We start from the raw sequence: 113,965 nt of genomic DNA on the forward strand, positions 1-113,965 counted from the left end.
AAAAAACTCCATTTCCGCTTGAGCCGAAAATAATCATTCATTCAATTGACCTGATGAATATTCAATCAAAGGTAAGACAGCTAATTTTAGATTGGGCATTACGACTGGAAGAGGAAGGTATTTTAGGAAATGGTATCCAATTTACAAAATCAGAACAGGAGAAAGCAATGTCAAACCAATTCAATATTCAGAATATGCAAGGGTTTATTGGGGATATTTTTGGCGGTAATGTTCAGCAAAATATTCAAGACGGTATTCATATTGAAAAAGAAAATTTCAATGAACTGGCTAACTTTTTAGCAAAAAACGGGATTCCATCTGCCGAATTAGAAGATTTACGAAATGCACTGATAGAAGATGGTCAGCCCACAGATAAAAAATTCGGCTCAAAAGTAAGTGCATGGATTGGCAATATTGTTACAAAGGCTTCTACCGGTGCAATTGATGTTTCAGTAGGTACTATTGCAGGAATATTAACTAATGCGATTTCAAAATATTATGGCTTAATGTAAGCAAATGAAATATGTGCGGCTCCACCACACACGCCGTCCCCAACCGCCCAAAACCGCGTGCCTGCCTGCAGCTCACATCCTACCACCACGCTAACGCAGCAAGCCGTAGTCTGCATGACCAACCGTGTGCGTGGCTGCGCCACACAACCTACCTGCGGGCGGCACAAACTTTAAAACCGACGTGTAGAGTGTGTGCGGTACGCACGCACGCGTTCTTTGTCGTTCAAACCATTGTTTCAAACTTTCAGACGACCTCAAATGTCGTCTGAAAATCTCTAGCAAGCGTAGGTCGGATACTTGTATCCGACAAAATCTTTAACATACCGGTCATTGCAATCTATTGCAGCAATGCTCGAAATGTCGGATTCGAGAATCCGACCTACGCTAAACTGGTTTGAGGCAAAAGGGTTGCATCAAAACTATCAAACCGAAGGTCTCGGCGCCGCCAATCCCGTTGCGCCAAACGCCAACGATGACGGCAGCGACAATCCCGAAGGTCGCGCTAAAAACCGCCGTGTAGAGATCATCGTCAATAAAACGAAGAAGTTGGGCGAATAATCTTAACCTTAAAACAAAGGTCGTCTGAAAACCAATTTTGAGTTTTCAGACGACCTTTTGCTGATTTTAGGCTGTCGATACGGTTGTTTAAGAGCTGATTTCCTCCAGCGTCCTGCCTTTCGTTTCTTCGCCTAAAGCCAAAATCACCAATACAATCAGCATCATCACGCCGGCGAACATCATGAATATATTGCCGAATCCGCCGCTGCCACCGACCATTTTGGCGACCACCATAGGCGCAAGAATGCCGCCGATACGTCCGATTGCGCCAGCCCAGCCGGAGGCGAAGGCGCGGAAGCGGAGGGGGTAGAGTTCGGGCGTGTAGGTGTATAAAACGCCCCATGCGCCGAGGTTGAAGAACGACATCAGGCTGCCCCATACCATGACTTCGGCGGCGCTGCTGCTTTGTCCGAAAAACCACGCACAGACGGCACAGGCGGCGAGAAAGCCCGCCAAAGTCGCTTTGCGCCCGATTTTTTCCACCAATGCCGCCGCCGCGATGTAGCCGGGCAGTTGCGCGACAATCATCACCAGCACATATTCAAAGGTTTTAACCACCGTATTGCCTTGTTCGACCAAGAGTTTCGGCAGCCAAGTAAAAATGCCGTAATAGGAAAAGACGATGCCGAACCAAACCAACCACAGCATCAGCGTGCGCCGTGCGAAAGGCTGTTGCCATAATTGTATGAAACGGATGCGCTGTTTTTGCTGTTGCGGCGGTGCTACGGCTGTTGCAGCGGGCGCAATCCCCGCTTCCTCTTCCAAGCGGCTGACCAGCCGGTGCGCTTCGTCCGTTTTGCCTTGCGAGAGCAGGTATGGGACGGATTCGGGGATGAATTTCAGCACCAGCGGGATATAAAAAATAGGCAGCGCGCCGATTAAAAACGCGCTGTGCCAGCCGAATTTTGGGATAAAGAAATAGGAAGCGAGTGCGGCGGCAAGCCAGCCCAAGCCCCAAAAACTTTCCAGCAACACGATAAACCGACCGCGTACTTTCGGAGGGGCGTATTCGCTGACCAATGACACCGCGACGGGAAGCTGTCCGCCCAGTCCTACGCCGACAAAGAAGCGGCAGATAAGTAGTGTTGCAATGTCGGGAGCGAAGGCGCATAGGCCTGTCGCCGTGCTGTACACCGCCATGGTCGCGGCAAATACGGTTTTCCTGCCGAAGCGGTCTGCCAGCCAGCCGCTCGCTACCGCCCCCAGTGCCATGCCGATAAAGGCGATGCTGACTATCCAGCCCAGTTGCGCCGGCTGCAATCCCCATTCTTTGCCCAATGCGGGCAATATAAACGACACGATGCCGGTATCCATTGCGTCAAACAACCAACCGATGCCGACCAATACCAGTAATTTGTAGTGGAACCTGCACGGCGGCAATGCTTGCAGGCGGGAAAGAATGTCCATCTTGGTTCTCCTTTGGGGTTTTGAGGAAACATATATAGCAGATTCGCTTGATTTTTGATACGGTATCTGACGACATGGATGCTTTTGATTTGGACTTACAGTAGAGTTTTTGCGAAATTGGGTGTTAGCAGAAAGCAGACCCAGTGCTTGAGTGTGTACTGAAAATGGTTTGAGGTCGTCTGAAAAGCAAAAAACAGTAGGTGAGGTCGGGTTGATAAGCACAACGCTTTCTGACAAGCTGTTCCCACTCGGCTGATTCTGTCGGAACGACAAGTTCGCTCAATTGACTTGGAAAATAAGGAATTTTTACAAGCTATTATTGTCTAATGAATTTAATGAAACAACCAATAAGGAAGGGTAATATGAAAGTAGTAAAAGGAACCCTTTGGGTTATGTTAGGATCGTTACTGGCTTTCCCGGTTTTTGCTAAAACTTTTACTTACACAGCTCAGTGCAATATTCAGGTTATTGACCCGAAAAAAGCTCCTAATCCACCTGCGCGGGTTACTGGGGCAGGAACGGGTAAAACAGCAGACGCTGCTTGTACAGCTGCAAAAAAAGATGCAACCCAAAAAGCGCCGGCCGGAACCTATGCCAGACATTGTCAATGTAAACCTGCTTAAATTGGAGAATCAAGAATGCTGCAATATTCAGAAGTAGTGAAAACTGTTGTTGTAAATCCGATTGCCCTAGAAGATGATGAATTGAATTTTAAAATTGAAATTCTCAAAAACAGTAATGATGAGTTTCACGCACGCTTGTTTAGGCTGGAAACCTATTTGGTCAAACCGTCTTTTGTCGAAGATACATTCGCAGATGAGTTGCAGTATGTACTGGATTTGCATACTGTGCCAGATCTTACTACAGCATACAGATCTTCGGTTGAAGATTGTTTGCAGTCCGCATTGAGAGAATTAGAAAAGAAATTTAGTAAACAGTCATTTTAAAATGGTCTAAATGCCTTTTGAATGGCTTCCAACCAGAATCATAGGGCAAGCAAGCTGAAGAGAAGTAAAGCCGAATAAATCAGTATCTTCATTTTTTTACATCTGTTTATGGCAAAGGTCGTCTGAAAACGATTGGGCAAAATCCAATATGTCCGTTTTCAGACGACCTCTTTTGAATCTTCTTTGTTTTCTTCTTTTGCCCAATGTTCCCGTACACGCGCCTTGCCGTTTGCATCCAAGCGGCGATAAAGATTGATGACTTCGTCGGCAGAAGTAGTGTTTTCCGGCTGAGTCGCGCCGAACAGGGAGCGCACATAATCATCCGCCGGATGGTTTTGAATATCCTGCGGCGTATCGACCTGCACCAGCCTGCCTTGGTGCATCACGCCGATGCGGCAGGCGAGTTTGGCGGCTTCGCTCATGTCGTGGGTAACGAAAACAATAGTAGTGCCGAGTTTTTTATGAATCAGCGACACGGTTTCCTGAAGGGAAGCGCGGGCGAGCGGGTCGAGGGCGGAGAAGGGTTCGTCCATCAACAAGATGTCGGGTTTGGCGGCAATGGCGCGCAGGATGCCGATGCGCTGCTGTTCGCCGCCGGAGAGTTCGTGCGGATAGCGGTTTAGGTAGGTTTCGGGCGGCATGCCGACCAGCTCGAGCAGCTCGTTCACGCGCGATGTGCGCTTCGGTTTGTCCCAGCCCAAAATGTCGGGCATCAGCTCGATATTCTGCCGCACGGTCATAGTGGGGAACAGGGCGATTTGTTGCAGCACATAGCCGATGCGGTGGCGCAGCCCGCGGATGTCGTAATCTTTGATACGCCTGCCGTTGAAATAAACATCGCCGTCGGTCGGCTCGGTCAACGCGTTAATCATGCGCAGCATAGTGGATTTGCCGCTGCCCGAACCGCCCACCAACACGAAAAACTCGCCTTGGTAAATGGTCAGGTTCAGTTCGTTCACGGCGGTGTGGTTGTCGTAGCGTTTGCTGACGTTTTTGAATTCGATTAAGGGAGTATGTTCAGGCTGCATCATAAATATCCTTTGCAACTTCGACAAAACGGCGCGGCTCACGTTCCAATAATTGCGGCAGGTCGTCTGAAACGGCGGCGGGTTAGGCTGAGGTCTTGGTGGAAGTTGGGTTTTTATAGTGGATTAACTTTAAACCAGTACGGCGTTGCCTCGCCTTAGCTCAAAGAGAACGATTCTCTAAGGTGCTGAAGCACCAAGTGAATCGGTTCCGTACTATTTGTACTGTCTGTGGCTTCGTCGCCTTGTCCTGATTTAAATTTAACCCACTATAATCTAACCTACTTGCTGAAAGTTATACAAATTCAGGGAAATGCCGTTGCAGTTGTTCGGGCGTGAGGCTGGGCACAATCAGCTCTTCGTCTTCATCGCAGGCAACGGCGACAAAATCGGGGGCGACGAGCTTGGCGCGCAGCAAATCTTCGGTGGCGCGGCGGCAGGCGCGTGGGAAGCATTGGCGGAAGTGGTCGTATAAGTCGTCCCAATCGGTTTCTTGGCGCACGGCAGCCTGCACGCTTTGCGCCGCCGTATTGCCCGTTGTGCCGCCGTCAAACAGATATTCCGCCAAGTCTGCACCCGACCAGCGCAGCGATTGTTCCAGCTCGGAGCGGCTTTCGGCGGAGCCGTATTCGCGTTGGTATTTTTCCACCACGCGCGCAAGCAGCTTTTCTGTGCCGACCGACAGTGAGGGGAAATAGAGATGGGTATTGTCGCAGTAGAAATTGTGGAAAATGGCGGCATACACGGTTTCGTGCGGGTGCTGCCTGCGGATGCTGTGCACGGCATCCACGATGATTTGATAGGCGAGGTTTTCGATAGATTGCCAATCCGGCTGCGGCATGGTGTGTCCTTTCAGGCTACCTGAAAATGATGGGGGCGGTGTTCGCGGGCATCGGGTTCGATATTTTAGTGGCGTTGGCGGGATTCGGGAATCCGATTTCATCGGAAAGGGTAAGTGCGGGCTGCTTTCATATCCGTAACGCTACTGCCAAAGTCGAATACGCAGGACAGACGTTTTTGGTTGACCCGTTTTCGCCCCCAAGCATTCCATGAACGGCTTTCCCAGTACGTTCAACAGCCAAGCCAAAATGCCGCTGGTCGGGCTGCCGATGAGCGTGAATAAAATTTTGGACGGTGTGGATGCAGTTATCGTTACCCATACTCACGAAGGCCATTGGGACGAAACCGCCGCACGTCCCATTCCGAAAAACCTGCCCGTATGAGACCTTTGCAATAACATAGGTTACTAAAATTTTATGCTCAATCTCATTTTCAAAATTCAAAACCTTTCTGATTTTTCCTACTTTTTGCTCAATATTAGGAAGGTTTTAGTCAATTAAAAATTTTTTGGCGCATTTTTATGCGTCAAATTTCGTTAACAGACTATTTTTGCAAAGGTCTCATACCGTGAATCATACCGCCGTCAGCCGCGCCGATATGCGTAAATTTATACGCGGTCAAAGCATTGAAAGCTGTGCGAACGTTCCAGAAGACGGAGAAATCGTGAAGCTGGATTGATAAACGGCGCATTACCAAAGCAGCCTGCACTTTGTTGAGGAAGTGCAGGCTGCTTTTTTAGAAGGAACAGGATCTTATATAAAATTATTCTTTAAAAGTTTCTTTCTTACAGTTTCATAATCAACCTCTATACTATTCATTAAGACAATGGGTGAATCATCTAAAGAAAAATCTTTTTTTAACTTTTCTACTCTTTCTTCATTTTTATCAAAGATAAGTAATAGAATATTTTTATCAAGCTCTTTACAAATAGATAGCTCTACTTTTGTCCATTTGCTTTCCTCAATAAAATTTGGCGTAACAATGAATACTCCTGTCTTACATATTGAGATGCCATGGCGAATTTTTTCGTATATGACTTCCTCACTTGAATTATTTTCTAACGTCATTTCATTACGATCTAACCAAATTGGTATTTCTTTAGCGCATAAATAATCGCTAATAGGCAAAGCTATCTTATCTTTATCTAATGATGAATGACTAATGAAAATTGCTGGAATCTGATATTTAGCACTTTTATATTGGGGATTTTTCGCCTCAAAAGAAGAACGCAGTCCAAACCGTAACGTAGGAAGTATTTTATTTCTAATAAATGATTCAGATTCAGATTCAGAAAAAATAAAAAGTTTATCAAAGGAAGATAGAGTATATGCATCCTTAAATGTCGCTATATTACCACCTTTTGACACATCTCCAATAAATATATTATGTAAAGAATATTTATCACCAAACTGCTTTATCCATTCGGTAAATATTTCTCTTTTAAGATAATTTGTATCTATTGTAATAAAAATAAATACCTCAAATGCCCATGGGTTATTATTTACTTTAACACCAATTCCAGTAACCTCGTCTTTGTTAAATGTAGAAAGAATATTTTTGATAAAATACTTATCTTTTTTCCTATTAACATAAGATCCTTTGAATATATAAGTTAGTAAGTCCATAGATTATCTCTTTGTAAATTATTTATGAATTATCTACGAATTATTTCTTCTCATCTTTCTACTCATGTCATACTGGCAAGATTCTCTATCTTGAAAAGTTAGATCAATAAGTAATTTTAAATCTTCAACATTTAAATCTTCCCATTTTGTAACAGATATTTTTACATTTCTAGCTAGTAAATTATCGATTATACGTTCTGGCAAATAAGGATATCGCCTTTCATACTCATCTCTAGAATCTATACTAATCCAATTGGTAACTGATCGATATAAATTTCTTTTTTCCTCATCACCATGTGCTGCCCTGATATACTGAGGGTTTGTTGAAGGAAGCTGTATTACAAGAATGCCTGATTTTTTATTTTTCTTACCATCATACATACTGGAATAAAGTTCCCAATCAATATGTTTTCTATTTTTAGTTTCCGTTCCTACCAATAAAATTGTAACAGTAGTCTCACGTAAGTATTCATCACGAATTTTCTTTCTAATTTCTTCATCCGATAAATCATCACTAATATCCCCTGTATCAACAGAGTCATCGATAAAAATATCGTTTTCTTCATTGCACTTAAGCAACGCTTCCTTTGCCCACTGATCATTAGTATGATGATAACTAATAAAAACTTTATGCTTGGTCATTAAGACTGCTCTCCTTGCTAGATAAGTTTTTAATTCCTTTTAGAATCAGATGAACGCATTCATCAACAAAAGGTGTCTGCATCAATCTCTCATATTCTTTGACCGTTAGTCCTGCTTTTGTTGCAAGCTCTGAGATTGAGATATATTCAATAATAGATCTAATGTCGTCATAATTGGCATTGTTATTATGAGAACGTGCGATATCCTGTAATTCTTTATAGAATGCATTATGAGAAGTCTGCCATTCTTCCGTAAACTCTTCAGCCAAGCATTGATTCTTAATTGAATCACATAACTTACCGGTTAATCCTCCTAAACCACCAACTAAGAAAATTACTTTTTTCTCTTTATAAGCAATCAAGAACTCTTCTAAAACCCCAGGCATTTTTCCAAGGTAGTTTTCAAATTTTCCACCAGCAAAAACTCTTATATCCGAAGAACAGATAGACGTTTCTCTCATCTCGGTAAGACATCGAGACCAAATATATTTATTTTCAGGACAATTTGGCTCAAGAAAACGATCTTTATTCTGAATCAAACCTTCTACATCATCCGGTATATTAGCTTCTACAGGTTTTACTACAGTTTTATAATTTGCATACCACTTTGTATTTTCTTTTTTAGTATATAGAGGCCAAGCTAGATGATTTTCTACAAATAGTTGATCTGTCTGCAACCTATCCCTTAAAACTGTTGCTTCATCGAGAATGAATTTCGTAAAACCTTCATCCCGTAAATCGCCACCATAAATTAGAGTGTGCTCACCAGCTAATAAATGTCGTGCTAAAGATTGAGAAAACCGCTTGAGTTCGTCAATGTCTTGGTTGTATGTTTCATAACCGTCAGGAAGATAATCAGAAATAGATAGACCGATACGTAAATTAGAGCTAGTTTCATTCTCTTGTTTAGATGACCATAAGGGAGTGGAAACAGTAATGTTAAAATGATTTGTCCACTCTGTTTCTTCCTTATATAAAGGTGGTTCAGGGTAGCAAATAACTAAATTATCTTTATGTCCTTTATCTAAAATATCAACAATTTGCTGAATTTCTGGCGGTCTAGCAAAAATCTCAGCAGATTTATCAATCCAGCCTTGCTCTTGATAATATCGTAGCAGTTTGTGTGCATGCTCAAAACGTATTGTTTCTAATAATGCTGCGATAAGAATCCTTAAAATATCTTTTTCTTCCAATGGCTCTGCAGTTATATGCACACAGGGAATATTCGATGCTGCAGGGAAAACTCTATCTTCGTATTCTTCCAAGCTATTCACAAGGATAATAGGGCGTCGTTCCCTTTTGGCACTTAAAATTTCTCTTTGACACCAGTATCTAGAAGAGTACGCATCACTTTCAATCGCAATGATTGTTGAGTTTTTAATATGATTTTCAATTTCTTGATCAAATTTAAATCCAGGTGATATTTCATTTGCATCAAAAAATCTTTGCATATTGGAGTTATCTAAAAAATTCTTAATAGCTTCTGCGTGTTTTAAGCCTGTATCTCCTTTTTTTGCATGACTTAGGAATAAGCGAATCGAAGAATCAATACCAAGGTTATTCTCAGTAGTATCTTTCAAACCAAATCGATATAACTCATGAGATAAGAAAAGAATGGCGTATTCTTTTTTTAGTGCAGTAGGCCAATCAAATGCCCGAATACAATTTAAATTCTTCAGACGACCTGATGAAGTTTGGTTTAATCCTTCTCGTTCAATAGCTACAGGCACAATATGATAATTATCTTGCTCTGGTAACGAGTTGATATAGTATTCCCAACCAGGATCCATCAAAGTATTACTGCTAATAAAAAGAAAAATCACATCTTTTTCAGCAAGTTTCTGTGGGGTAGAAGATGGTGGGATTTTAGGTTTTCGTGAGCTGTATAAAAATGTTGGGATATTTAATTCTCTAGAAAATGGACGATCAATATCCCGTGTAAGATAACGACGAAATTCCATCAGTGTAGAATAGATATTTTCTTTATCATCTGGATGCCAAATAAAATGAACGGCCAAAGGTGGAGTGATTTGCATGGACATAAGAGACTAATCCCTACTTAAAGTTTAAATTACTAATGTGAACTATTTCGATTATTGGCAAAATAATCGCGACTGTTACGATGTGACCCGCTGCCTCTTCTTTGAAATGCCTCATGAATCCATTTTTTTAATTCATGTGAAGAGGTTGGATAAGGATAGATTTTGGCATAGCCGCTCTGAATATTGTCATATAATCGTGGTGGAATGTTGCAAGGTGTATAAATCTGACTATTATTTTCAGTCCATTTTCGTACACAGTTAGGATGGAAATATGATTCATGACATGGAGAATAACTGGGCAACAGGATACCGATTAGACCAGAACGAGTATTTAGGTTTGAAGTTGTTAAACTGTATCCTATTTCCCAATCCACATGCTTACGTTGCCATGTATTTTGACCAATAAGAACTATGGTTACTGAGGAGTCAGAAATATAGTTTTCACGAATCTCTCTGCGAATGGCATCCGTTTTATAATTTGGATCAATATCACCATCTTGAACAGAACGATTAACAAATACTGGATCAAATTCATTAGAAAATTGCCGTTCAAATTGTTGGCGATAACAGTCATCTTGATGATGAAAACTCAAAAAAACTTTATGTTTCGGAATGTCAGAACTATAATACATTTTTTCTCCTTAGATTTTTCAAAATAAAATACACATCATCAATATGAAATGTGTGAATTATATCAGATCATTAAATACAGAGATATTTTTATAATATCTCATTATTATGCTATCAATAATCCTTACAGCTTCACATTAATATAATAATCTCCTTTTTCAAAAATTTATGGTAGGTTGGTGCAGATGGGCTGTTTGTTTTTTATCAAATCTCTTAATTTTATTGATTAAAGTAACCTCTTCTTTGCAGTTTCCATGATACTGTTCAGCATAAATACCAGCTATGCCTCCCAGTTTTGACTATCGTGTACTGCTGCAATAATTAATAGTATTTTGTTTTCTTCCTGTACGTCCCAAATTCATCACTACACATATTTCAAATGAAATTATGGCCGCCTTGTTAAGCCCAAACCGTCGTCTGCCAGTCCTGTTTTACTTGCCATGTTTATTTGGTAAGAGTTGAATTGGTGGAGAATTTTCCTGAACTCCCTCGGAAGTAGTGACGACATACGTTTACCGCCCAAAAGAAATATCACTTGCCCACGTGTGAAATTGGTGTTTGATTGGCTGGAGGAGGTGTTGGGGGACACAGGCAGTAAGCGTATCTGGATTTTAGAATCAGACTACGCTTACGCTGTTTTCAGACGACCTAAAACCATGTTCGTATCCATGTCCGTTTTATAACACCTTTAAATCGCACGATTTTTCATTTAACCAACAACCGTCCCTGTCTCGCTAAATTTAAAGTAGCCAGCAACAGCAACATCACCAAGCCGGAGCCTGTGGTGGCGAGGAAATAGCCTAAAAACAGTAAACGCTGTTCAGCAATTAAATGGAAACCGCAGCCCGTCATTGCCGCCAAACCGAACGAGAAACCCCAAAAACTGGGGCTGAAACCCTGTTCCAGCATCCAGGGCAGAAGGCGCAGCAGCAGCAGGAATTGCAGGCAGCCGTAGCCGATTAAAAGCAGCGAGAAGGTGTCGATGTGTCCGCCCGATACGGCAAAATAAGCGCCGCTGCCGACAAAAGCGGGCGCAAGCTGAATGCCGACAATACCGCGCGCAGGGGCGTTGACGGGTGTGCCAGTGCGCAAACGGCTCAATATGGCGGCTTCCAAGCTAAGCCATGAAAACAGCCCCGCGCCCAAAAACAGCCAGGCGTAATCCGACCAACCCAATGCCGCTATTGCGGTCGCGCTGACAAAATTGGTGGCAACGGTGGGCAGGTAAATAATCGGCGTGGTGGCATCAAGGGTATGGACGCCGCGCCACAAGCCTCCTGCGCGGTACATGGCAAATGCCAACTGCCCCGCTGTTCCCAGCAAAATCAACCCTTTTGCCGATAGCGTTTGATAGGGTAAGGCTGCCAAACCCGCCAGCATCGTGGTAATCGGAATCGCGCTGATGAAACAACATTGCACCAAATCCTGCAAATCCTGCAAAAATTCGGGGCGGAAAAAACGGATTTTGATGATGTAGGCAATGACCAGCAGCAGCCAAAGTGCAAAGGCGGCGGCTAACAGCGTTTCCGCAGCCCAATGCGGCAAAAGCCCGATACGCGCGCCGTAACGCCACGACAAACCGAGCGCGAAAAGCCCCAACGGCATGCTGAAATAGCTGAGGGGGACGGGAAATTTTTTGGTACTCATGACGATGTGTGTTTTAAGGAAAGGCGGTAGTATAGCCGATTCGAATTGGTAAGCGCAGCTTGGGTTGAGGCTCGATAAAGACGTCAAATCTGTCTGATGAATTGGGTTTCAGCATGAGCCGTATTGGGTATTGATATTCTGATGTTTGGGTTTATAAATGTGGTTTTCAGACGACCTGAAGGCAAGCGGAAACAGACGATGAATGTCGCTTGAGCCTTCTTGATTTTTAGGTAGCCTCTTTATCATACATTTCCCGCAACACCTCCGTCAGCCAGTCGAACACCTTTAACACGCTCCCGGAAGTTACTGTGCGTTGTGGGCGGTAGATGTAGAGTTGCCAAGGGCGGCGTGGGATGTCGGGGAGGGGTTCTACAAGTTCGCCGTTTTGCAGGTGGATTCGGCGGCGGAGCAGAAGTGTTTTAGGACTTTGAGTTTGTCCATTGCATATATAAAGATTATGCTGCTATGGTTTTAACAAACCAAAGTCTTTTTGTCTTATTTCATCTTCATCTCTATCAGGGAATAGGGCAGAATTTAGATAATTTTTAGCCAATCTTATAATATGATTTATTTTTTTAATATCGGTAGTCATAAACCCGATAGGCAATGTCACAGGATAAGAAGATAGTTTTGCGTGATAACAAACAACAGCAAATTTATCTTCTAGAAATAGAATTTCAGTATTTCCATCTAAAAAACCTTCACAGAATCCGTAAAGTACTTTATCTGATATATCTTTAAAGTGATTTAGCCATTCTTGTTTTTCATGTTGATTTCGTTCGGAAGGCAAAGGTAAGTACAGGTGAAAATCATAGCCACTTTTTTGTTTATCTATTAGATTTTGAATTTTGTCATGAATTTTCCGTTGTTTTCCCCAGTAAATATCGCTTGGAGCCAACCAATAGAGTTTTTTGGGTGATTTTTTGTTTGGTTTATCCAAAATTTGGTTGATTTGTTCGAATAAGTTTTCTTGATGATAAATTTGCCCTAGAAAATACAAACCATTTTGTTGTTCATACTTCTGATAGACCTTCAAAAATTCAGTAAAATCTAATTTCCCGCCAAACAGCACTTTCAAAGTATCGTCATCACCAATTTCTTCCATACTGTTACGCAGTTCACGCAAATTATCATGATGATCAAATTGCTCCAGTTGTGCAGTAATGGCTTGCTGAATATTTTCTTGATGAGTAATTATCGGCACATCATTGCGTTCTTTAGCTTGTCCTGTTTCAGGCAATAACTCGAATTGTTGCGTGAAACGGAAATAATCAGGCGCACCTTTGGGTTCAATAACATCAATCTTATATAGTGAAATATCCTTTTCAATTTCACCTACTTCATTTTTAACTTCAACAATTTCATCTTCTATTAGCTGGCGAAAGCGATTTTGAAATGTTTTTTGTGCAATTTCGCTACTTTCTGATAACACCTTTGGTTCAATGACTAACTCAATGGCTTGCTGGCGATTTTTATCACAGTCGTTTTTTTTCAGAAAATTACTATCTAATAATTCCATACGATATTCACCACCAAATTCTTTTAAAGTGGGAATATGGGGTGATCCCTGATTGTCTTGAAACAGTCTCTGCCCTTCTGCTGATAATGCAATCAAGCCGTTATCCTGCCAAATAATCCATTTATTGCTCTCCAAATCAGCAAGAGCGACTTCGGTTTCATATTGATTAAAACCAAAGTATTGGGCAATTTGTGCAGGTTTGCACGGTGTTACTTTCAAAAGTCGCAACAAATATTCACGCACAAACGCCACACCTTTATCGCTCATATACGAAAATACGATACGAAAACGCGGAGCTTTAACCACAAAATCTATTTGATTATAAGGTGTTTTTTGTTCACTCATTTTTTGGCTCCGTTTTTTAATATCTTAATTGTGTAATCTTGCGGATTATTTTGCTTTTGTATAAAACGTAAAACTTTTGCCAATGGAGTTTTGCTGTTTTTGGGATGTTCCCACATGGTTTTTGCTCCAACGATAATAAGTTTATCCATAGCTCGAGATAGAGCTACGTTAATACGGTTTGGCAAATGTAAAAAGCCTGTGCTGTATGTTTTGTCATAGCGTGTCAGCGACAAGATAATCACGCGGTTTTCTTTACCTTGATAACTATCTACACTATCAATTTTAACCAAGCGGCGGAAGTCGTCATTCCAACTGCGTTCATTGAATTTTTTACGAATTAGTTTTTTCTGCTCGCCGTACATGCAAATTACACCAATGGCTTGTTCATTTTTCTCTAAACATTTTTTTACAGGTTCACTATTCATAAACGTTTCATCGTTTGCCAAGTCTTGTAATATCCCAATAATTACATCGGCTTCGGCTCGATTGGACAAACTACCATTTTTGGCTGGTTCATGATATGCATTTGGTAATGAAGTTGTATCTAACCATGTTACGCAGGATTTTATCTTTTCAGGTAGCCTGAAATAAATATTAGGCACATCATCATTGGTTTTACCGTTTTCCAAAACATTTTCATAAAAACATGCTGATACTAAACTACCAATCGCAGGAGCCATGCGGTATTGTGTTTTGAGTGTGGCACAAGTTTGTTTTCCGTATTCAGATTGGAAAACGCGTTCAAAATCACTGCCTAATGCTTGATCTAATTCCTCGCCGCGTTTAGAAATTCCTAATCGGCGGGCAAGTGCGTTTTTATGTTCTTCTGAATACAAAGGTGGTAGTTGTTTATGGTCGCCAACCAGCAGAATGCGCGTACCTGACTGCATGGCAATCGCCAATTCACTGGAAATAGAACGTGCGGCTTCGTCCACAATCACCCAGTCATAAAGATTATCGGCAATGCCGATATGGCGTTGTCCGATACCTACGCAAGTGCCAATCACAAGCTGACGGGAACGAGCCAAAAATTCATCATAATTGGTGCGTTCGTTAGATAGGGCTTCCAGCATATCCTGGGTTAAATCAATCAATTTACCTGCTTGGATATTTTCAATCGGCTGAATATTATGTTTGTGATCCAATTCACTGATAAATTTCGGCAGAATCTCGTCAATTTCAACCAATTCACGCAGCCCCATTGCTTGGGCTTGTTCTTTAATGCTTTTTTCTAATTTTTTGCGTAAGCGTTTTTCATCTTCATCAACGGTTTCATCTTTTGATGATTTAACAATTTTTTGATAACGACGAATTTGCACACCAATATCAAACGCTAATTCGGCTCGTTCGCGCAAATAATTTTCAGGCAGCCCCATGCTGCGTCCAAGCTGGCAAATATTGCTAATCTTGTTCACATTTAACTGTGCCCGTTTTTGTCCGACTAAATTGGGTGAAAACACATCTTCCAATATTTCGGAATCGGCAATTTCACGATTACTGAACCGCACCAGTTGCAAATCTGTTCCCAAACGCTGACAGTGTTTACGGATACGTTCGGCAGCAGTATTGACTGCTTCATGTGATTGGCTGACCAGTAGAATATTTCGAACCTTTTGCACATCAAATAAATAATGTACAAATGCAGCAATAAATTCTGTTTTCCCTGTTCCCGGCGGACCTTGTAATAAGGATAATGGTCCATTGGCAATCAAACGTTGAAAGGCAATACGTTGTGCTTCATTCAGACTTACATTTTTTTCAGGCTGGTCATAGCGTTTAAATTCTTCATTGCTGATATGAATATCATATTTTTCAGACGGCAAGACGCAATGTTCATCAAAATAATCAGTCAAGTTTTTAATCGTACTTTCACCGTCTAAAATACGTTGTAATGCGTTTTTACGGCGAGTGTAAGACGCTTTGTTCTGTTTACTTTGCAAATAAATTGGCGTATCTGCTTGAATATTACTTGCTGAATTACGTAAACTTTTGGGCTTAAGGTGTAATTCATTCAACTGGCTTTGCACAATATCTACTTCGCCATATTTAAAGGTTTTTTCTCCATCTTCACTTTTTCCAATAGCCTCAACAACTTCATCCCGTTTGAATTGATCTAGCGGACTGATTTCACCGTCATAGGGAATATAACAGACCCCATTTTCTGTTTTTTGCAATGCTTCGCTGGCAGTAATAGAAGGTAAAGCTTCGGTTTCAGTATCTAAAATTGCCTGCCAAAGTTTTTTAATACTAGGACGTTGTTCGATAACTGTTTCTTCTGCAATAATATCAACAGGTTCGGCTTCAAAGTTCTCGTTATTTTCAGCTTGTTCTTTTTCAGGCTGTTTGAAAAAGTGCTCTTGGACAAATTGAATAATAGAGTTCTTAAATTCTGTACTGTCCGCAATGAAATCATTAAGTTTATCTAAGTTGCTATAATTGCTATGTGTGATATTCAAACCGATTTGCAAACTACATTTGCTATCATCACGATCATTTCGACTAATATGATAGCGTTCAAATGGAGATAATCCGTGTCGGAATCGTTGCTCAGCAATGGTATAAAAAGCGGTAAATTTTCCGCCTAATCCAATAAATGTAATATCTATTTCTTCATTTGGATATTTTTGACTTTCTTTAAATTGAACAAACAATTCACCATTTTCAGGATAAATTGAAATAGGCAAAAACGACTCACGCCCGCCCACTGTGATATCAATCATTGGCGTAGCCGGTTTGGGATTGAGTGCCTCTTTAAAACGTGTCAATGAAATAAACGCAGTTTGGCTGTCTGAATATTCTTGCTGCACGGCTTCGGAAATATCGGCAAAACTTTCAGACGGCCCATTCCATTCAACACCCAATAATTCACACGCCATTTTCATCACGGCAAAATTATCGCGTTGTTTCTCGGTAGGATGATCGAATTCCGGCGAATACTCGGTATTGAACTGACTTTGCCCGTTTGGAGAGAAATCAAATATATCTAGAATATGTAGCTGAGCAGAGTCATCATCGGTCGTTACTAATACATTGTCGGGTTTCAAATCGCCATGTGTAAAACCTAGACTGTGTAAATGTTCAATGTTTTGAATAAATTGATGGATAAGAGCCTGTTTTTGTTTATCCGATAAACCAAGTTTGCAAATATCTTGCCAAGTATGCCCGTCAATAAAATCACTTGCTGCAAAAAGGCAACCTGATTTCTTGGCAATACCGAATTCTCGGATTTTTGGCACATAATCGGGCGACAAACTTGCCAGTTTTGCCATATTTTCCAGCCAATTCAAAACTACTCTGGCTTTTGAATTATCGGTTTGCGGGTCTGTATTCAGCCATGCTTTAATCAACAAACCATTGGAACAGTAAACTTCTTTCTCACTGGTTTCTACAATAAAATCATCATCTTCACGATAGGCACGGGAATGGTTGATGTCATGTGTGAACGGCTCTAATTTTGTAAAATCAAATGAAAAATCCACCGCCTGTTCAGGTTTGGTTTGATTAAATTTGTTTAAGAAATCCACCGAACTTTTAAAAGGCACATCTGACAATGACTCACGCAAAATTTCAGCATACCATGTAGTTTCATCCGGTAATTTATTTTTCATTTCGTCAAGCGTATCAGATGTAATACGTTTTGCCTGAATGATATGCCATGCCAAAACAGCTAAAGAACGTACGTCATATTGGTATGGTGTGAGTTTGATGCCGTCTGAAAGTGGAAAATGAGATTTTGCCAAATCGCCGGAGACTTCCAAAATCTCACGAATGTCGCCAACCGTTTCTTCAGATGAAAAATAGGCGGTTGCAAACCCCGATAGCGTAATTTTGTCATCTGCCGACAACCAAATGCTGTGATTGCCCAAATCACGATGAGCAATACCGACTTTGTGCAACTGAGCAAATTTATCCAACAATAATTGCACCAAACCCAAACGGCGTTCTGCACTTAAATTTTCGCCATTGTATCCGCCGACAAATTGGTCAAAACGTTTTTGCTGTGGGAATAGCTCAAATAAATCAATATGTTCTGCCGTAATTTCGCCTTTTTGCGGCGTAGATTTGTAATTCAAGCATGTGTGATACAAGTCTTTATTTTGTAATTTAATATGGTTCAATACATCGTATTCACGGCTGACTAGGCGATAACGCCCGTCAGGTGTTTGAGCTTCAGAGCGGTTGATTTTAGTGAAATCCCAACGGCGCAATAAGGCTTGGTCTTGGTGCTTTTTGTTTTCCGTTTCGGCAAGATATTCTTGATAAATATGTTTTGGGTGAGAAAAAATAGGCGTGTCTTCTGCATAATATCCGCCAATGCTGATATTTTTCGGTTTGACTGTGTTGCTACTAAAGATTTTTTTATCGAATAATTCAAAATCCTGATTTAAAGTTTTGCTATCAGGATGCGGGCGGAAACGTGCGTTGAATTGCTTTTCATCTTTTAATTGCAAAAATTCAGTTAATGTTACAACGTGCAATTTTTCATTGTCTGGCAGTTGGCTGAAATCTGCGTTGCCTGTCATCACAACTAAAAAATGGATCTGCGGACGAAAGCCTTTATTGGTAAATTGCTGTTTGAATTTATCCAATTTCTTTTCCAGCATAAATTGTTTGTTTCGTGTAATAGAAACGGGCGAACGACCCATATCTTTATCATTCAAATACCATTTATCTTGACGGCAAATAATTGTTCCATTCCAATGTTTCAACTCAATAATCAACACATTGCAATGGGTAACAATAACCAAATCAAATTCACCTTCTTTACGTTCTTTTATATCCGCGAAGCGAAAACCCGAGTATCCTTTCCAAGGGAAAATGGATTTGAGGGATTTTAATGTGTCAAATCCCTGTCCTTTTACTTTCTTGTTATTTTCAGAAGCTTGAAAAGCCTGTTTGATTTTTTCAATGGCTTCAACCTCATGTTGAGTTAAACCGCCGCCCCAATCTTGTACTTCCATCATATTGACTTTCTGGTTATATTCATTGATTTAATTTAATTAAAATGGCTACTCTGTCATTGTAACAAATTTTTATTTTGAAATAGTATTAAAAGTGAATATTGCTAATTTTTTTAAATAGTTTTTACCCCCCCCCCTCGTAATCTTCCACTGTCAGTTCTCCAATCCATTCAAATCTCTGGGCAGCAAAAACAAAGAGCTGTACATCGTGCTAGGTGCGAACCACACGGATTTGTATGACAACACCACTGGCAAGATTCCGTTTGATAAGTTTGAGCAGTTCTTTAAGGCGAATCTGCATTAAGGTCGTCTGAAAGGCTACCTGAAAGCGTAAAAGCAGCCTGCACTTTTTTATAACGAGTGCAGGCTGCTTTTTATTTTTCAGACGACCTTTTCAGATTTCGAGGTCGTCTGAAAAAACAAACGCTGCGGCTGTTTTAGACAGGTTTGCGGAAGGTGATGCAGTAAAAGCGGTTGCTCCACAGCAGCTGCGTTTTCTTTTCCCGAACGGTTTCGGGGATGCAGTTTTCGATTTGTGTCAGGTCGAAATCGGTGTCTTGGAAGTAGTTCCGCGTGAACAGGCTTTTTTTGTATTGTTTCTGGATAAAGTCGGTGGTTTCGTCTGCAATCATGATTTTGGTGCCGGGTTTGGCGATGCGCAGCATTTCGTTGATGGCTTTTTGTTTGTCGCTGAAAAAATTGATGCCGCCCACATGGGATACGACGTCGAACATATTGTCGGCAAAGGGTAAGTCTTCGGCGTTGCAGTGTGCAAAGTCTAAGCCCGCCGCTTTTTTCCGCCATACGTCGCGGCAGCGTGCCAACATGCCGAGCGACAGGTCGGCGCCGGTCAAATCCAGTGCGGCGGGGTCGATGTCGGCGGGCAGGTGGTTTAAATCGGTACCTGTGCCGATGGAGACATAGAGCGCGGTGCAGTCCTGCCGCCATTCCAGTTCGCCCATCAGGCTGCGCCGCATTTCGTTGATGCTGTTGCCGTATTTGAGGCGGGCTATCCAGCGTTCGCCGAAGTCGTACCAACGGGCGAGGCGGTTGTACATGTTCATGTATTTGGCGTTGTCGCCCATTACGCCGTCGGAATCGAGGCACAGCAAGATGCCGTCTTGTTCGGGCGGAAGCTGATTTTGCAGGGCGGGTTTGAGTTTTTGGATGAGCTTGCCGGAAGGCATGGTGCTTCTCCTGTCGATGATTAAACTATGCGTATCTCGAGTCGGTTTCGGCAAAACCGTTAAAGCGTTGGATTCATCTATCCAACTTATCCGGCGGGGTCGTCTGAAAGTTTGATTGGATGGGGAACAGGCGATTTCGGGTGGCTGCGCTGCCTGAAATAAAGGCCGTCTGAAATCGTGTTTCAAACGGCCTTTTGACATAGTTTTAAGACAAGGATGGATTAGAACTTGCTTTTGATGTCGTCAATCAGGTGCTCGGCTTTTTCTTTTGCTTCGCTAACCAGATGTTCTGCTTCTTCTTTGCCTTTTTTCAATACGTCGCTTGCTTTTTCCTCAATGTCGGCGGCAACTTCTTTGACTTTTCCGATGCCTTGTTGGATCACGCCTTCTGCTTGGAGTTTGGGGTCATCCAATAGTTCTCCGGCTTTCTCTTTTACATTACCGCTGATTTGGTCTAATTTACCGCTCATGGCTTATTTCCTTGATGTTTGTGTTGATCGAGAACCCACTATAGTCTAATCGATGGCTTGTTGCAACTTGAGAGGTCGTCTGAAAACCCGCTTCAATAAAATGAAAACTGTTTTTCAGACGACCTGAATCATTTGCCCTTATCGTTAATCAAACCGTTTTTCTGCAAATAATCCCGCGCTACGTCCGCCGGTTTTTCTCCGCCTACTTTCACGCGGTAGTTCATTTCAGTCATTTCGGCTTCGCTGATTTTGCCTGCCAGCTTGTTCAATGCGTTCACGATGTCGGGATGCTGTTCGGCAAACTCGGTTTTCATCAGTGGTGCGCCTTGGTAGGAAGGGAAAAGGGCGATGTCGTCTGAAAGGACGGCGAGGCGATATTGTTTGAGGTCACTGTCGGTGGAATAGGCTTCAACGAGGTCGATTTTGCCGTTTAGCAGGGCGGTGTAGCGCAGGGCGGGTTCGAGCGTCGAGAGGTGGCTAAACTGTATGTCGTGTTGTTGCAGACCTTTGTAGCCGTCGGCGCGGTCGGTAAATTCAAGGGTAAAGCCGGCGCGGATTTGGTTTTGCACGCGTTTGAGGTCGGAGATTTTGTGCAGGTTGTGCGCGACGGCATAGTCTTGGCTGACGGCGAGGGCGTAGGTGTTTTGGTATGCCATCGGCGGTAAAAAGGTCAGCCGGTGTTGTCGGGCGAGCAGTTCTTTGGCGGTTTGGTAGGTCTGTTCGGGCGAAAGACGGCGGTTCTGCTGTTCGGCGGGGACTTTGACCAGACTTTCCAGGACGGTACCGGTAAATTCGGGGTAGATGTCGATTTCGCCGCTGTTTAAAGCGTTGAACAGAAATGAAGTTTTGCCGAAATTGGGTTTGAGCGCCACCAGCGCGCGTGGATTATTTTCTTCAATCAACTGTTTGTACATATTGATGAGGATATCGGGTTCGCTGCCGAGCTTGCCTGCGATGGTGATTTTTTGTGCGGATGGGTTCGTTTGAAAAATCGGTGCCAAGCCGATGGCGATAAGGATGGCAAGCAGGGCGGCGGTAATCGGCATTTTGTGTTTGGACTTTTGCAGTATGCCGATGCCGCCGCTGACCAGTACGGCAAGCAGGGCGGACAGCAACGCGCCGACAAACGTCATCGCCATGTTGTTGCGGTCAATGCCGAGCAAAATCAGGTTGCCCAAGCCGCCCGCGCCGATAAGCGCGGCGAGTGTTGCCGTGCCGATAATCAATACGGACGCGGTTCGGATACCGGAAATCATGGCGGGCAGCGCCATCGGCAATTCAATACGCCACAACGCCTGCCATCGGGACAAGCCGAACGCGGTGTGCGCTTCTTTAATGGCAGGATCGATTTGGCTCAAACCGAGATAGGTGTTCTGAAAAATCGGCAACAGGGCGTAGAGCGTCAGCGCAATCAAAACTGGCGGCGAACCGATGCCGACAAAGGGAATCAGCAGACCGAGCAGCGCAAGGGAGGGGATGGTTTGCAGGATATTGGTTACCTGTAAAACACCTTCCGCCCAACGTCGTTTGTCCGCCAGCCATACAGCCAGCGGTACGGCAAGCGCGACGGCGCAAAGCAGGGCAATCAGGGAAAGGCGGAGGTGTTCAAGCGTCGCCTGCCACAGTTCGGCAGGTGGGACGGGAAGGAAATCGGGCATAAGGTGCAAATCAAACAAAAAAGAACTTCACTACAGCAAAAGGTCGTCTGAAACATTTTCAGACGACCTCGGAGGATTATAAGACAGCGTCAAAGCCCCCATCTTCCACCGCTTCAATCAACGCGGCAGGATTGGTTTTCGCAGGGTCGAATTCAATGAACGCATTTTTGTTTTCCAAGCTGACTTCGGCTTTGGCAACGCCTTCCGTGTTTTCCAAAATACGGGTAACACTTTTCACGCAGCCGCCGCAGGTCATACCGCCGATATTGAGGGTAAGGGTTTCCATAGGATTTCCTTTCTGTAAACGAATTGAGTCTAAAAGCCAATATAAAATGTGATGGATTAATAAAAATCAGGATGAGGCAGAGAAGCAAGCCATAGTTCAAATCCAATTAACTATAACCCTAAATGTAGGGGCAAAGTCAAGCAGATCGTCTGAAAACCTGTCATCGTTATATCTGCATCATTTGAGTGATCTCGGCATGTTTGATTTGTTCCATTGCTCACAAATAGTCAAATTGATATTGTTATTTATTATAAATGCTTTATTATATTCGGGTAATTATAACAAATAAAATAATAACATCATAAATTCCTAACTATCTCCTTTATCCGTCATTCAGACGACCTCATTCCACAGATTTTCGATTTTTCAACACTTCAAGCTATTTATATGGCTTGTTTGTTAAGGCTTTGCACGTTTCAAATTTGGAGAATTGATGTGAATTTCGACTATATAGCCCACATCCGAAAATCGGACCAAAACCCACAATCTTTGCAGACTCACCTGACCGAAGCCGCCGCTATCGCAAAATTATTGGCGGCTAAGTTAAATTTAGAACAAGCAGGCGAACTGCTTGGGTTGATGCACGATTTCGGCAAATATTCCCAAAAATTCCAAAACTACATTCGCAGAGTTAATAATATTGGGTTCAATTTTGATCAAGATGACGAAGATAGTTTTAAAGGAGGAGACCACTCCACCGCCGGTGCGCAATGGGTTTACCGCGAATTGAGAAAATTCGGTGCAGCACAGGGTATCGGCGAATTGTTCGGGCAGATGTTGGGCTTGTGTATTGCTTCGCACCACGGTGAAGGTTTGATTGACTGTTTGGATGGAGAAGGTAATCCGAAATGGGTTGAGCGGTTTAATAAAACTGATGAACTGACGCATTTGGCGGAATGCGAGCAAAATGCCGATGAAGTCGTTCAACAGAAAGCACGTGAATTGGCAGGAGAAAACCTGATTCGTAGCCTGCTGAATGCAGTGAAACCAATTCTTTCCAATCAAACAACCAATAATAAAATCAAAGAATTTTATCTCGGCTGTCTGACCCGTTTCCTATTCAGCTGCCTGATTGATGCCGACCGTATCAACAGCTCGGATTTTGAGCGAGAAGATCAAAAGGATGTCCGCCGTTTGACAGAAAAACCTGATTGGCAATCGGCGATTAATCAGTTGGAAACCAAATTAGCAGGTTTTGAAAACCGTTATCCTATCGATGAAATCCGCCGCAAAATTTCAGACAACTGTTTAAAAAGAGCGGTCGATTTTCAAGGTATTTATACGCTTACCGTGCCGACCGGTGGCGGTAAAACATTGGCTAGCTTGCGCTACGCCCTCCATCATGCACAAAAGCATAATCTTGAGCGCGTTATCTACATCATTCCCTATACTTCTATCATTGATCAAAATGCCCAAGCCGTGCGTGAGATTCTTGGTGAAGATTGGGTACTGGAACATCATTCTAATCTAGAACCTGAAAAACAAAGCTGGCAGGACAAATTGTTGTCCGAAAACTGGGATAAGCCTATTGTGTTTACCACGATGGTGCAGTTTCTAGATGCGTGGTTCGGCGGCGGTACGCGCGGCGCGCGCCATATCCACCCGATGACAAATAGCGTCTTGATTTTTGACGAAATCCAAACCCTGCCTGTGAAATGCGTGCATTTATTTTGCAACGTATTGAACTGGCTGACGACCTTTGGCAAAAGCACGGCGGTTTTGTGTACGGCGACGCAGCCTTTGCTCGGTGAATCGGGTTTGCGGAATTTCCCTGAAGGGAAAAGGGAAAGTATTGCCGCGCGCGGTTTGTTAAGGTTACCTGAAAACGCCGAAATCATGGGTAAACATCAGGATTTGGATAAATTATTTGATGAGTTATCCCGAGTAGAAATCCAATTTAACGAAAAAGTGGGAGGCTGGAATGTAGAAGAAGCAGGCACATTTTTGCTGGAACAGTTTCAGATGACCCCAAGCTGCCTGTTTATCGTTAATACCAAAAAATGGGCGCAAGAGCTTTATCAATATTGCAAGGCGCAGAACGTCCCGCCTGAAGCCTTATTCCATCTCAGCACTAATCAATGCGCGGCGCACCGCAAAGCGATTTTTGACACCATCAAAGCTCGTTTGGAAAACAAACAACCCGTTATCTGCATCAGCACCCAGTTGATTGAAGCCGGTGTGGATATTTCCATGGCTTGCGTAATTCGCGCTTTGGGTGGGCTGGACAGTATTGCCCAAGCGGCGGGACGTTGTAACCGGCACGGTGAGAAGAAAGGTAAAGGACAGGTTTGGGTGTTGAATTTACAGGAACAGGATTTTACGCGAATATTACCCGATATTCAGGCAGGTAAAACCCATGCCGAACGCGTGTTTCGCGATTTTGCCGGACAGGATATTTTGCAGCCAGAAGCGATGAAACGTTATTTTGAATACTATTTTTACCAGCGCAGCGATGAAATGTCATATTCCGTCAAAAACAGCACAACGGATTCACTGCTAGATTGGCTGAGCGATAATAAAAACAATCCTGGCGGTAATATAAATAACCGCAGAACTGGAAAAATTCAATTGCTGATGCAATCCTTCAAAAGTGCGGGGCGTGTTTTCCAAGCCATAGACGCGCCGACCCATGCCGTGATTGTGCCGTATGGCGAAGGTGCGGAACTCATTGCCAAACTCTGTGGCGAATGGAGTCCCCAAGAAATGCACCGCACTTTGCAAAAAGCCCAGCGTTACAGTGTGAACGTCTTCCCCAACGTTTGGGATAAATTGCAAAAAGAAAACGCCCTGCATGAAACCATTGAAGGTTCGGGCATTTATTATCTGAAAGAACGCCATTACAACGACGAATTCGGCCTGTCTTTAGATGAAACAAGCGACATGACTTTTTTGAATTATTAAGGAGCAATATGGACTATAAAAACCATAAAATCAGTTTCCGCGTCTGGGGACGGCAAGCCCTGTTTACCGACCCGGTTACCAAAATCGGTGGCGAAAAATTCAGCTACCAAGTGCCGACATACGAAGCCATTAAAGGCATTGTCAAAAGCATTTACTGGAAGCCCACGTTGATTTGGCATATCGACCGCATCCGCGTGATGAAACCCATCCGCACCCAAAGCAAATCCACCAAACCGCTGGACTGGAACGGCGGCAACACTTTGGCGATTTACACCTTTTTACAGGACGTGGAATACCAAGTGGAAGCCCATTTTGAATGGAATGAGCATTGGGAAGAATTGGCAGGCGACCGTAATTTCGGCAAACATATTGCCATTGCCAGAAGAATGTTGGAACGCGGCGGACGGCAGGATGTTTTTCTCGGCACGCGCGATTGCCAAGGCTATGTTGAGCCTTGCGAGTTTGGCGGCCCAAGTCGAGATGGAAAAGCAGGCTTTTACGATGAAATCGACAATTTGGATTTTGGCCTGATGTTCCATAGTTTCGGCTATCCCGAAGAAACTGGAAAGCCCGAGTTGGTCAGCCGTTTTTGGATGGCGAATATGCAAAACGGTGTGATTGAGTTTCCAAGCATCGACGATACAGAAGGTCGTCTGAAAACCCGATTTATCCGCAAAATGCAGCCTGAAAAACCGTTCAAGCGCGGCGAAAACGTCAAGCCTGTGGAAGATGAAGCCAAGGAGCTGGAATTATGAGCTGGATGCAGAAACTTTATTGGACGTATAACGAAATTGAAAAGAATACGAACTTATCGGATTTGGAAAAAGAAAAACTAGCACCATTGTGGCATAGCCCGCAAACTGCCCATATTCAAATTACTTTGGATGAAGACGGAAAGTTTCTTGGAGCTAGGGTTTTAACCGATAAACCGATTATCATGTTGCCCGTAACGGAAAGCTCAGAGGGACGGACAAGCGGTTTGGCTTCCCATGCTTTGGCGGATAGCTTGCAATATATCGCAAAAGATTTGGGACTGATTTATCAAAAAGAAGTCATTACAGAAATCGAAGGGAAAAACGGTAAAAAGAAAAAAACAAAAAGCAAACATGAAGACTTGATTTTCAATTTGTATGCAGAACAGCTAGATAAATGGTGTGCAGCGATAGATAACAAAAAGGTATTGGCAATACAAAAATATGTTCACAAGGGAACGGTATTAGCTGATTTGATAAAAGAAAAAGTCATTCCCGTAGATGATAACGGCGAGTTGCTGACAAATTGGATTGAAAGGGAAAACAAAGACAAGCAAAAACCTGAATTGTTTAATGTTTTAACTAAGGAGCAAGGGAAATTTGAAATCCGAAAAGCCCTTGTTGTTTGGTCAGTGCAAATACCCGGCGATTTTGTTCCTGAAACTTGGAAGGATAAGGAAGTCCAGAAAAGTTGGGAAAATTATTACCAGCAGACTTTAAAAAGCCAATTTTGCACAATAACAGGGAATGAACAGAAAATTCGTGAAAGTCATCCCGCAAAATTGCTTTATTCAGGCGACAAAGCAAAATTGATTTCTTCCAATGATAAGGAAGGATTTACCTACTTAGGTCGATTTGAAGAAGCTAACCAAGCAACAACAATTTCGGCTGAAGTATCGCATAAGGCTCATGCCGCACTTAGGTGGTTGATCGATAGGCAAACTACTGCACGAAATAATGAACAAGTTACCGTCGCCTGGGCAATCAGCGGCAAACCTATTCCGTCGCCGATGAAAGACATTTCCGCCGAACTGAATTGGGCGAATATGGACAACTGGGACATAAGTGCGGTTGAAAATCCTGATGAAATCGTCGCCCAAAGGCCACCTGAAAACCCAGAACCGTCTCCCGATTGGTCGGTGAATATCGGGCGTGCTGCTGCACAAATTATCAAAAAGAAACTGCACGGCTATCAGGCAGAATTGAAAGCCCACGAACAAATCTCCCTGATTATGCTCGATTCTGCCACACCGGGGCGCATGGCATTGACTTATTACCAAGAATTTCTGCCTGCCGACTATTTCGCCAATTTGGATGCATGGATTGATGATTTTTCCTGGTATCAGCGTTACAGCATTGAGCAACCGAATGCTAAAAAATCAGATAAAAAGAAAACCCTTTGGGCTTTCGTCCCGCCGTCGCCTTACAGCATTGCCGAAGCCGTGTACGGCAAATCCCTGTCCGACACGCTCAAAAAACAGCTTTACGCCCGACTTCTGCCTGTTATCGCAGGTGGAACATCCGTGCCGATTCCTGAAGATTTGGTGCGTCAAAGTTTTCAGGCAGCCTGTAATCCTAATGGCTGCGAAAACTGGGAATGGCAAAGAAACATCGGCGTCGCCTGCGCCCTATACAAAGGCTGGCGTGCTCGTCATCACGATTTATCACAACGGAGAACTTACCCTATGAGTTTGGATACCCAAAACCGCTCGCGCGATTACTTATACGGCAGATTGCTTGCCGTTGCCGAAAACACCGAATCCTACGCCCTGTATTTGGCGGGCGAAAAACGCGCCACCACCGCCGAACGCTATATGCAGCGTTTTGCCGAACACCCGTTTGCCACATGGCGTAATATTGAGCTGGCATTGAAACCCTATCAAGAACGCCTGCGCAACAATGGCAAAGATACCGGCGCACAGGCAATCGGCGAGATTATGGAATTATTTGCCACCGATGATTTCACCTGTGATGACAAATTAAGCGGCGAATTTCTCTTGGGCTACCATTGCCAAAAAATGGAAATCGCCCGCCGTATTGCCGAGTTTTCAGCCAACAAATCCAAAACTGACGAATAACTCAACTTGAAGGAAAACCAAAATGAGCTTAACCAAAAAAATCGACTTTGCCTTAATTCTGAAAGTTACCAACGCAAACCCTAACGGCGACCCCTTAAACGGCAACCGCCCGCGTGCCGATTTCCAAGGTTTCGGCGAAATGACCGATGTGTGCCTGAAACGCAAAATCCGCGACCGCCTGCAAGACAGCGGCGAGAGCATCTTCGTACAATCGGACGAAAAGAAAACCGACGGCATGACCAGCCTGGCCAACCGTGCCAAAGATAAAGATGTCGGCTTGGGCGCGGATGCTTTTAATGCCAAAAAAGCCAACAAAGACGACACCGCCAAAAAAGCCTGCGACAAATGGCTGGATGTGCGCAGTTTCGGACAAGTTTTCGCATTCAGCGGCGACGGTAGCAGCGGCATATCCATCGCCGTGCGCGGCCCCGTTACTATTCAATCCGCATTCAGCGTTGAGCCGATTAACATCACCAGCACACAGATCACCAAAAGCGTTAGCGGCGAAGGCGATGGCTCGAAAAAAAGCTCCGACACCATGGGCATGAAACACCGTGTCGATCAGGGCGTGTACGTTGCCTTTGGCGCAATGTCGCCGCAGCTTGCCGAGCGCACCGGCTTTTCAGACGACGATGCCGAAAAAATCAAAGCCGTACTCACCAAACTCTTTGAGGGTGACGCATCTTCTGCCCGCCCCGAAGGCAGTATGCAGGTGCTGAAACTCATCTGGTGGGAACACAACAGCAAAGCAGGGCAATATTCTTCCGCCAAAGTGCATGGCAGCCTGAAAGTGAATGCCGATGGCGGCTATGAACTGGAAAAACTTGATGGTTTAACTCCGCAGGAAATCGACGGCTTCTAAAAACATTCAAAAAAATGACCGCACTTTCAACTGAGAGCCAAGGGGAAAATCAGGACATGCGCCTGATTCCCCTTTCCGCCCTGCAACACTACGCCTTCTGCCCGCGTCAATGCGCATTGATTCATAACGAGCAGGCGTGGGCGGAGAACTATTTGACCGCGCAGGGCAAGGCGCTGCATGAGCGGGTAGATTCGGGCGAGCCGGAAACGCGCAAGGGTGTGCGTTTTGAGCGGACGGTGCATGTGTCGGCGGAGAAACTGGGCATCAGCGGCGTGTTGGATTTGGTGGAAGTGGAAACGAAAACAGGCCGTCTGAAACCTGTGGAATACAAACGCGGCAAACCCAAACCCGACCCGATGGACGAAATCCAGCTTTGCGCCCAAGGCTTGTGCCTAGAAGAAATGACAGGGCAAACCATCTCTGAGGGCGCGCTGTGGTATATGCAAACCCGCCACCGCGTCCCCGTCGTGTTTTCAGACGACCTGCGCGCCCAAACCCTCGCCACCATCACCGCCGTGCGCGAACTCTTAAATAGCGGACACACCCCGCCGCCCGACTACGGCAAACGCTGCAAGGCCTGCTCGCTGGTGGAGATTTGCCAGCCTGAGTTGCTGGGGAAACGGGATAGGAGTATGGGGTATGTGGCGGGGTTGTTTGGGGGAGATTAAAAAACAAACAATAGATATGTAAATACTTTTATGATGGGATAAACAATAAATGAGTCGAAAAAGCATTTTAGAACTGGACGCTAATGAAGCAAGGAAATTCTTTTTAAAACATGAAAGCTATTGCAACATTGATTTGCCAAAATATTTTTCATTCTCTGAATTATTAGAAAAAATATCTAATGAATATTCAGGGAAATCGTTGGGAGATTTTTCAGACAAAAAGAAAATGACGAATTTAGATGATGTGAATTATCTTTTATATGCCAATAAAGATGGGAAATTATCATGGAGACCATTGCAGATTATAAATCCTTTAGTATATGTGGCATTAATACATAAAATTACTGAACAGAAAAATTGGGTAAAAATACAGGCAAGATTTAAGAATTTTAGTAAAAATGAAAAAATAAAATGTTTAAGCATACCTGTTCAATCGGAAAATAAACAATCTGACAAAGCTCAGCAAATTTCAAATTGGTGGGAACAAGTAGAACAGCAGTCTATTTTGCTCTCATTGGAGTATGACTACGTTTTTGATACAGATGTAGCAGATTGTTATGGTTCAATTTATACACACTCTATTGCCTGGGCTGTTGAGGGAAGAAAAAAAGCTAAAAATAATCGAAAAAATAATTTGCTTGGCAATTTTATAGATGCAACTATACAAAATGCCCAGTATGGGCAGACTAATGGTATTCCACAAGGCTCCGTGTTGATGGACTTTATAGCTGAGATGGTCCTAGGTTATATAGATTTGATTCTCACAATAGCGCTAAAAAAATGTAAAGTTAACCAGTATCAGATTTTACGTTATCGTGATGATTATCGAATTTTTGTTTGCAATTCTAATGATGGTGAGATGCTTCTGAAATTGCTTTCCGAAATTATGATGCCTTTTGGATTCAAGTTGAATTCAAACAAAACCAAAGGAAGCCAAGATGTTATTACTCAATCGATAAAAAAGGACAAACTAGCTTGGTTAGCTATTCCGCAAAATAATCGAATCAGTTTACAAAAGCAACTTTTGCTTATTAGACAACATAGTATTAATCATGCTAATTCTGGTAGTTTAAATACCGCCTTGAATAAATTTGATAAACAGATAGAAAGAATTAGAAATAAAAAAGGAAAAGTGCGTAATATAGAGCAGCTTATTAGTATTGCAACAGATATTGCATACCATAATCCGAAGGTAATACCAGTGTGCTGCGCAATCATTAGTAAATTACTTTCAGAATTGGATGATAGTAAGCATATATCTTTATTAGTTCATGAAAAATTAAGCAAAATGCCTAACTCAGGATTTGCACAAATTTGGCTGCAAAGGATGTTGAAAGATAATTTAAGTTATTTTAAATTTTCAGAAAAAATATGTGAATTGAAGAATAGTCAGATAAGTTTGTGGAATTACGACTGGGTAAATAGCCCGAGTATGTTAAATATATTGAAGAACACATCTATTTTCTTGCAAGCTGAATTTGATAAATTAGATAGTATTATTCCTAATAATGAAATTGACCTTTTTGATTATTAGTAAATAAATGTAGATACCTAATTTTCAGCTAATCCTCCAACAAAAGCAGAATCAAACCCCAAGGAGCCTCCCATGCGCAAACTGCAAAATACGCTCTACATCACTACCCAAGGCAGCTATCTGCATAAGGAGCGGGAGACGCTGGTGGTGGAGCAGGAGCGTAAGAAGGTGGCGCAGTTGCCGGTGCATTCCATCGGCCATATTTTCTGTTTTGGGAATGTGCTGGTGTCGCCGTTTTTGCTGGGGTTTTGCGGTGAAAATAATGTGAATTTGGCGTTTTTTACCGAAAACGGACGTTTCTTGGGGCGGCTTCAGGGGCGGCAGAGCGGCAATGTGCTGCTGCGTCGGGCGCAGTATCGGGTGTCGGAGCAAAATCCCGTGCCGATTGCGCGCAACATCATTGCGGCGAAGATTCAGGCGAGTAAGCGGGTGCTTCAGCGGCAGATTCGCAATTACGGTGAGAATGCGGCGATTCAAAGTGCGGCCGATGCTTTGAACATTTCGCTGCGGCAGTTGAAGGGCGCGGCGGAGCTGGACGTGGTGCGCGGCATTGAAGGTGATGCAGCGGCGCGTTATTTCGGCGTGTTCGGGCAGCTTTTGAGCGAAAAAAGCGGCTTTTCTTTTGACGGGCGCAACCGCCGCCCGCCTAGAGACGGGGTGAATGCGCTATTGTCGTTTGTGTACAGCATCTTGGGTAAGGACATCAGCGGCTCGCTGCAAGGCGTGGGACTGGACCCGCAGGTAGGTTTTCTGCACGCCGACCGGCCGGGGCGCGACAGTTTGGCGCAGGATATTTTGGAAGAATTCCGCGCGTGGTGGGCGGACAGATTGGTGCTTTCACTAATTAACCGAGGGCAAATCAAACCGCAGGATTTTGTTACCGAGGCAAGCGGCACGGTAAGCCTAAAAGCCGATGCGCGTAAGCTGTTGTTCCAAGCCTTGCAGGCGAAAAAGCAGGAGAAAATCGTGCATCCGTTTTTAGGCGAGGAAGTGGAAATCGGCTTGCTGCCGTATATTCAGGCGATGCTGTTGGCGCGGCACTTGCGCGGAGATTTGGCGGAATATCCGCCGTTTTTGATGAGATAGGTTTGCAGGCTGCCTGAAAACGGGTTGGCTGCTTTCAGACGACCTCTAAAGCAGCCTGCACATGGGAATACAAAATGCTGATGCTGATTACTTACGATATTTCGCTGGAAGACGCAGAAGGACAGGCAAGGCTGCGGCGCGTGGCAAAATTGTGTCTGGACTACGGCGTGCGCGTGCAATATTCGGTGTTCGAATGCGACATTGCGCCCGACCAGTGGGTTGTTTTAAAGGACAAACTTTTGAAAACCTACAACCCCGAAACCGACAGCCTGCGCTTTTACCATCTGGGCAGCAAATGGCGGTGCAAAGTGGAACACCACGGCGCAAAACCGGCGGTGGATGTGTTTAAGGATACGTTGATTGTGTGAATCGCCAACCTACGGTTCTCATGAAAATGCGGCAGGGTTGGCGAATTGGGATTGTTCTTTAACAATCAGGATATTGCGAATGCGGGTGTAACGGAAAAGGCTGTGTTATACTCGCGTTCGCGCTTTTCTTGGGAGCTTAGCGAACTCGGGGCTGCGAAACCTGATGGAGCAAGGCTTTTGAGAGAGGCCCAGCCGCCTTCAGGCGGCTGTGTGTTGAAACGTCTTCCAATAGACTTACACGGACACCGTATTTGCAGCCGCCTTCAGGCGGCTGTGTGTTGAAACGCCACCATCCTCTTTGACACGATCCGAAATGCGCCAGCCGCCTTCAGGCGGCTGTGTGTTGAAACTTGCATTGTGTCGCTGTATCGTTCATAATCGCCCAGCCGCCTTCAGGCGGCTGTGTGTTGAAACGCTTTGTCGTAGATACGGCAATAACAAGATGAACAGCCGCCTTCAGGCGGCTGTGTGTTGAAACTGATAGATGAAGTAGCGGAAAGAGTAGATATAGACAGCCGCCTTCAGGCGGCTGTGTGTTGAAACATCTTTATAAATAGGCTCAAGACCCCACACAAATCAGCCGCCTTCAGGCGGCTGTGTGTTGAAACAGCTATAGGTTTTGTATGACGAGATGTATATCCCAGCCGCCTTCAGGCGGCTGTGTGTTGAAACTTGTACGTCCTGATCAACTCGGAACGGAAGAAGAACAGCCGCCTTCAGGCGGCTGTGTGTTGAAACCTTGAGACGAATAGCAGGAACAACCCGATTTTCCGCCAGCCGCCTTCAGGCGGCTGTGTGTTGAAACTCAAAGTAAACGAAGCCATCAAACGCGCACACATCGGCGCAGCCGCCTTCAGGCGGCTGTGTGTTGAAACTCAAAGGGTCGGTTCGATCATCAGCGTGCCGGCAACGGGGACAGCCGCCTTCAGGCGGCTGTGTGTTGAAACTCAAAGAGAACGAAGAAGAAACTAATGAATCGATGCAGCCGCCTTCAGGCGGCTGTGTGTTGAAACTCTGGAAAATGCCATCCGTCGCGATATAGCCGTCAGCCGCCTTCAGGCGGCTGTGTGTTGAAACCGAATGGCACAGTAGTAACCCTCGGCCCTGCAACCAGCCGCCTTCAGGCGGCTGTGTGTTGAAACATAAAAAAATGAGGATCCATCATAGCCCCTACCTCAGCCGCCTTCAGGCGGCTGTGTGTTGAAACTGGATACGGCGCGACTTACCAAACAGAACAAGGACCAGCCGCCTTCAGGCGGCTGTGTGTTGAAACGTGTAGCGGGATAAGCGGCTCAGCGCCAATTCCATCAGCCGCCTTCAGGCGGCTGTGTGTTGAAACATTGCTTCAGGAATCCCCGCCAATCCGAGCAATCCAGCCGCCTTCAGGCGGCTGTGTGTTGAAACAGCCATATCCTTATAGGTTTTAATCTCACGTTCGGCAGCCGCCTTCAGGCGGCTGTGTGTTGAAACTTTCGTGGAATGAAAAGCTGATTTGGTCGATAAAGCAGCCGCCTTCAGGCGGCTGTGTGTTGAAACTGTTTCGCCGTTGAAAACACGCTCAAGCGCATCGCCAGCCGCCTTCAGGCGGCTGTGTGTTGAAACCAAAGTCGGCGGTTTTGCTCGACGCTCCGTTTGCAGCCGCCTTCAGGCGGCTGTGTGTTGAAACCAAAGCGCGATCAGCTTGTCGTATTTGCGCGCCGCCGTCCAGCCGCCTTCAGGCGGCTGTGTGTTGAAACCAAAGAGTCCAACACCGACCGCTCCACAGCACGGCAGCCGCCTTCAGGCGGCTGTGTGTTGAAACACATTACCGCGCGACTCCTGCATCGACAATGCAGCAGCCGCCTTCAGGCGGCTGTGTGTTGAAACCTGAAGGGCATGACATTAAAGATATGAATGTTTGCAGCCGCCTTCAGGCGGCTGTGTGTTGAAACAAGTGCTACGAGCGTTTGGCTTTGGCTGTTTACCCAGCCGCCTTCAGGCGGCTGTGTGTTGAAACTTCTTCGAAATTCCCATAATCTGTAATGTATAAACAGCCGCCTTCAGGCGGCTGTGTGTTGAAACAGGCGGAGTGCCGTTATAAAGCTTACGGAAAACCAGCCGCCTTCAGGCGGCTGTGTGTTGAAACCATCGAATTGATACGGCCATGCAAGCGGCCAAACCAGCCGCCTTCAGGCGGCTGTGTGTTGAAACAGAATAATTCTGTTGTCTGCGGTTGATTTCCTGACCAGCCGCCTTCAGGCGGCTGTGTGTTGAAACACGCTGGGAAGTCCGATATAAATCTACCAAAGTCGCAGCCGCCTTCAGGCGGCTGTGTGTTGAAACATGATAACCGCCTTCAAATTCTTCGGCAGAATAACAGCCGCCTTCAGGCGGCTGTGTGTTGAAACATAGACATTCTGGCATTGATATTATTTTGATAACCAGCCGCCTTCAGGCGGCTGTGTGTTGAAACTTTTTCGGGCAATTCGTCGCATGCCAAAATGTTCAGCCACCTTCAGGCGGCTGTGTGTTGAAACGGCTTGCTTCGCTTCAACCGGTTCTACCGCTTCGGCAGCCGCCTTCAGGCGGCTGTGTGTTGAAACCCGTGCCTGAGTACGCACTTAAATCGATGACCTTCAGCCGCCTTCAGGCGGCTGTGTGTTGAAACACACTGGACATTACCGCAATCGGCGATATGGACTTGCAGCCGCCTTCAGGCGGCTGTGTGTTGAAACCGCCCAAATCGTTTATGCATATAGGGTTGTTAAACCAGCCGCCTTCAGGCGGCTGTGTGTTGAAACAGTTCAGTATGATGAGACGACACCGCACTTGCAGGCCAGCCGCCTTCAGGCGGCTGTGTGTTGAAACGCCTAACGGCGTACCATACAAACCACAGACTAACCAGCCGCCTTCAGGCGGCTGTGTGTTGAAACGATTTGTTTTTCCATCGCCTGACGCTGACCTGCAACAGCCGCCTTCAGGCGGCTGTGTGTTGAAACTCTTCGATGGCAGCGGTGCCATCTACCATAGCATTGCAGCCGCCTTCAGGCGGCTGTGTGTTGAAACCTTTTGACGGAGGTCTTTATAAAGTACGCTTCGTCAGCCGCCTTCAGGCGGCTGTGTGTTGAAACCGGCAGGAAAACGCGATTGAATGGCAGCGTTTGCAGCAGCCGCCTTCAGGCGGCTGTGTGTTGAAACCCCAATCTTGATGTGGAACAGTTTGCCAAAGTATCAGCCGCCTTCAGGCGGCTGTGTGTTGAAACGCACGTCATCGCGACGGCTGACTTTATCCCAAAATCAGCCGCCTTCAGGCGGCTGTGTGTTGAAACTCCACCGCCGCCCATCACGCCCTTACTCTCGCCCCAGCCGCCTTCAGGCGGCTGTGTGTTGAAACAAAGGCATATTTAAGCCATTGAATAGACTTGCTCATCAGCCGCCTTCAGGCGGCTGTGTGTTGAAACCACAAGATCCGATCCGTGATGTCTTGGCCGCGTCAGCCGCCTTCAGGCGGCTGTGTGTTGAAACCAAAAAAACCGGTCTGGCAACGGTAGGAGGGTCCAGCCGCCTTCAGGCGGCTGTGTGTTGAAACTGGCGTGACAACAACAACACAGAGACTGTATTGCCAGCCGCCTTCAGGCGGCTGTGTGTTGAAACAGGCTTGCTTTGTGCTTCCTGATGAGTTGTATTATACCCAGCCGCCTTCAGGCGGCTGTGTGTTGAAACACAAATTGGAGACCAAGAAAACAAATGTCGTCCAAACCAGCCGCCCTCGGGCGGCTGTGTGTTGAAACCATAGATATGATAGTGATTTTATAGAAATTCAGCCAGCCGCCTTCGGGCGGCTGTGTGTTGAAACAGACGACCTCTACCGTACTGGCGATTGATTTTGCCAGCCGCCTTCAGGCGACTGCGTGTTGAAACCCTTAGCCGAGGGAGCAGATGTAGAGGCGCAGGCCCAGCCGTCTTCAGCTAACCATATATCGAAGCCGGACGGTGCTTTCCTGATTTAAACCGTCTGTAACCATCTGCTTTTTGATGGTTATCTCTGAAAAATTATCTTTGGAATAGGAAATCGTTAATCCATCAAATCTCTGTCTTTCAGACGATTGAAATCGGATTTGTTCTATTCTGATTAAATCGGATTTTTCCAGCTTCGGGCTGCCGGATAAATTTGATGCAATGCAGGGTTTGATTGGCAAGGGGCTGGATAAAAATGGCAGCTTTGTTATAATAAAACTACTGGCAGTTACATACTTTTCTTGGCATTGCGCCGTTTTATTCATATTAACGAAAGAGGAAAACAAAATGTTTCCAGAATATCGCGATTTAATTTCCAAATTAAAACAAGAAGACGCTCACTTCGCCCGTCTGTTTGACGAGCATAATGAGTTGGACGATAAGATTACAGGTTTGGTTAATAATCCTGTTACCAGCGGTGCTGATGAGATTGAAGAGCTGAAAAAAGCCAAATTGAAACTGAAAGACGAGTTGTACGCTTTGTTGCAAAAGGCTTCAGGTAAGTAATCGGGATTTGAATAAGGTCGTCTGAAACCGGATTTCGGTTTTCAGACGACCTTTTGTTTATTGAAACAATTTGAAACAACGCTTCAGGCGGCTTGTTCGTGCATCGTGTGAAGGCGGCTTTGCGCAGGATTTTCTTGAAACCATTTCAATTCGTCGCGCAGGGAAACGACTTCGCCGATGACGATCAACGCGGGGCGCGGGGCGTTTTCTGCCAACTCGGACAGGTTTTTCAGACGACCTGTCACGACGCTTTGATGCGGGAGCGTGCCGTTGGAGACGATGGCGACAGGCGTGTCGCCGCTGCGTCCGTGTGCCATCAGTTTTTCGGCGGTTTCGGCGGCTTTGAGCGTCCCCATATAGACGACTAGGGTTTGGTTGTCGAGGGCGAGCGTGCGCCAGTCGGGTTGGTGGCCGTCGTGTTTGCTGTGTCCGGTCACGAAGAGTGCGCTTTGGGCGCAGTCGCGGTGCGTCAGGGGGATGCCTGCGTAGGCGGTCGCGCCCAGTGCGGCGGTGATGCCGGGGATGATGCGGTATGGGATGTTTGCCTGCCGCAAGGCTTGGGCTTCTTCGCCGCCGCGCCCAAAAACGAAGGGGTCGCCGCCTTTGAGTCGGACGACGCGCAAACCGCGTCGGGCGTATTCGACAAGAAGGCGGTTGGTTTCTTCTTGCTGGACGTGGTGCGAACCTGCGCGTTTGCCGACGCTGATTTTGTCCGCGTCCTTGCGCACCATGCTTAAGACGTCGTCTGAAACCAAAGCGTCGTGGAACACGACATCCGCCGCCTGTATCGCCTGCAAGGCGTGCAAGGTGAGCAGTCCGGCATCGCCGGGTCCTGCGCCGACTAGGACGACTTCGCCTTTTGCCGCGCCGAAGCCGTCCAGCTGCGCGGCAAGCTCTGCTTCGGCGGCATCGAGATTGCCTTGTGCGGCGAGTGCGTTAAAACGGCTGTCGAACAGGTTTTCCCAAAAACGGCGGCGGTTTGCCGTGCCTTTGATTTTGGCTTTGACCGCATTGCGCCATTTGCCCGCGAGTGCCGCCATTTGACCGGTGTGCAGCGGGATGAGCGTTTCGATGATTTGCCGCCACTTGCGCGCTAAAACAGGGGCAGTCGCGCCGCTGGAGACGGCGATTTTGAGCGGGCTGCGGTCGATGACGGCGGGGACGGTGAAGGAACACAAATCCGCGGTATCGACGGGGTTGCAGAGCTTAGCCCGCCGCTCCGCCGCTTGGAAAATGCGGCGGTTGAAGGCGTAATCGTCGGTGGCGGCGACGGCGAAAAATACGTCGTCCAAATCGTCCTCGTGAAATTCGCTGCCCAGCCATTCGATTTTGCCTTCGTCCGCCCATTTTTGAAAAACGGGATTGAGTTCGCGGGCGACAACCCTGACCGCAGCCCCTGCCTGCAACAGGCTTTCGGCTTTGCGTTCCGCTACTTTGCCCGCACCCGTCAGTAGGACGGGACGGCCGTTTAAATCGGCAAACAGGGGATAATGGTTCATGGCGTGTTCTCTTATTAAGCTATCGTGCCGCCCATCTTAAAATCCCGCAGGCTTTGGCGGAAAGAATGGTTTTTGCTTATCTTATCGAGTTTGGTTATATGTGCCGTTTCCGTTGCCGTGTGGCAAAAAGGTCGTCTGAAAACGGTAATCCCCTTTCAGACGACCCCCAATATAACGAAATCATCTTTGCTTCAAACAAACCATTCTTTCCGTTTTTCAGACGACCTCTTTAGAGTACCGCCTATCCGAGTTTTGCCAAAGAGAACAATATGTCTATTCAAAACCACCACTTAGACTGGCTCGAAGCCGAATCCGTCTACATCATCCGCGAAGTCGTCGCCGAAGCGAAAAATCCCGCGCTGCTGTTTTCCGGCGGCAAGGATTCCGTCGTTTTGCTGGCGCTGGCGGTCAAAGCGTTCAAACTCGAAGGCCGCCCGCTCAAGCTGCCGTTCAAGCTGCTGCACGTCGATACGGGGCACAATTACCCCGAAGTGATTCAGTTCCGTGATGAAACCGTAGCGCGCACAGGCGTACAACTGGTGGTCGGCAGCGTTGAGGATTCCATCAAAAAAGGCACGGTCGTCCTGCGCCGCGAAACCGATTCGCGCAACGCCGCGCAGGCGGTGACGCTGGTGGAAACCATTGAAGAACAAGGCTTTGACGCGCTGATGGGCGGTGCGCGGCGCGATGAGGAAAAAGCGCGGGCGAAGGAGCGGATTTTCTCGTTCCGCGACGAATTCGGACAATGGGATCCGAAAAGCCAGCGTCCCGAACTCTGGTCGCTCTACAATACGCGGCTCTTTAGCGGCGAAAACATGCGCGTGTTCCCCATTTCAAACTGGACGGAACTCGACATCTGGCAATACATCGCCCGCGAAAACCTCGTGCTGCCGCCGATTTATTACAGCCACAAACGCGAAGTCGTCGAACGCGGCGGGCTGCTCGTCCCCGTTACCCCGCTGACGCCGAAACGCGAAGGCGAAGTTTCCCAAATCCGCGACGTGCGCTTCCGCACCGTCGGCGACATTTCCTGCACCTGCCCCGTAGCCAGCACCGCCGCCACGCCCGAAGACATCATCGCCGAAACCGCGGCGGCCACCATTTCCGAACGCAGCGCCACGCGCATGGACGACCGCGTGTCCGAAGCGGCGATGGAAGAGCGCAAAAAGGCGGGGTATTTTTGAGCGGAGCTGCTGGCGAAATCGGCTTGAGTTGAAACCCAAGCCGATGACTTTGTTCCGGAAATATAGTGGATTAAATTTAAATCAGGACAAGGCGACGAAGCCGCAGACAGTACAAATAGTACGGCAAGGCGAGGCAACGCCGTACTGGTTTAAATTTAATCCACTATATTGTGATGAAGAGCGAAAAAAGGTCGTCTGAAAACCTAAATTTGGTTTTTCAGACGACCTTTTCGTTTACGGCTTTACCGTTTATTCGATGACAACGCGCGCGTTAAGCGGCTGGACGGGGCGGTTGTTATGAGAACCGACGGCGCGGGTGAATTTTTCTGCCTGCGCCTGATCGATGTGGTCGTAGGTTTTCAACAGCAGCCACGATACGCCTTCGCTGCACGGCGGCGTGGTCAGCGAACCGGCAAAGCGGTAGTATTTCAGTCGTTTCGGCAGCAGGGTGCCGGCGTCGAAAGCTTTGTCGAGGTTTATCTTTCCTTCCTTCATCGGCATCACGTTCCATATAGGCGCGAGGCGGTCGTTGGTTTTTCCGGGTTCGTACAATACTGCCAATACCAAAGGCTGGCGGTTTTCGTCCAAGTGGACGAAGTGGGCTTCCATCGGGAAGGTGCGGCCTTTGATTTGGTTTTCACTGGGGACGTGAAAATGGAATTGTTTCAGGGTGTAGGTACGGCCGTTTACGCTGAGGGTATTGCCACCTTCCGGGTAGTTGACTTGGATGGTGTGGCCGTTGTTTTCCACGTCAACCGCGCTCGGTTTGTAATTGACTTTGATGGCGGGCAGTCTGCCGGAGACGGTTTCGGTGATGTTTACGGGGGATTGGTTTTTGCCTGTGGAGCATAAACGGAACTCTTCGGAAAGCTCGCCCCAGCTTTCGGGGGAGTCGTGTCCGGTGTAACCCCAATGGGTGTGGCTGCCGTGTGCGGCGGCGGAGAATGCTGCGAAAGTGGACAGCAGGAAGACAGTCAGACGAGGCAACGTGAGGTTCAAGCAGGGCATTGCAATATCCTTTCTGTAAGGAGGAGGGAAAAAGCATTGCGGTGCGTATGTATAGTGGATTAACTTTAAACCAGTACGGCGTTGCCTCGCCTTAGCTCAAAGAGAACGATTCTCTAAGGTGCTGAAGCACCAAGTGAATCGGTTCCGTACTATCTGTACTGTCTGCGACTTCGTCGCCTTGTCCTGATTTAAACTTAATCCACTATGGATTATTGTTATTTTTTATTTAACCATAGCCATATTAAATCATTGGGTCAAGCCTTCTTTGGGTAATTCCTTTAAGGCTATGAAGTTAAAGCGAATTCATTTTTAAAAAAACGATATTGTCGTTTTAGGAATGGATAATAATTTGAAATAGAAAAACGCTGATTGGTGCGCGAGAAAAATTAAAGGAAAGCCGCCCTATGATAAAGGTCGTCTGAAAAAAACCTGAATTTGGTTTTTCAGACGACCTTTTTGTCATGCCTGCCAAGGGTTATTTGTGTAACCCGCATTCTTTGCTGTCTTTACTTTCCCACCACCAGCGTCCGGCGCGGATGTCTTCGTCTGCTTTGATGGGGCGGGTGCAGGGTTCGCAGCCTATGCTCGGGTAGCCTTGGAAATACAGGGCGTTGAGCGGGACGTCGTAGGCCTGCACGTATGCCCAGACGTCGTTTTCTTCCCAGTCGAAAATGGGGTTGAACTTGGCGATGTTGCGGCTGTGGTCGGTTTCTTCGAAATCCAGTTCGCTACGGGTTGCCGATTGGCTGCGGCGTTGTCCGGTCAGCCAGGCGGGGGCGTTTTTCAGGGCGCGGTTGAGCGGCTCGATTTTGCGGATGTGGCAGCAACGGCGGCGCAGCTCGACGCTGTCGTACATGGCGGTTGCGCCGAATTCCTGCTCAAACTGCTGCGCGCTTTCGGGATTGGGGTGGAAGACTTCCAGCTCTGTTTGGTAGCGGGCGTTGACGGCGGTAATCAGGGCGGCGGTTTCGGGATTGAGCTTGCCGGTGTCGAGGGTGATGATGCGCAGGGGGAGTTTCAGGCGGCAGATGGCGTCGGTAATGATCATGTCTTCGACGGCAAGGCTGGAGGCAAAAACGGCTTGCGGATAGCGGCGGGCGATGTGTTTGAGGCGGGTTTCGAGCGTGGCGACCAACTCGGGCAGCCGGTGCCGTTCGGCTTCGCCTGTCATCGGGATGGTCCAAAGCTGGGGGCGGAAGAGGGACATGGTTGGCTGTTCCTTGATTTTTGTTTTCAGACGACCTCTCGTTAAAAAGGTCGTCTGAAAGTTTGTACGGAACATTATTGTCGGGCGGTCTCGCGTGAAGGGGAAAGAATGCTTTTCTATTTCTTTATAACCAAAGCGATTGCTGCTGGTCTTTCGGCACGAGGTGGTTCACGCCTATGCCGATGAGGCGGAAAGCGTCTTCTCTCTGGGGCGGCACGCGCTGCATCAGGGTTTGCGCGGCGCAAAGCAGGGCGTCGGTGTCGGGCAGGACGGAAGAGTAGGTCAGGGAGCGGGTGATGATGCGGAAATCGTGGGTTTTCAGCTTGAGGGTTACGCCTTTGGCTTCGACGTTTTTGCGCATGATTTGCTGCCACAGGTCTTCGGCAAGGTGGGGCAGGTGCCCGCCTGCCTGTTCGAGCGACAGGTCTTCGGGCAGGGTGATTTCGGTGGAGATTTGGAGGCGTTCGCGTTCGGCTTTGACGGGGCGCTCGTCCGTACCGCGTGCCAAATCATAAAGGCGGTAGCCGTAGCGTCCGAAATGGTTTAAGAGTTCGCCGCGCTCGAAACGGCGCAAATCACCCGCCGTCTGCATTCCCAGCGACTGCATTTTTTTCAGCGTGACCTTGCCCACGCCGGGGATTTTGCCCAAAGGCAGTGTTTCCAAAAATGCCATGACTTTGTGCGGCGGCAGGACGAACTGTCCGTTCGGCTTGCGCCAGTCCGACGCGATTTTCGCCAGAAATTTGTTCGGCGCGATGCCTGCGGAGGCGGTCAGACCGGTTTCTGCAAAAATGGCGGCGCGGATTTCTTTGGCTACTTCGCTGGCGTATGGGATATTTTTGAAATTGTGGGTCACGTCAAGATAGGCTTCGTCCAGCGACAAGGGTTCGATCAAGTCGGTATAGCGCCTGAATACGGCGTGAATCTGCGCGGAAACCTGACGGTACAAATCGAAATGCGGCGGCACATACACCGCTTGCGGACACAACCTTTTCGCCGTCGCCAACGACATCGCGGAATGCAGCCCGAACTGCCGCGCTTCATACGATGCGGCGCAAATCACCGAACGCGCGCCTTCCCACGCGACGACCACGGGCAGCCCTTTCAAATGCGGCTGCTCGCGCAGTTCTACCGATGCGTAGAACGCGTCCATGTCGATATGGATGATTTTGCGCTGGGACATTGAAGACGGCCGGGAAAGAAAAAGAGACGGATATTTTAGCGGAAAACGATAGGGGAAGGTCGTCTGAAACCAGTTTCAGACGACCTTTGCCGGTTTATTTGATTTGATAGTCTAAAACGAAACGCGCCGCATCATCTTGAGCCAGAATTTCCGTCAGCTTGGGCAGCGTATCCGCCAATTTTTTTGCCAACAGATAGGGCGGATTGACGACGAACATCCCGCTGCCGTGCATACCGAAACCGTCTTCGCGAGGTTTGTGGACATAAAGCTCGGCTTGAAGGTAATTTTCGGGCATGAGTTTTTTCAACTGTTCCGGCAGCTTGCGGCTCTCCTCGCGGCTCAAGCAGGGATACCAAACCAGATAACAGCCCGACTCGAAACGTTTGAGCGCGTCTTGCAGGGTTTGGACAACGCGGCGGTAATCTTGTTTTTCCTCATAGGGCGGGTCGATCAGTACCACGGCGCGGCGCGGCGGCGGGGGAAGCAGCGAAATCAGTCCGCGATAGCCGTCAGTCTGCGTGATTTGCCCGCGTTTGCCCAGACGGGCTTCTTTCATGTTGTTTTGCAAATGCGCAAAATCGGCAGGATGAAGCTCGAATAGGCGAAGTTTGTCGCATTCTCGGGTGAGAAAGCGGGCAAGCCAGGGCGAGCCGCAGTAGAGGTTTTCATCGGGCAGGATTTCTCTCAGACGACCGGTAAAGTCGGACAAATCCGAGGGCAGCGCATCTGCTTGAAGCAGCCGTGCAATCCCCTGCCGGTATTCGCCGACCTTCTGCGCCTGCTCGCCGCGCAAATCATACAAACCCGCGCCGCTGTGGGTGTCGATATACCAATACGGTTTGTCTTTGAGGTTGAAATATTCCAGCGTAAGGAAGAGGGTGAAATGTTTGAGCATATCGGCGTGATTGCCGGCATGGAAGGCGTGGCGGTAGCTGAGCATGGCAGGGGTCGTCTGAAAACAGGGAAAGGCGATTATATCCGCAAATGCGGCAGGGCTGTTGCCGGGCTTTCAGACGACTTTGGGATTGCGCTGGAAGTAAACCGTCCCGACAGATTACCATCGCAGAAATTTTTGTTTTGTCCGATATAATACAGGTCGTCTGAAAACCGGATTTCCGTTTTCAGACGACCTTTTTTCAATACGGGAAACGATGATGGCTGAGAATACTGCCGATGATTTGAACCTTGCCGCCGCTCAAGCAGCGGGGCGTTTGCTGGAGCGTTGCGTACCGGAGGATGCTGCGGTGCTGACGCCGTATGTGTTGCGGCTGTTTGCGGCTTTGCAGAACGGGCATTCGTTTGTTTGGCTGGATGAGGGTGAAGCAGAGGAATTGGCGGGATTGGCGCCGACGGTCGGGCAGGGCGCGTCGCCGTTGGTGTTGCGGGGCAAAAAGTTGTTTTTGGGGCGGATGTGGCAGCTCGAGCATGATTTGGCAGCTGAAATTCAGCGTTTGGCGCAAGCGGAAGTCGAGCCTGTGGATTGGATGAGCGCGTCGCAAAACTTGTCTTGCTGGTTTGTCGATAAAGGCAGCGAAGGGCAGCGGGATGCGGCGGGGCTTGCTTTGCTTCAGGCGTTTATGCTGATTACGGGCGGACCGGGTACGGGCAAGACGACGACTGTGGCGAAACTTTTGGGGCTGGTTTGCACCAACTCCGGCACGCGCCTGCCGCGTATCGCGCTGGCTGCTCCGACGGGCAAGGCGGCGGCGCATATGGCACGCGCGCTGCATCGGGCGGTGGACGGTTTCGAGATGACGGATGCGGTGCGCAATCATTTGTCCGCGTTGGAAGGGCAGACGGTTCACCGCCTTTTGAAACTGCGCCCGCCGCAAATGCTGCCTGCGTTTGACGGAAACCGCCCGCTGCCTTTGGATGTGTTGGTGGTGGATGAGGCTTCGATGTTGGATGTTTCCCTGCTGCTTCACTTGCTGCGTGCGATTCCGTCGGGCTGCCGCGTGATTTTTTTGGGCGACGAGTTCCAACTGCCTTCGGTCGGTGTCGGCGCGGTATTGGCGGCGTTGTCGAGACGGACGGTTTTGGATAAGGAGACGGCGGATCAGCTGAGCATTTATCTGCCTGAACACGGTTTCCCCGTGGAGGAAAATCCGCCGGTTTTGTCGCAAAACGTCGCGCAACTGACAGTCAGCCACCGTTTCGGCGCAAATAGCGGCATCGGTTGCTTGGCGAGGTCGGTTGTGTCGGGTAAGAGCGGGGAAGGTTGGGCGCAGTTTGCCTTATTCCCCGATGAGTTGGAAATCCGCGAGGGTCGTCTGAAACAGCAGGCGGAACTGCTTTACCGCAAACACGAAAAATACTGGCAGGCAGTCGATAAAAACGATGTGGCGCTGGCGTTCGGACACGCGGCGGATGTGGTCGTTTTGGCGGCATGGCGGCAGGACGCGGAGGCGTTCAACGAAGAGTATTGCCGTTATCTGCAACGCAAACATCGGGCAGGCGCGGATACGCCGTGGTTCGCGGGACAAATCATCATGATTGCGCGCAACGACTATACGCTGGAAGTGTTCAACGGCGACATCGGGCTGATTATGCCCGACGCGGAATCGGCGAACGGCTTGGCGGCGTATTTTCCGAATGCGGACGGCTTCAAAAAAATCGCCATCAGCCGCCTGCCGCAGTTTGATTCCGCGTTCGCCATGACTGTGCATAAAAGCCAGGGTTCGGAATATCGGGAAGTCTGGCTGTTGCCGCCGTCGGGGAAAATAGAGCAGGGCGGGGATGACGCGCTGTCGGGCTTAAACAATGCGCTGCTCTACACCGCCATCACCCGCGCACGGGAACGCTTCGTCTTTTGGGGAAATGAAGAGCAATGGCGGATGGCGGTGGAAACCCGCAAAACCCGCCGCACGGCATTGGGCGACATCTTGGACGCGATGTTCGTGCCGAAAGCTTGAATCAAACCCTAAAGGTCGTCTGAAAACGAAACGGATGCTGCCGGAAGTTTTCAGACGACCTTTCTCTATTGATATGCGTCAAAATCAGTTTGGAAATAAGCATAATACTCTAAATCTTCTTGACGGTTTGTGCCGTCTTTCATAGGATTACAGCCGTTCGATTACAAAAATTAGTAAATTTCTAACAAATATTGATTAGGAATTTTTGTTAAAAATACCTTTTACCCTTCAATCGGAGATTGGCATGAACATCCAAAAAAACTTTGCCGTTGTATGCGCTGCCTTGGCGGCATTACCCACCGCATTTGCAGAAACCGCTAGCGTAGAGCGCGATGCCGCCGCATTGGCAACGACGAGCGATTACGTCAATTCGGGCAGCGTCATCCGCAAAGACGAAGACAAAATCAGCATTTTCAACGATTTGCTGACCGTAAACGGCACATTCCGCGTCCGTGCCGACACCAAAGACATCAATGCCAACAACAGCAGCACCAATCCCACGCCCGACGCCTCCAATACCAATTTCAACGCCGAATTCTGGTTGCGCGCCAAACTTTATAAAGACTGGAAACTGGTAACCCAAATCGAACCCAACATCGACTTGAAAACCGGTAAATTCAACGGCGACCATGATGTTCCCGTGAACAAACTCTATGCCGAAGGCTCGATTACCGAAGGCATCAAAGCCCGCGTCGGTAAATTCGGCGCATTCTCCTCCTACGGACGCGTCTGGGATACGGAAGTAACCGGCGGCGAAATCTTCTTTGACAACAAAACCCTACCCACCAAAATTTACGCAGGCCGCCGTACCGGCAGCCTCAACGACAACGTATGGGGCATAGGCGGCCGCCGCAAACACTTCGCCGCCATTCAAAGCAGCCTGCCGATTAACGAAAACATCAATGTCGGCGCAACCGTCAGCTACATGAAAGACATAGACGTGCGCGGCGCGAAGAAAAACGCCGTCTTTGGCGAAATCGGCGCAGATGTCAAATTCAACGACGATTGGCGTTGGATGGCGGCGGTCAGCAAGTCCAACATCAAAGCCTATAACGACGCAGGACAAAAAATCAAAAACGACGGCGTGTTCACCGAAGTCCGCTACAAACTCGCCGATTGGAAAGTCCGTAATTCCTACGACGTCTTCCTGAACTACCGCCGCGTCGGCGCGCTTTCGGGCGTATCTTCCGTACAAGACTACAGTAAAAACGTACAAGGCGTACAAGTCGGCGCGACCTACGTTCCTTGGAAAAACTGGAAAGTGTCAGGCTTTTACTTGGCGGGTAAACAAGTTACCCCGACTGCCGGCTCAAGCAGACAAGACGTCAACGTCTTGCGCGGTCAGGTGGAATACAAATTCTAAGACTTTTGGATAAAGGTTTTGTAGAAACGAAAAAACAGGCAGGGAAAACCTGCCTGTTTTAGTTCGGATAAGATTTCAGATGACCTGTACCTGTTTCCTGATAAAGGTCGTCTGAAAAGTACGATTCCACCAAGACAAACTCCGAACCCTACCAGCTGTCGCGCTTCATGCGGTCGAGTTGGCGACGGTCTCGTTTGGTCGGCCTGCCGTCGGGATACGCCGCGCTGATGCGGCTTGCTTGGTCAAGCTGTTTTTGCGCTTCGCGTTCGGCGGCGGTTTTCATGTCTTCTTCGTAAAGCTGGCGCGCTTCGGGCGCGGGGCGGCGTTGGTGGTTGAGTGCCAATACTTTGATTTTGTAAGGCAGCGAATTGAGCGTCAGGTCGATGATGTCGCCCGCGCTGATGTTTTTGCTGTTTTTGACTTTGGCACCGTTGACCTGAACCCTGCCCAATTCGATATGTTTTTGAGCCAGTGCGCGGGTTTTGAAAAAGCGCGCAGCCCAAAGCCATTTGTCGAGCCGCATCGCCGTATTGTCGTGGTCGTTTTTCATAGCCTGTTTGAAATGATTGAACTGAATGGAAGTTTATCATAAGATACGGCACTTCATTTGTTTAGTGCAGATATACTATATCGTTGTAAAAGGTCGTCTGAAAAGGCATCCGCCCGATTATCTGCCGTCTTGCACGGCATATCCTCAATGAGAAATGCTGCCAAATATGCCTGATTGGCGTATGATAGCGGCAGCGTCCCTACCGAGAGCTTCACCCTATGAAACCAGTTTTTTTGGATTTTGAACAACCCATCGCCGAATTAACCAATAAAATCGAAGAGTTGCGCTTTGTGCAGGGCGAGTCCGCCGTCGATATTTCTGATGAAATCGCCAGATTGCAAAAGAAAAGCAACGACCTGACCAAATCGATTTTCAACAAGCTGACGCCCGCTCAGATTTCGCAGGTTTCACGCCATCCCCAACGTCCTTACACCTTAGATTACATCCAAGCCATTTTCACCGATTTTGAAGAGTTGCACGGCGACCGCCATTATTCAGACGACCATGCCATCGTTGGCGGTTTGGCGCGCTTCAACGGACAAAGCGTGATGGTTATCGGTCATCAAAAAGGTCGCGACACCAAAGAAAAAATCCGCCGCAATTTCGGTATGCCGCGCCCTGAAGGCTACCGCAAAGCATTGCGCCTAATGCATACCGCCGAGAAATTCAATATTCCCGTAATGACTTTTGTCGATACGCCGGGTGCGTATCCGGGCATCGGCGCGGAAGAGCGCGGTCAGTCCGAAGCCATCGGACGCAATCTGTACGAACTGACCCGCCTGCGTGTGCCGGTTTTGTGTACCATCATCGGCGAGGGCGGTTCCGGCGGCGCGCTGGCGATTGCAGTCGGCGATTACGTCAATATGCTGCAATATTCGACTTACTCGGTTATTTCTCCGGAAGGCTGCGCGTCTATTCTGTGGAAAACCGCTGAAAAAGCGGCAGATGCCGCGCAAGCTTTGGGTATTACTGCCAAACGCCTGCAAGAATTGGATTTGATCGATAGCGTGATCAACGAGCCTTTGGGCGGTGCGCACCGCGATTTTGAAACGACCATGAAAAACGTCAAAACGGTGTTGGAAACCCAGTTGCACGAAGCGCAAAATATGCCGATGGCGGACTTGCTGTCGCGCCGTTTCGACCGGATTATGGCTTACGGCAAGTTTACGGATAAGTAAACAGTTAATGTGTAGAAAAGCAGGCAGAAGCCCCCCTTGCCTGCTTTTTCATTTCTAAGAACTTGCCTTGCCGACAGCATAGATTGCGCATATGAACCCTACGTCGTCTGAAAACCTTCCACCTCAATGCCGCAGTTTGTTGGAAACCCTGCGTCTTTCGGCGCGTTCGCTTCCGGATGGTTGCATGGTAACGGTTGGACTAAGCGGCGGTTTGGATTCGGTGGTGTTGCTGCATATGCTCGCGTGTTTGCGGGAAGAGCTTGGGTTGGACGTACACGCGTTGCATGTTCATCACGGTTTGAGCCGCAATGCGGATGACTGGCTGGTGTTTTGCACACGCTTATGCCAAGAATGGAATGTGCCGTTCAGAAGCGCAAAAGTTGAAGTCAAAAAAGACGGATTGGGGATTGAAGCCGCCGCACGAAAAGCACGTTATCAAGCGTTTTCAGACGATCCCTCTAGTGTCATTGCCTTGGCGCACCATCAGGATGACCAAATTGAAACATTCATGCTCGCGGCGGTTCGCGGCGGCGGCATCAAAGCACTTGCCGCCATGCCGCAATGGCGCAAATTGAACGAGGAAACGCAAATTTGGCGGCCGCTGCTGGCGTTTTCCCGAAAAGAATTGGAAAACTACGCCGCTGCCTGCAACCTGTCGAACATCGAAGACGAAAGTAACGCCGATACGGCGTTTTTGAGAAATTGGATGCGCTATGAAGCCTTGCCGGTTTGGCGGGAACGCATTCCGAATTTTGACCGTCATGTCTGTGCCAACATCCATTCGTTACAAACCGATTTGGCAATTTTAGACGAGGTTGTCGATGCGGATTATCAGACGGTTTGCGAAAGCGGACGCTTCCAAGTCACCCGTTGGCAAACATTCAGCGAGGCACGCCGCAGCCGGATTCTTTGGCGGTTTTTTAAGGAGAATGGGATTGTGGAAAGTTCTCCGAGAAAGCTGGCGGATTTTGCGCGGATACTGTTGGAAGCGGAAACTGCACAATGGCAGTTCGGCGAAACATCGGTATGTTTATATCGGGATTTTTTATTTATATTGAAACAAAGCCAGTTTGCAGACGCAGATTGGATAAAGGGAAAAGAAGTCAGAGGTCGTCTGAAAGATATTCTCCAAGAAAACGGTTTTTTTCTAGTGCCACACCGCAACGGATTGCCGGAATCGGTCTTGGAAGAAGAAGGAATCATTCGGACGGCGGGCAGTGATGATATGATGAATGTAGGGTTTTTGTTCAAAAATGTTAAGAAAGTGTTGCAAGAAAACCATATCGTACCGTTCGTCAGAAAACGCTGGCCGATTATCACAAATGCTGACGGAAGCTGCATTGCTATTGTTAACCTTACAGTAAGCCACGATTTTCAAGGGATTGACGGTTTTTTACCGGTTTACGAAAAATTTTTAAGATATAAATGGAACTAAATGCGGCAATAGCTGTCTTTAACTGGCACAGCACGCTTTACTACTTTATAGCTTATAATGCAGTTATTATAAAAAGGTAAAATATGAATGATCGCCAGATTGATCAGGTCTTGGTAGAGCGCGCGCAGAAAGGCGAACAAAAAGCATTCGAGATGCTGATGTCCAAATATCAGCGTCGGCTCATCCGATTGATTTCCCGTTTTGTCAAAGACGAACACGAAGTCAACGATGTGGCTCAAGAGGCAATGATCAGGGCTTACCGTGCCTTGCCGAATTTTCGTAGCGAGAGCGCGTTTTATACCTGGCTGTACCGGATTGCTATCAATACTGCCAAAAATTTCTTAGTAACATCAGGAAAGCAGCCGTTCGTCAGTGCAGAGGCTGCCAATGAAGACGGGGATATTTTGGATTTATCGGATCAGATTGCGGATTACCATACGCCGGAAGCTGAGATGATCAATCGGGAAATCCTCCAAACAGTCGAATCAACGATTTCGCATTTGCCCGAAGACTTACGCAAAGCCATCACCTTGCGAGAAATGGACGGTTTGTCTTACGAGGAAATAGCCACGATTATGGATTGCCCGATAGGGACGGTTCGATCCCGTATTTTTAGGGCGCGGGAAGTGATAGCAAAAGATTTGAGGCCTTTGCTGGAAACTTCTGAAAATCAAAGGTGGTAATAAAAAAATGGTAATAACTATGAACACAACACACGAATATATCTCCATGTTGATGGATAACGACGATGTATCTGAAGAGATGCTAGACCGTCTGTTGTCCGACGATGCCGCTGCCGAAGCGTGGTATGAGTACCATCTGATTGGCGATTGCATGCGCTATAAAGCAGGTACGGGGCGTGATGCGGATTTCATGCAAAGCGCAGCATTTACTGCTACGCTTGCCGAAATCAGTGAAGAACATAAGCAACGTCATAAGGCTGAAGTTGCCGCAGCGATGTCTGCTAAGGGTGTTCAAGCTGCAAACAATTCCTTCTTTAAATCTTTCGCCGTTGCTGCCAGCGTTGCTGCAGTTGCTGTAGCCGTATGGCAATTTGCTCCGCAAATGCAAAGTGTTGGATCAGCAGATATGGTCGCAGAAAAAGCTGTTGAAACCAAAGCACAACAGGAAAATATAGTGTCCGTAGTGGCTAATCCAGCTGTTAAAAATGCTTCGGACGCTGTGGTATTACCTGAATCGATAAAGAATGAAAAAGGTGTGAGTCAGACTACCGTTCGGACTGAAGCACCGACTGAACAGGATCCTTCTGTTCATTAGACTGCATAGAAATACAGATTTCCATCAAGTAGAAAAATCCCTTCCCGAGCTATTCGGGTAGGGATTTTATTTTTGAACGGATGCATCTTGAGGTCGTCTGAAAAAGCGGGGGTGAAAGAAGTCGGGCGGTATTGTGCTGTATCCTTTTTCTTTGAATCCGCTATATAATGCGCCACATGAAATCAATTACCTCCGCGCAAAACGAGCAGCTCAAGCATTTGTCCAAGCTGCTTTCACAATCTAAAGTACGCCGGGAATATGGGCAAACCGTGTTGGAAGGCGTGCATCTTTTGCAGGTCTATTTAGAGGCAGGTTACACGCCCAAACAAGTGTATTTGCCCGAAAGTAAAAACGCGCATCCTGAAATCCGAAATTTAATCAGCAGCTTGGACGAAGATTGTATTACTTGGGTCGGAAACGAAGCCTTGTCTAAAATTACCAGTCTGAATGACGCCGATGATGTGATGACTTGGATAGAGATTCCGCCACAAGGGGATTTGCCTTTAAGCGGCGACTGCGTGGTGTTGGATAGGCTGCAAGACCCCGGCAATGTCGGTACGGTTTTACGCAGCGCGGCAGCTTCGGGCGTCAAGCAGATTGTGTTGGGTAATGACTGCGTCGATATTTGGTCGCCTAAAGTATTGCGGGCGGGTATGGGAGCGCATTTTCTGTTGAACATATACAGTCGCGTTTCCCTACCGCAATGGCTGGATACTTATCAGGACAAAATATGGGCGACCGCTTTGGACGGGCGCAATCCCTCCGATTTGTACCAACTGGATTTAAATGCCCCTTGCGCTTGGGTTTTTGGCAATGAAGGCAGCGGTGTAAGTCGGGAAATTTTGGAAAAAGTCGACGGCGGCGTCAGAATCCCGATGCTGGGACAGACCGAGTCGTTAAACGTTGCCATGGCGGCAACCGTATGCCTTTTCGAGCAAATGCGCCAACGCATTGCGTAAGCACTTTCAGACGACCGGTCAGTTTAGGAGAATTAAGGTCGTCTGAAAACCTTATCTTCTGCAAACTCAAAACACCAAACCGGCAGTCAATCTGTTTAACTGCCGGTTTGATGTTTTCAAAGCAATCAGAATTTGTCATTCGGCCAGCGCGTGCTTTGCAGGATGCTGGCATCGACGTCTTGAATATTGCGATGACCAGTGAACGCCATGGATATGTCCATTTCTTTATACAGGATTTCCAGCGCGCGGGTAACGCCTTCTTCGCCGTATGCGCCCAAGCCGTAAAGGAACGCACGGCCTATCATGGTGCCTTTTGCGCCCAAAGCCCATGCTTTGAGAACATCCTGACCGCTGCGGATGCCGCTATCCATCCAGACTTCGATGTCGCTGCCGACTGCGCTGACGATGTCGGGTAAGGCTTTGATAGAGGATACGGTATCGTCGAGTTGGCGGCCGCCGTGGTTGGAAACGACTAATGCGTCCGCGCCGCTTTTCGCTGCTTTTTCCGCATCTTCAGGTTCCATAATGCCTTTGATAATCAGCTTGCCGCCCCACAAATCTTTAATGCGGGCGACGTCGTCCCAGCTCAGGCGCGGGTCGAATTGTTCGGACGTCCATGAAGACAGCGAAGACAAATCGCCAACGTTTTTGGCGTGTCCGACGATGTTGCGGAACGTGCGGCGTTCCGTGTTCAGCATTTTCATACACCATTCGGGCTTGGTCGCCAGATTGATTAAATTGGCGATGGTCGGTTTCGGCGGCGCGGACAGACCGTTTTTGATGTCTTTGTGGCGTTGACCCAAAACCTGCAAATCGGCGGTCAAAACCAATGCCGAACATTTGGCATCCTTCGCGCGCTTAATCAGGTTTTCCATAAACTCGCGGTCGCGCATCACATAAAGCTGAAACCAAAACGGCGCGCTGGTGTTTTCGGCAACGTCTTCAATCGAGCAGATGGACATAGTGGAAAGCGTAAACGGAATGCCGAACTTCTCCGCCGCACGCGCCGCCAAAATTTCGCCGTCGGCGTGCGCCATGCCGGTAAAGCCTGTCGGTGCAATCGCCACCGGCATCTTCACATCCTGACCGATCATTTTGGTCTCTAAACTACGACCTTCCATATTGACCAATACCTTTTGGCGGAAGCGGATGTCTTTGAAATCCGAAGTGTTTTCGCGGTAGGTGGTTTCCGTCCAAGAACCTGAATCGATGTAATCGTAAAACATGCGCGGCATTTTGCGCTTGGCGACAAGGCGCAGGTCTTCAATACAGGTCATTTTGCTCAAATCGCGTTTCATTGTTGATTGCCTCTGTTAAGGGGTTGCTTATGTTATGGCTGGGGTCGTCTGAAACGGGTAGGGCAGTTTCAGACGACCTTTGGGAATACCATAATGATTTAGTATGAATTAGATAATCTATATCAATCGCAATTATAAAGCAAATGGTTTTAACCCTGCCAAGAGCAGGGCGATAGCACTTTTCAGACGACCTCGGATCCAAGTTTCGGATAAAAAAGAAAAATCTTCAGACAGATAAAAATCAATTCACACAGTCATTTAAACAAACAATCGGAAGTCTTGTGAATATACTTGACTGAATCACTCAGATATTAGACAATCGCACCACTATAAAAAAGCCGACACAGGCAACTACCATGAGACTGACCACAAAAGGGCGTTTTGCCGTTACCGCCATGATCGATTTGGCGATGAACGCGCAAACCGGCGCTGTCAAACTCAGCGCCATCAGCGAACGCCAAAGCATTTCGCTTTCCTATCTCGAACAACTATTCAGCAAACTGCGGCGCGCCGGGCTGGTTGAAAGCCTGCGCGGCCCCGGCGGCGGCTACATCCTCGCCGCCCCTCCCGCACAAATCAATATCGCCCAAATCATTTCCGCCGCCGAAGACAAGCTGGACGCCACCCAATGCAGCAGCAAAGCCAACTGCCACCACGGCGCGCCCTGCCTGACGCACGACCTTTGGGAAAATCTGAACAAAACCATCAACGATTATCTCAGCAGCGTTACCCTGCAAAGCATCATCGAACAGAAAAATAGCGATGACGGCAGCCACGTCATCCAATTTACACATATCCATTAAGTACATTATAGAAAAAGAAAGAGCAAACCATGATCGTCAAAACCCCCGTTTATCTCGACTACGCCGCCACCACCCCCGTTGACAAACGCGTTGCCGAAAAAATGATTCCCTACTTAACCGAAACCTTCGGCAACCCCGCATCCAACAGCCACGCATTCGGCTGGACAGCGGAAGAAGCCGTCGAAAAAGCCCGCGCCGACATCGCCGCCCTGATTAACGCCGACCCCAAAGAAATCGTTTTCACCAGCGGCGCGACCGAGTCCGACAACCTCGCCATCAAAGGCGCGGCAAACTTCTACAAAACCAAAGGCAAACACCTCATCACCGTCAAAACCGAACACAAAGCCGTGCTCGACACCATGCGCGAACTCGAACGCCAAGGTTTCGAAGTAACCTACCTCGGCGTGCAGGAAAACGGTTTGATTGATTTGGAAGAACTCAAAGCCGCCATCCGCGACGACACCATCCTGATTTCCGTGATGTGGGTAAACAACGAAATCGGCGTAGTGCAAGACATTCCCGCCATTGGCGAAATCTGCCGCGAACGTAAAATCATCTTCCACGTCGATGCCGCCCAAGCCTGCGGCAAAGTGCCTGTCGACGTCGAAGCCGCTAAAGTTGATTTATTGTCTATGTCCGGTCACAAAGTGTACGGCCCTAAAGGCATCGGCGCACTGTACGTCCGCCGCAAACCCCGCGTCCGCCTCGAAGCCCAAATGCACGGCGGCGGTCACGAACGCGGCTTCCGCAGCGGCACCCTGCCGACCCACCAAATCGTCGGCATGGGCGAAGCCTTCCGCATCGCCAAAGAAGAACTTGAGCAAGACATGGCGCACTACACCAAACTGCGCGACATCTTCCTCAAAGGCATCGAAGGCATCGAAGAAGTCTATATCAACGGCGACCTCGAACACCGCGCCCCGAACAACTTGAACGTCAGCTTCAACTTCGTCGAAGGCGAAAGCCTGATTATGGCGGTAAAAGAACTCGCCGTATCCAGCGGCTCCGCCTGTACTTCTGCCAGCCTTGAGCCAAGCTACGTCCTGCGCGCGCTCGGTCGCAACGACGAACTGGCGCACTCATCCCTGCGCATTACCTTCGGCCGCATGACCACCGAAGAAGAAGTGCAATTCGCCGCAGAACTGATCAAATCCAAAATCGGTAAACTGCGCGAACTGTCGCCGCTGTGGGAAATGTTCAAAGACGGGATTGATTTGAACTCGATTGAATGGGCGGCGCATTAAAAGCAGCCTGCACTCAAAAAACCATCACGAAAGGAGCAATTTATGCTGGGTTGGTGGATAAGCGTTTTCAGCGATGCAGACAGGCAAGAGCCACATCTCATTGCCTCGTGGGAGTGTGGCGTTTCCGGTTTGGACTGGCTGGATGAACTTTGCAAAGAAGGACGCGCCGTGCAGACCGAGAACAAAGGCGGCTATCCCGATGTGTACCAAACGCAGGCGCGGCACGTCGCCCCGTGGCTGCTAGACGGTAAAATCTCGCCGCAGGGCGATGCGCCGCATGGAAACTCCACGCCTGTTTTTATGGAAGACGACAAGGGCGAAACCGTGCTGACGCAGTCATACGGTTACCGTCCGTTGGAACTGCGCCGCCCCGAATTGCTGCGCGCACTGCCGCCCGAAGCGGTTTTGACGATACAGGTATTTGATTTGAGCTAAAGCATCCGTTTTCAGCAAGCGTAGGTTGGGTTGAAAACCCAACAAACCTATCAATCTACCCGAAATGTTGGGTTTAACAACCAAACCTACCTAATAAATAAAAAAGGTCGTCTGAAAATCCTTAAAGACCTTTTCAGACGCCCTAAAAGCCACCACATTAAAATCAAGGATACAAAACCATGAACGAACAAGATTTAGATTTGGATAATCTCGACAACCTGCTTGAAGATTTTGACGGCGTTACCGTAGAGGGCGGCGTCGATTTGGAAAACGACGACGGCTGCGAAGGCGGCGCGTGCAAAATCTAAAGACGGCAGGGGTCGTCTGAAATATTGTTCGTAAGCAAAATAAGCAATCCCATGTCCCTACAAATTCAGGAACAGCATCATTTGCCGCAAACGACGCATTCCATTATCGGCTCATGGCGGATGGAGCAGTTGAACATCAGCCTGGAGACCATACATGATATGCAGCGTCTGGTGGAAGGCAAAATCGGTTTGGATGAGGCTTTGGCTGGCATCAAACAAAGAATGGCGGAAAAATGAGCAAATACGGCGGAGAAGGCATTATCTATTGTATCGGCAAAATATCTCTGCCGAACAAATGATTCAAGCCTGTATTCAGGCATACCATGCCGATAGCAGTTTATTGGCACGATTAATTTTAGACAATTTAGAACAATCGTCTTTTTCAGACGACTAAAACATCAACAAACCACGATATTTTAAGGAAACCACATCATGGCATACAGCGATAAAGTAATCGACCACTACGAAAACCCACGCAACGTCGGTACTTTCGATAAAAACGACGAATCTGTCGGCACCGGCATGGTCGGCGCGCCTGCTTGCGGCGACGTGATGCGCCTGCAAATCAAAGTGAACGACGAGGGCATCATCGAAGATGCGAAATTTAAAACTTACGGCTGCGGTTCTGCCATCGCTTCGTCCAGTCTGATTACCGAGTGGGTCAAAGGCAAAAGCTTGGATGATGCGCTGGCAATCAAAAACAGCGAAATCGCCGAAGAACTGGAACTGCCGCCGGTAAAAATCCACTGCTCCATCTTGGCTGAAGATGCGGTAAAAGCGGCTGTTGCCGACTATCGCAAACGTCAGGAAAGCAAATAACCCGATTCGGTTGGCGCTTTGTCAGCGGACGTTTGTAGGATTTCTGAAAGCCCTAGTGTTTTCCGAAAAACAAAATCGACGACTTGTTCCCTCTCTCGTGAAGAAGAAGGTAAGGATACGGAAACTTAATCCTTTTGAAGTTGTCGCCAGATTTGAGACTGCCTGCCAATCTATTCCCTCTCCCCGCTGGAGAGGGTTAGGGAGAGGGCGATAAGCCGTAGGCTTATATTTAGTCAATACGCCTGCAAAATCAAAAGAGACGATATGCCTTCTCTCGTGAAGAAGAGGGTAGGAGCACAAAAACTTAATCGTTTGGAAGTTGCCGCCGAATTTGGGACTTACCTGCCAATCTATCCCCTCTCCCCGCGGGAGAGGGTTAGGGAGAGGGCAATAAGCCGCAGGCTTACATTGAGTCGATACGCCTACAAATCAAAGGAGACGAAATGCCTTTTACCGATGAAGAAACCCAATCCTTGCTTGCCGTCAAAGGCATAGGCAAAACTGTATTGCAGCGTTTGCAGCAAATGGGTTTGGATGATGTTGCCACGCTGGCGGCAGCGGATTTGGACGATGTTTTGGAACAAGGCGCAAAACTGACCGGCTCGACCTGTTGGAAAAACAGTCCGCAGGCAAAAGCTGCCGTTTCCGCCGCGATAGAGTGGGCAAAACAGCGTTTTCAGACGACCTGAAAGGCAATAGGTCGTCTGAAAATGAAAGCAGGCAAAATAAGACAATGATTGCGAATAAGGAAAGAAGCATGATTACCATCACAGAAAACGCAGCCAAACACATCAACAGCTACCTGACCAAGCGCGGCAAAGGCTTGGGTGTGCGCTTGGGGGTAAAAACCAGCGGCTGCTCGGGCATGGCGTATAACCTTGAATTTGTTGATGAAGTGAACGACGATGACCTGATTTTTGAAGAACACGGCGCGCGCGTTTATATCGACCCGAAAAGCTTGGTTTATTTGGACGGCACGCAGGTCGATTACACCAAAGAAGGTTTGCAGGAAGGTTTCAAATTTGAAAACCCGAATGTCAAAGACTCTTGCGGCTGCGGCGAGAGCTTTCACGTTTAAGACAAAAAAGTGGCGGGACAGTATCAAAACCGTCCCGCCATTTTTTCGCTTCCTGCCTGTTGTAGCTGCCTTTGCCTTTTCTTTTCCGTTCGACCTTGTGTCGGAACAAATCGGATTTCACTAAGGCTTTTAAAGCATTGTCGCGTATTTTGCCTTTATTGTGCTGCACTTTACTGCTCATATTCAGTCCTTTTGGTTAAGAATCAGCGGATTATAAGGCAAAATCAGGTTTCTGCCGAAAATTTCACATTAATTATCCTGCCATGTCTCAATATTTCACACTCTTCCAGCTTGAACCCGCTTTTGATATCGATGCCGAAAACTTGGAGCAAACCTACCGCGCCTTGGCGGCACGTTTCCATCCCGACAAATTCGCGTCCGCTTCCGCCTTCGAGCAAAAGCAGGCAGTGATGATGTCTTCCACCATTAACGATGCCTACCGCACCTTGAAAAATCCCATCGACCGCGCCGCGTACCTTCTGAAAGCTCAGGGCATTGATGCCGATGCGCCGGAACATACTTCTTTTGCCCCTGAATTTCTCATGCAGCAAATGGAATGGCGCGAAACGCTGATGGATGCGCAAATGGCGCAAAACAACGAAGCCCTGCGTGCGTTGGACCAAGAAATCAGCCGCGAGCAAGACAAGCTATATCAAGATTTGCGGACGGCCTTTGCCGGGAAAGACCATGAAACCGCCGCCCAATGGGTGCGCCACGGCAGGTTTTTAAACAAGCTGCGCAACGAAATCGCTGCCGCGTTGCAAGATTAAATACACAGATTTTGAGCATCTGAAAGGTCGTCTGAAAACCGGAATAAGGTTTCAGACGACCTTTATTGCTTATTTCATCATGTTGTATGCCATTATATTTTCAAAATTTAACACAAATCCGAATTTGCCTTATTTCATAAGCGCATAGCCGAATGAGGGTTTTGATGTCGAAAAAGACGTTTTCGCGGTAAGGCTTGAATCATAGGGAAAGAGGTCGTCTGAAAGAAAATTGGGAAAAGCACGATTTCAAAACAGCAGTCTTGTCAAGACTGGATAAGCAACGAAAAATACACTATATTGTGTCACTCGATATTAATACATACTGTATCTTGTGTTTCAGGATGGAGAAAGCTCACGATGAATGCACCGACTGATTTGAAAGTAACCAAGCGCGACGGACGTTTGGAAAATCTCGACTTAGACAAAATCCACCGCGTCGTTACTTGGGCGGCGGAAGGCTTGAAAAACGTTTCCGTATCGCAGGTCGAGCTCAAATCGCACATCCAGTTTTACAACGGCATCCGCACCGACGACATCCACGAAACCATCATCAAGGCGGCTGCCGACCTGATTTCGCAGGATACGCCCGATTATCAATATCTCGCCGCTCGTCTGGCAATTTTCCACCTGCGCAAAATCGCCTACGGCGAGTTCGAACCGCCGCATCTCTTTGACCACGTTAAAAAACTCACCGATGCGGGTAAATACGACCGCCACATCATCGAAGATTACAGCCGCGAAGAGTTTGACGAGCTGAATGCTTATATCGATCACGGCCGCGACATGACCTTCTCGTATGCCGCCGTGAAGCAGCTCGAAGGCAAATATCTGGTGCAGAACCGTGTGACCCGCCAGATTTATGAAACACCGCAGTTCTTATATATTTTGGTGGCGATGTGCCTCTTTAGCAAATATCCGAAAGAGACGCGCTTGGATTACGTCAAACGTTTTTACGACGCCGTTTCCACATTTAAAGTATCGCTGCCGACCCCGATTATGAGCGGCGTGCGCACGCCTACGCGCCAGTTCTCAAGCTGCGTATTGATTGAATGCGACGACAGTCTGGATTCCATCAACGCCACCACCAGCGCGATTGTGAAATATGTTTCCCAACGCGCGGGCATCGGCATCAACGCCGGACGCATCCGCGGTTTGGGCAGCGAAATCCGCGGCGGCGAAGCGCAACATACCGGCTGCATCCCGTTTTTCAAAATGTTCCAAGCAGCGGTTAAATCCTGCTCGCAAGGCGGCGTACGCGGCGGCGCGGCAACCTTGTTCTACCCCTTGTGGCACATCGAAGCCGAAAGCCTGTTGGTATTGAAAAACAACCGCGGCGTGGAAGATAACCGCATCCGCCAGCTTGACTACGGCGTGCAAATCAACCGCCTGCTGTACACCCGCCTGATTAAAGGCGGCAACATCACGTTGTTCTCGCCCAACGAAGTCCCCGGTCTGTACGACGCGTTTTTTGCCGACCAAGACGAATTCGAGCGTCTTTACACGAAATACGAGCAAGACCCGAACATCCGCAAGCGCACCTTGTCGGCTACCGATTTGTTCTCCACGTTGATGCAGGAACGCGCCGGAACAGGACGTATCTACATCCAAAACGTTGACCACTGCAACACGCATAGCCCGTTTGACCCGCGCGTCGCACCCGTGCACCAGTCCAACCTGTGCATGGAAATCGCCCTGCCGACCAAACCGCTGGACAACATCAACGATCCGAACGGCGAAATCGCCCTGTGTACCCTTTCTGCCTTTAACTTGGGCGCATTAAACAGCTTGGACGAACTGGAAGGGCTTGCCGATTTGACCGTGCGCGCACTCGATGCCCTGTTGGATTACCAAGACTATCCGGTCGAAGCCGCCCGCACCGCGACCATGAACCGCCGCACGCTCGGCATCGGCGTCATCAACTACGCCTACTATCTGGCGAAAAACGGCGTCCGTTACAGCGACGATTCCGCGCTTGGTCTGACCCACCGCACCTTTGAAGCCATGCAGTATTACCTGCTCAAAGCATCGGTGAACCTTGCCAAAGAATACGGTGCATGCCCGCTGTTCAACCAAACCGTTTATTCGCAAGGCAAACTGCCCATCGACACTTACAAAAAAGACTTGGATGCCGTGTGCAGCGAACCGCTGTTGTGTGACTGGGAAAGCCTGCGCTCCGACATCGTCAAATACGGCCTGCGCAACTCCACCCTGACCGCACTCATGCCGTCTGAAACCAGCTCGCAAATCGCCAACGCCACCAACGGCATCGAGCCGCCACGCGGATTGGTAACGGTCAAAGCATCGAAAGACGGCATCCTGAAACAAGTCGTACCGGAGTTTGAAACCCTGAAAGACGCCTACGAAACCCTGTGGCAGCTTCCGGGCAACGAAGGCTACCTGAAGCTTGTCGGCGTGATGCAGAAATTCGTCGATCAGGCGATTTCAGCCAATACAGCCTACGACCCGGGCAAATTTGAGGGCAACAAAGTTTCCATGAAACAAATGCTCAAAGACTTATTGACCGCTTACAAATACGGCGTCAAAACTCTGTACTACCACAACACCCGCGACGGCGCCGACGACACCCAAACCGACATCCAAGACGACGGCTGCGCCGGCGGGGCTTGTAAGATTTGATGCTCAGTAAACTTGCTTTAAATAAAAGGAAGTGAACAATGCAAAGTAATCAAATTAAAGAGCCTAAGATTTGGAAAACTTATGAAGAACAGTTAGAGATTTTAAAAAATAGAGGATTACACGTTGCAGATGAGAAAAAAGCTTTAGGGTATTTAAGGACTATTGGATATTACCGGTTGAGCGGTTATCTTTATCCGTTTCGCCAATTTAATCCCAAAAACCCGAAAAATAGATTAGACAGCTTCATACCCAACAGCAGTTTTGAAGATGTAAAAAAACTATACATGTTTGATAAGCGGTTGCGGCAATTGGCATTGGATGCTTTAGAGCGGATTGAAATTGCACTAAGAGTCAATATTGCATATACATTAGGCAAACATCACCCGTTGGCCCACAAGGATGCCCGATATTTTGCTCCTGGTTTTAACCATGCAGAATGGTTGGAAAGATACGATAATCTCGTACATCGTGAAAAAGAAACCGGCTTTGTCAAACATCATCTGCAACATTATTCCGATTTACCCGTATGGGCGGCCTGTGAAGTATGGGATTTCGGTACGATGTCTATGCTTTATAAAGGGATGAGCGAGGAAGATAAAAATCGGATTGCCAAGTTTTACCGCCTAAAAGACGGCCGTCATCTGCAAACCCACCTGCATGCTTTTAATGTCATCCGAAATGTCTCAGCGCATCACAGCCGCTTGTGGAATCGGGATATTGCTATTAAGGCCAGTTTGAAAGGCTTGAGCGATACCGAATGGGAAAAATTACCTGTAGGTCGCTCGTTTGTTTATTTTTGCCTTATGAAACGGATGCTGGATATTATTTGTCCGGCATCCAGATGGGGCGAGAGATTTTTGTCATTGCTAGCTGACTTCCCATCCGTTGAGAATGGGGCAATATCCTTTGAGCAAATGGGCATGACCATCAACCCTGAAAAGTGGCGGTTATGGCGCAAATAAGCAAAAGAAAGCCCCCAGCCTTGTTAATCCAACCACATCGGGTTGGCAAAGCTGGGGGAGTTGTTGGCAGCAATTATACCCAAAAGCTCGATTAAGGCAATTTTTTTACATTTCAGCTCAAATATAACCAAACACAGATTACAAGCAAAACAAGTGCTTTAGACAACCTTTTGGACTGAAGCCCATCCACCCTTTCAGACGGCCTTACACCAAGCCCGAAACCAAGAAATCCAATCAATAGAAAGCCAACCCATGTCCTGCGAACACCTCGTCATGCAATACAGCACCTTCAGCAAACAGAAAAACGACGCGCTTAAAGAGCCGATGTTTTTTGGTCAGCCGGTGAATGTCGCACGTTATGACCAGCAGAAATACGAAGTATTTGAAAAACTGATTGAAAAACAACTGTCTTTCTTCTGGCGGCCGGAAGAAATCGACGTGTCGCGCGACCGTATCGACTACGCCAACTTACCCGAACACGAAAAACACATTTTCATCAGCAATCTGAAATACCAAACCTTGCTCGATTCCATTCAAGGCCGTAGTCCGAACGTTGCCTTACTACCTTTGGTGTCGATTCCCGAACTGGAAACTTGGATTGAAACGTGGAGCTTCAGCGAAACCATCCACTCGCGCAGCTATACCCACATTATCCGCAATATCGTGAATGATCCGTCGGTCGTGTTCGACGACATCGTGCAGAACGAATACATCATTGCCCGCGCCGAAGACATCGCCTGTTATTACGATGATTTGATCGAATACACCCAGTATTACAACCTGTTGGGCGAAGGAACGCACAATGTCGGCGGCAAGCTCGTTACCGTGTCTTTGCGCGAGTTGAAGAAAAAGCTCTATCTCTGCCTGATGTGCGTCAACGTGTTGGAGGCCATCCGTTTCTACGTTTCATTTGCCTGCTCGTTTGCTTTTGCCGAGCGCGAGTTGATGGAAGGCAACGCCAAAATCATCAAACTGATTGCCCGCGACGAAGCCCTGCACCTGACCAGTACGCAGCATATGCTCAACCTGATGCGCGCTGGTTCAGACGACCCTGAAATGGCGGAAATCGCCGTCGAATTGCAGGATGAATGTTTTGAACTCTTCAAAAAAGCGGCGGAGCAGGAAAAAGAATGGGCGGCCTATCTGTTTAAAGACGGTTCGATGATCGGTTTGAACAAGGAAATTCTGGCGCAATACGTCGAATACATTACCAACCTGCGTATGCAGGCGGTCGGTCTACCTGCCGGATTTGAAGGCGCTACCCAGAACCCGATTCCGTGGATTAACGCGTGGCTGTCGTCCGACAACGTACAGGTCGCGCCGCAGGAAGTGGAAATTTCTTCTTACTTAATCGGTCAAATTGATTCGGAAGTCAGCGCGGACGATTTGGGCGATTTCGAACTGTAATCAAACTCGGCGGTTTTTCCGCATTTCCATCATCAGAGGTCGTCTGAACAGGTGTAGAAACGAAATGAAAGATTTCGGTTGCACCGTGCAGACGACCTTTCCCGCTTAAACAGATAACAATGGCACTCATCAGTACACACGACAAAACCTTCGAGCTACAAGAGGGCGAAACCTTATTGGAGGGCTTGGAGCGCACCGGCCACGAGGTCGAATACCAGTGCCGCAGCGGCTATTGCGGTTCTTGCCGCGTCAAAATATTGGATGGCAGGGTGTCCTACGACGATTTCCCGCTGGCGTTTGTCGCGCCCGGCGAGATTCTGCCGTGTTGCTGTCGGGTAAATGAGGACATTAAGGTCGATTGTCACGCTCGGATGAGTGAACCGGATTTGTTTGATGTTAGCTTGTTTGATGAGCGGGAATAACTTTAATTGATTAGATTGGTAGTGGATTCGAATAGGGATATGAGTGTTTTTATTTGAATCTATCAACTGACTGATTTTTATATTTTAAATACACATTACCGGAAAAATAAAATGATCAAAAACAATACATCCCAATTTTTCTTATTATCCCTCGCCGTCTTATTGGCGGCTTGCTCTCCTGACAAGCAGGATAAGGTAAAAGAATCTGCCGCTTCTGCGCCTTTATCTTCTGTTTTCGAGAAATCCAATACAAATGATAAGACCGTAGAAGTGGACATAAACAAAGTAAAAAGCGCACCTTCTTCAAATTGTGCCAATCTGCATCAGATTGGCGGCATTGATGATTTTGTCCGTCAGGTTGCCGAGAATATCGATTCCAGTTGTTTGTTTGAACGCAGCCCTAAAGAATTGGCAGCGGTTTGGGGCATTCCCGGCGGAGATGATCCTCTGACTCAGGCAATGTTTCCTGATATCGATGCGAATGACCCTGAAAACGTTAATAAAGTGATAGAAGCTATTGATCAGATGACAAAAGGGGAGCGAAGCTATAATGAGCAGGTGATAGAACCGTTAGTTCAAGAGATGAAAGCACTCAGGCAACGGGATACTTTAGTTTTATCAATAGGCAGTCATACGAGCCAAGGTTCAAATCAGCCGCTGAGGATAACGCGGAATTTCGGTATAGAAGCAACGCCGGAATATCTCAAGAAACACGGCGACGGGTTTGGCGGCAGTTTTAAAAACATCAGCCAGTTGCCCGAATATTTGAAATCGCGCGGGAAGATTTTTGAGGCGCAACGGGCATTCCGCCTTTTCAACCGCGACCGCAGCCCCGATAAACCTTATCTGGAAATTGTGTTTGACGAGAGTGGGAAAATCGTTTTGATTAACGTGTATGAAAATGTCTCCAATCCGGCAAGCGGGATTCATTTGATGTAATGGGCTTGGGACGCAAATGGAGAGGGTGGGAATCTGGATTTATTGAGCGTTCGTTGTGAGTTTGATGCGATAGCAGTTCGATTGAAAGCCTTCTATTCAATATCGAAAAGGTCGTCTGAAACCTGAATCGGGTTTCAGACGACCTTTGGTTTATATGTTTGAGCTTAACCGAATGCTTAACGGCTGTCTTTCCATTGGTAATATTTCGAGCCGAGGAAGGAGCCGAGTTTGCGCAGGAGGGGCTGGGTGATGATGCTGGGGTGTTTGAGTTTTTCAAACGGTTTCAGACGACCATCGTCGCCCATGATGGCTTCTGCGATGGCAAGACCTGCTATGCCGGTAATTGCCATGCCGTGTCCGGAATAGCCTTGTGCATAGTAGATATTGGGGGCGAGTCTGCCGAAGTGGGGCGCGAGGTTGGCGGTGATGTCGCATTCGCCGCCCCATGAGTGTTCGATTTTGACATCGGCAAGCTGCGGGAAGACTTTGAGCATGTCTTGGCGGACAAGCTCGGTCATGCGTTCAGGGTCGTCAATGAACTCGTTGTCTTTACCGCCGAAGAGCAGGCGGCCGTCCGCGCTGAGGCGGTAGTAGTCGAGGACGTGGCGGTTGTCGCAGACAGCCATGTTGTTGCGGATGAGGTCTTGTGCGCGTTCGCCCAGCGGCTCGGTGGCGATGATGAAGGTACTGATGGCGATGGCTTTTTTTTCTAGTGTTTTGAATTTGTTATGTAAACCGGCGTAGGTGTTGACGGCATACACGAGATTTTGGCATTCGATGCTGCCGTCCGGGGTATGGACCAGCCAGCTGCCTTGATAGGGCTCGATACGGGTCATCGGGGACTGCTCGAAAATTTGCGCGCCGGCTTCAACGGCGGCGCTGGCGATGCCCAGGGTGTAGTTGAGCGGATGGAGGTGACCGGAATTGGGGTCGAATTGCGCACCTAAGTACATATCGCTGTTCAGCTGTTGTTTGAGCGTGTCTTTATCCCAAAGTTCGTAATGGGTGGCGTTGTAATGTTTTTGGGCGTGTTCGTGCCATTGTCGCAATTCTTTCCAGTGCTGTTTGCGGATGGCGACGGTGGCGTAGCCGCGCTGCCAGTCGCAGTCGATATGGTGTTTTCTGACGCGTTCGTCAACGAGTTCGACGGCTTGCAGGGATTGCTGCCAAAACCAGCGGGCTTGTTCCAAACCGACTTGTTTTTCGATTTCTTCCATACCGCAGGCGTAATCGCTGATGACTTGCCCGCCGCTGCGCCCTGATGCGCCGAAGCCGACGCGTGCGGCTTCGAGTACGATCACTTCGTGTCCGTTTTCGGCAAGGGGGAGGGCGGTGCAAAGTCCTGTCAATCCTCCGCCGATGACGCAGGTCTCGGTTTTCAGACGACCTTCAAGCTTGGGATAAGCGGAGTGGGGATTGATAGTGCTGAAATAATAGGAGGGAAGGTATTCTTTCAAATTGGGATGAATCATGGGGTAATGCTTTGTGTGGTTTCAGACGACCTTTGGAGGGTGGTTGAGGGTCGTCTGAAAAGTTGTCAAACGGGTTGTGTGAAGAAAACAGGCTGACCTTGCATTGATGCGGTCAGCCTGTCTGATTGGGTTAATTCGCTTTTTCGGCGGCGAGCTTTTCCTGACGGTAGGCTTCGGCGGCTTCTCGATCGCGTTTGGTTGCTTGGCGCATCATCCAGTAATTGATGACGATAACCAGTGTACCGATGATGCCGATCAGGATGGTTGCCAATACGTTCATTTGCGGGTCGAGACCCAGCTTGATTTTGGAGAAAATCACCTGCGGCAATGTGGAAGAACCGGGGCCGGACAGGAATGAGGTAATCACCAAATCATCCAGTGACAGGGTAATGCCGAGCAGGAAGCCTGAAGCGATGGCAGGGGCAATCAAGGGCAGGGTGATGACGAAAAAGATTTTCAGCGGACGCGCACCCAAGTCCATGGCTGCCTCTTCGAGAGATTGGTCAAGCTCCACCAGACGCGAACGGATAACGACGGTAATGTATGCCATACAAAGCGTCGTATGTCCGAGGAAAATGGTGAAGAAACCGCGGTCGAAGTAAAGACCTTGAAGCAATTCGCTGCCTTGCAGGAACATCTGCACCTGAATAATCAGGAGCAACATGGACAGACCGGTAATCACGTCAGGCATAACCATAGGCGCAGAAATCATACCGGCGAACAAGGTGCTGCCGCGGAAGCGTTTGATGCGCGCCATCGCGTAGCCTGCCAACGTACCTAAAACAACGGCAGCAAGCGAGGAAACGGCGGCAATGCGCAGCGACAGCCAAGCCGCTTCCAAGATGGTGTCGTTTCCCAGCAATGCGCCGTACCACTTGGTTGAAAAGCCACCCCAAACAGTAACCAGCTTGGATTCGTTAAACGAATAGATGACCAAAACGACCAACGGAATATACAGAAACGCCAGCGACAGCATCAGCATCAGTTTCAGGAACCAAGATAATCGGGATTTTTGCATTATTTGGCTCCTTCTTCCAATTCGCGGTTTTCATAATGCTGGAACAGTGCAATCGGCACGACCAGCAGTGCGACCATGACGACGGCGACGGCGGAAGCCAACGGCCAGTTGTTTTGATCGAAGAATGCTTGCCACAAGACTTTACCGATCATTAGGTTTTCCGAACCGCCGACCAGCTCGGGAATCACAAATTCACCGACTGCGGGAACGAAAACCAGCATAGAGCCTGCGATGATGCCGGTTTTGGACAAGGGCAGGGTAATGGTGAAGAACGATTTGACCGGTCCTGCACCCAAATCAGACGCGGCTTCGAGCAGGCGGTTGTCGAGTTTCACCAGTTGCGTGTAAAGCGGCAGAATCATAAACGGCAGATAGGCATAAACCATGACCAAGTTCAGCGAGAACGCGTTGTAAAACAGGTCTAAAGGTTCTTCGATAATCTGCATTTTAAGCAGGAAATTATTGATGATGCCGTTGTGTCCCAAAAGACCCATCCATGCGTAAACACGCAATAGGAAGGAAGTCCAGAAAGGCAGCATGATCGCAAGCAGCAGACCGTTGCGCATGGCTGGATTGGCGCGCGAAATCGCATAAGCGGTCGGATAACCAATCAGCAGACAAATGATGGTCGTCGTCAGCGCGGTCTTAATGGAAGACCAGTAGGTCATCAGATAGATATTGCTGTTTTCGCTGTCGCCGAACGGATTCAGGGTATTCCAAAAATTCTGGAAAATATCGGCATAGTTTTGATAACTGATGGCGATGTTCAGACGACCTAAATCTTCATCAACGCTGGTCAGCGGCGTAAACGGCGGAATGGCGATTTCTTGTTCGGCAAAGCTGATTTTCAGCACGATGGCGAACGGAATCAGAAACAGCACCAAAAGCCAAATATACGGCACGGCGATGACCGCGCGCTGACCCGGGCGGCGGAACAGTTTTTTTTTCAGTTTTTTAAGGTTCATCTCATTCCCCTTAAATTAACGGAACAACGGAGTCGGTTGGTTTTCCGGCCAGCTGATATAGACGGTTTCGTCCCAAGTCGGCGGCGTGATGTTGCGCACGTACCAATAAGGTGCAGGAACTTGGCTTTTGACAACGCGGCCGTTGGCGAGTTTGATGTGGTAAATCGCGAAGCTGCCCAAGTAGGCGATTTCTTCAACCGTACCTTTTGCCCAGTTGAAGCTGCCTAAGTGGTCGGGTTTTTCTTTGTACAAATCAATGTCTTCGGGACGGATGCTGACCCAAATGTCTTGTTCGCTCGGACCGCCCAAACCGTGGTCGATGCGGACGTGGTTTTCCAAGCCTTCGCATTCGATGACGGCATAATCGGCATGGTCTTCAATCACAACGCCGCTGAAAATATTGGTTTCGCCGATAAATTCAGCAGTAAAGCGGCTGTTTGGATAGTCGTACACATCGCTAGGCGTACCGACTTGTTGCAACTGACCGTCGGACATAATGGCGATGCGGGTCGCCATCGTCATCGCTTCTTCTTGGTCGTGCGTGACCATGATGCAGGTTACGCCGACTTGTTCCAGCGTATTGACCAATTCGAGCTGGGTTTGTTGGCGCAGTTTTTTGTCCAACGCGCCGAGAGGTTCGTCAAGCAGCAGGATTTTCGGACGTTTTGCCAAGCTGCGTGCCAAAGCGATACGCTGTTGCTGACCGCCGGATAATTGATGCGGTTTGCGCTTGGCGTATTTGGTCATCTGAACCAGACGCAGCATTTCTTCCACGCGCGCAGCAATTTCATCTTTGGGCATTTTGTCTTGTTTCAGACCGAAGGCAATGTTCTGCTCCACAGTCATGTGCGGGAACAGGGCATAGCTTTGAAACATCATATTGATGGGGCGCTCGTAGGGGGCAAGTTTGGTAATGTCTTGACCGTCCAGAATGATTTTGCCCTGATTAGGGCTTTCCATGCCCGCCAGCATACGCAGCAGCGTGGATTTGCCGCTGCCGGAGCTGCCCAAAAGGGCAAAGATTTCATGTTGATAAATATCTAAGTCGATGTTATCGACAGCGTAATTGTCACCAAACTTTTTCACCAAGCCTTGGATTTTAAGATAAGGTTTGGCTGAAGACGCAGTGGTTGCGGTCATAATGGCAATACTCCAATAAAAATGACGAGTACCGGCAAAACGGATTTTCGAAAGGGTGATAAAAAGCTGTTTGATTGCTGGCGGGAGTCGCAACGTCGAAACGTCGTCTGAAACTCTTGTGAAGCGCACGGGCAGCATGGATGGGAAACGGCTGGAAATCCAAGGATAAACCGCCTCCGCCGAACTCGCTATTATATTAGCCTATGGCACGCAGGGGCAATACGAAATTGCCCGAAGGGGCTGATTTCCCGCGGATTTGATTTAAACAGGACATTTTGAAACCTGTCAGATTGAATCTGCGGTCAATCCATACGGGTGAATAAGGAAAGGCAATCGCTTTCACAAGCGAAGTTGAGCGCGTTGTTTTTATGCAATTAATTTATATGAATATTATGCTTATATTTTAAATATTCATTCAAAATATAATAAAATATGAAATATTTACATTAATTGCTTGATAAGCATTTCGTTGCAGCAAGTGCAATAACAAGCAGATTTTCAAACAAATTTTTTCGTGAATGTTCACGCAAGGGGTAAACATGAGTATCAAACAATGGCCTGAAGGCGAGCGGCCGCGCGAGAAATTGTTGGCACATGGCGCAGGCGCGTTGAGCGATGCTGAGTTGCTGGCGATTTTGCTGCGGGTAGGTACGCGCGGGATGAGCGCGGTGGATTTGGCGCGTTATCTGCTGAACGAGTTTGGCAGCTTGGGCAAGCTGATGAGCGCCGACGCTAAAACGCTTTCCGCATACAAGGGTATGGGTTTGGCGAGTTTTACCCAATTTGCTGTCGTCAAAGAAATCGGCAGGCGGATTTTGGGCGAGGATTTACAGGAAAATATCACGCTTTCCAGCCCGAAAGCCGTTGCCGATTATCTGCGCCTGCATTTGGGGCACGAAAAGATAGAAGTCAGCACCGCGCTTTTGCTCAACCGCCAAAACAGGCTGATTGCCATGCGCGAACTCTCGCGCGGAACGGTGGCGGAAAATACCGTTTATATCAGGGAAATCGTCAAGCTCGCATTGGACGAATACGCCGACAGCCTGATTATCGCGCACAATCATCCCGGCGGTTCGGCAACGCCTTCGCAATCGGACATCGCGTTTACAGGTCGTCTGAAACAGGCTTTGGCATTGGTTGATGTCTCGCTTTTAGACCATTTTATTGTTACGGCGACAGAAGCCTGCTCGATGCGGGAACAGGGGTATATGGAAGGGTAAAGTGATATTGCCGGGCGGGGTAAAGGTTAAGATAAGGTCGTCTGAAAACGGATTTCAGACGACCTCTTTACTGATTTTAGTGTGATAGATATGTAAGGTAGCCGATATTTTGAACTAAACGGGCATGAAGGGTCGTCTGAAAACTCTTTTCTATAAACTGGAAACTAGGTGAGACTAGATGAACTCAAGCCCTTTCGCTGATGATGCCGGACACGCCGACTTCGTGCGGATTGATGCGGGCGGTTTCTTCCTGCCCCAGTCCGACCAGTTTGCGCAGCCGAGTCATATAGGCATTGACATCCAAGCCGCGTCCGTAGCGTTGCGCTTCCCATATGGTTTCTGCCAGCGCATCCATCATATCGTGTTCGGCACGTACCCAATCGCCGCCATAGCGCACGCAGAGTTGTCCGTGTATGGCGCGGATGCCGGGCGGCTGGTCGATGGCTGCTTGTTCTTGCAGGGAGAGATGCAGCGACATATGCAGGAAGGGATTGGTTTCTCCTTCTTCGGGCGTCCAGGTTTTGTCCAGATAGTCTTCGATATTTTCGAGATAGTAGGTGTATTCGGGATGGGCTTCGATAATCCGCAGGGCTTTTTGTTGCAGGCCGTCCAGTTGCAGGGGGGTGAGGCGTTGTTGCCAGACATGGGCGAAAAATCGGCGGACATCGTGTGTGTTGACATCGTACATGGCGGGAATTTCAGAAATTCGGATAGGGCGATTATATAGTTATCTTTCCTGCTTTTACATTTGATTAACGGTTTATGCCTCAGGGCGTTTTAAAATGCAGCTTTGCTTCTTATCTTATGGAGTAACGATGAACCCTTATTTGTCCGCTTTTGTATTATCTGTCCCGATGGTGGTTGCCGCGCCTTATGTGGCGGCTGAAACACACCCCGCACAGGCTCAGATGCAGCAGAATATAGATGCAGTTTTGAAAATCGCGCGCAACGGCTCTTTGAGCGAGGCGCAAAAGGTCAAGCAGATCGAGCAGTATGCAGACCGTTATTTGGATTACGAACGCATTTCCGCTTTGGCGGTCGGCGCGCCTTGGCGTGAATTCTCCGCCACTCAGAAAACGGAATTTATCCGCGCTTTTAAAGACATGATTATAGCCATGTATTCGCATTCCGCCTTAATCGGCGCGGCGGATGCGCAGGTAAGGCTGTTGCCGAAAATGACGGTCAACGGCAATAAGTTCGACGTATTTTCTGAACTGCACACCAAAAAAGGGACGAAATACGAAGTAGCCTACCAGCTTTATAAGGTCGGCCCTGTCTATAAAATCTACAACATCCGCGTGGACGGAACGAGCCTGGTAACGGTTTACCGCAACCAGTTCGGCGAACTTATCAAGCAAAAAGGCATAGACGGCACCATTGCGACCGTCAAAGCCAAAGGGCTGAAAAAGCAATAAATCCAATGACAAAAGGTCGTCTGAAAGTTTCAGACGACCTTTTTCTATTTGTTTAAATTGTTATTTCAACATCAAAATCGCAGCCACCGCCACAGCCGCCACTGCCAATGCGGCAATCAGTTTGGCGGCGGAAGCAAATTTCAAGGCAACGGTTTGCCCCTCGATATACTTGTAGCCGCTGATCATCGGGCGGATCAAATCTTTTTTCTTCAAAAACTTATACGCCAAGACCGTAACGATGTGTAAGCCTGCCAATGCCGCCAGCAGGTTGAAGAAATTGACGTGGATTTTGCGCATCAGGCTGCCCGTGTCCGAGCTGACCAGATGGTTCAGATAGCCGCTGTCGGTAAACGTGTTTTCATCGGCGGCAAACAAGCCCGTCGTCGCTTGCAGCAAAACCGCCGCAATCAGCGCGATGACCATCAGTGCGCCCAAAGGGTTGTGTCCGGGCTGTTCGTTTTCCGTCAGGCTGCCTTGCAGGTAGCGGCGGATGGACGACGGGCTGCGCACGAATTGCGAAAACCGCGCCGTATCGCTGCCCCACAAGCCCCAACACAGGCGGAAGACAATCAGCCCCGCCACCAGCAGCCCGCAGCGCAAGTGCCAAACCAGCATCCCGCCGCCTGCCTGCGCGCTGTACCACATAAATCCGACCGACAAGACCAAGAGCCAGTGAAACAGGCGCGTTGGCAAATCCCAGACTTTGACTTTTTGTTTCATTAAATATTCCTTGTTGTGCGGTTGTAGTGTTCCTATACGGGGCGGTAGAATCGTGAAAACAACAGTCGATAAAAGACATCCTCTTTTCGCCACGCATCCGCTATTTTATCCCAAACTCAGGCAGATTGATGATGAACCCGTCCTATAAGCTCCCCGATACGCCCGATTTTTTTCAGACGACCTCGCAATTTCCCGACGTATTCGCCCCACGCCAAGCGGAATCGCACAAAGGGACATACGGCACGCTCGCCGTCGTCGGCGGCGCATCGGGCATGAGCGGAGCCGTTGTCCTCGCTTCCACCGCCGCGATTTATCAAGGCAGTGGCAAAGTGTGGGCGGGCTTCAATCAAACCGCCTTACCCTTTGCCGTCATCCCCGAACGCCCCGAAATCATGCTGGCGACTGCCGAAGACCTGCTGAAACGCAAGGACATCAGCGCATGGACGGTCGGCTGCGGCATGGGTTTGGACGAAACCGCCAACCGAATCTTAAATACCGTGTTGACGCACAATCAAGATGCACCGTTGTTGCTTGATGCCGACGCACTGACTTTGCTAGCAAGGTCTAACCCCGAAACCCGCGAAGCAGCACAAAAGCGCGGTAATCTGGTTCTGACCCCGCATCCCGCCGAAGCCGCCCGCCTGCTCGGTACATCCACCCAAGCCGTTCAGCAAAATAGAATGTCCGCCGTCCAAACCATCAGCGCAACATTCCAAGCCGTAACCGTCCTAAAAGGACACCGCACACTGGTCGCCGCGCCCGACGGCACGGTCTATACCAACCCAAGCGGCAACGCCGGACTTGCCACCGCAGGCAGCGGCGACGTTTTAAGCGGCATCATCGGCAGCCTGCTCGCTCAAGGCATCCCGCCGTTCCAAGCCGCCTGCGCCGGCGTATGGCTGCACGGCGCGGCAGCGGATGTCATCAAACATTCATCGGGCGTAGAAACCGGTATGCTCGCAGGCGAAATCGCCCCTGCCGCCAGATGGTTGAGGAATCGGCTCGTGACGGATAAAACAAAAAATTGAGCAGGAAGGAGGTCGTCTGAAAACAATTTGTCGCACTTGGTTTCAGACGACGTTTAAAATATGCGGGTTCGGGACAAGTCAAGCCGCAGCGCAGGCTTTGCCCGCGAGCCTGCCGATTGGATTCCAAGTCGGACAATTAACAGGGTCGTTTTTCCGCGGGCAAAGCCCACGCTACATTCTGTGTGTTTTCATACGACGTATTGCACTCCGGCCTTCTGAGGGATTTTTTGGGTTATATACCCGATACAAGTGCATTTTTCTAATCGGATGTTGTTTCCGTTTTTCAGACGATGTCCGATATTTTTAAATTTTTTTATCGGGCTGAACATCAAACCATGTCTTCCATCCGCTCTTTCAGTTCCATTTTACTGCTCGCGCTGCTGCCTTTGGGCTTCCTTATCGTGATGGTCGTCGCACCTTTGGTTGCGCTGGCTTTTTATGACGGGAGTGCATGGGGCGGGGTGTTGCGCGATGATTATATGCAGCACCTTATCTTATGGACGGTGTTTCAGGCTTTGGCAACCTGCGTGCTAGCGGGGATTTTGGGCGTGCCTGCGGCGTGGGTGTTGGCGCGTTTGGATTTTCGGGGACGCGCTTTGGTGTTGAGGCTGTTGATGCTGCCTTTCGTGATGCCGACTTTGGTAGCGGGTATGGGCGTGTTGGCTTTGTTCGGCACAAACGGTGCCGTTTGGGCGGGCTGGCAGGATACGCCGTACCTGTTGATTTACGGCAATGTGTTTTTCAACCTGCCGGTTTTGGTGCGCGCGGCGTATCAGGGATTTTTGCAGGTTCCCGAGGCGCGCCTGCAAACGGCGCAGGCTTTGGGGGCGGGGGCTTGGCAGCGGTTTTTAAGGGTGGAATGGCCGGTATTGCGCCCGTGGTTGGCGGGCGGTTTGTGTTTGGTTTTCCTGTATTGTTTTTCGGGGTTCGGACTGGCTTTGCTGTTGGGCGGCGACCGCTATGCGACGGTGGAAGTAGAGATTTACCGGCTGATTGCGTATGAATTGGATATGGCGCAGGCTTCCGTCTTGGTATGGCTGGTGTTGGGGATTACCGCAGCGGCGGGGTTGCTGTATGCGCGGTTGAGCCGTCGGACGGATGCGGACAAGGCACACGCCGCACCGCGTCCGCGCAAGCCCGCAACAGCGGCGGAACGGCTGATGGTCGCGGCGGTATTGTCGGTGTTGTGTGTGTGCTGCCTGATGCCCCTGCTTGCGGTTGTCCGGCAGGCTGTCCTTGCCGGAGGGTCTTGGCGGGTATTGCTCGAGGGCGAAACGCTGGCGGCGCTTTGGAACACCGTTCGTTTTTCGGCAGCGGCGGTCGCTGCCGCTGCGGTATTGGGCGTGTCGTATGCCTGCTTGGCAAGGCGCGCGGCGTGGGTGAGGGGGGCGGTATTTTTGCCGTTTATGGTGTCGCCGGTCTGTGTGGCGTTCGGCGTGCTGCTGCTGTATCCGCAATGGACGGCATCGCTGCCGCTTTTGATTGCCGCTTATGCGCTGTTGGCGTATCCGTTTGTTGCCAAAGATGTTTTGGCGGCGTGGGATGCGTTGCCGCAAGGCTATGGCGAGGCGGCGAGGACTATGGGGGCAAACCGTTTTCAGACGACCTTTTACATCACCGCCCCATTGCTGAAACCCGCTTTCAGGCGCGGGCTGACTTTGGCGGCGGCAACCTGCGTCGGCGAGTTTGCGGCAACGCTGTTTTTGGCGCGCCCTGAATGGCAAACGCTGACCACCCTGATTTACGCCTATCTGGGCAGGGCGGGGGCGGACAATTATTCGAGGGCGATGGTGTTGACGGCGGTATTGATGCTGTTTGCGACGATGGTGTTTTTGCTGCTGGACGGAAAGGACGAGGACTGAATCATATTGAAGGTCATCTGAAAAGGCGGTTTCATCTTGGTGAAACCGGTTTTCAGACGACCTTTTCGGTGTGGTTGCCTGTTTTGACCGTATATTCCAGCGCTTTATAAGGTTTTAATGTGCTTGAAATATAACCGTTTTCAGGGCGGCGGACGTAATCGAGATAATCCTGCATGGCAGGTGAGAAGCCTTCCACATCGTCCACGGCGATGACCGCGCGGTCGGCAAGATTCGGTTCCAGCAGCTTGAATACGGGGAATACCAAATCCGGCCAGCCGTCGAGTAAGACGAAATCGGGGCGGATGGCTAAGTCTTTTAAGGTTTCCAGCGCATCGCCTTCGCGAAGCTCGATATAGTCTGCCAAACCGGCTTCTTGAAAATGTTTTCTCGCCGCTGCGGCTTTGTGCGGCAGATATTCGCAAGTGATGACGCGCCCTCCGTTGACTCTGGCGGCTGCGGCAAGATACAGCGTCGAAATGCCGTAGGAAGTCCCAAATTCGACAATGTTTTTTGCTCCCGATGCCAAAGCCTGAATATACAAAAACTTGCCTTGTTGCGGTGCGATGGGGATGTATTTGTCTTCGTAAAAACTTTCGTTTTCCCCCGTCCAATCCAGCCCTTTGCCCAAGAGCTTGAAAATCTTGGGCAGAAAATGAAAAAACATCTGCCTGTTTTGCTTTAAGGCTTGGGTGTAGAGCCGCAGCAAAACGGATTCGGCTTGAGGCGCTTGCAGAAAAGCGAACATTTGGGGTGTCAGCTTGGGCATGGGCTTTCTCCTGTTCAGTTCAAATCTTCTATATTGTCCATCTTGCCACAGCTTCGCTTTTCAGACGACCCCACTATCCAAACTCCGTTATAATGGCGGCTTTCCCATTATTTCATTCAAAAGACGGTTTTATCATGAAACACATCCACATTATCGGTATCGGCGGCACGTTTATGGGCGGGGTGGCCGCCATTGCCAAAGAAGCGGGGTTTAAAGTCAGCGGTTGCGACGCGAAGATGTATCCGCCGATGAGCACCCAGCTCGAAGCCTTGGGCATAGACGTACACGAAGGCTTCGATGCCGCGCAGTTGGACGAATTTAAAGCCGACGTTTACGTTATCGGCAATGTCGCCAAGCGCGGGATGGATGTGATTGAAGCGATTTTGAACCGCGGCCTACCTTATATTTCCGGTCCGCAATGGCTGTCGGAAAACGTGCTGCACCATCATTGGGTGCTCGGCGTGGCGGGGACGCACGGCAAAACGACCACCGCTTCCATGCTCGCATGGGTTTTGGAATACGCCGGACTCGCGCCGGGCTTCCTCATCGGCGGCGTACCGGAAAACTTCAGCGTTTCCGCCCGCCTGCCGCAAACGCCGCGCCAAGATCCGAACAGCAAATCGCCGTTTTTCGTCATCGAAGCGGACGAATACGACACTGCCTTTTTCGACAAACGCTCCAAATTCGTACATTACCGTCCGCGTACCGCCGTGTTGAACAATCTGGAATTCGACCACGCCGACATCTTCGCCGACTTAGGCGCGATACAGACCCAGTTCCACCACCTCGTGCGCACCGTGCCATCTGAAGGCCTCATCGTCTGCAACGGACAGCAGCAAAGCCTGCAAGATACTTTGGACAAAGGCTGCTGGACGCCGGTGGAAAAATTCGGCACCGAACACGGCTGGCAGGTCGGCGAAGTCAATACCGACGGCTCGTTCGACGTGTTGCTTGACGGCAAAAAAGCCGGACACGTCGCATGGGATTTGATGGGCGGACACAACCGCATGAACGCGCTTGCCGTCATCGCCGCGGCACGTCATGCCGGAGTCGATATTCAGACTGCCTGCGAAGCCTTGAGCGCGTTTAAAAACGTCAAACGCCGCATGGAAATCAAAGGCACGGTGAACGGTATCACCGTTTACGACGACTTCGCCCACCACCCGACCGCCATCGAAACTACCATCGAAGGCCTGCGCCAGCGCGTCGGAAACGCCCGCATCCTTGCCGTCCTTGAGCCGCGTTCCAACACCATGAAACTCGGCACCATGAAAGCCGCCCTGCCCGAAAGCCTCAAAGGTGCCGACCAAGTATTCTGCTACGCCGGCGGCGTGGACTGGGACGTCGCCGAAGCCCTCGCGCCTTTGGGCGGAAAGCTGCACGTCGGACAAGACTTTGATGCCTTCGTTGCCGAAATCGTGAAAAATGCCGAAGCAGGCGACCATATTTTGGTGATGAGCAACGGCGGTTTCGGCGGGATACACGGGAAGCTGCTGGAAGCCTTGAAATAAGGTCGGTTGAAAGTTTGGAATGATTGAGGTCGTCTGAAAACCGGAGTTTGGTTTTCAGACGACCTTTTTGTGGTGAAGGAATGGGATGGGGCAGACCCGATATAGTGGATTAACTTTAAACCAGTACGGCGTTGCCTCGCCTTGCCGTACTATCTGTACTGTCTGCGGCTTCGTCGCCTTGTCCTGATTTAAATTTAATCCACTATAAAGTTCGCTTTTAAGGTTCCTTGGATTCGGATTTCAAGTGCAACACTAGGGTACCAGTGGTTGGAACAGATTTAAGAATAAAACACTTGGCGTTTCGTAGCCAAGTATTTTTCTTGGCCGGTGGTTTAACTCATCTTGAACCCTGCGTATCTCCCGATTGCTGATGTTTCGGAAATCGGTTTGTTTTGGGAAATATTGTCGGATGAGTCCGTTGGTGTTCTCATTCAGCCCTTTCTCCCAAGAATGGTAAGGGCGGCAAAAATAGGTTTTCGCCTTTAATGCTTTGGCTATTTTGGTGTGTTGGTAGAACTCTTTGCCGTTATCCATGGTGATGGTGTGGACTCTGGCTTTATGTACCTTTAATACCCTAATGGCCGTCCGGGCAGTGTCTTCGGCTTTTAAGTTCTTTAATTTGCAGATGATGGTGTAGCGGGTAACGCGTTCGACCAAGGTCAATAACGCGCTTTTCTGATTTTTGCCGACGATGGTGTCGGCCTCCCAATCGCCGATGCGGGTTTTCCGGTCGACGATGGCGGGTCGGTTTTCTATGCCGACGCGGTCGGGCACTTTGCCTCTGGTCCACGTGCTGCCGTAGCGTTTGCGGTAGGGTTTGCTGCATATTCTGAGATGTTGCCACAAAGTGCCGCCGTTGCTTTTGTCTTGGCGAAGGTAGCGGTAAACGGTGCTGTGATGGAGTGTGATCCCGTGGTGTTTATGCAGGTAGGCACATACTTGTTCGGGACTGAGTTTGCGGCGGATAAGGGTGTCGATGTGTTGAATCAGCTGCGAATCGAGTTTATAGGGTTTTCGCCGGTGCTGTTTGGTCAGCCGGCTTTGCCGTTGGGCTTTATCGGCGCTGTATTGCTGTCCTTGGATGCAGTGCCGCTTGATTTCGCGGCTGATGGTGCTTTTGTGGCGGTTAAGTTGTTTGGCGATTTCGGCGATGGTGCAGTGGCGGGACAGGTATTGGATATGGTATCGTTCGTCTTGGGTCAGTTGTGTGTAGCTCATGGCAATCTTTCTTGCAGGAAAGGCCGTATGCTACCGCATACTGGCCTTTTTCTGTTATGGAAAGTTGCACTTCAAATGCGAATCCGCTCCCTTTTAGACGGCAGTCTGTCAGTTGTTGAGCCTGCTCCCTTTGATGGAGTTTTCAAATTTTCCTGTCCGCCTTCCAAGGCCGAACCCCATCACTTTGCCCGTTTCCTTGTCGATAAGGATGAGAAAATGGCGGCACAGTTTGATGGGGTTTTCATTTTTGGTATATTGAAATTTTTATGGTTGATCTGTTTTCAGACGGCCTCCGATAGATTGGTGCCTTCTGAAAAAGGTTATACCTGTTCAAATCCTGCTTTCGGGCTGATAACCGAAATCAAAATGCAGTCTTCTTTGCCGTTGTTGCGCGCACCGTGGATTTGGTGGTTGCCGACTATCACGCTCTCACCTGCGCGGATGATGCGGCCGCTTTGTGCGTCGTCCACCAGCTCGGCTTCGCCCTGCAATACAATCCAGATGTCCGCACCGCGCAGATGGCGGTGGGCGGGCAGCATAGTTTGTGGCGGAATCTGCCAAAGCACCATGTTGTCATGCTTGTCTTGATGCAGCACGGTGCGCACGGCTTCGGTGGGGTTTTGTTGTAAAAAATCGGTGAAACGGATAATTTGCGGGATTTTCATGCCATTACTCCTTGCGTGGTTCGAATCATAAAAAACTGCACCCTAACTGCCCAGAGTGCGTATTTGGCCTTTAGGGTGCAGTTCAATCTTGCGGCCTTTCCTGCAAGAAAGATTGCCATGAGCTACACACAACTGACCCAAGACGAACGATACCATATCCAATACCTGTCCCGCCACTGCACCATCGCCGAAATCGCCAAACAGCTCAACCGCCACAAAAGCACCATCAGCCGCGAAATCAAGCGGCACTGCATCCAAGGACAGCAATACAGCGCCGAAAAAGCACAGAAGCAAAGCCGGCTGACCAAACAGCACCGGCGAAAACCCTATAAACTCGATTCGCAGCTGGTTCAACACATCGACACCCTTATCCGCCGCAAACTCAGTCCCGAACAAGTATGCGCCTACCTGCATAAACACCACGGGATCACACTCCATCACAGCACCGTTTACCGCTACCTTCGCCAAGACAAAAGCAACGGCGGCACTTTGTGGCAACATCTCAGAATATGCAGCAAACCCTACCGCAAACGCTACGGCAGCACATGGACCAGAGGCAAAGTGCCCGACCGCGTCGGCATAGAAAACCGACCTGCTATCGTCGACCAGAAAACCCGCATCGGCGATTGGGAGGCCGACACCATCGTCGGCAAAAATCAGAAAAGCGCGTTATTGACCTTGGTCGAACGCACTACCCGCTACACCATCATCTGCAAATTGGATAACTTAAAGGCCGAAGACACTGCCCGGGCGGCCATTAGGGTATTAAAGGCATATAAAGCCAGAGTCCACACCATTACCATGGATAACGGCAAAGAGTTCTACCAACACACCAAAATAGCCAAAGCATTGAAGGCGGAAACCTATTTTTGCCGCCCTTACCATTCGTGGGAAAAAGGGCTGAATGAAAACACCAACGGACTCATCCGACAATCTTTCCCCAAACAAACCGATTTCCGAAATATCAGCGATCGGGAGATACGCAGGGTTCAAGATGAGTTAAACCACCGGCCAAGAAAAACACTTGGCTACGAAACGCCAAGTGTTTTATTCTTAAATCTGTTCCAACCACTGGTACCCTAGTGTTGCACTTGAAATCCGAATCCAAGGACCTTTCTGCTTCCTAGCTATCCATACTCAGCCGCAACCGCCGCATTTGCCGCAGCCGCTGCTGCAATCGCGTTTTTTCGGTTTGAATACGAATTTTCGCAAGAGGAAGAATACGCAGGCGAGCATAATCAAGCCGACGATAATATATTGAGTCATCACATTATCCTTGAAGTAATTTGGTAAACCACAAATGCGGCAAAGTAAGCCATCAGGAACAGATAGCCGGTAATCATCACCATATTTTTTGTGGATTTGGTTTCACGTTTAATCACAGCCAATGTCGCGGCGCACATGGGGGCATACACATACCAAGCCAAGAAGGCAAAGGCGGTTGGCAAACCCCAGTTGTTGTGTACGATCGGAATCAGCGCGTTTTGTACGGCGTCTTCAGACGACGCGCTGACGGCATAGACCGTACCCAGTGCGGCAACAACGACTTCACGCGCGGCAATGCCTGGAATCATGGCGATACACATTTCCCAAGTGAAGCCCAGCGGGGCGAACAATGGTTGGATAGCGTGGCCGAGCATACCCGCCAAGCTGTAGTCGATTGCCGCGCCTGTTGCACCTGCGGGCGGTTGCGGCCAGCTTACCAAGCCCCACAAAACTACGGCAAGGGCGAAGATAATCGTACCGGCGCGTTTGAGGAAGGCTTTTACCCTGTCCCACAGGCTGGTCATGATGTGTTTGAAGTTGGGCGTGCGGAAAGTCGGCAGCTCCATTAAGAGCGGGAATTGCTGCACGTTGCCTTTCATACGTGCCAAGCGTTTCATGATATACGCTGCCAAGGCGGCAGACAGAATGCCTGCGAGATAGAGGATAAACAGTGTCAGCCCTTGCAGGTTGAAAATCCCGCCTACCGTGCGATTAGGAATGACGGCGGCGATAATCAGCGCGTACACGGGCAGCCGCGCAGAGCAGGTCAGCAGCGGGGCGACGGCGATGGTAACGAGGCGTTCGCGCGGGTCATTAATCGTACGCGCCGACATCACGGCAGGAACGGCGCAGGCGAAACTCGACAGGAGCGGGATGAACGAGCGTCCAGACAGACCGCTTTTTGCCATGAGGTTGTCCAACAAGAACGCCGCGCGCGGCAGGTAGCCTGAGTCTTCTAAAAGCAGGATGAAGGCGAACAGAATCGTAATCTGCGGCAGGAACACCAACACGCTGCCCATACCGGCAATGACGCCGTTGACGAGCAAGTCGCTGAGGATGCCCGGCTCCATGTTGGCGCCTATCCATTCGCCCAGCGCGGTAAAGCCGCCTTCGATGGCGTCCATAATCGGCGCCGCCCATGTGTAAACCGCTTGGAACACCATAAACAGGATGACCAGCAGCATAATTATGCCCCAGACGGGGTGCAGCACGATGTCGTCGAGTTTTTTGTGCCATGCGGGCAGCGTCATCTGGGTGCGTACCACTTGTGCCAAAATCGATTCGACTTCTTGATAAAGTTTGTCGCTCTCCAGCGCCTCGAGCGTGCGTTCGGCAGAAGCGGGGTTGGCGGGGAAAGAGCGTTTGCGCGGCAGCTTCGCCACGGCTTCGCGTACCGCCTGTACGCCCGACGCGCTCACTGCAACTGTTTCCAAAACAGGTGCATCCAACAACTCGCTCAGTTTGGCGGCGTCGATATTCAAGCCCCTTCTGCGGGCAACGTCGCTCATGTTCAGCGACACCACCATAGGCAGTCCCAGCGTTTTCAGTTCCAAAATCATGCGCAGGGTCATACGCAGGTTGGTCGCATCGGCAACGGCAATAATGGCATCGGGCGGAATGCCCAGTTTGCCCACGACCACATCTTTTGCCACCGCTTCGTCGGGGCTGGTCGTGCGCAGGCTGTATGTGCCCGGCAGGTCGATAATGCGGACGGCCGCGTCGTCGAGGAAAGCACCCTCGCGCTTATCGACCGTTACGCCCGGATAATTGGCAACCTTGGCATGTGCGCCGGTCAAACCGTTGAATAAAACGGTTTTGCCGCAGTTTGGCGCACCAATCAAGGCAAAATAGCTTAGTTCCATGAATTGAACTCTCCTTTTTTGATTGTGTGATAAGTGTGGAGTTGGATTGGGGGAAAGGCTTTGAAATAGCGTTTCCAGACGACCTAAGCTCGTCTGAAAAGGATAGGGTGGTCAGATTTAACCTGCCTTTGCCGCACATTTCCAGAATATGAAGCCTGCCTGCGCGTACGGCGTAAGTCAGCCGTCAATCACATGGCACATAATCTTTCCTGCTTCTTCCTGCCGCAACGAGAATTGCGACTGGTTGCCCAAACGCACGGCAAACGGACCGCGTCCAAATCCGCCGACGGCAATCACCTGCAACGGCATTCCGCTTGAAAAGCCCAAGTCAGCAAGGCGACGTGTAACCAGCGGGTCGAGTTCGCCGAAAGTCGAATTGGGGACGATGGAGTCGATGTGCGCGACTGCGCCTTTACTGAGTTTTGACAAAGGTATGGCAGACATAGTGTGTTTTACTTTCGTTGTCGATTGAAAAAAGAGACGGCAAGTAAAGACGAATCAGACACAGGGTAGGCAGAGGCATATCCCAACGCCCGTCCCCGCAAAAGAAGTAGTTTTGATTGTTTATCACTTTGTTTTATTATGATAATAAATCTTGTTAACATAAAAATCAAATACAAAGCGACCAAGTTCCTTATTTTCAGACGACATATTGCGACAAATCAAAGAAAGCGAATGATTCGTTGTGAAAGTCGGGAAGGGCTATTGATAAGGTTTGCATTTGGATGTTTGATAGGCAGTAAAGAGAAAAGGAGCGAATGATGAAAATCTACACCGCCGCAGAAATGCGCGAACACGAGCAAATGGCAGTCGATAAAGGCACGACTTTCGAGCAACTGATGGAAAACGCGGGACAAGCCGCCGCTGCGGATTTGCTGCGCCGTTTCCCCAAAGCAGGACGCGCGTTAATCGTTTGCGGCAAGGGCAACAACGGCGGCGACGGTTTGGTCATCGCGCGCGTGTTGTCGGAACATGATTGGCAGGTAGATGTCGTCTTCGTCTTGGGAGACAAATTGTCGCCGCTGGCGCAGTTGAACCGCGAGCGTTTGAATCATTTAGACGGCGTCAGCTTTATCCGCCCCGACGAACTGGAAGGTCGTACCACAGGCAGGCTTCGTACTCTGAAAACAGGTTACGGCCTCGTTATCGAAGGAATTTTCGGAACTGGCTTCAGCGGCGCATTGCCCGAAACGGCCGCCGCCGTCTGCTGCCTGCTGAACCAAGCCGACGGCTTCAAAATCGCGCTGGACATTCCGACCGGACTGAACTGCGATACAGGCGAAGCAGATCAAAACACCTTCCGCGCAGACCTGACCTACACCTTCGCCGCCTACAAACCCGCGCACATGACTGAAGCAGGCAAAGCATATTGCGGAGAGACCGTGTGTTTGGATATTGGGATAGAGTAGCCCTCTATTGGGTGGTTTAGATAAAAACGTCGTCTGAAAATACGGCTTTAGCAAAATTTGCTGTGCCTGTTTTCAGACGACGTTGTTTTTGAGATTGGGCACGGCGGGTACGGTCGCATCCTTCTTTGCGCCCATGCCTGCCGGAAATCGTGTTTTGACTGGAAACCTGTCTGAAAAGAAAACGGACTTTCAGACAGAGATGCCGTCAAGCGTTGAGAAATTCGAGCAGATGTTGTCCTCCGACTTTCAGGGCTTTCAAAAATACGTTGACTTTCTGCTGTTGGTTTTTGGTGTGGCTTACCGTATAGAGCCAGCCTTCGGGCGTAATGGTGTAGTTGATGCCCAAGCCGCCAACAGAGGTGGGGGCAAAGGCAAAGTTTACTACCGTGCTGTTGTCGCCTACGGTTGAGGTGGAGAGGAAATCGGTGGTAAAGGTTTGGTAGCCTTCGTCTTTAAAAAATTCAGGAATTTCACTGTTTGCTTTGGCTGCCATCAGTTGCAGGCCAAGCAGGTGGCGGTTGGTGCCTTGTCCGAGTTTGCTGGCTTTGATGCGGGCTTTGTGTTCGGCAAGCGCGGCATCCAGTGCTTCGCGGGAGGGTTTTTCTTGCAATAAGGTGCTGACGAAGGCGAGCGATTCGTTGGAAACAGGGCGCACGCATTCGGTACGGCCGTTTTTGAAGTGGCTCACGTCAACGGCTTCGTATGTGTTGCGGACGCTGCCGTAGGTGGTGAGTTGGGCGTATTGCAGGAGGAACTGCATCAACGCGTCTTGGCTCACGCCTTTGGGAATGGTTAAGCCGTTGAACGGGATGGTAACGCTGGTTACATGCATCTGGTCAGCCTGTTTGGCATAGTTTTGCTGCCATTGTGCCCAGTTTTTCAGCAAGTCGGCATCCAACTGCCATTTGTAGCGGTGGACGGCAGGGTGGGTTTTCTTGCCGCCGCGTGCAGCTAGTTTGGCTGCGGCAAGGGTAACGATGCCTTTAAGTGTGCCGCCGTCAGCCCAAGTGTGTTCGCAATGCAGATACAGGCGTTTGGTGCGGGTGTTGTAGCAATAGGTGGTGGGTTTGTAGCACCAAACGTTTTGCTTGGGTTGGAACGTGGTTTGCGCCAAATCGCTGTCAGCATCGAGGTCTTCGCTGCTGATGCTGATGTGAAACAGGTCTTGTTCGATGTGTTCCAACAGGCGGGTGTTGTCGTCATGTTGTTGCAAGGCTTGGTACACGCGGGCGGTTTCGTTGCCGCCCAAGTAGCAGGGTACGGCTACCGGATATTTGTTTTGATGGGTATCGGAAAGGATTTCTTCAAATGCCTGTCTGAACGCATCGGGATGGTAGGCTTCAAATTGTTCGTCGAGTGCGGCAATGCGGTAGTAGAAACCGTTGTGCAATACGCCGATATGGCGGCTGCCATTTGGGGAAAAGTGGAAGCCGTCGACTTCTTTTTGCGGCACGCGCGCGGCACCCTGCAAGATTTTCCATTGCTCCATGCATACGGGCGTACCTTGCGGGGTTTGCGGCACGGGAATGCGCTGATGGTGATAATCAGCGCACACCTCAGCCAATGCTGATGCCCACTCCGCCAAATCCTTACCTTGAGTTTGGATGTTGAAACCTACGTTGCTGGCTAAAGGCAGCGGATTGCGCACACGCAGATAGCTGTCGAGCCAGGCGGGGATGAATCATTAATATCTAGTATGTTTAACTTGTATTAATGTTCGGTCAGTTTCTTGCAACTATTTCTTAGATATTAAATGCCTATGTCGTGTTTAATGAATTTGCCATGCCGAAAAATAAAGTTCTGTAATATGGAAGAGTTCGATGCGTTCGGAAAGTTCATTGTTCGGTAAAACCTGCGTACGCTTTAAGTCCTTATGCAGATGAAATCAACAGGCATTGACCGGATTTTGGTACTTATAACCAAAACCGCTAAACCCGAAAGCAAACATTATTTCCGTCGTCTGAAACGTTGGTATAAAGTGTGCCCATCAAATATCTGGAGAATAAAATGACTGTCCGCGCAACCGCTCTATTCGCCGTCGCCGTTTTAGCGGCATGCTCGCCGCAATCCGAACAAAACACCGCTTCACCGTCTTCACCTGCGGCAGACGGCAAAGGTGTGAAACTATTGAATGTTTCCTATGATGTGGCTCGAGACTTTTATAAAGAATACAACCCATTGTTTGTCAAAGAATATCAAAGTAAACACAAGGGCGCAGACATAGACATCCAACAGTCGCACGGCGGTTCCAGCAAACAGGCATTGTCTGTCGCCAACGGCCTGGCAGCGGATGTCGTTACCATGAACCAGACTTCCGACATCGATTTGTTGGCTCAAAAAGGGCTGATTAAACCCGATTGGGCAAAACGTCTGCCGGACAATGCCGTTCCCTATACCAGCGTAACCGTTTTCCTTGTCCGCAAAGGCAATCCCAAACAAATCAAAGACTGGAACGACTTGGCGAAAGACGGTGTCAAAATCGTACTCGCCAACCCGAAAACTTCCGGTAATGGCCGCTATGCTTTCCTTGGCGCATACGCTTACGGTTTGAAAGCCAACAACGGCGATGAAGCCAAAGCGCAGGAATTTGCCGCTTCCGTCCTGAAAAACACGCCTGTGTTTGAAAACGGCGGACGTGCTGCCACGACAACGTTTAGTCAGCGCAATATCGGCGACGTTTTGGTTACCTTTGAAAACGAGGCGAATCACGTCAGCAAAAAACTGACCCAAGATCAGTTTGAAATCGTTTATCCGAGCTATACCATTCTGTCTGAAACCCCTGTTGCCGTTGTGGACAGCGTTGCCGACAAGAAAGGTACGCAGGAAGCCGCCAAAGAATATTTGGAATATCTATGGAGCAAACCCGCGCAGGAGCTTGCCGCCAAACTCTACCTTCGCCCGCGCAATGCCGAAGTCTTCGCCGCACACAAAGCAGATTTCCCCGAAATCGAAACCTTCAGTCCCAACGAAAAATTCGGTACATGGGATGAAATCATGAAGAAATTCTTCGCTGACGGCGGTTTAGTCGATAAACTGTCGCCCAAAAGATAAATTGGTACTTTGATGAGAAAAACGTCGTCTGAAAACCGGCTTGAGCAAAACCTGCCATGCCTGTTTTCAGACGACGTTGTGTTGAGATGCGATACGGTCAAGTACGGTTGCGTTGTATATGTCTCAACCAAAAATCTTATTTTTCTGATTTAGAGGTAGAGTTATGCTTTCTTTTGTGTTGCCAACCAGCATACGGCGGATCCGATGCATACCATCGCCGCACCTTGCCAAAATTCCGTAGGAAGCGGTGCGTCGAGCAGGAAGGATGAAATCAGGGCGGAGAAAACGGGAATAAAATAAGATGCGCCTGCCAAAACGGTCATATTGCCGCGCGAGATGCCGATGTTCCACACTGCATAGCCCAAACCCATACAGGATGCGGCAGCAAGCGCATATAAGACTGATTCAGTATCAAAATTGAGGCTGCCGTAGCTGCCTGCAAAATATTTTGCCCACAGGACGCAGGAAACGAGGAAAAAGAAAAAACCGACGGCATTACCCTGCGCCTTAATCCGCGCGGTCAGTGTGCAATATGCCGCCCAGAACAGCGCGTCCAAGAGCGCCATGATATAGCCTGCAGGATTGGCGAGGACATTGCGGTAAATATGTGCGGGGGACAATCCGCCTTCCCCGCCCAAGACGATGGCGATGCCGATGAAGGATAGTGCAAAGCCTATGGCAATCCACCATTTTGCCGGCTGTTTGTTGAACCAGACCGCGCCGATGATGGTAAAAGTCGGCCATAAATAATTGACCATGCCGATTTCGACGGTTTGTCTGGCGTTGTCCGCATATCCGATGGAAAGGGACAGACACAGTTCGCAGCCGACAAAAAAGATACCTGCCCAAAAAAGGTAATTCCGGCTGAAGCGGCGCAAATCAGGTTTGCCGAAAATCAGCAGCAGCAATATCGTGGCCAGGCTGTACATGACTGCTGCGCCGCCTACCGGTCCCATGTGCAAGCTCAAGGTACGGATTAACCCGATAACGGAACTCCAAAAACAGACGGCAAAAAGGCCGATGAAGGTGGCCTGTTTCGGGGAGATGGGATAGGTGGTAAGACGGTACATGATGCGGTGTATGTTGGATGTGTGGATGGAATGGCAGGAGACAGTAATGTTTTTTTTGTTTGAATCTGCCTGTCTGCGTGTTCAAAAAGGTCGTCTGAAAACATAGCTTCATTGAACGATGCTTTCAGACGACCTTTGTATAGTGGATTAAATTTAAACCAGTACGGCGTTGCCTCGCCTTGCCGTACTATCTGTACTGTCTGCGGCTTCGTCGCCTTGTCCTGATTTAAATTTAATCCACTATATTGTTTTGCGGGAATCTAGGAAGAATTTGCTCTTGTTTAGAGAGTGATTCCACAGAAAAACGAAGGTTTTTTCAAGGGTGGATTATAATGGAATAGATGGGAGACAAACAAGGTGGCATCATGCCTGAGTCTTATTTCATCTTTGCAAAAAAAGGTTGTCTGAAAGTCTGTTTCAACGAAATCAAACGTTGAAGCCCGTTTTCAGACGACCTTGTGTTTTTGTAGAAGGATTAATAATCTACTTTGATTTTCGGCGTTTCGTTTTCCTGCTGCGCCGCTTCGTATTCTTCTTCCAACTCAAACCGCAACGGATACAAATTCAGCTTTTCCATCAGCAGGCGGTCGCCGTCTTCGTCGGGGTTTTCGGTGGTTAAGAGCTTGTCGCCGTAGAAAATCGAGTTCGCACCCGCCATGAAACACATTGCCTGCATGGATTCGGGCATATTGCTGCGCCCTGCCGACAGGCGGACGTAGCTGTGCGGCATGGTAATCCGTGCCACGGCGATGGTACGGACAAACTCCGTCCAGTCCAAATCTTCGGCATCGGCCAGCGGAGTGCCTTCTACTTTGACCAACTGGTTAATCGGCACGCTTTCGGGCTGCGGGTCGAGGTTGGCGAGGCTGGCAATCAGTCCGGCACGTTCGGCTCGGGTCTCGTTCATGCCGACGATGCCGCCGCAGCAGACTTTCAAACCGGCGTTGCGGACTTTGCCCAAGGTGTCCATGCGGTCTTCGTGTTTGCGGGTATGAATGATGTCGTTGTAGCGCTCAGGGTCGGTGTCGAGGTTGTGGTTGTAGTAATCCAAGCCTGCTTTTTTGAAGTCTTCCGCCATGCCGTCTTCGAGCATACCGAACGTGCCGCAGGTTTCCATACCCAATCCTTTGACGGCTTTGATGATTGCGGAAACCGTCTCCACGTCTTTCGGTTTGGGGCCGCGCCATGCCGCGCCCATGCAGAAACGGCTTGCGCCGCGCGATTTGGCGATTTTGGCTTTTTCAACGATTTCGTCCACATCCATCATCTGTTCTTTGCCCAGATTGGTGTTGTGGTGCGCCGATTGCGGACAGTAGGCGCAGTCTTCGGGGCAGCCGCCGGTTTTGATGGACAACAAGGTGGAAAGCTGGATTTCGCGCGGGTTGAAATTTTGGCGGTGGATTTCGGCGGCTTGGTAAATGAGGTCGAGGAAGGGAAGTCCGAACAGGGCTTCGACATCGCATTTTTTCCAATAACGCGCGGTCGGATGCGGCTTGCGCTCGGTCTTACGGCGCAAGGCGACGGGAGATATGGTCATAGTGTGTTCTTTCGTGTTTACAGCGGCGCAATGACGCTGACTGCCTGACTGTCGGCGCAATGACGGCAGCGGCGTGGTTAGAGTGAAACGTCGTCTGAAAACAGACGAGGAGGAAGTGTAACGCGTTTGAAAAACGGGGGCAAAAAAATTCTAGTCGGCGGTCAGCAAAGGCTTGACAAATTCTGCTTATTTTTTGGGAATTTTATCTGCCTGTTTTTTAATCAATGATATTTTCTTCTTTTATATTAATTATTAATTTGATATATCCACAGCGGAATTCACATAAAGCATGGATAATCGGAAGCAAGGTAAGGAGGTATTTTTTTATCTGGTCATTCCAATTTTCAGAATATTGGGAAAAGGTCGTCTGAAACATACACGGTAATTTCAGACGACCTTTTTATAGTGGATTAACTTTAAACCAGTACGGCGTTGCCTCGCCTTGCCGTACTATTTGTACTGTCTGCGGCTTCGTCGCCTTGTCCTGATTTAAAGTTAATCCACTATGCATTTAATTTTTACACCTGTCAGGCTTGATGAAGTTTGCGGATATAGTCCACTTCTTCTTTGCTGCCCATGAAGACGGCGACGCGTTGGTGCAATCCGACCGGCTTGACATCCAGCATGTCGGTCTGTCCGTCGAAAGCTGCGCCGCCTGCCTGTTCCAAAATCAGGCTCATCGGGTTGGCTTCGTACATCAGGCGCAGTTTGCCCGGTTTGGAGAGATCGCGTTTGTCTTGAGGGTACATGAACACGCCGCCGCGCATCAGGATGCGGTGGATTTCGGCAACCATGCTGGCAACCCAGCGCATATTGTAGTTTTTACCGCGACTGTCGGTTTCACCTGCCAGCAATTCGTCGATATAACGTTGGACGGGCGGCAGCCAATGGCGGCGGTTGGACATATTGATGGCAAATTCTTTGGTGGTTTCGGGAACGCGCGGATTTTCTTTGGTCATCACAAAATTGCCGTCCTCGTCCAAAGTAAAGACGGAAACACCGTGTCCGACGGTCAAGACCAGTTGGGTTTGCGGGCCGTATAAAACATAACCTGCGGCAACTTGGTCTCGGCCTTTCTGCAAAAATGACGCCGTTTCCAAATCGCCTTCGGGTTTCTCCAAAATGGAAAAAATCGTGCCGACGGAGATGTTGGCATCAATGTTGGACGAGCCGTCCAGCGGGTCGAACAAAACCAAATAGCGTCCGTCAGAATGGGCGGCGACAAAAGTGTCTTCCTCTTCGCTTGCCAAACCGGCAACAGACGGATTGTCTTTTAAGATACGGATAAGAATATCGTTGGCGATAACGTCGAGTTTTTTTTGGTCTTCACCTTGGATGTTGCCTGTACCTGCCATACCCAAAACGCCTGAAAGCGCGCCGAGGCGGACTTTTCCGCTGATTTCGCTGCAGGCGGAGATGACGGATTCCAATACGCTGCCTAATTGTTCGGGCAGGGCGTTTTGCTGTAAATGTTCCGGAAGGAATTGCGCGAATGTGGTCATGTCAAACTCGATTTCTTGAATGATTTTGAAAAACGTCCGAAAAAGGTTCAGACGAGGTTTGAAGAAGGGGGGCTTATTTTCTGTCCGAAGCGGCGCGCTTGCCGTCCAAACCGACAGTTTCTTTCAAACAGTCAGTGGTGCTCTGTTTGATTTGTTCTTTAACGTTTTCACTGATATTGCCCGACAGGATGGCAGACATATCTTCCACCGAAATGCGGTCTGCCATCTTTTCGGCAGTGCAGGTGCAGACTTGAAGTACGGTTTCTTCCGAAAGCAGGCTTGTTTTCGGTACTTTGGCAACGCATTGCTCCGTTGCACCTTCTACAAAGCCTTTGCGGAATTCGCTTTTGAATTTGTCGGTAACGTTGTCGGAAGACCCGTCTGAACAGGCGGTCGCGGCAAGGACGAGGAATAAGGATAATACGTTGGTTTTTTTCATCATCGGACAGGAAGGATAAGTTTGGTTCATTGTAATTTAAAACCGCTGCGTCTGCCAGCCGGAGGCGGCGAGGCTTTAGACGACATAGGTTTGCACAACTTAAGGTATAATGACGCCCCGCACGCAACGGAGGCTTCCGGTTGCAGGCAGAAGAATAACAAGAAAGAGTATCAGGAATATGTTGAAAAAATGGCTGAACAAAGTTTTGTCTGGCAGACAGAGCAGACAAACCGAGGTTCGCAAGGAAATCATCCCCGCTGAAGAGTACCGCATCAACGCGGATATGATCAGTTTTGCAGCGGAAAAAACCGTCAAACGTCTGCAAGAGGAAGGATTCAAAGCCTACATCGTAGGCGGGGCAGTCAGGGATTTGCTGTTGGGCGTAGAGCCTAAAGACTTCGATGTCGCTACCGATGCCACACCGGAGCAGGTGAGAAAAATTTTCCGCCGCAGCCGCATCATCGGCAGGCGTTTTCAAATCGTCCATGTCATGACAGGTCCGGAAACCATAGAAGTAACGACATTCCGAGGTGGCGGCAAGGTGCAGCAAAACGCGCACGGCAGGATTATGAAAGACAACACTTATGGCAGCATAGAAGAAGACGCGATGCGTCGCGACTTTACCTGCAATGCGTTGTATTACGATCCGATACGCGAAGAAATTTTGGATTTCCATAACGGCGTCAACGATATAGCCGCCAGAAGCCTGGTTATGATAGGTGATGCTGCGGAGCGGTACCGCGAGGATCCTGTCCGTATTCTGCGCGCCGTCCGCTTGTCGGGCAAACTTGGCTTTTCGGTGGAGGAATCCACTGCCGCTCCGATTCCCGAGTATGCAAGTCGTCTGAAACACGAACCTGTCGCCCGCCTGTTTGACGAAATCATGAAGCTGCTGTTTTCCGGCCATGCGCGGGAATGTTTGAAAAAGCTCAACAGCTTGGGTGTTTCAGACGACATCCATCCGCTTTTGACTGCGTTGAAATCGGCGGAAAAGGCTGAAAACCGCATTATTTCGCTTGCACTGAAAAACACTGACGAGCGGCTGCGTCAGGACAAATCGGTTTCGGTCGGCTTCGTCTTGGCTGCCGTACTGTGGCCGGATGTCAACCGACGCTGGCAACAGAATCTGGCACAGGGGCAAAAGCCTGCGCCTGCACTGACAGACGCTATTGAATCCCTGCGGAGCGATGTTGAAAAAGGTTGGGGCGTGCCGCAGCGTTTTGCCGCGACCATGCGGGAAATCTGGCAGTTCCAACCGCAATTCGAACAGATGCGCGGCGCCCGTCCGCACCGCCTGCTTGCGCAGCAGCGTTTCCGGGCTGCTTACGACTTTCTGGTGTTGCGCGGCGAAGTGGGCGAGATTGACCGCCAAACGGTCGAATGGTGGAACAGTTTCCAGCATGCCGATGAGGGGTTGCGCAATGAAATGACGACAAACCATGCTCGTGCGCAGAGCAATGAAGGTGTGAAAAAGAAACGCCGCCGCCGTCCGCGCAAAAAGAAAACGGAACAAGGGCAATAGAGATAATAGTCGAAAAGTCGTCTAAAAACGGGTATGACAGGTTTTCAGACGACTTTTTTATGGGTTTAGAACGGTTGTCTCAAATCTGCCAATATTTTAAGAAATTCAATTGAAAAGGTCGTCTGAAAACTATATTTCAGACGACCTTTCCTATATTTTCATTTAATCATCAAACCATTCAGTCTTTCGCCGTATTCATCAGCCGCAGGGCTTTGAGGCGGCCGATTTCTTTTTGGTATTCCACCAAGCCGATAAATGTTCCGCTTCTGTCGTAAACGCGAATGGGCTGGTCGGCGGAGATGTCCTCGGTAAACTGCGGGCGTTGGCCGCATTTGAGCATGGTCACGGCGCGGTCGTTCAGTTCGATTTTGGGGAGATGCCGCACTAAAACATCGCAGGGCAGGAGCAGGGCGTCGCGGTCGGTTTCGTTTAATTCTGCCAAGGCGTCGAGCGTGTGGCTTTCGCGGATGGTAAAGCCGGCGGTTTCGGTGCGGCGCAGGGCGGTCAGGTGGGCGAACGTGCCGATGTGTTTGGCGATGTCTTCGCTGAGGGTGCGGATGTAGGTGCCTTTGCTGCAACGTACGTCGATGACGGCTTTGGGCGCGTCAAACTCGGTAATATCGATGGCGTAAATGGTGATGTCGCGCGGTTTGCGTTCGATGACGATGCCTTTGCGGGCGTATTCGTACAGCGGTTTGCCTTCGTGTTTGAGGGCGGAAAACATCGGCGGTACTTGGCGGATGTCGCCCGTCAGGGCTTGGCATGCCGTCTGAAATTCGGCTAAGGAAATGTCGGCGCGGGCGGTGGCGATGATTTCGCCTTCGGCATCGCCGGTGCTGCTGGCTTCTCCAAGTTTCAACGTGGCGGTGTAGGCTTTGTCGGCATCCAGCAGGTATTGGGCGAACTTGGTCGCTTCGCCGAAGCAGACGGGCAAAAGTCCGGTCGCCAAAGGATCGAGTACGCCGGTATGCCCCGCTTTTTCGGCGTTGTAGAGGCGGCGGGCTTTTTGCAGGGCGGTGTTGCTGGAAAGTCCTTCGGACTTGTCGAGCAGGAGGACGCCGTTGACGGGGCGTTTGGCGGGTTTGGCGGTCATGTCAGTGGAGAAGGAAGGAAAGGGATAAGATGTAAGTGCCGAGTAGGATGATCGGCGTTTCCGATATTGTTTTTCTGAGGATGATGTGGCTGTGCGGATTTGGTGTTTCTACTGTGTAGCTGCCTTTTTTCAGACGGCCTTGCTTTAAAAGCGTGATGCGGCCGCCGGTACGGCGGAAACTGGCATGAAACAGCGGTTTGGAGAGAGGTACTTCCCGCCCGTTTAGGTCGGTGATGCGGAAGGGGATTTGTCCGTCTCCATCATGCCAAACCGAGTAATGCCCGTTTTTACCTATGTGGATTTCGTTGCCCGATGCGGTATTAAAGACAGTTGTCCCTTTGCGCAAACTGAAAGCGTAGCAGGCACAATAGGAGAAAAAGACTAAAAACAATAGAAATTCGGGAAAGGTCATGGATATATCCTAAAGCAGAGCAAGGAGGCCGTCTGAAACAGATCTTCGGTTTTAATACCGGGTGTTCAGAAGAGCTTTATTTTTAATCTTCCACCGGCTTTTCCGCCGCCACTTGGTCGATGAGGCTGGAAATGCTCATGCCGCGTTCGAGCGATTCGTCGTATTTGAAGTGCAGTTCCGGCGTTTTGAAGAGTTTGATGCGTTTCGCCAGCTCGCTGCGCAAATGACCTTTGGCGTGTTCCAAGGCTTCTTCGGTGATGTCGCGGGTGCTGTCGTTGAGGACGGTGTAGAACACGGTGGCGTGGCTGTAATCGCGGGTGACTTCGACTTCGTTGATGGTGATGAAGCCTGCGCGCGGGTCTTTCAGGCCGGTGCGGACCAGCTCTGCCAGTTCGCGCATGATTTGTTCTTTGACACGGTCTTGGCGGGCATAGCCGCGTTGCGGTTTTCTCATGGTTTTCCTTAAACGGCGGCGGCCGTTTCAACTTTGTTTTCAGACGGCCTGTGTGAAATAAATGCGGTATTATAACGGATATACGGCAATTTGAGGTCGTCTGAAAAGGAGTTTGGCTATGCGGAAAATCAAAATCGGATTGGCGGGGTTCGGCATGTCGGCGCAGGTGTTCCATCTGCCGTTTTGGCGTGCGGATGCGCGGTTTGAAGTCGTGCGCGTGTTTGAACGCAGCGGCAATAGGGCGCAGGAAGTTCTGCCGCAGGCGCAGACCGTGCGTTCGTTTGAGGAATTGCTTACTGACGATGTGGATTTGGTGGTCGTTACCACACCGAACCAGACGCATTTCGATTTTGCCGCTCAGGCTTTGCATGCGGGCAAAAATGTGGTGGTGGAAAAACCGTTATGCGCGACGGCGGCGCAAGCCTTGGAACTGGCGGAACTTGCCGAGCGGCAGGGCGTATTGCTGACCGTTTACCAAAACCGCCGTTGGGACAGCGCGCCGCTGACCGCCAAAAAGCTGCTTTCAGACGACCTTTTAGGCGAAATTGTGGATGCGGAATTCCGTTTCGAACGTTATGCAGCTGCTTTGAACAAAAAACGCTGGAAGGAAACCGGCGAGGCGGGCGTGGGGCTGGTGTACGACTTGGGTTCGCACCTCATGGATATGGCGGTCGATATTTTCGGGATGCCCGACGAGCTTTACGCCGACGTGCGCTATCAACATGAAGGGGCGGTCAGCGACGACAATTTCTATATCGCGCTCTATTACGCCGACGGCAAAAAAGTTGCCCTGACCGCAAGCAAATATGCCCGCGAACCTTTGCCGTTCATGACTTTGCACGGCAAACGCGGTTCATACGTCAAACAAAACGCCGACAACCAAGAAGCCCTGCTGCTCGGCGGCGCACAACCCGTCGGAGCGTGGAACCGTGAACCGGAAGACGAATGGGGCATCCTGCACGCGGAAATCGACGGGGTGCTCGTCCGCAAAACAATCGAAAGCGTCAGTGGAAATTATGCGGCGTTTTATGAAAACCTTTATGACGCGCTGCAAGGCAAATCTTCCGCAGCGGTGCAACCGCGCCAAGTGGCGGAGGTGCTGGGGTTACTGGAAAAAGTATATGAAAGCGCGAAATCGGGGTGTCGGGTGAAGGTGTAGGGAGATTAAAAGTTACAGGCAGCAGGATTTCTGAAATTTTTTAAGATACAGAAGATTAACTTGGAAGTCGCCATTTTCTCCTATGCCTGTGCGATGACAGGCTATGGCGGGAATCCAGATCTTGGGTATTTCTTCGGTAACATTTAAAAATTGCCGTAATTTCTAATTTCCAGATGCCTAACCTCTATAGGAACGGCGATGTAGGCATTTCTATCATTTTAAGGCTATGTTTCTGTTGAGTGCAGAAAGGTCGTCTGAAAACTTTTTAGCGGAACACGCTATAATCGTTTTCAGACGACCTTTCGTATTTTTAATAGGAAGTCAGGCAGAGACCTATTCTTCCGGACGTTCGCCGTCGGTGTCGTCCAGTTTGCCTTCGGTAATATCAACGTTGATGCCCACGGCAGCGCGGATTTTGGCGTCGATTTCGTTGGCGACTTCCGGATTTTCTTTCAACCATACGCGGACGTTGTCTTTACCTTGTCCGATTTTGGAACCGTTGTAGCTGTACCATGCGCCTGATTTTTCAACGATGTCGTATTTGACGCCAAGGTCGATCAGTTCGCCTTCCCAGCTTACGCCTTCGCCGTATAGGATATCGAATTCGGCTTGGCGGAACGGAGGCGCCACTTTGTTTTTGATGACTTTGACTTTGGTTTCGTTGCCGATAACGTCGTCGCCTTTTTTGATTTGTCCGGTGCGGCGGATATCGAGGCGGACGGAGGCGTAGAATTTGAGGGCATTACCGCCGGTGGTGGTTTCGGGGCTGCCAAACATCACGCCGATTTTCATACGGATTTGGTTGATGAAGACGACCAGTGTGTTGGTGCGTTTGATATGGCCGGTCAGTTTGCGCAAGGCTTGGCTCATCAGACGGGCTTGCAGACCGACGTGGCTGTCGCCCATTTCACCTTCGATTTCGGCTTTGGGCACGAGGGCGGCTACGGAATCGACAACGACCATGTCCACGCCGCCGGAGCGTACCAGCGTGTCGCAGATTTCCAGAGCCTGTTCGCCGGTGTCGGGTTGGGAAAGGTAGAGTTCTTCTACTTTAACGCCGAGTTTGCGGGCGTAAACGGGATCGAAGGCGTGTTCGGCGTCGATGAAGGCGCAGATGCCGCCGGTTTTCTGACATTGGGCAATGGCTTCAAGACAGAGCGTGGTTTTACCGGAGGATTCCGGGCCGAAGATTTCGACGACACGGCCGCGCGGCAGACCGCCGACGCCGAGTGCCAGGTCCACACCGAGCGAGCCGGTAGAGATGACGTCAAGGTTTTCTTCTTGCTGGCTGCCGTCCATTTTCATGATGGAGCCTTTGCCGAAGTTTTTTTCGATTTGGGCAAGGGCGGCGGCTAGGGCTTTGCTTTTTTCGTCTGACATGGTGTTGTTCTCGGTTGATGTTAAGGAAGTTAGCTAAGAATTTGTTTAGCTATTATCGCATAAATTAAGAAAAAGTATAGTTTTATTTCGGTTTTATTTCATGTTTCAGATAAATTGTTGTTAAATATCTGAATTATATGATTTATGAGTTGTATGTTTGGATGTATTAAGAGTGCTAAAAGGTCGTCTGAAAGCGAATATTTCCTTTTCAGACGACCTTTTTGGATTTGAACTCAATAAATAATATTTTTGCCGTAGCTTTCCAAAATCGATTTGATTTTGAGAATGGTTTCTTTGGGAGGCGGATGTACGCCGGTGAGTTTGTAGGTGTCGCCGCACAATGCCCATTTGTGCGCGCCCAGTTCGTGATAAGGAAGGAGTTCGACCATTTCGACGTTGTCCATGTCTGAGATGAATTCGCCGAGCAGGTGGGCTGAACGGTCGTCGTCGGTATAGCCCGGCACGACGACGTAGCGGACGCGGGCGGGCTGTTTGCGTTCGGTGAGGTAGCGGGCGAATTTGAGGGTTTTGGTGTTGGGGATGCCGACGAGGACTTTGTGGATTTCGGGATCGATTTGTTTTAAATCGAGCATGACGAGGTTGGTATGGTCGAGCAGGTCGTCGAGGATGGAATCGTAATGCAGGGCGTAGCCGTTGCTGTCGAGGCAGGTGTGGATGTCGTGTTCTTGGCAGGCGGTGAACCAGTCGCGTACGAATTCGTATTGCAGGAGCGGTTCGCCGCCTGTGGCGGTAACGCCGCCGCCTGTGGCGCGCAGGTAGTGTCGGTAGGACATGACTTGCTTCATGACTTCGGGCACGGTCATTTCTTGGGCTTGTTCGGTGTGCAAGTCCCATGTGTCGCGGTTGTGGCAGTAGAGGCAGCGCATGAGGCAGCCTTGCAGAAAGAGGACGTAGCGCAACCCGGGACCGTCCACTGCGCCGCAGGATTCTACGGAATGGACGATGCCTTTGCCGTTGTAATGGCGGTGTCCGAGGTCTTTGGCGGGGGCGGGTGTTTCGGGGGTAATGGCGATGGTTGTCTGCATGGTGTCTGATGTACCGGATATTGGGGTCGTCTGAAAACTTGTTTTTGTGTTGCAGAGGGTTTTTCTTATTGGATTAATGTGCGGGCATTGCGTTCCCTTTTCGGGGAAGATTATGGGTTGTTTTTGAATGGGTAAACGCGTTTTAATGATAATTCTATTGTACCGTTTTCGACCGTCGTGATTTAAAGTTAATCGCTGGATTTTGATATGATCAAACCATTGCTTCAGGCAAAATCAAGCCGGGTTCCGGATAATCCGTCCCCCGGCTTGGTTTACTGTAAACCCTTTGCCTTACATGGTTTGTGTAAAGGTACGGGTAATCACGTCAAGCTGCTGTTCTCGGGTCAGCGAGTTGAAGCGTACGGCGTAACCGGACACGCGGATGGTCAGTTGCGGATATTTGTCCGGATTGTTCATCGCGTCTTCCAGCGTTTCGCGGGTCAATACGTTGACGTTCAGGTGTTGACCGCCTTCCACTTCTCCTTCTTCGTGGTGGAAGTAACCATCCATCAGGCCTGCGAGGTTGCGTTCGCGGGAATTTTCGTCTTTACCTAATGCACCCGGCACGATGGAGAAGGTGTAGGAAATACCGTCTTTGGCAAATTCAAACGGCAGTTTGGCTACGGAGGTCAGCGAAGCGACGGCGCCGTTGACATCGCGGCCGTGCATCGGGTTGGCGCCCGGACCGAACGGTGCGCCTGCGCGGCGACCGTCCGGCGTATTGCCGGTTTTTTTGCCGTACACGACGTTGGAGGTAATGGTCAACACGGACTGGGTCGGCGTTGCGTTGCGGTAAGTTTTGTGGGTCGCCACTTTTTTCATGAAGCGTTCCACCAAGTCGCAGGCAATGTCGTCCACGCGGTCGTCGTTGTTACCGAACTGCGGATATTCGCCTTCGATTTCAAAGTCGACGGCAATACCGTTTTCGTCGCGAATCGGTTTGACTTTGGCGTATTTGATGGCGGACAGCGAGTCAGCGGCCACAGACAAACCGGCGATACCGCAGGCCATAGTACGTTTCACATCGCGGTCGTGCAGCGCCATCAGCGCGGCTTCGTAGCTGTATTTGTCATGCATGTAATGGATGATGTTCAGCGCGGTAACGTATTGGGTTGCCAGCCAATCCATGAATTTGTCCATGCGCGCAAAGACCGTGTCGTAGTCCAAGACTTCGTCCATAATCGGTTCGGTTTTCGGACCGACTTGGTCTTTGGATTTTTCGTCCACGCCGCCGTTGATTGCGTACAGCAGAGTTTTCGCCAAGTTGGCGCGTGCGCCGAAGAACTGCATTTGTTTGCCGACCACCATCGGGCTGACACAGCAGGCAATGGCGTAGTCGTCGCTGTTGAAGTCCGGACGCATCAAATCGTCGTTTTCGTATTGGATGGACGAAGTATCGATGGACACTTTGGCGCAAAACTCTTTAAAGCCTTGCGGCAGCTGTTCGGACCACAATACGGTGATGTTTGGTTCGGGAGACGGACCCATATTGTACAGGGTGTGAAGCACGCGGAAGTTGGTGCGGGTTACCAGCGTGCGGCCGTCCAAACCCATACCGCCGATGGATTCGGTTGCCCAAATCGGGTCGCCGGAGAAGAGTTGGTCGTATTCGGGCGTGCGCAGGAAACGAACCATACGCAGTTTCATCACCAAATGGTCGATAAATTCTTGCGCTTGGGTTTCGGTAATTACGCCGTTTTTCAGGTCGCGCTCGATGTAGATGTCCAAGAATGAAGACACGCGACCGAACGACATGGCGGCGCCGTTTTGCGATTTAACGGCGGCAAGGTAGCCGAAGTAAGTCCATTGGATGGCTTCTTGTGCATTTTTCGCAGGGTCGGAAATGTCGTAGCCGTAAGAGGCTGCCATTTCTTTCATTTGACCCAAGGCTTTGTATTGTTCGTTGATTTCTTCGCGGCGGCGGATAACTTCTTCCAAATCCACGCCGTTTTCCAAATCGGCTTGCAGCGAATTGAATTGGTTGAATTTGTCGGCCATCAGAAAATCGATACCGTACAATGCCACTCGGCGGTAGTCACCGATGATACGGCCACGACCGTAAGCATCCGGCAGGCCGGTAATTACACCGGATTTACGGCAACGGCGTATGTCGGGCGTATAAACGTCAAACACGCCTTGGTTATGGGTTTTGCGGTATTTGGTGAAGATTTCGCTGACTTCGGGGTTCAACTCAACGTTGTACACTTTGCACGCGTCTTGTACCATTTTCAAACCGCCAAACGGCATGATTGAGCGTTTCAGAGGCTCATCTGTTTGCAGACCGACGATGGTTTCCAAATCTTTATCAATATAGCCCGGCGCATGGCTGGTAATGCCGGACACGACTTGCGCGTCGATTTTGTAAGGTTCGTGTGTGCGGTTTTCGACTTTGATGCCTTCCATCACGTCCGCCCACAGTTTGGTCGTCGCCTCGGTTGCAGGCGCGAGGAAAGACGCATCGCCTTCATAAGGCGTGTAGTTTTTCTGAATAAAATCGCGCACGTCGACATTGGTTTCCCAATTACCGCCGACAAAACCTTCCCAAGCGACAGGGCGTTGCTGTACATCGGTTGACATATCAAGCTCCTAATTTGTCAGATAGAATTTATAGGTAGAAGAAATTTACCTTTGCAGAATAGCACTTTAGCTCTATGAAGTGTAACGATTGGCGGAGATGTGAACGTTTACCCGATATTTTTTTGACTTACATCAATGAGAACAGTTATTACTTAAAACTACATTTTATTTTTCAATCCCTTAGCGTGTAAACAAGTGTAGAATATAAAATTAAGCCCTGAAAACTTGTCCGGTTTTCAGGGCTTTTGTATGGGGTTGGGGTTTCATGGGGTTACATATTCTTTAGAAGAAGGTAAGTCGTCTGAAAAACTGAAATACTGTTTTTCAGACGAGCTTGATGAAAAGAAAAACGGCATATCCGAAAAGATATGCCGTTTATGGGTGCAGGGACTGCTATATTTGGCAGTGGTTTGTGTTTTAGTCCTCTTGCGCCGCTGTTTGCAGGTAGTTCGGCAAACCGACTTTGCCGATTAGCTCCTGCTGGGTTTCGAGCCAGTCGATGTGTTCTTCGTTGATGTCTTTTTGTTTTTCCAACAAATCACGGCTGACGTAGTCTTGCTGTTGTTCCGCGATGGCGATGGCAGCGATGAGGGCATCGTGTTTTTCCTGTTCTTTCGTCAAATCGCAGGACAGGATTTCCTCAGTTGATTCGCCGATCAGCAGCTTGCCCAATTCTTGCAGGTTAGGCAGGCCTTCCAAGAACAAAATACGCTCGATTAAATCGTCTGCGGATTTCATTTCGCGGATGGACTGTTTGAAGAAATGTTCGCCCAATTCTTCAAAGCCCCAGTTTTTCAAAATGCGGGCATGCAGGAAGTATTGGTTGATGGTAACCAAGAGCAAGCCCAAGTTTTTGTTCAGCTCGCGGATAACTAAGCGATCGCCTTTCATTTTCAGCTCCTTATACGCTTAATTACAGTTGGCTTTGGTAGTAGTTGCCTTCGCCGACGAGCTCGATCAGACGCAGTTGTTGTTCCAGCCAGTGGGCGTGATCTTCTTCAGTGTCTTTCAACTGGGCAATCATCAAATCACGGGTAACGTAGTCTTGTGCTTCTTCGCACAGTTTGATGCCTTTTTTCAAAGCATCGCGTACTTCGTATTCGGTGTTCAAATCTGCTTTCAGGCAGGAAATCACGTCGGTACCGATGTTCAGTTCGGCACGGGTCATTTTAGGCGTACCGCCCAGCATCAGGATACGGCGGATGAAGTCTTCGGCGTGGGTGGTTTCTTCTTCCATCTCATGATTCAAACGTTCGAACAGTTTGTTGTAGCCCCATTCGGAGTACAGGCGTGAGTGGATGAAGTATTGATCGCGTGCAGCCAGCTCGCCGGACAACAGTTCGTTCATATAATCGATAACAGCTTGATTGCCTTGCATAATTCTTTCTCTTTCTTTGAAATTGTAAAGTGTCTGTAAAAAACATTGCGTGTTGTTTCTTGATGGCTGAATTGTATGCAAAAGCCTGACGCTTGACAAATTTTCTATTTAAAATACAAACAATTATCAAAAGAAACAGAAGCCTTAAAAGGTCATCTGAAAATTCAATATCTTGTTTTATATAGATATTTATTGTCATTGGTATTAAGAATCCATTTCAACATTCAAAAATATTTACACTCTTTAACCATAAATAAAAGCAAATAAATTACAAAACCCAATCAAATTTTATTATTAATTATTCTCAAATGCTTTTATAGTGGATTAACTTTAAATCAGGACAAGGCGACGAAGCCGCAGACAGTACAGATAGTACGGAACCGATTCACTTGGTGCTTCAGCACCTTAGAGAATCGTTCTCTTTGAGCTAAGGCGAGGTAACGCCATCCTGGTTTAAAGTTAATCCACTATATCGTCAAACTGTGCCGCAGTACGCATATAGTGAATGACGGTTGAACCAGGACAAACGCCGTACCGATTCAAATTTAATCTGCTCCCCCTCCGTTCGATAAGATGAACCGTGATATAATCGCGAGTTACTTTTTGATAAAAATCATTTGAAATACATATCACCATGAAACAAATTCGCAACATTGCCATCATCGCACACGTCGACCACGGCAAAACCACATTAGTTGACCAACTGCTGCGCCAATCCGGTACATTCCGCGCCAACCAGCAGGTTGACGAACGCGTGATGGACAGCAACGACCTTGAAAAAGAACGCGGCATTACCATCCTCGCCAAAAACACCGCCATCGATTACGAAGGCTACCACATCAACATCGTCGATACCCCGGGACACGCCGACTTCGGCGGCGAGGTGGAGCGCGTTTTGGGTATGGTGGACTGCGTCGTATTGTTGGTGGATGCGCAAGAAGGTCCGATGCCGCAAACCCGTTTTGTAACTAAAAAAGCCTTGGCTTTGGGGCTGAAACCGATCGTCGTCATCAATAAAATCGACAAACCTTCCGCCCGTCCGAGCTGGGTCATCGACCAAACTTTCGAACTCTTCGACAACTTGGGCGCAACCGACGAGCAGTTGGACTTCCCGATTGTCTACGCTTCCGGTCTGTCCGGTTTCGCCAAACTGGAAGAAACCGACGAGAGCAACGACATGCGTCCGCTGTTCGACACCATCTTAAAACACACGCCTGCACCGAGCGGCAGCGCGGACGAAACGCTGCAACTGCAAATTTCCCAACTTGACTACGACAACTACACCGGCCGCCTCGGCATCGGTCGTATCTTGAACGGACGCATCAAACCCGGTCAAGTCGTTGCCGTCATGAACCACGATCAGCAAATCGCCCAAGGCCGCATCAACCAGCTTTTAGGTTTCAAAGGCTTGGAACGCATACCGCTTGAAGAAGCCGAAGCCGGCGACATCGTGATTATTTCCGGTATCGAAGACATCGGTATCGGCGTAACCATCACGGACAAAGACAATCCCAAAGGCTTGCCGATGTTGAGCGTAGACGAACCGACGCTGACCATGGACTTTATGGTAAACACCAGCCCGCTGGCGGGTACCGAAGGCAAATTCGTGACCAGCCGCCAAATCCGCGACCGCTTGCAAAAAGAGTTGCTGACCAACGTCGCCCTGCGCGTGGAAGATACTGCCGATGCCGACGTGTTCCGTGTATCCGGCCGTGGCGAGCTGCACCTGACCATTTTGCTGGAAAACATGCGCCGCGAAGGCTATGAACTGGCAGTCGGCAAGCCGCGCGTCGTTTACCGCGATATCGACGGTCAAAAATGCGAACCTTATGAAAACCTGACCGTGGACGTACCCGACGACAACCAAGGCGCGGTAATGGAAGAACTCGGTCGCCGCCGCGGCGAACTGACCAATATGGAAAGCGACGGCAACGGCCGTACCCGCCTCGAATACCATATTCCCGCGCGCGGTTTAATCGGTTTCCAAGGCGAATTCATGACACTGACTCGCGGTGTCGGTCTGATGAGCCATGTATTCGACGACTATGCACCCGTAAAACCCGATATGCCCGGCCGCCACAACGGCGTACTGGTTTCCCAAGAGCAAGGCGAAGCCGTCGCTTATGCCTTGTGGAACTTGGAAGACCGCGGCCGTATGTTCGTATCGCCCAACGACAAAATCTACGAAGGCATGATTATCGGCATCCACAGCCGAGAAAACGATTTGGTCGTCAACCCGCTCAAAGGCAAAAAACTTACCAACGTCCGCGCCAGCGGCACCGATGAAGCCGTGCGCCTGACTACGCCGATCAAGCTGACGCTGGAAGGTGCGGTCGAGTTTATCGACGATGACGAACTAGTGGAAATCACGCCACAATCCATCCGTCTGCGCAAGCGTTACCTGAGCGAACTGGAACGCCGCCGCCATTTTAAAAAGCTGGATTGATTCAACCAGACTGTTGATGAAATGAAAAAAGGTCGTCTGAAAATTTGAACTGGCCCCCAAATCTTGGACACTCATAAAAGCCTATTCAGGCGCTCTGTGTAAGCTGGGTTCTGTATGCGACAGGACTCAGCTTTTTCAATTTCAAACTGCAACGCTCGCAGTTGTAGTAATCCATATAGTCATCTATCTGTTTCATCAATTCATCCACCGTCAATTCCCCTGCACGATAGAAACACTCCGTCTTCAACACCGCAAAGAAGCTTTCCATCGGCGCATTGTCCCAGCAGTTCGCCTTACGCGACATGCTTTGAACCATGGAATGCTGGGCAAGCAATTCCCTATACCCCGCCGTACGGTACAGCACACCTTGGTCGGAATGAAGCATCGTTCCTTTATCAGTCAGACGGGGTGCGGCTTTTTCGAGCATTTCCTTCACCATGTCGCTGTTAGCATTGCGGCTCATGGCGTAGGCGACGATCTCGCGGTTGAACAGGTCCAATATCGGCGAGAGGTACAGTTTGCCGTCGCTTCCTTTGAGTTCGGTCACGTCGGTCAGCCATTTTTCGTTGGGCTTTCGGGCTTTGAACCGGCGTTTGAGGAGGTGTTCCGATATTTCGCCCATGGCGGGATGGCGGTAGGCTTTTTTCGCCCGTATAAGGGCTTTCAGTTCCAACTGCGTCATCAACCGCGCTGCTTTTTTGCGGTTCCAACCCAATGCTGCGGCAATGCGCCTTTGCCCGTAGCGTCCTTTATGCCGCCGGTAGGTTTCGATGAGGAGGGCTTTGTCGGCTGCGTCGGGGTCAGGCCGGTCTTGGTGGTGGTAGTAAAAGCTGCTTTTGGGCAGGTTTGCGATGTGCAGCAGGTATTTGAGCGGGTGTTGCGCCCTCAGTGTTTGGACGGTTTGGCTTTGTCCTTTTCGGTCCGCTTTTGGCTGAGGGCTTTTAACTCCTTTAGGTAGGCAACCTTTGCGCGCATATAGCACAACTCTTCGATAAGCTCTGCCTGTGTTTTTTCGTGGTCGGGTTTGTCGGCGATGAAGGGGTTTTTGCGGTGGTCGGCCATGGTTTTGGATTGGGGATGTTCGAGTGCGCCGATGCCACCTTCTTGATAGGCGCGTATCCATCGTCGCAGGTGGGTTCGGGAGATGCCGTAGTGGTCTGCGGTACGCTGTTGGCTGCGTATATGCAGGTAGTGGAGTACGGCTTGGTATTTGAAGTGTAATGTATATTTGCTCATAAAAAAACTGCACCTTGTGAGTTGGGGGGGATGTGTCCAACTTTTGGGGTGCAGTTCAAATTTTCAGACGACCTTTTATTGTTTGCTATTCGTTCTTGTACAAACTTTCCGTTTGTTCTCCCATTTAGGCGAGCCAGAACGGTCAGGTTTGTTTTTCAATCAGAAAGCCTATCAATCAGCCCCACTCAACCGCGCCCGCTATCTGTTTTCTCCGTATTTTTCATGCAGATTTCGGTTTTCATCTTTCAACCATTCATCCCAATCAGGACGCAGGTGGCAGAGTTCTTTATTCCAATACAGACAGTCCCAAGCCATGCTGCGCGAGGCTTCGGTATCTCGTTCAAGCATTCGGGCGACAAAAGGTTCGAGCGTTTGCGCGCTTTTGAACATACCGCCGTATTCGCCGTAAGTGCGGCAGGTTTCAGGATGGAGCGTTTCCATCAGCGTTTCGATTTCGCCTTGCAACGCAAGCCATGAACCGTTTACCTCGTCTAAAGCAAGCACATCTCGCAGCCAATGTTTGATGTTTTCCAAACCTTGAAAGCGCGGGTCATGCCACAGTAGGCGCAAGGTTGCGAGTTGACTTTCGGCTTCGGTCCGACCTTGCGGATTATCGTGATCGAAAAGGAAAACGAGTTCGTACAAGGCACGGTTGCGCTGTTTCTCCGGCAGTGCAAGTAAAATGTCGCAGACTTGTTCGGGAGTTTGCCAAAGTGGGAGTTGAGAGATGTTCATAGGCTTTAGGGTCGTCTGAAAACCAACGAGAGGGACTAAGGGGCGATTTAGTTGATTTTTGCAATGAGGCTGCTTTTGAATTCAAAGTGTGTAAATTGCGAGGTCGTCTGAAAACCGATTTCAGACGACCTTTTTCTTTTTTATTAGTGACGGTTATTAATGATGACTGCAACCACCGCCATGACTTTCGCGCAATGCTTCGGCAGCCTGTTCGTCGGCATGGTAGCTTGAGCGGACCATGGCGCCGATGGCGGCGTTGGTGAAGCCCAGTTCGTACGCTTCTTTTTCAAAGATTTTGAACTGGTCGGGCGTGACATAGCGCAAGACGGGCAGGTGTCCGTCTGAAGGCTGGAGGTACTGGCCGATGGTAATCATCTCGATATTGTGCGCCCGCATATCGCGCATGATTTCACGCACGTCTTCGTCCGTTTCGCCCAAACCGACCATGATGCCGGATTTGGTCGGGATGTGCGGCATCATTTCTTTGTAGCGGCGCAGCAGGTCGAGGGAATGCTGATAGTTGGCACCCGGACGGGCTTTTTTGTACAGGCTCGGATGGGTTTCCAAGTTGTGGTTCATTACGTCGGGCGGGGTTTCGGCAAGGATTTTCAGTGCGATATCCAAGCGGCCGCGGAAGTCGGGAACGAGAATTTCGATTTTTGTGTTCGGACTGGTTTCGCGGATGGCTTTGATGCAGTCGGCGAAATGTTGAGCACCGCCGTCGCGCAGGTCGTCGCGGTCAACAGAAGTGATGACGACGTAACGCAGGTTCATGGCTTTAACGGATTCTGCGAGGTTTTTCGGTTCGTCAGGGTCGAGCATATTCGGACGGCCGTGTCCCACGTCGCAGAACGGGCAGCGGCGGGTACAAATATCGCCCATAATCATGAAGGTTGCCGTGCCTTTGCTGAAACATTCGCCGATGTTCGGGCAGGAGGCTTCTTCGCAAACGGTGTGCATTTTTTGCTCACGCAAAATGTCTTTGATTTCAAAGAATTTGCGTGACGGGAGTTTGGCACGTATCCATTCGGGCTTTTTCAGTTTTTCCTGAAGGGGGACGACTTTGATCGGAATGCGGGCGGTTTTGTCCGCGCCTTTGAGTTTGACGCCGCGTTTGGGATCGTCAACTTTGATTTCGCTCATTAATTGTTCGCTTTCGGTGTGAGTTGTGTCTCGAGGTGTGCGGTCAGTTTTTGTGCGACCTCGTCCAAGGAGGGGCAGGGTTGGACAAAATCCGCGATTTGCGTCATTTCCATGCCGGCATAGCCGCAGGGATTGATGTGGGTAAACGGGCTTAGGTCCATGTTTACGTTTAATGCCAGACCGTGATAGACGGAGCCGTCTTTAATACGCAAGCCAAGTGAGGCGATTTTGCGCTCGCCGACATAAACGCCGGGGCGTTTCGGGTCTGCCGCCGCTTCGATTCCGTATTCCGCCAACGTGGTGATGATGCTGTTTTCAAGCGCGGAAACGATGTTGCGGACGCTGGTTTTGCGGCGTTTGAAGTTGATCATGGTGTAAACGACCAACTGACCAGGACCGTGATAGGTGATTTGCCCGCCCCGGTCGATTTGCACGACGGGTATATCGTCGCGAATCAGGAGGTGTTCGGGTTTGCCCGCCAAGCCTTGCGTGAAGACGGGCGGATGCTCAACCACCCATAATTCGTCTTCGGTATGTTCGTCGCGGGCTGCGTTGAACGCTTTCATGGCTTCGAAAGTCGGCTGGTACTCGACCATGCCTTTATGCACGATTTTCATATCAGTACACTACTTTTACCATTTCGTGATCGGTCAGGGCGCGGTAGATTTTGTCTAATTGCTCTTTGCTGTCAACGTTTACTTTGACGGTCGCGCCGGTATAGTTGCCTTTGCTGCTCTGGCGGGTGGTGATGTGGTGGGGTTCGGTATCGGGCGCGTGTTTGCGGACGGTTTCTAGAATATTTTTTTCAAATTCGGGATGCGAATCGCCCATGACTTTGATTGGGAATTGGCAAGGGAATTCGATTAGTGAGGTTTGGTCGGTCATGGCTGACTCCTGATGTGCTGTATGCCGAGAGGTCGTCTGAAAAGTTTCCAGCCTTTCAGACGACCTCGAATGGCGTGTATTTTATCGCAAAAAGTTGCCGATAAAAATAGAAGCGTACATCGGCTTTTTCAAGTCTTGAAATACGCTTTTCCATCCCAATTTAAGCGACATTCCGAATTTATTACCAAGTAGAGAACAATATGCCGACAAAAGAAAAACATTTTGAGGAATACAGCGCATTGGCAACCCTGCCTTTACGCGATGTCGTCGTTTATCCGCATATGGTGTTGCCGCTGTTCGTAGGCCGCCCGAAATCCATTGCGGCATTGGAAGCGGCAATGGCGAATGACGATCCGGTGTTTTTGCTGGCGCAAATCGACCCGAACACCGAGGATCCGACGGCGTCTGATTTGCACCGTACGGGTACGGTCGCGCAGGTTTTGCAGGTGTTGAAGTTGCCTGACGGTACAGTGAAAGTGTTGGTCGAAGGTATCCGACGCGGCAGAGTGTTGACCATTGAAGAGAGCGGCGGGTTGTTCCTGTCTCATGTCGAAGCTGTCGATGAGTATGCGGATGCGGACAATCCCGATATTGAAGCCATTCGCCGCACGCTGCTTACCCAGTTTGACCAATACGCCAAGTTGAATAAAAAAATCCCTGCCGAAATCATCAATACCATCAATGGCATCGATGATAACAGCCGTTTGGTGGACACGATTGCGGCGCATTTGCAGTTGAAACTGGAGCAGCGCCAACAGATTTTGGAAACCTTCGGCATTATCGGCCGTATGGAGTTTCTGCTTGCCCAGTTGGAATCCGAACTGGACATCATGCAGGTCGAAAAACGCATTCGCGGTCGCGTTAAACGCCAGATGGAAAAATCCCAGCGCGAATATTATCTGAATGAGCAAGTGAAAGCGATTCAGAAAGAATTGGGCGAAGAAGACGAACGCGGCGAACTGGATGCGTTGGAAGCAAAAATCAAAGAAGCGGGCATGACCAAAGAGGCTGAAGAGAAATGTCTGTCCGAACTGAAAAAGCTGAAAATGATGCCGCCTATGTCTGCGGAATCCACTGTCGTGCGCAACTATATCGATACTTTGCTTGAGCTGCCGTGGAAGAAAAAATCCCGTGTCAGCAAAGACATTGCCAAAGCCGATTTGGTGTTGAACGCTGACCATTACGGCTTGGAAAAAGTCAAAGAGCGGATTTTGGAATACCTCGCCGTCCAAAAGCGTATGGACAAGCTCAAAGGTCCGATTCTGTGTTTGGTCGGTCCTCCAGGTGTGGGTAAAACCTCATTGGGCGAGTCCATCGCCAAAGCAACAGGCCGCCAATATGTTCGCATGGCTTTAGGCGGCGTGCGCGACGAAAGCGAAATCCGCGGACACCGCCGCACCTATATCGGTTCTATGCCCGGCAAAATCCTGCAAAACATGGCTAAAGCGGGTGTGAAGAATCCGCTGTTCCTGCTCGATGAAATCGACAAGTTAGGCAGCGACTTCCGCGGCGATCCAGCCAGCGCGTTGCTTGAGGTGCTCGATCCTGAGCAAAACAACAAGTTTGCCGATCATTATGCGGAAGTGGATTATGACTTGAGTGATGTGATGTTTATCGCCACATCTAATAGTCTGAATATCCCGACTCCATTGCTCGACCGCATGGAAATCATCCGTTTGTCCGGCTATACCGAAGACGAAAAAATCAATATCGCCATGCAGTATCTCGTGCCGAAACAAATGAAACGCAACGGCGTGAAAGAAGGCGAATTGGTGGTCGAAGAAAGCGCGGTGCGCGATATTATCCGTTATTACACCCGTGAAGCCGGTGTGCGTTCGCTCGATCGCGAGATTGCCAAAATCTGTCGTAAGGTGGTGATGCAGATTACCTTGAACGAAGATAAGAAGAGGTCGTCTGAAACCAAGAAAACCAGCAAAGCCAAGCCTAAGGCGGTTAAAGTCAATGAGAAAAACCTGCATGACTATTTGGGCGTGCGCCGTTTCGATTACGGCGTTGCCGAAAGTGAAAACCGCATCGGACAGGTTACCGGTTTGGCGTGGACGGAAGTCGGCGGCGAATTGCTGACCGTCGAGGCTGTGGCATTGCCAGGTAAAGGCGTGATTCAGTGTACCGGCCAGTTGGGCGATGTGATGAAGGAATCCGTGTCCGCAGCATGGTCTGTTGTCCGTTCCCGTGCAGAATCAGTGGGTTTGGCTCCTGATTTTTACGAGAAAAAAGACATCCATGTTCACGTTCCCGAAGGTGCGACGCCGAAAGATGGTCCGAGCGCAGGTATCGCCATGACCTTGGCGATGGTGTCTGCCTTTACCAAAATTCCGGTGCGCGCCGATGTGGCGATGACGGGCGAAATCACTCTGCGCGGCGAAGTCTTGCCAATCGGCGGATTGAAGGAAAAACTGTTGGCAGCCCTGCGCGGCGGTATCAAGCATGTCCTGATTCCGAAAGACAACGTTAAAGACTTGGAAGAAATCCCTGAAAATGTGAAAACCGGTCTGACCATCCATCCTGTCAAATGGATAGATGAAGTTCTCACTTTGGGCTTGGAAAGTCAGCCTACACCTTGGGTTGCGCCTTTAAGTACCGAAGAAACGCAAGTTGAAGCCGCAAAGCCTAAGTCAAGGGCGAAAGCGACCAAACACTGATTTTGTAAAAAATGTGTTGCAAAAGATGCGGGTTTGCCGTGGAAGCCTGTAAAATAGGGCAATTCCGCATTTTTTGCTTGACACAGTATTTTCAGAATTGCTATAAAGCGCAAAGGTACTTAAAAGTACGAAGCCCCGAGTATTCGGGCATTTCATTATTTTCAACGATAGGAAGGGACTGATTGTGAATAAGTCTGAATTGATCGAAGCAATTGCTCAAGAAGCCGGTATTTCTAAAGCTGCCGCTCAAAAAGCTCTGGATGCCACTACCAATGCTGTAACCAACGCTCTGAAAAAAGGCGATACCGTCACTCTGGTCGGTTTCGGTACTTTCTACGTTGGTGAGCGCGCAGAGCGTCAAGGCCGTAACCCTAAAACTGGCGAGCCTCTGACCATCGCTGCTGCTAAAACTCCTAAATTCCGTGCCGGTAAAGCATTGAAAGATGCTCTGTAATTTTCCCTTGTAAAAAACCGATTCCATATGGGGAATCGGTTTTTTATTTTATAGACTGCCTAAGAAGTTTTCAGTATTCGAATATGGCATCAGATAGGCTTTTGATTCTGTAATTTCGCACTCTCTACCTTTTTGGCAAACCATAAGGCAGCCATTGTGCCAAGCATATCCGCTATTCCGTCTCCAAGTGAACCTTCCCTTGTCGTTGTAAACGTTGCTTGAGCCCATTCGCTAAAGAAGGCAAACAATAAGGCGAATATCAATAGTTTTTTATAAGGTACGCGTTTTTGCTCGGATAAAAAGATTTTGGCTATTA

At 49.2% G+C, this 113,965-nt stretch carries 105 protein-coding genes, 2 pseudogenes and 1 CRISPR repeat array (2 of these 108 only partly in view); of the genes and pseudogenes, 52 read left to right on the forward strand and 55 right to left on the reverse strand.

The window, feature by feature from the left end:
• The 3 genes from DBY90_RS02495 to DBY90_RS13610 form a co-directional block, all read left to right on the forward strand.
• Window positions 1–512, forward strand: the 3' portion of a protein-coding gene (locus tag DBY90_RS02495; RefSeq protein ID WP_070492413.1) for an AbiTii domain-containing protein. It extends 373 nt beyond the left edge of the window; the window shows 512 of its 885 coding nt (coding positions 374–885); its start codon lies off the left edge, out of view; the stop codon is at window positions 510–512.
• An 11-nt stretch (window positions 513–523) separates the two neighbouring features.
• Entirely contained in the window at window positions 524–781 is a 258-nt protein-coding gene (locus tag DBY90_RS02500) for a hypothetical protein (protein ID WP_083286719.1), read from the forward strand.
• Between the two features lie 88 nt (window positions 782–869).
• Complete coding sequence (locus DBY90_RS13610) at window positions 870–1,070, forward strand: OmpA family protein (protein WP_411713444.1); 201 nt, start codon at window positions 870–872, stop codon at window positions 1,068–1,070.
• A gap of 87 nt (window positions 1,071–1,157) precedes the next feature.
• Here the strand turns inward: DBY90_RS13610 and DBY90_RS02510 are convergent, their stop codons facing one another.
• On the reverse strand, window positions 1,158–2,477 hold the full coding sequence (locus tag DBY90_RS02510) for an MFS transporter (protein WP_070492412.1): 1,320 nt from the start codon (window positions 2,475–2,477) through the stop codon (window positions 1,158–1,160).
• Window positions 2,478–2,839: 362 nt separating this feature from the next.
• Here DBY90_RS02510 and DBY90_RS02515 point away from each other — a divergent pair, with 362 nt between their 5' ends.
• Together DBY90_RS02515 and DBY90_RS02520 are read left to right on the forward strand one after the other, a co-directional pair.
• Complete coding sequence (locus tag DBY90_RS02515) at window positions 2,840–3,100, forward strand: hypothetical protein (protein WP_141743838.1); 261 nt, start codon at window positions 2,840–2,842, stop codon at window positions 3,098–3,100.
• A 15-nt stretch (window positions 3,101–3,115) separates the two neighbouring features.
• Complete coding sequence (locus DBY90_RS02520; protein ID WP_070492410.1) at window positions 3,116–3,424, forward strand: hypothetical protein; 309 nt, start codon at window positions 3,116–3,118, stop codon at window positions 3,422–3,424.
• 158 nt (window positions 3,425–3,582) lie between these two features.
• On the opposite strand, the gene DBY90_RS02525 is transcribed toward DBY90_RS02520, so the two are convergent.
• Together DBY90_RS02525 and DBY90_RS02540 are read right to left on the reverse strand one after the other, a co-directional pair.
• Window positions 3,583–4,455, reverse strand: coding sequence for an ABC transporter ATP-binding protein (locus DBY90_RS02525; protein WP_083286718.1), 873 nt, complete (start codon window positions 4,453–4,455; stop codon window positions 3,583–3,585).
• Window positions 4,456–4,744: 289 nt separating this feature from the next.
• Window positions 4,745–5,290: a DUF4303 domain-containing protein gene (locus tag DBY90_RS02540; protein WP_070491039.1), complete on the reverse strand. Its 546-nt coding sequence runs from the start codon at window positions 5,288–5,290 to the stop codon at window positions 4,745–4,747.
• 208 nt (window positions 5,291–5,498) lie between these two features.
• Between DBY90_RS02540 and DBY90_RS12615 the strand changes: the two genes are divergently transcribed.
• A complete protein-coding gene (locus DBY90_RS12615; RefSeq protein ID WP_185952180.1) occupies window positions 5,499–5,672 on the forward strand; it encodes a hypothetical protein in 174 nt (57 codons plus the stop codon).
• Window positions 5,673–6,041: 369 nt separating this feature from the next.
• On the opposite strand, the gene DBY90_RS02555 is transcribed toward DBY90_RS12615, so the two are convergent.
• The 11 genes from DBY90_RS02555 to DBY90_RS02610 all read right to left on the reverse strand — a co-directional run bounded on the left by DBY90_RS02555 (window position 6,042) and on the right by DBY90_RS02610 (window position 22,300).
• The gene (locus DBY90_RS02555) at window positions 6,042–6,914 is read right to left on the reverse strand and encodes a toll/interleukin-1 receptor domain-containing protein (RefSeq protein WP_070491043.1); all 873 of its coding nucleotides are present in this window, start codon (window positions 6,912–6,914) and stop codon (window positions 6,042–6,044) included.
• A 33-nt stretch (window positions 6,915–6,947) separates the two neighbouring features.
• Window positions 6,948–7,556, reverse strand: a complete 609-nt coding sequence (locus tag DBY90_RS02560; protein WP_070491045.1) for a TIR domain-containing protein — start codon at window positions 7,554–7,556, stop codon at window positions 6,948–6,950.
• Window positions 7,543–9,597 (reverse strand): TIR domain-containing protein, encoded by a 2,055-nt coding sequence (locus DBY90_RS02565; RefSeq protein ID WP_107986492.1) that lies wholly within the window; start codon window positions 9,595–9,597, stop codon window positions 7,543–7,545. The genes DBY90_RS02560 and DBY90_RS02565 overlap by 14 nt, the downstream gene beginning before the upstream one ends.
• Before the next feature lie 32 nt (window positions 9,598–9,629).
• Entirely contained in the window at window positions 9,630–10,229 is a 600-nt protein-coding gene (locus DBY90_RS02570) for a TIR domain-containing protein (protein WP_083286681.1), read from the reverse strand.
• 703 nt (window positions 10,230–10,932) lie between these two features.
• Window positions 10,933–11,874, reverse strand: a complete 942-nt coding sequence (gene tehA, locus DBY90_RS02575; protein WP_070491050.1) for a dicarboxylate transporter/tellurite-resistance protein TehA — start codon at window positions 11,872–11,874, stop codon at window positions 10,933–10,935.
• A gap of 463 nt (window positions 11,875–12,337) precedes the next feature.
• Entirely contained in the window at window positions 12,338–13,738 is a 1,401-nt protein-coding gene (locus DBY90_RS02585; RefSeq protein WP_107986494.1) for a hypothetical protein, read from the reverse strand.
• Window positions 13,735–18,702: an AAA domain-containing protein gene (locus DBY90_RS02590; protein WP_234405089.1), complete on the reverse strand. Its 4,968-nt coding sequence runs from the start codon at window positions 18,700–18,702 to the stop codon at window positions 13,735–13,737. The genes DBY90_RS02585 and DBY90_RS02590 overlap by 4 nt, the downstream gene beginning before the upstream one ends.
• A 434-nt stretch (window positions 18,703–19,136) precedes the next feature.
• On the reverse strand, window positions 19,137–19,886 hold the full coding sequence (locus DBY90_RS02595; RefSeq protein WP_107986496.1) for a class I SAM-dependent methyltransferase: 750 nt from the start codon (window positions 19,884–19,886) through the stop codon (window positions 19,137–19,139).
• A 221-nt stretch (window positions 19,887–20,107) separates the two neighbouring features.
• Complete coding sequence (locus DBY90_RS02600; protein ID WP_070491056.1) at window positions 20,108–20,356, reverse strand: CsbD family protein; 249 nt, start codon at window positions 20,354–20,356, stop codon at window positions 20,108–20,110.
• 128 nt (window positions 20,357–20,484) lie between these two features.
• Window positions 20,485–22,014 (reverse strand): ABC transporter permease/substrate-binding protein, encoded by a 1,530-nt coding sequence (locus DBY90_RS02605; RefSeq protein ID WP_070491082.1) that lies wholly within the window; start codon window positions 22,012–22,014, stop codon window positions 20,485–20,487.
• 76 nt (window positions 22,015–22,090) lie between these two features.
• Window positions 22,091–22,300: a heavy-metal-associated domain-containing protein gene (locus DBY90_RS02610; RefSeq protein ID WP_070491058.1), complete on the reverse strand. Its 210-nt coding sequence runs from the start codon at window positions 22,298–22,300 to the stop codon at window positions 22,091–22,093.
• A 435-nt stretch (window positions 22,301–22,735) separates the two neighbouring features.
• On the opposite strand from DBY90_RS02610, the gene DBY90_RS02615 reads away from it, so the two are divergent.
• From DBY90_RS02615 to DBY90_RS02660, 9 genes are all read left to right on the forward strand, one after another.
• Entirely contained in the window at window positions 22,736–25,201 is a 2,466-nt protein-coding gene (locus DBY90_RS02615; protein WP_070491060.1) for a CRISPR-associated helicase/endonuclease Cas3, read from the forward strand.
• 8 nt (window positions 25,202–25,209) lie between these two features.
• Entirely contained in the window at window positions 25,210–25,956 is a 747-nt protein-coding gene (gene cas5c, locus DBY90_RS02620) for a type I-C CRISPR-associated protein Cas5c (protein WP_070491062.1), read from the forward strand.
• Window positions 25,957–25,961: 5 nt separating this feature from the next.
• Window positions 25,962–28,031, forward strand: a complete 2,070-nt coding sequence (gene cas8c / locus DBY90_RS02625) for a type I-C CRISPR-associated protein Cas8c/Csd1 (protein WP_234405094.1) — start codon at window positions 25,962–25,964, stop codon at window positions 28,029–28,031.
• A 22-nt stretch (window positions 28,032–28,053) separates the two neighbouring features.
• Window positions 28,054–28,893, forward strand: a complete 840-nt coding sequence (cas7c, locus tag DBY90_RS02630) for a type I-C CRISPR-associated protein Cas7/Csd2 (RefSeq protein WP_070491066.1) — start codon at window positions 28,054–28,056, stop codon at window positions 28,891–28,893.
• 14 nt (window positions 28,894–28,907) lie between these two features.
• Entirely contained in the window at window positions 28,908–29,561 is a 654-nt protein-coding gene (cas4, locus tag DBY90_RS02635) for a CRISPR-associated protein Cas4 (protein WP_070491068.1), read from the forward strand.
• A gap of 49 nt (window positions 29,562–29,610) precedes the next feature.
• Entirely contained in the window at window positions 29,611–31,095 is a 1,485-nt protein-coding gene (locus tag DBY90_RS02640) for an RNA-directed DNA polymerase (protein ID WP_107986498.1), read from the forward strand.
• 72 nt (window positions 31,096–31,167) lie between these two features.
• On the forward strand, window positions 31,168–32,181 hold the full coding sequence (cas1c, locus tag DBY90_RS02645; RefSeq protein WP_070491072.1) for a type I-C CRISPR-associated endonuclease Cas1c: 1,014 nt from the start codon (window positions 31,168–31,170) through the stop codon (window positions 32,179–32,181).
• 74 nt (window positions 32,182–32,255) lie between these two features.
• Complete coding sequence (gene cas2 / locus DBY90_RS02650; protein ID WP_070491074.1) at window positions 32,256–32,549, forward strand: CRISPR-associated endonuclease Cas2; 294 nt, start codon at window positions 32,256–32,258, stop codon at window positions 32,547–32,549.
• Between the two features lie 189 nt (window positions 32,550–32,738).
• A CRISPR array of direct repeats spans window positions 32,739–36,449; the repeat unit is 31 nt; unit sequence CAGCCGCCTTCAGGCGGCTGTGTGTTGAAAC.
• 384 nt (window positions 36,450–36,833) lie between these two features.
• Window positions 36,834–37,052, forward strand: a complete 219-nt coding sequence (locus DBY90_RS02660) for a YdcH family protein (RefSeq protein ID WP_029609831.1) — start codon at window positions 36,834–36,836, stop codon at window positions 37,050–37,052.
• An 83-nt stretch (window positions 37,053–37,135) separates the two neighbouring features.
• Here the strand turns inward: DBY90_RS02660 and cysG are convergent, their stop codons facing one another.
• Window positions 37,136–38,551, reverse strand: a complete 1,416-nt coding sequence (gene cysG, locus DBY90_RS02665) for a siroheme synthase CysG (protein WP_107986502.1) — start codon at window positions 38,549–38,551, stop codon at window positions 37,136–37,138.
• 269 nt (window positions 38,552–38,820) lie between these two features.
• On the opposite strand from cysG, the gene cysD reads away from it, so the two are divergent.
• Both cysD and DBY90_RS13615 read left to right on the forward strand, forming a co-directional pair.
• Window positions 38,821–39,735, forward strand: a complete 915-nt coding sequence (gene cysD, locus DBY90_RS02675) for a sulfate adenylyltransferase subunit CysD (RefSeq protein WP_070491078.1) — start codon at window positions 38,821–38,823, stop codon at window positions 39,733–39,735.
• Window positions 39,707–39,916: pseudogene (locus DBY90_RS13615) on the forward strand (IS5/IS1182 family transposase); the annotation flags it as partial. The gene cysD and the pseudogene DBY90_RS13615, both read left to right, overlap by 29 nt.
• A gap of 68 nt (window positions 39,917–39,984) precedes the next feature.
• Here DBY90_RS13615 and cah read toward each other — a convergent pair.
• From cah to DBY90_RS02700, 4 genes are all read right to left on the reverse strand, one after another.
• Window positions 39,985–40,743, reverse strand: coding sequence for a carbonic anhydrase (cah, locus tag DBY90_RS02680; RefSeq protein ID WP_070492581.1), 759 nt, complete (start codon window positions 40,741–40,743; stop codon window positions 39,985–39,987).
• Between the two features lie 475 nt (window positions 40,744–41,218).
• A complete protein-coding gene (locus DBY90_RS02690) occupies window positions 41,219–41,950 on the reverse strand; it encodes a phosphoadenylyl-sulfate reductase (RefSeq protein ID WP_070492580.1) in 732 nt (243 codons plus the stop codon).
• Between the two features lie 124 nt (window positions 41,951–42,074).
• Window positions 42,075–43,133, reverse strand: a complete 1,059-nt coding sequence (gene dinB / locus DBY90_RS02695; protein ID WP_070492579.1) for a DNA polymerase IV — start codon at window positions 43,131–43,133, stop codon at window positions 42,075–42,077.
• 94 nt (window positions 43,134–43,227) lie between these two features.
• On the reverse strand, window positions 43,228–44,073 hold the full coding sequence (locus tag DBY90_RS02700; RefSeq protein WP_070492578.1) for a 23S rRNA (adenine(2030)-N(6))-methyltransferase RlmJ: 846 nt from the start codon (window positions 44,071–44,073) through the stop codon (window positions 43,228–43,230).
• On the opposite strand from DBY90_RS02700, the gene DBY90_RS12635 reads away from it, so the two are divergent.
• From DBY90_RS12635 to DBY90_RS02710, 3 genes are all read left to right on the forward strand, one after another.
• Window positions 44,017–44,223: a hypothetical protein gene (locus DBY90_RS12635; protein ID WP_141743843.1), complete on the forward strand. Its 207-nt coding sequence runs from the start codon at window positions 44,017–44,019 to the stop codon at window positions 44,221–44,223. The genes DBY90_RS02700 and DBY90_RS12635 overlap by 57 nt on opposite strands.
• A gap of 64 nt (window positions 44,224–44,287) precedes the next feature.
• Entirely contained in the window at window positions 44,288–46,045 is a 1,758-nt protein-coding gene (gene recD / locus DBY90_RS02705) for an exodeoxyribonuclease V subunit alpha (protein ID WP_107986504.1), read from the forward strand.
• Between the two features lie 244 nt (window positions 46,046–46,289).
• Window positions 46,290–47,408, forward strand: a complete 1,119-nt coding sequence (locus DBY90_RS02710) for a hypothetical protein (protein ID WP_003778773.1) — start codon at window positions 46,290–46,292, stop codon at window positions 47,406–47,408.
• A 148-nt stretch (window positions 47,409–47,556) separates the two neighbouring features.
• On the opposite strand, the gene DBY90_RS02715 is transcribed toward DBY90_RS02710, so the two are convergent.
• Window positions 47,557–47,958: an RNA-binding S4 domain-containing protein gene (locus DBY90_RS02715; RefSeq protein WP_049229057.1), complete on the reverse strand. Its 402-nt coding sequence runs from the start codon at window positions 47,956–47,958 to the stop codon at window positions 47,557–47,559.
• A gap of 218 nt (window positions 47,959–48,176) precedes the next feature.
• Between DBY90_RS02715 and DBY90_RS02720 the strand changes: the two genes are divergently transcribed.
• The 5 genes from DBY90_RS02720 to DBY90_RS02740 all read left to right on the forward strand — a co-directional run bounded on the left by DBY90_RS02720 (window position 48,177) and on the right by DBY90_RS02740 (window position 52,808).
• Window positions 48,177–49,136, forward strand: a complete 960-nt coding sequence (locus tag DBY90_RS02720) for an acetyl-CoA carboxylase carboxyltransferase subunit alpha (protein ID WP_070492576.1) — start codon at window positions 48,177–48,179, stop codon at window positions 49,134–49,136.
• A gap of 91 nt (window positions 49,137–49,227) precedes the next feature.
• A complete protein-coding gene (gene tilS / locus DBY90_RS02725) occupies window positions 49,228–50,571 on the forward strand; it encodes a tRNA lysidine(34) synthetase TilS (RefSeq protein ID WP_070492575.1) in 1,344 nt (447 codons plus the stop codon).
• Window positions 50,572–50,654: 83 nt separating this feature from the next.
• On the forward strand, window positions 50,655–51,254 hold the full coding sequence (rpoE, locus tag DBY90_RS02730; protein WP_039410227.1) for an RNA polymerase sigma factor RpoE: 600 nt from the start codon (window positions 50,655–50,657) through the stop codon (window positions 51,252–51,254).
• A 19-nt stretch (window positions 51,255–51,273) separates the two neighbouring features.
• Entirely contained in the window at window positions 51,274–51,849 is a 576-nt protein-coding gene (locus DBY90_RS02735) for a sigma-E factor negative regulatory protein (RefSeq protein ID WP_234405090.1), read from the forward strand.
• Window positions 51,850–52,025: 176 nt separating this feature from the next.
• Window positions 52,026–52,808 carry a TrmH family RNA methyltransferase gene (locus DBY90_RS02740; RefSeq protein WP_070492593.1) on the forward strand — a complete coding sequence of 261 codons (783 nt, stop codon included), beginning with the start codon at window positions 52,026–52,028 and terminating at the stop codon, window positions 52,806–52,808.
• A gap of 125 nt (window positions 52,809–52,933) precedes the next feature.
• Here DBY90_RS02740 and DBY90_RS02745 read toward each other — a convergent pair whose 3' ends face one another.
• Complete coding sequence (locus DBY90_RS02745) at window positions 52,934–54,106, reverse strand: alpha-hydroxy acid oxidase (RefSeq protein WP_003742339.1); 1,173 nt, start codon at window positions 54,104–54,106, stop codon at window positions 52,934–52,936.
• A gap of 356 nt (window positions 54,107–54,462) precedes the next feature.
• Here DBY90_RS02745 and iscR point away from each other — a divergent pair, with 356 nt between their 5' ends.
• The 8 genes from iscR (at window position 54,463) to iscA (ending at window position 58,793) form a co-directional block, all read left to right on the forward strand.
• Entirely contained in the window at window positions 54,463–54,909 is a 447-nt protein-coding gene (iscR, locus tag DBY90_RS02755; RefSeq protein WP_003764827.1) for a Fe-S cluster assembly transcriptional regulator IscR, read from the forward strand.
• 29 nt (window positions 54,910–54,938) lie between these two features.
• A complete protein-coding gene (locus tag DBY90_RS02760; protein ID WP_107986506.1) occupies window positions 54,939–56,153 on the forward strand; it encodes an IscS subfamily cysteine desulfurase in 1,215 nt (404 codons plus the stop codon).
• Between the two features lie 42 nt (window positions 56,154–56,195).
• Window positions 56,196–56,588, forward strand: coding sequence for a hypothetical protein (locus DBY90_RS02765; RefSeq protein WP_070492572.1), 393 nt, complete (start codon window positions 56,196–56,198; stop codon window positions 56,586–56,588).
• A gap of 179 nt (window positions 56,589–56,767) precedes the next feature.
• Entirely contained in the window at window positions 56,768–56,896 is a 129-nt protein-coding gene (locus DBY90_RS13475; protein WP_049229053.1) for a hypothetical protein, read from the forward strand.
• Between the two features lie 51 nt (window positions 56,897–56,947).
• Entirely contained in the window at window positions 56,948–57,133 is a 186-nt protein-coding gene (locus tag DBY90_RS02775; RefSeq protein WP_070492571.1) for an antitoxin VbhA family protein, read from the forward strand.
• Between the two features lie 195 nt (window positions 57,134–57,328).
• The gene (iscU, locus tag DBY90_RS02785; RefSeq protein WP_070492570.1) at window positions 57,329–57,715 is read left to right on the forward strand and encodes a Fe-S cluster assembly scaffold IscU; all 387 of its coding nucleotides are present in this window, start codon (window positions 57,329–57,331) and stop codon (window positions 57,713–57,715) included.
• Window positions 57,716–58,158: 443 nt separating this feature from the next.
• On the forward strand, window positions 58,159–58,404 hold the full coding sequence (locus DBY90_RS02790) for a recombinase RecA (RefSeq protein WP_070492569.1): 246 nt from the start codon (window positions 58,159–58,161) through the stop codon (window positions 58,402–58,404).
• A 68-nt stretch (window positions 58,405–58,472) separates the two neighbouring features.
• Complete coding sequence (iscA, locus tag DBY90_RS02795) at window positions 58,473–58,793, forward strand: iron-sulfur cluster assembly protein IscA (protein ID WP_039855777.1); 321 nt, start codon at window positions 58,473–58,475, stop codon at window positions 58,791–58,793.
• On the opposite strand, the gene DBY90_RS02800 is transcribed toward iscA, so the two are convergent.
• Entirely contained in the window at window positions 58,753–58,974 is a 222-nt protein-coding gene (locus tag DBY90_RS02800) for an alternative ribosome-rescue factor A (RefSeq protein ID WP_049229048.1), read from the reverse strand. The two genes, iscA and DBY90_RS02800, sit on opposite strands and share 41 nt — an antisense overlap.
• Before the next feature lie 82 nt (window positions 58,975–59,056).
• Here DBY90_RS02800 and hscB point away from each other — a divergent pair, with 82 nt between their 5' ends.
• From hscB to DBY90_RS02830, 6 genes are all read left to right on the forward strand, one after another.
• Window positions 59,057–59,563 (forward strand): Fe-S protein assembly co-chaperone HscB, encoded by a 507-nt coding sequence (gene hscB / locus DBY90_RS02805; RefSeq protein ID WP_070492568.1) that lies wholly within the window; start codon window positions 59,057–59,059, stop codon window positions 59,561–59,563.
• 357 nt (window positions 59,564–59,920) lie between these two features.
• The gene (nrdA, locus tag DBY90_RS02810; protein WP_070492567.1) at window positions 59,921–62,200 is read left to right on the forward strand and encodes a class 1a ribonucleoside-diphosphate reductase subunit alpha; all 2,280 of its coding nucleotides are present in this window, start codon (window positions 59,921–59,923) and stop codon (window positions 62,198–62,200) included.
• A 38-nt stretch (window positions 62,201–62,238) separates the two neighbouring features.
• Window positions 62,239–63,162, forward strand: coding sequence for an Abi family protein (locus DBY90_RS02815; RefSeq protein WP_003742355.1), 924 nt, complete (start codon window positions 62,239–62,241; stop codon window positions 63,160–63,162).
• Between the two features lie 273 nt (window positions 63,163–63,435).
• The gene (nrdB, locus tag DBY90_RS02820) at window positions 63,436–64,569 is read left to right on the forward strand and encodes a class Ia ribonucleoside-diphosphate reductase subunit beta (RefSeq protein ID WP_039855824.1); all 1,134 of its coding nucleotides are present in this window, start codon (window positions 63,436–63,438) and stop codon (window positions 64,567–64,569) included.
• 119 nt (window positions 64,570–64,688) lie between these two features.
• Window positions 64,689–64,991, forward strand: a complete 303-nt coding sequence (gene yfaE, locus DBY90_RS02825) for a class I ribonucleotide reductase maintenance protein YfaE (RefSeq protein WP_003742358.1) — start codon at window positions 64,689–64,691, stop codon at window positions 64,989–64,991.
• A 111-nt stretch (window positions 64,992–65,102) separates the two neighbouring features.
• Window positions 65,103–65,930, forward strand: coding sequence for an NMB0938 family lipoprotein (locus DBY90_RS02830; RefSeq protein WP_070492566.1), 828 nt, complete (start codon window positions 65,103–65,105; stop codon window positions 65,928–65,930).
• Window positions 65,931–66,106: 176 nt separating this feature from the next.
• On the opposite strand, the gene DBY90_RS02835 is transcribed toward DBY90_RS02830, so the two are convergent.
• The 4 genes from DBY90_RS02835 to DBY90_RS02850 all read right to left on the reverse strand — a co-directional run bounded on the left by DBY90_RS02835 (window position 66,107) and on the right by DBY90_RS02850 (window position 70,525).
• A complete protein-coding gene (locus DBY90_RS02835; RefSeq protein ID WP_003742362.1) occupies window positions 66,107–67,402 on the reverse strand; it encodes an NAD(P)/FAD-dependent oxidoreductase in 1,296 nt (431 codons plus the stop codon).
• Window positions 67,403–67,532: 130 nt separating this feature from the next.
• Window positions 67,533–68,420 carry an ABC transporter permease subunit gene (locus DBY90_RS02840; protein ID WP_003742363.1) on the reverse strand — a complete coding sequence of 296 codons (888 nt, stop codon included), beginning with the start codon at window positions 68,418–68,420 and terminating at the stop codon, window positions 67,533–67,535.
• On the reverse strand, window positions 68,420–69,385 hold the full coding sequence (locus DBY90_RS02845) for an ABC transporter permease subunit (protein WP_070492563.1): 966 nt from the start codon (window positions 69,383–69,385) through the stop codon (window positions 68,420–68,422). The genes DBY90_RS02840 and DBY90_RS02845 overlap by 1 nt, the downstream gene beginning before the upstream one ends.
• 15 nt (window positions 69,386–69,400) lie before the next feature.
• Window positions 69,401–70,525: an ABC transporter ATP-binding protein gene (locus DBY90_RS02850; protein WP_029609631.1), complete on the reverse strand. Its 1,125-nt coding sequence runs from the start codon at window positions 70,523–70,525 to the stop codon at window positions 69,401–69,403.
• A gap of 539 nt (window positions 70,526–71,064) precedes the next feature.
• Here DBY90_RS02850 and radC point away from each other — a divergent pair.
• Window positions 71,065–71,745 carry a RadC family protein gene (radC, locus tag DBY90_RS02855; protein ID WP_060975691.1) on the forward strand — a complete coding sequence of 227 codons (681 nt, stop codon included), beginning with the start codon at window positions 71,065–71,067 and terminating at the stop codon, window positions 71,743–71,745.
• Window positions 71,746–71,929: 184 nt separating this feature from the next.
• Here the strand turns inward: radC and DBY90_RS02860 are convergent, their stop codons facing one another.
• Entirely contained in the window at window positions 71,930–72,433 is a 504-nt protein-coding gene (locus tag DBY90_RS02860; protein WP_070492562.1) for a DUF1841 family protein, read from the reverse strand.
• A 127-nt stretch (window positions 72,434–72,560) separates the two neighbouring features.
• On the opposite strand from DBY90_RS02860, the gene DBY90_RS02865 reads away from it, so the two are divergent.
• Complete coding sequence (locus DBY90_RS02865; RefSeq protein ID WP_039408008.1) at window positions 72,561–73,160, forward strand: MlaC/ttg2D family ABC transporter substrate-binding protein; 600 nt, start codon at window positions 72,561–72,563, stop codon at window positions 73,158–73,160.
• A gap of 60 nt (window positions 73,161–73,220) precedes the next feature.
• Here DBY90_RS02865 and DBY90_RS02870 read toward each other — a convergent pair whose 3' ends face one another.
• The gene (locus DBY90_RS02870) at window positions 73,221–73,880 is read right to left on the reverse strand and encodes a cytochrome b/b6 domain-containing protein (RefSeq protein WP_070492561.1); all 660 of its coding nucleotides are present in this window, start codon (window positions 73,878–73,880) and stop codon (window positions 73,221–73,223) included.
• Window positions 73,881–74,008: 128 nt separating this feature from the next.
• On the opposite strand from DBY90_RS02870, the gene DBY90_RS02875 reads away from it, so the two are divergent.
• Both DBY90_RS02875 and DBY90_RS02880 read left to right on the forward strand, forming a co-directional pair.
• Window positions 74,009–74,908 (forward strand): NAD(P)H-hydrate dehydratase, encoded by a 900-nt coding sequence (locus DBY90_RS02875; RefSeq protein WP_107986510.1) that lies wholly within the window; start codon window positions 74,009–74,011, stop codon window positions 74,906–74,908.
• A gap of 335 nt (window positions 74,909–75,243) precedes the next feature.
• Complete coding sequence (locus DBY90_RS02880) at window positions 75,244–76,770, forward strand: ABC transporter permease (protein ID WP_070492592.1); 1,527 nt, start codon at window positions 75,244–75,246, stop codon at window positions 76,768–76,770.
• A 52-nt stretch (window positions 76,771–76,822) separates the two neighbouring features.
• Here the strand turns inward: DBY90_RS02880 and DBY90_RS02885 are convergent, their stop codons facing one another.
• Window positions 76,823–77,536, reverse strand: coding sequence for an O-methyltransferase (locus DBY90_RS02885; RefSeq protein WP_107986512.1), 714 nt, complete (start codon window positions 77,534–77,536; stop codon window positions 76,823–76,825).
• Between the two features lie 134 nt (window positions 77,537–77,670).
• Between DBY90_RS02885 and mpl the strand changes: the two genes are divergently transcribed.
• Window positions 77,671–79,047, forward strand: a complete 1,377-nt coding sequence (gene mpl, locus DBY90_RS02890) for a UDP-N-acetylmuramate:L-alanyl-gamma-D-glutamyl-meso-diaminopimelate ligase (protein ID WP_107986528.1) — start codon at window positions 77,671–77,673, stop codon at window positions 79,045–79,047.
• A gap of 252 nt (window positions 79,048–79,299) precedes the next feature.
• On the opposite strand, the gene DBY90_RS02895 is transcribed toward mpl, so the two are convergent.
• Together DBY90_RS02895 and DBY90_RS02900 are read right to left on the reverse strand one after the other, a co-directional pair.
• On the reverse strand, window positions 79,300–80,265 hold the full coding sequence (locus DBY90_RS02895; RefSeq protein ID WP_107986514.1) for an IS30 family transposase: 966 nt from the start codon (window positions 80,263–80,265) through the stop codon (window positions 79,300–79,302).
• A 320-nt stretch (window positions 80,266–80,585) separates the two neighbouring features.
• Window positions 80,586–80,930, reverse strand: a complete 345-nt coding sequence (locus DBY90_RS02900; protein ID WP_060975129.1) for a cupin domain-containing protein — start codon at window positions 80,928–80,930, stop codon at window positions 80,586–80,588.
• Between the two features lie 117 nt (window positions 80,931–81,047).
• On the opposite strand from DBY90_RS02900, the gene DBY90_RS02905 reads away from it, so the two are divergent.
• Complete coding sequence (locus tag DBY90_RS02905; protein ID WP_080614262.1) at window positions 81,048–82,013, forward strand: IS30 family transposase; 966 nt, start codon at window positions 81,048–81,050, stop codon at window positions 82,011–82,013.
• A 54-nt stretch (window positions 82,014–82,067) separates the two neighbouring features.
• Here the strand turns inward: DBY90_RS02905 and DBY90_RS02910 are convergent, their stop codons facing one another.
• The 3 genes from DBY90_RS02910 to DBY90_RS02920 all read right to left on the reverse strand — a co-directional run bounded on the left by DBY90_RS02910 (window position 82,068) and on the right by DBY90_RS02920 (window position 84,502).
• Window positions 82,068–82,196 carry a FeoB-associated Cys-rich membrane protein gene (locus DBY90_RS02910; protein WP_003683546.1) on the reverse strand — a complete coding sequence of 43 codons (129 nt, stop codon included), beginning with the start codon at window positions 82,194–82,196 and terminating at the stop codon, window positions 82,068–82,070.
• The gene (gene feoB, locus DBY90_RS02915; protein WP_070491815.1) at window positions 82,196–84,058 is read right to left on the reverse strand and encodes a ferrous iron transporter B; all 1,863 of its coding nucleotides are present in this window, start codon (window positions 84,056–84,058) and stop codon (window positions 82,196–82,198) included. The genes DBY90_RS02910 and feoB overlap by 1 nt, the downstream gene beginning before the upstream one ends.
• A 177-nt stretch (window positions 84,059–84,235) precedes the next feature.
• The gene (locus tag DBY90_RS02920) at window positions 84,236–84,502 is read right to left on the reverse strand and encodes a FeoA family protein (protein WP_003742387.1); all 267 of its coding nucleotides are present in this window, start codon (window positions 84,500–84,502) and stop codon (window positions 84,236–84,238) included.
• A gap of 317 nt (window positions 84,503–84,819) precedes the next feature.
• Here DBY90_RS02920 and DBY90_RS02930 point away from each other — a divergent pair, with 317 nt between their 5' ends.
• Window positions 84,820–85,467 carry an NAD(P)H-hydrate epimerase gene (locus DBY90_RS02930; RefSeq protein WP_083286705.1) on the forward strand — a complete coding sequence of 216 codons (648 nt, stop codon included), beginning with the start codon at window positions 84,820–84,822 and terminating at the stop codon, window positions 85,465–85,467.
• Window positions 85,468–85,672: 205 nt separating this feature from the next.
• Here DBY90_RS02930 and DBY90_RS02935 read toward each other — a convergent pair whose 3' ends face one another.
• Window positions 85,673–87,145: a choline/carnitine O-acyltransferase gene (locus DBY90_RS02935; RefSeq protein ID WP_267894277.1), complete on the reverse strand. Its 1,473-nt coding sequence runs from the start codon at window positions 87,143–87,145 to the stop codon at window positions 85,673–85,675.
• Between the two features lie 329 nt (window positions 87,146–87,474).
• On the opposite strand from DBY90_RS02935, the gene DBY90_RS02940 reads away from it, so the two are divergent.
• The gene (locus DBY90_RS02940; RefSeq protein WP_070491845.1) at window positions 87,475–88,518 is read left to right on the forward strand and encodes a sulfate ABC transporter substrate-binding protein; all 1,044 of its coding nucleotides are present in this window, start codon (window positions 87,475–87,477) and stop codon (window positions 88,516–88,518) included.
• A gap of 161 nt (window positions 88,519–88,679) precedes the next feature.
• On the opposite strand, the gene yddG is transcribed toward DBY90_RS02940, so the two are convergent.
• The 5 genes and pseudogenes from yddG to DBY90_RS02960 form a co-directional block, all read right to left on the reverse strand.
• Entirely contained in the window at window positions 88,680–89,588 is a 909-nt protein-coding gene (gene yddG, locus DBY90_RS02945; protein WP_070491827.1) for an aromatic amino acid DMT transporter YddG, read from the reverse strand.
• Between the two features lie 137 nt (window positions 89,589–89,725).
• Window positions 89,726–89,836, reverse strand: a pseudogene (locus DBY90_RS12645) (IS5/IS1182 family transposase); the annotation flags it as partial.
• Between the two features lie 227 nt (window positions 89,837–90,063).
• Window positions 90,064–91,125, reverse strand: coding sequence for a biotin synthase BioB (gene bioB, locus DBY90_RS02950; RefSeq protein WP_070491830.1), 1,062 nt, complete (start codon window positions 91,123–91,125; stop codon window positions 90,064–90,066).
• A 527-nt stretch (window positions 91,126–91,652) separates the two neighbouring features.
• The gene (locus DBY90_RS02955) at window positions 91,653–92,627 is read right to left on the reverse strand and encodes a class 1 fructose-bisphosphatase (protein WP_070493659.1); all 975 of its coding nucleotides are present in this window, start codon (window positions 92,625–92,627) and stop codon (window positions 91,653–91,655) included.
• Window positions 92,628–92,700: 73 nt separating this feature from the next.
• Entirely contained in the window at window positions 92,701–93,096 is a 396-nt protein-coding gene (locus tag DBY90_RS02960) for a hypothetical protein (protein WP_070493656.1), read from the reverse strand.
• A gap of 148 nt (window positions 93,097–93,244) precedes the next feature.
• On the opposite strand from DBY90_RS02960, the gene DBY90_RS02965 reads away from it, so the two are divergent.
• Entirely contained in the window at window positions 93,245–94,588 is a 1,344-nt protein-coding gene (locus DBY90_RS02965) for a polynucleotide adenylyltransferase PcnB (RefSeq protein WP_070493654.1), read from the forward strand.
• Between the two features lie 178 nt (window positions 94,589–94,766).
• Here DBY90_RS02965 and truB read toward each other — a convergent pair whose 3' ends face one another.
• From truB to rbfA, 3 genes are all read right to left on the reverse strand, one after another.
• Window positions 94,767–95,681: a tRNA pseudouridine(55) synthase TruB gene (truB, locus tag DBY90_RS02970; protein WP_070493653.1), complete on the reverse strand. Its 915-nt coding sequence runs from the start codon at window positions 95,679–95,681 to the stop codon at window positions 94,767–94,769.
• Between the two features lies 1 nt (window position 95,682).
• The gene (locus DBY90_RS02975) at window positions 95,683–96,093 is read right to left on the reverse strand and encodes a hypothetical protein (protein ID WP_070493652.1); all 411 of its coding nucleotides are present in this window, start codon (window positions 96,091–96,093) and stop codon (window positions 95,683–95,685) included.
• Window positions 96,094–96,175: 82 nt separating this feature from the next.
• Window positions 96,176–96,547, reverse strand: coding sequence for a 30S ribosome-binding factor RbfA (gene rbfA, locus DBY90_RS02980; protein ID WP_070493650.1), 372 nt, complete (start codon window positions 96,545–96,547; stop codon window positions 96,176–96,178).
• 118 nt (window positions 96,548–96,665) lie between these two features.
• On the opposite strand from rbfA, the gene DBY90_RS02985 reads away from it, so the two are divergent.
• On the forward strand, window positions 96,666–97,706 hold the full coding sequence (locus DBY90_RS02985; protein ID WP_070493647.1) for a Gfo/Idh/MocA family oxidoreductase: 1,041 nt from the start codon (window positions 96,666–96,668) through the stop codon (window positions 97,704–97,706).
• 333 nt (window positions 97,707–98,039) lie between these two features.
• Here DBY90_RS02985 and recA read toward each other — a convergent pair whose 3' ends face one another.
• The 5 genes from recA to bfr (DBY90_RS03010) all read right to left on the reverse strand — a co-directional run bounded on the left by recA (window position 98,040) and on the right by bfr (DBY90_RS03010) (window position 104,087).
• Window positions 98,040–99,086, reverse strand: a complete 1,047-nt coding sequence (gene recA, locus DBY90_RS02990) for a recombinase RecA (RefSeq protein ID WP_070493646.1) — start codon at window positions 99,084–99,086, stop codon at window positions 98,040–98,042.
• A gap of 233 nt (window positions 99,087–99,319) precedes the next feature.
• Window positions 99,320–100,132: a pyruvate formate lyase 1-activating protein gene (pflA, locus tag DBY90_RS02995; RefSeq protein WP_070493637.1), complete on the reverse strand. Its 813-nt coding sequence runs from the start codon at window positions 100,130–100,132 to the stop codon at window positions 99,320–99,322.
• A 291-nt stretch (window positions 100,133–100,423) separates the two neighbouring features.
• On the reverse strand, window positions 100,424–102,709 hold the full coding sequence (gene pflB / locus DBY90_RS03000; RefSeq protein WP_070493633.1) for a formate C-acetyltransferase: 2,286 nt from the start codon (window positions 102,707–102,709) through the stop codon (window positions 100,424–100,426).
• Between the two features lie 417 nt (window positions 102,710–103,126).
• Window positions 103,127–103,600: a bacterioferritin gene (gene bfr / locus DBY90_RS03005; RefSeq protein WP_003755415.1), complete on the reverse strand. Its 474-nt coding sequence runs from the start codon at window positions 103,598–103,600 to the stop codon at window positions 103,127–103,129.
• A 22-nt stretch (window positions 103,601–103,622) separates the two neighbouring features.
• Window positions 103,623–104,087, reverse strand: a complete 465-nt coding sequence (gene bfr / locus DBY90_RS03010) for a bacterioferritin (RefSeq protein ID WP_003755417.1) — start codon at window positions 104,085–104,087, stop codon at window positions 103,623–103,625.
• 634 nt (window positions 104,088–104,721) lie between these two features.
• On the opposite strand from bfr (DBY90_RS03010), the gene typA reads away from it, so the two are divergent.
• The gene (gene typA, locus DBY90_RS03020; RefSeq protein ID WP_070492989.1) at window positions 104,722–106,533 is read left to right on the forward strand and encodes a translational GTPase TypA; all 1,812 of its coding nucleotides are present in this window, start codon (window positions 104,722–104,724) and stop codon (window positions 106,531–106,533) included.
• Window positions 106,534–106,618: 85 nt separating this feature from the next.
• Here the strand turns inward: typA and DBY90_RS03025 are convergent, their stop codons facing one another.
• The 6 genes from DBY90_RS03025 to DBY90_RS03050 form a co-directional block, all read right to left on the reverse strand.
• Complete coding sequence (locus DBY90_RS03025; protein ID WP_107986516.1) at window positions 106,619–107,515, reverse strand: IS3 family transposase; 897 nt, start codon at window positions 107,513–107,515, stop codon at window positions 106,619–106,621.
• A complete protein-coding gene (locus tag DBY90_RS03030) occupies window positions 107,419–107,769 on the reverse strand; it encodes a helix-turn-helix domain-containing protein (protein ID WP_234405092.1) in 351 nt (116 codons plus the stop codon). The genes DBY90_RS03025 and DBY90_RS03030 overlap by 97 nt, the downstream gene beginning before the upstream one ends.
• Window positions 107,770–107,967: 198 nt before the next feature.
• A complete protein-coding gene (locus DBY90_RS03035) occupies window positions 107,968–108,504 on the reverse strand; it encodes a hypothetical protein (protein ID WP_070491536.1) in 537 nt (178 codons plus the stop codon).
• A gap of 156 nt (window positions 108,505–108,660) precedes the next feature.
• On the reverse strand, window positions 108,661–109,647 hold the full coding sequence (gene lipA / locus DBY90_RS03040) for a lipoyl synthase (protein ID WP_070538959.1): 987 nt from the start codon (window positions 109,645–109,647) through the stop codon (window positions 108,661–108,663).
• Window positions 109,647–110,264: a lipoyl(octanoyl) transferase LipB gene (gene lipB, locus DBY90_RS03045; RefSeq protein WP_070491531.1), complete on the reverse strand. Its 618-nt coding sequence runs from the start codon at window positions 110,262–110,264 to the stop codon at window positions 109,647–109,649. The genes lipA and lipB overlap by 1 nt, the downstream gene beginning before the upstream one ends.
• A gap of 1 nt (window position 110,265) precedes the next feature.
• Window positions 110,266–110,532: an HP0495 family protein gene (locus DBY90_RS03050; RefSeq protein WP_016687581.1), complete on the reverse strand. Its 267-nt coding sequence runs from the start codon at window positions 110,530–110,532 to the stop codon at window positions 110,266–110,268.
• A 200-nt stretch (window positions 110,533–110,732) separates the two neighbouring features.
• On the opposite strand from DBY90_RS03050, the gene lon reads away from it, so the two are divergent.
• On the forward strand, window positions 110,733–113,195 hold the full coding sequence (gene lon, locus DBY90_RS03055; protein WP_070491529.1) for an endopeptidase La: 2,463 nt from the start codon (window positions 110,733–110,735) through the stop codon (window positions 113,193–113,195).
• Window positions 113,196–113,379: 184 nt separating this feature from the next.
• Window positions 113,380–113,649 (forward strand): HU family DNA-binding protein, encoded by a 270-nt coding sequence (locus tag DBY90_RS03065; RefSeq protein ID WP_003677477.1) that lies wholly within the window; start codon window positions 113,380–113,382, stop codon window positions 113,647–113,649.
• Between the two features lie 89 nt (window positions 113,650–113,738).
• On the opposite strand, the gene DBY90_RS03070 is transcribed toward DBY90_RS03065, so the two are convergent.
• On the reverse strand, window positions 113,739–113,965 hold the 3' portion of the coding sequence (locus DBY90_RS03070) for a VanZ family protein (RefSeq protein ID WP_070491527.1). Its footprint extends 157 nt past the window's final position; the window shows 227 of its 384 coding nt (coding positions 158–384); its start codon lies beyond the right edge, outside the window; it ends in the stop codon at window positions 113,739–113,741.

The organism is Neisseria mucosa, from assembly GCF_003044445.1.
GTDB classification, from domain to species: Bacteria; Pseudomonadota; Gammaproteobacteria; order Burkholderiales; family Neisseriaceae; genus Neisseria; species Neisseria mucosa_A.

Excerpts from the sequence above, each read along its gene's own strand:
- DBY90_RS02775 (WP_070492571.1), top strand. The coding sequence starts at position 56,948 with ATGTCCCTACAAATTCAGGAACAGCATCATTTGCCGCAAACGACGCAT.
- DBY90_RS02690 (WP_070492580.1), bottom strand. The coding sequence starts at position 41,950 with ATGTCCCTCTTCCGCCCCCAGCTTTGGACCATCCCGATGACAGGCGAA.
- DBY90_RS02520 (WP_070492410.1), top strand. The coding sequence starts at position 3,116 with ATGCTGCAATATTCAGAAGTAGTGAAAACTGTTGTTGTAAATCCGATT.
- nrdA (WP_070492567.1), top strand. The coding sequence starts at position 59,921 with ATGAATGCACCGACTGATTTGAAAGTAACCAAGCGCGACGGACGTTTG.
- DBY90_RS02840 (WP_003742363.1), bottom strand. The coding sequence starts at position 68,420 with ATGCAAAAATCCCGATTATCTTGGTTCCTGAAACTGATGCTGATGCTG.
- pflA (WP_070493637.1), bottom strand. The coding sequence starts at position 100,132 with ATGCAGACAACCATCGCCATTACCCCCGAAACACCCGCCCCCGCCAAA.
- DBY90_RS02640 (WP_107986498.1), top strand. The coding sequence starts at position 29,611 with ATGAGTCGAAAAAGCATTTTAGAACTGGACGCTAATGAAGCAAGGAAA.
- DBY90_RS02930 (WP_083286705.1), top strand. The coding sequence starts at position 84,820 with ATGAAAATCTACACCGCCGCAGAAATGCGCGAACACGAGCAAATGGCA.
- DBY90_RS12615 (WP_185952180.1), top strand. The coding sequence starts at position 5,499 with ATGAACGGCTTTCCCAGTACGTTCAACAGCCAAGCCAAAATGCCGCTG.
- DBY90_RS02585 (WP_107986494.1), bottom strand. The coding sequence starts at position 13,738 with ATGAGTGAACAAAAAACACCTTATAATCAAATAGATTTTGTGGTTAAA.
- recA (WP_070493646.1), bottom strand. The coding sequence starts at position 99,086 with ATGTCAGACGAAAAAAGCAAAGCCCTAGCCGCCGCCCTTGCCCAAATC.
- DBY90_RS02920 (WP_003742387.1), bottom strand. The coding sequence starts at position 84,502 with ATGTCTGCCATACCTTTGTCAAAACTCAGTAAAGGCGCAGTCGCGCAC.
- bfr (WP_003755417.1), bottom strand. The coding sequence starts at position 104,087 with ATGCAAGGCAATCAAGCTGTTATCGATTATATGAACGAACTGTTGTCC.
- DBY90_RS02595 (WP_107986496.1), bottom strand. The coding sequence starts at position 19,886 with ATGCCTTCCGGCAAGCTCATCCAAAAACTCAAACCCGCCCTGCAAAAT.
- pflB (WP_070493633.1), bottom strand. The coding sequence starts at position 102,709 with ATGTCAACCGATGTACAGCAACGCCCTGTCGCTTGGGAAGGTTTTGTC.
- DBY90_RS02960 (WP_070493656.1), bottom strand. The coding sequence starts at position 93,096 with ATGAACCAAACTTATCCTTCCTGTCCGATGATGAAAAAAACCAACGTA.
- tilS (WP_070492575.1), top strand. The coding sequence starts at position 49,228 with ATGAACCCTACGTCGTCTGAAAACCTTCCACCTCAATGCCGCAGTTTG.
- mpl (WP_107986528.1), top strand. The coding sequence starts at position 77,671 with ATGAAACACATCCACATTATCGGTATCGGCGGCACGTTTATGGGCGGG.
- nrdB (WP_039855824.1), top strand. The coding sequence starts at position 63,436 with ATGCAATACAGCACCTTCAGCAAACAGAAAAACGACGCGCTTAAAGAG.
- DBY90_RS02955 (WP_070493659.1), bottom strand. The coding sequence starts at position 92,627 with ATGACCACATTCGCGCAATTCCTTCCGGAACATTTACAGCAAAACGCC.
- lipB (WP_070491531.1), bottom strand. The coding sequence starts at position 110,264 with ATGAAAATCGTGCATAAAGGCATGGTCGAGTACCAGCCGACTTTCGAA.
- DBY90_RS02560 (WP_070491045.1), bottom strand. The coding sequence starts at position 7,556 with ATGACCAAGCATAAAGTTTTTATTAGTTATCATCATACTAATGATCAG.
- yddG (WP_070491827.1), bottom strand. The coding sequence starts at position 89,588 with ATGTACCGTCTTACCACCTATCCCATCTCCCCGAAACAGGCCACCTTC.
- dinB (WP_070492579.1), bottom strand. The coding sequence starts at position 43,133 with ATGTCCCAGCGCAAAATCATCCATATCGACATGGACGCGTTCTACGCA.
- bioB (WP_070491830.1), bottom strand. The coding sequence starts at position 91,125 with ATGACCATATCTCCCGTCGCCTTGCGCCGTAAGACCGAGCGCAAGCCG.
- DBY90_RS03035 (WP_070491536.1), bottom strand. The coding sequence starts at position 108,504 with ATGAACATCTCTCAACTCCCACTTTGGCAAACTCCCGAACAAGTCTGC.
- tehA (WP_070491050.1), bottom strand. The coding sequence starts at position 11,874 with ATGAGTACCAAAAAATTTCCCGTCCCCCTCAGCTATTTCAGCATGCCG.
- DBY90_RS02880 (WP_070492592.1), top strand. The coding sequence starts at position 75,244 with ATGTCTTCCATCCGCTCTTTCAGTTCCATTTTACTGCTCGCGCTGCTG.
- DBY90_RS02540 (WP_070491039.1), bottom strand. The coding sequence starts at position 5,290 with ATGCCGCAGCCGGATTGGCAATCTATCGAAAACCTCGCCTATCAAATC.
- DBY90_RS02905 (WP_080614262.1), top strand. The coding sequence starts at position 81,048 with ATGAGCTACACACAACTGACCCAAGACGAACGATACCATATCCAATAC.
- DBY90_RS02600 (WP_070491056.1), bottom strand. The coding sequence starts at position 20,356 with ATGAGCGGTAAATTAGACCAAATCAGCGGTAATGTAAAAGAGAAAGCC.
- DBY90_RS02800 (WP_049229048.1), bottom strand. The coding sequence starts at position 58,974 with ATGAGCAGTAAAGTGCAGCACAATAAAGGCAAAATACGCGACAATGCT.
- DBY90_RS03030 (WP_234405092.1), bottom strand. The coding sequence starts at position 107,769 with ATGAGCAAATATACATTACACTTCAAATACCAAGCCGTACTCCACTAC.
- DBY90_RS02965 (WP_070493654.1), top strand. The coding sequence starts at position 93,245 with ATGTTGAAAAAATGGCTGAACAAAGTTTTGTCTGGCAGACAGAGCAGA.
- lon (WP_070491529.1), top strand. The coding sequence starts at position 110,733 with ATGCCGACAAAAGAAAAACATTTTGAGGAATACAGCGCATTGGCAACC.
- typA (WP_070492989.1), top strand. The coding sequence starts at position 104,722 with ATGAAACAAATTCGCAACATTGCCATCATCGCACACGTCGACCACGGC.
- DBY90_RS12635 (WP_141743843.1), top strand. The coding sequence starts at position 44,017 with ATGTTTGAGCATATCGGCGTGATTGCCGGCATGGAAGGCGTGGCGGTA.
- DBY90_RS02565 (WP_107986492.1), bottom strand. The coding sequence starts at position 9,597 with ATGTCCATGCAAATCACTCCACCTTTGGCCGTTCATTTTATTTGGCAT.
- DBY90_RS02830 (WP_070492566.1), top strand. The coding sequence starts at position 65,103 with ATGATCAAAAACAATACATCCCAATTTTTCTTATTATCCCTCGCCGTC.
- rbfA (WP_070493650.1), bottom strand. The coding sequence starts at position 96,547 with ATGAGAAAACCGCAACGCGGCTATGCCCGCCAAGACCGTGTCAAAGAA.
- DBY90_RS02570 (WP_083286681.1), bottom strand. The coding sequence starts at position 10,229 with ATGTATTATAGTTCTGACATTCCGAAACATAAAGTTTTTTTGAGTTTT.
- DBY90_RS13610 (WP_411713444.1), top strand. The coding sequence starts at position 870 with ATGTCGGATTCGAGAATCCGACCTACGCTAAACTGGTTTGAGGCAAAA.
- cysG (WP_107986502.1), bottom strand. The coding sequence starts at position 38,551 with ATGAACCATTATCCCCTGTTTGCCGATTTAAACGGCCGTCCCGTCCTA.
- radC (WP_060975691.1), top strand. The coding sequence starts at position 71,065 with ATGAGTATCAAACAATGGCCTGAAGGCGAGCGGCCGCGCGAGAAATTG.
- DBY90_RS02765 (WP_070492572.1), top strand. The coding sequence starts at position 56,196 with ATGCTGGGTTGGTGGATAAGCGTTTTCAGCGATGCAGACAGGCAAGAG.
- cas7c (WP_070491066.1), top strand. The coding sequence starts at position 28,054 with ATGAGCTTAACCAAAAAAATCGACTTTGCCTTAATTCTGAAAGTTACC.
- DBY90_RS02660 (WP_029609831.1), top strand. The coding sequence starts at position 36,834 with ATGTTTCCAGAATATCGCGATTTAATTTCCAAATTAAAACAAGAAGAC.
- DBY90_RS02715 (WP_049229057.1), bottom strand. The coding sequence starts at position 47,958 with ATGAAAAACGACCACGACAATACGGCGATGCGGCTCGACAAATGGCTT.
- DBY90_RS02515 (WP_141743838.1), top strand. The coding sequence starts at position 2,840 with ATGAAAGTAGTAAAAGGAACCCTTTGGGTTATGTTAGGATCGTTACTG.
- DBY90_RS02985 (WP_070493647.1), top strand. The coding sequence starts at position 96,666 with ATGCGGAAAATCAAAATCGGATTGGCGGGGTTCGGCATGTCGGCGCAG.
- hscB (WP_070492568.1), top strand. The coding sequence starts at position 59,057 with ATGTCTCAATATTTCACACTCTTCCAGCTTGAACCCGCTTTTGATATC.
- cas8c (WP_234405094.1), top strand. The coding sequence starts at position 25,962 with ATGCAGAAACTTTATTGGACGTATAACGAAATTGAAAAGAATACGAAC.
- DBY90_RS02845 (WP_070492563.1), bottom strand. The coding sequence starts at position 69,385 with ATGAACCTTAAAAAACTGAAAAAAAAACTGTTCCGCCGCCCGGGTCAG.
- cysD (WP_070491078.1), top strand. The coding sequence starts at position 38,821 with ATGTCTATTCAAAACCACCACTTAGACTGGCTCGAAGCCGAATCCGTC.
- cas1c (WP_070491072.1), top strand. The coding sequence starts at position 31,168 with ATGCGCAAACTGCAAAATACGCTCTACATCACTACCCAAGGCAGCTAT.
- DBY90_RS03050 (WP_016687581.1), bottom strand. The coding sequence starts at position 110,532 with ATGACCGACCAAACCTCACTAATCGAATTCCCTTGCCAATTCCCAATC.
- DBY90_RS02910 (WP_003683546.1), bottom strand. The coding sequence starts at position 82,196 with ATGACTCAATATATTATCGTCGGCTTGATTATGCTCGCCTGCGTATTC.
- iscU (WP_070492570.1), top strand. The coding sequence starts at position 57,329 with ATGGCATACAGCGATAAAGTAATCGACCACTACGAAAACCCACGCAAC.
- recD (WP_107986504.1), top strand. The coding sequence starts at position 44,288 with ATGGCTGAGAATACTGCCGATGATTTGAACCTTGCCGCCGCTCAAGCA.
- iscR (WP_003764827.1), top strand. The coding sequence starts at position 54,463 with ATGAGACTGACCACAAAAGGGCGTTTTGCCGTTACCGCCATGATCGAT.
- DBY90_RS02510 (WP_070492412.1), bottom strand. The coding sequence starts at position 2,477 with ATGGACATTCTTTCCCGCCTGCAAGCATTGCCGCCGTGCAGGTTCCAC.
- DBY90_RS02745 (WP_003742339.1), bottom strand. The coding sequence starts at position 54,106 with ATGAAACGCGATTTGAGCAAAATGACCTGTATTGAAGACCTGCGCCTT.
- DBY90_RS02835 (WP_003742362.1), bottom strand. The coding sequence starts at position 67,402 with ATGATTCATCCCAATTTGAAAGAATACCTTCCCTCCTATTATTTCAGC.
- DBY90_RS02865 (WP_039408008.1), top strand. The coding sequence starts at position 72,561 with ATGAACCCTTATTTGTCCGCTTTTGTATTATCTGTCCCGATGGTGGTT.
- DBY90_RS02850 (WP_029609631.1), bottom strand. The coding sequence starts at position 70,525 with ATGACCGCAACCACTGCGTCTTCAGCCAAACCTTATCTTAAAATCCAA.
- cas2 (WP_070491074.1), top strand. The coding sequence starts at position 32,256 with ATGCTGATGCTGATTACTTACGATATTTCGCTGGAAGACGCAGAAGGA.
- bfr (WP_003755415.1), bottom strand. The coding sequence starts at position 103,600 with ATGAAAGGCGATCGCTTAGTTATCCGCGAGCTGAACAAAAACTTGGGC.
- iscA (WP_039855777.1), top strand. The coding sequence starts at position 58,473 with ATGATTACCATCACAGAAAACGCAGCCAAACACATCAACAGCTACCTG.
- yfaE (WP_003742358.1), top strand. The coding sequence starts at position 64,689 with ATGGCACTCATCAGTACACACGACAAAACCTTCGAGCTACAAGAGGGC.
- lipA (WP_070538959.1), bottom strand. The coding sequence starts at position 109,647 with ATGAGCGAAATCAAAGTTGACGATCCCAAACGCGGCGTCAAACTCAAA.
- DBY90_RS02605 (WP_070491082.1), bottom strand. The coding sequence starts at position 22,014 with ATGCCCGATTTCCTTCCCGTCCCACCTGCCGAACTGTGGCAGGCGACG.
- DBY90_RS02710 (WP_003778773.1), top strand. The coding sequence starts at position 46,290 with ATGAACATCCAAAAAAACTTTGCCGTTGTATGCGCTGCCTTGGCGGCA.
- DBY90_RS02975 (WP_070493652.1), bottom strand. The coding sequence starts at position 96,093 with ATGACCTTTCCCGAATTTCTATTGTTTTTAGTCTTTTTCTCCTATTGT.
- DBY90_RS02760 (WP_107986506.1), top strand. The coding sequence starts at position 54,939 with ATGATCGTCAAAACCCCCGTTTATCTCGACTACGCCGCCACCACCCCC.
- DBY90_RS02735 (WP_234405090.1), top strand. The coding sequence starts at position 51,274 with ATGAACACAACACACGAATATATCTCCATGTTGATGGATAACGACGAT.
- DBY90_RS02790 (WP_070492569.1), top strand. The coding sequence starts at position 58,159 with ATGCCTTTTACCGATGAAGAAACCCAATCCTTGCTTGCCGTCAAAGGC.
- DBY90_RS02720 (WP_070492576.1), top strand. The coding sequence starts at position 48,177 with ATGAAACCAGTTTTTTTGGATTTTGAACAACCCATCGCCGAATTAACC.
- DBY90_RS13475 (WP_049229053.1), top strand. The coding sequence starts at position 56,768 with ATGAACGAACAAGATTTAGATTTGGATAATCTCGACAACCTGCTTGAA.
- DBY90_RS02500 (WP_083286719.1), top strand. The coding sequence starts at position 524 with ATGTGCGGCTCCACCACACACGCCGTCCCCAACCGCCCAAAACCGCGT.
- cas4 (WP_070491068.1), top strand. The coding sequence starts at position 28,908 with ATGACCGCACTTTCAACTGAGAGCCAAGGGGAAAATCAGGACATGCGC.
- rpoE (WP_039410227.1), top strand. The coding sequence starts at position 50,655 with ATGAATGATCGCCAGATTGATCAGGTCTTGGTAGAGCGCGCGCAGAAA.
- DBY90_RS02700 (WP_070492578.1), bottom strand. The coding sequence starts at position 44,073 with ATGCTCAGCTACCGCCACGCCTTCCATGCCGGCAATCACGCCGATATG.
- DBY90_RS02900 (WP_060975129.1), bottom strand. The coding sequence starts at position 80,930 with ATGAAAATCCCGCAAATTATCCGTTTCACCGATTTTTTACAACAAAAC.
- truB (WP_070493653.1), bottom strand. The coding sequence starts at position 95,681 with ATGACCGCCAAACCCGCCAAACGCCCCGTCAACGGCGTCCTCCTGCTC.
- DBY90_RS02815 (WP_003742355.1), top strand. The coding sequence starts at position 62,239 with ATGCAAAGTAATCAAATTAAAGAGCCTAAGATTTGGAAAACTTATGAA.
- cah (WP_070492581.1), bottom strand. The coding sequence starts at position 40,743 with ATGCCCTGCTTGAACCTCACGTTGCCTCGTCTGACTGTCTTCCTGCTG.
- DBY90_RS02885 (WP_107986512.1), bottom strand. The coding sequence starts at position 77,536 with ATGCCCAAGCTGACACCCCAAATGTTCGCTTTTCTGCAAGCGCCTCAA.
- DBY90_RS02610 (WP_070491058.1), bottom strand. The coding sequence starts at position 22,300 with ATGGAAACCCTTACCCTCAATATCGGCGGTATGACCTGCGGCGGCTGC.
- feoB (WP_070491815.1), bottom strand. The coding sequence starts at position 84,058 with ATGGAACTAAGCTATTTTGCCTTGATTGGTGCGCCAAACTGCGGCAAA.
- DBY90_RS02590 (WP_234405089.1), bottom strand. The coding sequence starts at position 18,702 with ATGATGGAAGTACAAGATTGGGGCGGCGGTTTAACTCAACATGAGGTT.
- DBY90_RS02860 (WP_070492562.1), bottom strand. The coding sequence starts at position 72,433 with ATGTACGATGTCAACACACACGATGTCCGCCGATTTTTCGCCCATGTC.
- DBY90_RS02940 (WP_070491845.1), top strand. The coding sequence starts at position 87,475 with ATGACTGTCCGCGCAACCGCTCTATTCGCCGTCGCCGTTTTAGCGGCA.
- DBY90_RS02875 (WP_107986510.1), top strand. The coding sequence starts at position 74,009 with ATGATGAACCCGTCCTATAAGCTCCCCGATACGCCCGATTTTTTTCAG.
- DBY90_RS02525 (WP_083286718.1), bottom strand. The coding sequence starts at position 4,455 with ATGATGCAGCCTGAACATACTCCCTTAATCGAATTCAAAAACGTCAGC.
- DBY90_RS02895 (WP_107986514.1), bottom strand. The coding sequence starts at position 80,265 with ATGAGCTACACACAACTGACCCAAGACGAACGATACCATATCCAATAC.
- DBY90_RS02740 (WP_070492593.1), top strand. The coding sequence starts at position 52,026 with ATGAAATCAATTACCTCCGCGCAAAACGAGCAGCTCAAGCATTTGTCC.
- DBY90_RS02870 (WP_070492561.1), bottom strand. The coding sequence starts at position 73,880 with ATGAAACAAAAAGTCAAAGTCTGGGATTTGCCAACGCGCCTGTTTCAC.
- cas5c (WP_070491062.1), top strand. The coding sequence starts at position 25,210 with ATGGACTATAAAAACCATAAAATCAGTTTCCGCGTCTGGGGACGGCAA.
- DBY90_RS02555 (WP_070491043.1), bottom strand. The coding sequence starts at position 6,914 with ATGGACTTACTAACTTATATATTCAAAGGATCTTATGTTAATAGGAAA.